The sequence below is a fragment of the Adhaeribacter aerolatus genome (assembly GCF_007991635.1).
Lineage (GTDB): Bacteria > Bacteroidota > Bacteroidia > Cytophagales > Hymenobacteraceae > Adhaeribacter > Adhaeribacter aerolatus.
In genome coordinates, this window is record NZ_BJYS01000006.1 from 1 (window position 1) to 115343 (window position 115343).

A 115343-nucleotide genomic window follows, 5' to 3' on the forward strand; every position below is an offset into this window, starting at 1 on the left:
ACTAGTTTTAGTTTTAATAAAGCGTTCCAATCTTCTACTGAAAAGTCAGAAGAAAAATGTAAGTCCTCATAGATCTTGTCTCGTTTCAAGTCTTCTTAAAATTACGCCTAACTAGCAGCTAAACCGAATATTCGGCTTATCTGCAATATACCCGGAGTTGCTGACAACTGAACCTGTCTATCGAATACACTATATAAAAATTAGTATAATGAAAAAGAATACCCTGCTTTGCTATTTTAGTTGGGTGCAGAAACAAGTTCCAGGTAGAATATCTACAGACTAGCTCCTCCCAACGAACGACCACACGCTCCCCCGGTCTTATAAGACTATATTAACCCGTACTACCGGCAATAATTATTAAGCTATTTCCTCTGCCGGCACTAGGTCGCCGCCCGCTAAGGCAATTTCGTGCTGCACCTGGTCAAATTCACCCTCACTCTTGGCTACCACAATGGTGGCCACCCCATTGCCAATCAGGTTGGTAATGGCCCGGGCCTCCGACATAAACCGGTCTACGCCCAATAAGAGCGCCATGCCTTCTACGGGTACTACTTTTAAGGCGCCCAGCGTTGAAGCCAGCACAATAAAGCCGCCGCCGGTAACTGCTGCCGCACCTTTAGACGTAACCATTAAAATACCTATAATAGCCATTTCCTGTGAAAAACTTAACTCTACCCCAAAAACCTGCGCCAGAAATACGACAGCCATCGATAAATAAATAGTAGTGCCATCGAGGTTAAAAGAATAGCCCGTAGGAATCACCAGGCCTACTACCGATTTGGAACAGCCAAACCGTTCGAGTTTACGCATTATCAGCGGCAGCACCGATTCGGAAGAAGAGGTACCCAGCACAATTAATATTTCTTCTTTTATAAACTTTAAATATTGCCACAAACTAAAGCCGTACAGCCGGGAGATTAAATTAAGCACCACAAAAATAAACAGGAACATGGTGGCGTATACGCACAGCATGAGCTTACCCAACGGAATAAGCGTAGCCAGCCCAAATTTACCAACACTGTAGGCCATACCACCAAAAGCACCAAATGGTGCCAGTTTCATTACCACAGCTAAAATATTGAAAAATACTTTGGATAGCTTTTCGAAGGTGGTGATGATCGAATGGCCGGCTAAATCCATTTTGGATAGTCCTATCCCAAATAACACTGAGAACAAAAGCACCTGTAAAATATCGCCTTTGGCAAAGGCATCTACCACGTTGGCGGGTACAATGTGGGTAATAAACTCTACCCAGTTTATTTCCTGAGCGCCTTTCTGGTAAGCACTAATATCGCCTTTGGATAAATTATTTACTGCCAGTCCTACGCCAGGCTTGGTTACGTTGGCAATTACCAACCCAATCACCAAAGCAAAAGTGGTTACCACCTCAAAATACAACAGCGCCTTACCCCCTACCCGGCCCACTTTTTTCAGGTTGCCCATGCTGCTGATGCCCAACACAATGGTTAAAAAAATAACCGGGGCAATTACCATTTTTATCAGGTTGATAAAAACATCGCCGATTGGTTTCATTTTAGCCCCAGTTTCCGGGAAAAATGCCCCCACTAAAATGCCGAGGGTAATGGCGACTAGCACCTGGAATGTAAGATTTTTGTAAACGCGTTTCATGTAGTTGTCAATCCGCTATCGGGAGATTACCAGGAGTAAATTTATCAAATTGTTGTGGGCTTGTTCTTTTATCAGGAATAATATTCAAGGTTTTTATTGGGGTTTTCGCCGCCAACCTTCTCATGCATCTACAACCTAATTCTTAGAAAATTTATTTGTTACAGGAATTTCGCAAATTTATCCAAAGTCCCCCTTCGGAGGGGGCAAGGGGGAGGATTTACAATGTTAAAAAATCATTTTGCGAAAGTCCTATGTTAATTAATATTAGAACTGCCGCAAAACTTTCGATTTATCTTTCTAAATCTTACCCTAAACCCTCCAAAGAGGGCTTTCCCATAACTATGCGAAAGCCCTCAATATATTATTATCCCGATTATTTAAATTTTTCAATTCATGATTTCTAATTTTTAATGGGGCGGAGCACCAGCACTTATCAGGTTTTTGGCTTGGCTTTCTTTCTGAAATGCTTTTGGGCGAAGGCTAGGTGCTGCTGCCAATCGTAAAGATTAATATCGTGCTTGCCGGTGCGGATATGATAACCAATGGTTTCTCCTACCGGCTTTTCTATAGCGGGCATCTGGGCCGTTCCCAAGCCTGTTTTCCCGTAAAGCTGGTAAACGGGCCCAGCGTGGACGGCACTTAAAAATTCACCTTGGGGGTCGGCCCATTGGTCTTCGGCGGCACTACATACATACAAAGGCCGGGGGGCTATGAGGGCCAGCAATTGGTGCTGGTCTACGGGTAACTTATCAGGGGCCTGGTTGTAGTTTTTATAAGCGGGACTAAACCAATGCGGAAAAGACCGGTTTAACTGGGCAATGGTTTCGCCGTAATTTCGCCGGGCCAGGGCAGCGCCACCTTCGCCGGATTCGTTGGATACCACCAAGGCGAACCGGGCATCGTTAGCGCCCGCCCAAACAGCAGCTTTACCAATGCGCGAAAGACCTGTTAAAGCTACTTGTTTGGAATTAATTCTCTTTTCAGTTTCCAGGTAATCCATTATCCGGCTCATGCCCCAGGCCCAGGCGCCAATGGCTCCCCATTGATCCGGGGCCAGGTTTAATTCCTGCTGCAGGCTGGTCCGAATGCCCGTTTGCCAACCATCGGCATGGTCGGGTTCCAGGTCGCCGTAATAAGCTGTTACCAGGGCAAAACCATTTTTAAGCAGGGTTTCTACGGGCCAGCGGCTCGCCTGCGATCCCCGGGAAGCCTCGGTGGCCCGGTTACGCTGTATTCCTTTCTGGTTGTTGTTTATCCAGCGGTCCGACATAAATATTCCTTTATCGGGGTGCACACTTTGGTTACCGGAAAAATTAAGGCCGGCAAAAGCAGGTACCGGACCGGAAACATGATTGGGCAGATACAGCAAAACTTCCATGCTGGGGGCATCTACTGCCTGGGTAAAATAAATGGTAATTTGTTTGCGCGTAGCTAATCCGCCCAGGGCATTTTTATTTTCATTTCTGACTTTAAAACGCATGCCCGCCGGTTTATCCGGCATCTGCCCGTAAATATAGAATGCGTCATAACTTATCGGAAATAGGTATAGGATAATTTTCGAATACCGGATTATAGATGTTTTCAATCCAGCTTTTGGCAAAAGAGAGTTTGGTGCAACAACTTGCAAAAGTAGAATTAATAATTTCCTCTAACTGCTCCACCGTCTTGATAAGGGTTTGTTCACTTATGGCTTTCTTTACTTGCTTCCATATGCGTTCTATCGGGTTGAGGTCAGGGGAGTAGGGCGGCAGGTTCACCAACACTATTCCCAACTCCCATGCTTTGGCTTCCACCGATGCTGTTAGGTGGGCACGGTGGTTGTCCCACACTACCACTATCGTCTCTGCCTGCTGGTTGGCGGCTCGTATGGCCTGGAGCATCTGCCTCATTGTCTGCTGGTTCCCCTTGCCAATAAAGTTAAGTACGCTGCAGCCCATCAGGGCATAGAAGCCAAAGCAATTACGTTTCTTCTTCTCTGTGTTCACCTGCTTGACAAGCCCCCTTTCAAATGACCATAGCCTGGCCGTGTTGCCATAGAGTTGCTGAGAACTCTCATCGGCAAAACCGATACACAGCTTGCTCAAGTCCCGGCCTCTCATGCCTAGTACATCCGCCACCGCCTGTATGCGCTCCTTGAGTCGGCAACTGGCACCATCCCGCTGCCGGTAGTCCCGTGGCTGAGGCTTATAGCAGTACATACCCAACTGCCTGGCCAAACGCAGCATCTGTCGTCGGCCGTAGTTTACCCCAAAATGCGCCTGGGCCAGTTGGCGCATCCGCCCAATGGTGTAAAAGGCACATTCACTTTGCAGCAACTGCTTGAACTGCAACTTCTGCTCTTTACTTAAGCGTGGCTTAGCCCCTCCTCCCTGGCCCTGGCAGTTGACTAAGCCAACTTCTTTTTTTCATTCCACTGCCCTATCCATTCATAAAGCGTAGAGCAACTCACGCCCGTCAAAGCGCTCACTGACTCTAGGCTTTGGCCTGTCCCGATTAACTGCAGACAAAGGCCCTTGAAGTCTTGGCTATGGCTGTCAAAGGATTGTACAAAGCGGCTCAACCGCTCTGGCTCACTTATCTCTTTGCGTTTCATTGGCAACAATAAACCTGAAATTTGCGGATAATACTCTTTACGAAACAAATGCATTTTTTTACTATCCTTACATCAATTTCCGATAGGTTCTGTCCCGGTCTATATGTTCTTTAAATAAGGCCAGGGTATGCGGGCGGACCTGGGTTTCCCACTGCTGGGGGTTGGTTACAACCGAACCATCCGGCAGCCGGAGCAGATCCGGCAAGGTATACGGGCCAACTTTTTCTTCTTCGTAGTTGATATTAATACCCTGGCTCCGGGCCAATTGGGTACTACCTATGAAAGAAAACAGCCCCACTACCAGTATCCGGAAACAAGTTAAGTATATTTTATGCATAGAATGGAACAGCCAGAAGTGTTTAAATTCGGCCTTTTTTTTGATAAGGTAATTACTTTTGGCTTGCGCTGCAACTACCGGACTTAAACCAAATAACTTAAGCTTTTACGCTGCCTAATTATTATATGCCCCCGATGCAACCCTCCGCCCCAAAACCGGCTCTTATTATAAAGGAACGCATTTATATTTAAAACCATGAAATTAAAATTATCAGGAGCCGTGGTAGGGTTCCTGCTTATACACCTTAGCAGCTTTGCCCAGGATTCTACCCAAACCACTACAGATAAACCGCTAACTCATAATAGCTATAAAACGGCTATTGGTATTCAGCTAACCGGCATCGGCTCGGCCTTCGCCAATCCCAAAGGTTTAAGTATTAAATATTTTGTTTCGCCGAAGGCCGCCCTGGAGTTTAATCTAACGCCGGGCGGGCGAAACATCCTCAGCAGCAACCTGGCGGTGCTGCGGCATTTTCCGGTATCTGATGCCCCGCAGGTGAAGTGGTATGCCGGAACCGGCTTAAATTTCGACGTATACAGGTATCCCCGCAACCTAAATTCTAATCCAAATACAAATCCAAACAACCCGGACCCGCAGAAATCGATTATTGCCAACACCACAACCCTGATGGGGGTATTAGGGGCCGAATATCAACTCCCAAAATTACCTTTTACTATTTCGGGCGATATACGAAAAGGCTTTCTAGGTTTTACCCACCGGGGTGCCGAAAAACGGTATAATATTATTAACGGTCTGCGGCCCAGCATCTCGTTCCGTTATACTTTCAGAAAATAATATTTAAAAATCTAAATAAGGCTAACCTGTGCGCCAGATCTTTGCTTTAGTAATGTAGCCGGAGCAGCCGCACCACATCCAAAGCATCGTCGAGGGCATCGTGTGTAACCGTGGTATCCTCAAAACCAGCGCGTTTTTTACATTCTTCCAACGACGGCATTTTCTGATCTTCTTTAAAATTTAAATAATACATGGCCGGGTCCAGAATCTGCTGGCTTATCCGGATATGCTCGCGCCAGCCCGGCAGATTATTCAGGAAACCCAAATCAAAGGCCGCAAAGTTCTTGCCGGCCGCAATTATCCGCACGTAGCTTTTTTCTTCATCGGTTTCGTAGCCGTTATTTAACAAAAAATCTTTAAACTGCGGAGCCAGTTCCGGTGCTTCGCACACCTGGGCTGCCCCCGACGGCTGTACCAATTCCTGAAAAATCCGGGCATTCAAATTTAAGGCAAAGGCCTGTCCGGTATATTCCGGATGTTTTACAATCCGTTTAAAACGCGGCAAATTCTGCAGGTCGGTATCTTTGTTCGTATTTTCTAAAACGGCCCCAAATTCAATAATCTGGTGCCTGCCCGGATTGGTTCCGGTGGTTTCGAGGTCGATGGAAACGTAGTGCATGCCCTTTATACTCTTTTAAGGGCCTTTTGGATATTACGCGCAAAAAGAATATACCCATTTATGCTGAAGAATATTACCGGAAGCTCCTGCTTCCATTATACCAGCAAATAAACTTTTTACACCTAAAAGAGTCCGCGTTAGGCAACTTCATTCCGATAAAATTGGAATTGTATAATTAAATTTTTAGATTTTACCTTTAGATAAAAATTAAATTAAAATGAAGCTATTAAAAAGTAGTACCGCCATCATGGGTGCCACTGCCTTTTTATTTATAACGGGCTGCGTAAGGCCCAGTACTATCGCGGCCACCAACACCGCCAATCAGCAAGCTGCTAGCGTACCGGTAGCAGCCGAACGAACTACCCTGGAAGGAAAATGGGATTACACCATGAGCAACCCCGATCAGGATCCGTTCTCGGGCGTATTAATGGTGCAGCGGGGCGGCTCGGCGGGCTACACCGGCTGGATATCGGTAAGCACCATTGATTACGAAGCCCAAACCAAAGTTACCAAAGCCGAAATACAAGGCGAAAAATTTACTTACATTGGCGAGGTGCAAACCCGGATGGGTTCCTATGGTTTTGAAATGACCGGAACTATTAGAGGTAATAAAATGACGGGCCAGAATAAAGTAAGAACCGATAGTGGTCCTGTTGTTTTTAGTGTTACGGCCACCCGTAAGTAATATAATTTAACCTAACCTGTATTTTATTGATGTTATTGTAGTCTGGCAGCGGTTGTTTTGTTCCGTTTCACTTATTTCTCCTGTTCGGAGTAGTTATGGGCATTTATTTCCTGATATAAGACAGCACTATTATTTTAACCCTTAGTGTTGTTCTTTTTTGCAGCTTATTTACGCAATGACTTTTATCTTATCTTCCACAATCAATAATATCAACGATTAAGTAATTAACTGTATTCACGAAAAAATATTTATGAAAAAACTTACCTCCGTACTGGTTTTGGCTGTTTTCGCCGCTTTGTCTTTTAGCGCCGGCTCGGCCGTTGGTGCTAACCTAAATCTTCCTGGGGTTAATGCCTCAAAATTGCTGGCCGATTTGGAAGGCAAATGGGAGTTCACCATGACGCCTACCGAAAGGCAACCCATTTCCGGCGTGCTGACGGTAAAACGCGGCAACGGTCCGGCTGGCTACGAAGGCAGTATTCTGATAAACGAACTGCAGCAGGAAACCCCCACCAAAATAACAAAAGCCGAAGTAAATGGCGATAAATTCGTATATGCCGGCGAAGTAAAGCTGGAGGATGGCACTTATATTTTTGAAATGACCGGGACCATTAAAGACGGAAAATTAAATGGCCAAACCAAGGTGCAGGAACCAGACGGCTTGGTGGTTTACAAGCTTCAGGCTACCCGCAAATAAAACCTAAAGTTTTTCGAATAATAAACTAATCAGGAATCAAGGTTTGATATAAAATCAGTCAGGGTCATAAACCCCATTATAGGAAAGTTGATTTCCGGGATTAGGAGCCTGACTGATTTGTATCTTCAATCTGGTATTTTTCGGTTCAGGCAAAATTAACGGTAAAGGCCGCCTCTTTATTATTTATAAAGGCACTGGTTGCGGTTGGAGCAGACCAGGTTGGGAAATCACCGACAAAATTTTCTCTTTCAAATTTAATAAACTGACTGCGGTATTGCTCCAAAAGATGTTCTTTATTCAGGTCGTAAAAAACAATGTGACGGAATATTTTACTGTTTAGCACCATGAGCTATTATTCTGGTTATAGAATTAGGTACCTTCTTTTTGCCCCGCGGGTTCAACAAGCCACTATAAATTAAGTAGTTAATCTGCTATATAAGTATTTTCCGCCCCAAGCCTAAAACCTACCGGTGTTTTTTCCGCTGATTGCTTTCCCATATTAACCGCAATCATTTAGTTCGTCTATATTTTCCTGAAACCTTTGTTTTTTTTACCCTGCTACTCAGAACCGAGGTTAGTGTCCGTATTTTTAAAGATATTAGCCTACATGCCGCCTTGCTAAAATCACTTATAAAGGAACAGTTATTTGCCGAATTGGGTCAAATGTTTTAGGTAGAACAAAGTTAACCGCAACCGTCCGGGCTAAATCAGAGTTTAATTGGGGTTAAGCTTAAAAAACATAATAATGGATGAATTTATGCAGGTGGCCATTGCGGAAGCGCAGAAAGGATTATGTGAAGGCGGGATTCCCATCGGTTCGGTACTGGTAAAAAATGGCCAGCTGATAGCCCAGGGCCATAACAAACGGGTACAGGAAAACAATCCTATTCTGCACGGCGAAATGGATTGTCTATATAATGCGGGCCGGATTGGCAGTTACCGCGATACGGTTATTTACTCTACCTTAATGCCCTGCTACATGTGTGCCGGAACCATTGTGCAGTTTAAAATACCCAAAGTAATTGTGGGTGAGTCGCAGACCTTTAGCGGCGCCCGCGAATTTATGGAAGCCCACGGCGTAGAAGTAATTGACCTAAACTTAGCCGAATGCATTACCATGATGCAGGATTTTATTCGGGAAAAGCCTCAGTTGTGGCACGAGGATATCATGGAACTATGATAATGACGATGCCAGCAGGCAGCTTTCAACTCTCCATCAAAGGTGTTTTATTGAATTATTGAGTCGTTCAAATGTTTGGTTAAACCTGATAATGAAAGTACGGTTTTAAGCTGGAGAAGCCCTTTATTTTTAGTTTATCGGAGTGAAACAGAACTTAAAACGACCAAAAGTACTGCTACTGGTAAGGCTTTTAAGTAATATTGCCCACTTCCCAGATGATTTCTCCGTTTTGTTCTTTTTTGTAAAATTCTATCTGGTGGGTGCTTTCGCCGAGGCCAGCGGTGTTGGGATTGCCGCTAAGCGTCACCTCCTCCTGGTGTTCTAATTCTTCCGGGGAAACCGATATTTTGATCCGGTCTTCGGGATGTTCTTTCGGGGGCGGCAATTTTTTCCAGGCAACTATGAGTAATTTGGTCGTATCCATAAGCTAAAGTTATACCCACCTTATACGGCAGCTTTGGAAAAATGAAATCAGTTTATTTCAATTTCTGATTTATTACATTCAATAAGATACGGATGCATCTATTTTAAGACACTCCGGCACTCCCTAAAAAAGGAATATTTAATCAAGGCAACTGGCTTTTCAGGTCTACCTTGCCCCAGTTTAGCACCTTGCTATTATTCGGCAATAAAGAATCAGAAAAAGTTAACAAGACATAAACCAACAAGAGCCCCCCCAAGATAGCCCAGATAATTTGGGTAAGCGATCCAATACTCTCCAGCTTTGTTATGAAGCTTTTACCTTTCATCAATGTAAGTAAATTTAAGTTAAAAAATTCCCGGCACTTCTGATTTAGCTTATAACGTATAGGATTATAACTTAGATACCTTTGTCAGGCTATTTTTAAAGGCAACTTTGCATGGCATTATTCCTTTTTAGCTTAATTGGGCTGGTCTGGTATAGGAATATATCAGACGGCTAAATTCTTAATCAATCGCTACTGCTAATAACTTAAATCCAGGTATCTTAACCCAAGTACTTCTTTATCAGGAATATTTCCGGCTGCCTTAGCTTTTAACTTTCACTTCTCTTATTCCCGCCAAAAACAAACCTTTTATAAAGAAATAAAGATAGCGGCAATGGCTGGCTTCCTTCTAAAATATATTTCTGCCAACACAAATTATCTATAGGTTGCAGCTAAGCTTTACCCGTTAAACGGGGCAAAACATAGAACAGCAGCGAATAACCCACCAGAGCTGTTAGTACAGATGCGCCGTGAAAGCTGGTCTGCCACCAAAGATGCGATTCCAGACCTATAAAAATCCAGATAAAAAGGCAAACCAACAAATGGGGTTCCTTCTTTTTATTCAAAAACGACATAAAGGTTTTAATCATTTAATAAAGCTCAAACTGAATGACCAGACAAACATATGTAAAACTTTATAATTAATAAAATACAAATTGTTATAATATTAGAAAATTATAATATTTTATTAATTTACTCTCTATTAAGTCTCTATTATTTTAAAATAACAGAATTTAAAAATCAATAAACAGCCAATACCACAAATAAATAAACCCTGAACCTTACTTAAATACAAGCTTTACTGTTTTGCACTTATATACCTCCCACGTTTAATGCCCCACTTTTGTAGTAAAAATATTCCTGCTTAAATTATATATTTACCAATCCCTGAATACCCTGATTATCTCTCGCGTACGCTAAGTTCACTTTAACAACGCCTTTTAGAAGAACCGACTTTCACCTATTTTTAATAAGCTGGCAGGTAGCTGCTATTAGAAAGCTTAAAGCAAATTTATTTAAGCCCGGCTTTCTGTGCAGGCTTATTGTACCGTTCTGCATAAATCCCAATAATAAGGTAGTGCTTCTGATTGACTTATATTAAATAGAAAAACAACATCAGATCCCAGACAATCCTAAAATTCTTTATTTAAGTAAAGATGTTCTTAGAATTGCCAAGCGATGGAATTTTTACAAAAAAGAGGAAGTCCGTAATTTTGGAAAGTTATTTGTTAGTAGGATTAAAAGAGCAAAAGCAATTACACCATAGCACATGGCAACATTATTAATACAAGAAAACGTTACCGATATAGCTTATATTTTCGGCAAGCTGGCCGATACAGTTGAATCGCATTCTGAAAGGTATCCCGAGCTGATGTACATTACTGCTGGTTTGGAGTTGGTAAAAAAACAAAGCGTAACCCGGGATGACCTGGCAGTACTGCTGAACCTGAGTAATTATATAAAAGATAACTTATCGCAATATTTGGTAGCCAGAAATTTAAACCACAAACTTCAGCAGGAACTGGAGTTGGTTAAAGCCGGAATCAGCCTTAACCGGGAAGAAGAATTATACCTGAACTTTTAAAAGAAAACGCCTTTCAGTGGCTGAAAAAACAGGAAAGAAGTGCCCCCAACGGGTACCTCTTCTTTTTGGCACGCGTGCTGCTTTTATCCGTTTAAAAAACAAGTTAATAATTAAAAGCATCTCCCCGCCTGACTGCGACGTAATTATACCCGCTTGCAAAACTTATTCCATCAGCAAGGTGGTTTAATTGTCCGCTGAACTGTTTCAGGAAGCTGGTGACGTCTCCTCAAAATAGATTTGTGATGAATGCTCCGGACCAGAATTTTAAATAGTTCCTACCAGTATAATTAAAGTCTAGCCCCAGCGTTTCATTTAAAATTATTTTAACAATACCCGTTATTATTTAGGTTAAGCAATTATTCCCGCAGCATGAAAAAATGCCTTGCACTCGCTTTATTAGTACTTCTACCGTTGCTACCCTCTGCCTCCGGCGGATATAATTTATACAACAAGAAAAATAATGCTGTTCTGTTAGAATACCTGAATAATTACAGAACTAGTTTGGGCTTGCCGCAAGTTACTTACGATTACGGACTGGAAGAGGCCGCCCGGCTGCAGGTGCTCGATAATTATATTAAAAAGAAATTTAAAAACCGCGGCGATGATGTTAATAAGCTGCACCAGAACAGTCGCTTCCCTTTAATCCGGGACCGGGTAAAAGCCGTGGGCGTACCAACCGCCGGCGAATCCTGTGCCGAAATCTGCTATGCCAAAGCCGGCATGAAGAATCAGCCGCTGGCCGCGGCCATAAAGCCCTACAAAAGCCTGGAACAATTAATATTTACCCGTTACCGTAATTCCGCAGGACATCGCCATATTATAACCACCGCTAAGTTTACCAGGGTGGGCATTCACACCATTTATGATGGCAAATACGTGTATAATGCCGTTGTTTTCATGACCGGTAAACCCCTGTTGGCTAATAAAAATTAAAACCCAGTGGCTTTTCTAAAAGTCAAACCAGTAACGCCCTCCCATTATAGCAGCAGGCACAGTTACGATTTAGTTTACTGCCGGATTCCTGCCTGTCTAAAAAAGGTACTGAACCCAGGTCATTATTGCGAGTCTTTTGCCGGCCGGGTACAAGCAAGGATAATACAATCTAAACCGGTCTCGTATCAACTCCATATCCTGGGCAGCAAATAAACTACTGCTAGCCAGCGCCTTTAATTTAAAATAATATTCTAAACGGTCAGGCAAAGTTTTACCAACCGGTACTTCCGGAGTACAAATTTTGTATCCTGGCCCGCCAAAACAAAAACTTGCGGTAAATATTTCTTTAAACTCCTCCTTTTTAGCGTACTGTCGCAATTTCCCACGCAGAATGTCGGAAACACCCCCGCTTTAACTTAAAGGATTGCGATACCTTTGAAACCATCAGACAGATATTTTTTCTGAAAAGAAATAAAGGCCAAATACCGTTGGCAGTCTGAGTTCAAGAGAATTAATGAAACTTTTATTTACCGGAATATCGCGAAAAGCTTAATATAGAACTTATGAAAAACAGTTAATATATTGGAAGAGACCGGCACTGCCACCTAAAATATTACCCAAACTTTTGTCGAGCCCCGTAAGCGCTTGCCAAAACCGTTTAACCAGAACGCAAAATTTTTGCAGCTATCTACCCCGCCACCAGGCAAGGCGCCGATGGCAGTGTTGACCAATTATACAATTATGAGGTCCAAAATGAGAACCGGAAAAAACGAATTATTTATTTACCTATAAACCCAAAAAAATGGCTACTAAAATATTTGTGAATTTACCCGTTAAAGACCTTAACCAGTCTGTTGCATTTTTCACGAAGCTCGGTTTTAGCTTCAACGCACAATTTACCAACGAAGACGCCACCTGCATGGTAATCAGCGAAGATATCTACGTGATGCTACTGGTTGAAAAATTCTTTAAAACATTTACGAAGAAAGAAATTGCGGATACCGGCCGCACCACCGAAGTAATTGTTTGTCTATCGGCTGATAGCCGGGCCCAGGTAGATGAACTCGTAGATAAAGCTTTTGCGGCGGGCGCCACGGAATCTAACTTTACTACCGACCAGGGCTTTATGTACGGCCGGAGCTTCCAGGATTTAGATGGCCACCTCTGGGAAATTATGTACATGGACGCGAATGCCATTCAACAGGGTTAAACTGGTTCGGCCTATTTTTTAGAGATTAAAAACAGTAACGAAAATGGTAGAAGTTTTTAAAACCAATGTGCATCACCCCGGTCAGGCCCACATGCTGCTGAACCAGATTCACCGGCTTTTCAAAAATTATAAAGCCAATTTCGACCTGGACGATTGCGATAAAATATTGCGCGTAAAGTGCGATTCCGGCTACATTCAGCCCGCGGCCCTCATCAATTTATTACAGGACTTCGGTTTTAAAGCCGAAGTCCTGCCTGATGATTAAATATTGCCAAGGAAATCAACCCTAACAGGCAATATTTTTAGAATAGCAATTATTTGCTGATGGTAAGTAGTTCTGCGACTAAGAACCGCTATTTTTACCGGGAGGCCTTTCATTATTAAGCAACACTTCTAAGCGCATTTATTTAACTGGTTAACAACAAAAACGCCGGCTAAAAGCCGGCGTTCTTTTAAATATTTTAACTGCCACTGTCCTCTTTTTCCGTTTCGGGTTTATTTTTTTCGCCAAACTTGCCGCCGAAGAAATCACCCTTATTCCAGGTGGGGCGTTTAGATTCGTTAGCGGTGAGGTAACCAATCAGGAAATTGGTTTTTACGTGCATGGCCGCCGCGTTAAAATCAAACGGCTGGTTCATGTCGTCCTGCGGTTTGTGGTAAATGGTTTTGCGCCAATCCGCAATAATTTTAGCACCGTCTTTGTTCGGGTCGCCGGTAATAATGCCGCCTTTAATAAACAGCGCCGGAATGCCTTTCTTAATAAAGCTGTAATGGTCGCTGCGCGTAAATACTACTTCTTCGGGAGCCGGGTCCGGGGTAATTTTGAGGCCTAAATATTGGGCGGTAGCTTCTACCGGGCCGCGCAAGCTGGAGTGCTGGATGCCGTGCGGAATAATATCGCGGAGCGGGTAAAAGAAAAACGGCATATCAATCGCTAAATTAGCTACCAAACTGCCAGCGGGTACGGTGGGGTTACTGGCAAAATAATCGGAACCCTGCAAGCCCAGCTCTTCGCCGGTACACGACAAAAATATTATGGAGCGTTTGGGTGCTTTGGGCAGGCTTTTGAAAGCCCGGGCAGTTTCGATTAAAAACGCCGAACCCGAAGCATTGTCGTGGGCCCCGTTGTTAATGGAGTCGCCGTTTACGGGGGTGGATAGGCCCAAGTGATCGAGGTGCGCCGCGTAAACCACGTATTCATGTTTTAATTGCGGATCGCTGCCGGGCAAAATAGCTACTACGTTATGGCTCGGAATATCGGAATATTTGGTGCTGGTAGTTAAGCTTACCGAAACCGGCAAATTAACCGAAGCAGGCTTACCATCTCTTAGCGCCGCGGCCGCTTGCAACAGGTTGGTACCGGTACCCGCAAAAAAGCTATCGCCTACGCCCTGCGACACAACCGCGAGGCCCTTCAGTTCCGGCAGGTATGTATTGGGAGTGCCATTAGGACCTGCCCACCAGGTACTGCCCGAGCGAACGCGTTTGGCATAGGCGTTCCAGGTAGCGTTGTTTTCGCCGGCGGCTATTACCATAATAGCGCCCACGGCTCCTCTCTGGGCTGCGGTAGCGTTTTTAGTTGCCGGCGATGAAAAATAAGCTTTTTCGTTATTCGGGAATTTAGCGGGCGCGCCACTCAGGTACATTACAATTTTACCCCGCACATCCTGATTGGCGTAATCGTCGTACCCGAGTTCGGGAGCCGAAACGCCGTAACCCACAAATACCACCGGCGCGCTTACCTGGCTTTGCGCCTGACCCATATTGGGTTGCAGTACAAAATCTGTTAAATAGGTTAAAGCCTGCTCCTGTCCGTTGCGGTTTACTTTAAAAGCACTCTGGGCTTCGGTTACTACGCCGGAGCGCAGCGGAACGGCCTGTAAGTAAGTATTATTATCGCCACCGGGTTGCAAACCCAGGCCTTCAAACTGAGCCGCCATATAACGGGCGGCAATGCCGAATCCAGGTTTACCGGGCCGGCGGCCGGCGAGCAAGTCATCCGATAAAAAAGTCATGTGGGCTTTAATAGCTTCCGGATTTACCCCGCTTATGGCCTGCTTTACTTCTTTGGCTTTTAATTGCTTATGGTACTGGGCCTGGCCGGGTAAAGAAAATACCAGGCTGCATAAAAAGAATATTGCCCCGGCAAAGGCCTTCCCGGTAAATCTATTTTTTGTTGGTTTGATTGAGCGATTTGAAAGTAATTGCATTTAAATTATATTTTTAAAAACAGGTTAGCGGCCATGCCTTTTTACTCCTACAAAATTTTACAAAATAAGTTTAAAACATCCGCTTTCCCTAACCAAAATATCCGATGCTTGAACAACCGCAGCGTTGAGTAAAACAATCGTGCATTTTCCTCTTTACCCTAATTTATAATTTACTAAATTACCGCGGCGGGATAGTCCGGTAAACGAAATAGGTTTCCGGCGGGAGTTGGTATGAATCATTTCATATACCTGACCAGCCAACCCGATAAATTAAGTTTTATCTTTTTCACCTTATATAAAGGCTTCGGCCGCCTTAAAAAGTTCTTTTGATGGAAAATTCTGAAAAAAAACTACGCAGCACCGAGTGGTTTGGCAAACGCGATAAGATGGGTTTTATTTACCGGAGCTGGATGAAAAACCAGGGCCTGCCCGACCACGAATTTGACGGACGCCCGGTAATCGGTATCTGTAACACCTGGTCGGAGCTGACGCCTTGTAATGCCCACTTCCGCGAAATTGCCGAACGGGTTAAACGCGGCGTATACGAGGCCGGCGGCTTTCCGTTGGAGTTCCCGGTTACCTCCCTCGGCGAAACCCTGATGCGCCCAACAGCTATGCTTTACCGCAACCTGGCCAGTATGGACGTAGAGGAATCTATCCGGGCCAACCCGTTGGACGGCGTTATTCTGCTGGCCGGCTGCGACAAAACTACCCCGTCTACCCTGATGGGAGCCGTGAGTGTGGATATTCCGACTTTGGTAGTTTCGGGCGGGCCGATGCTGAATGGAAAATACCAGGGCCGCGATATTGGTTCGGGTACCGATGTGTGGAAGTTCAGCGATGATTTGCGCACCGGCAAAATTACCCTGAAGGATTTTATGCTCGCCGAAAACTGTATGTCCCGGAGCAGCGGCCACTGCATGACCATGGGTACCGCCTCTACCATGGCTTGTATGGTCGAGTCGTTGGGTATGACGTTACCAGGCGGGGCGGCTATTCCGGCCGTGGATGCCCGCCGCAAAATATTGGCCCACATGGCCGGCATCCGCATCGTAGAAATGGTGCGCGAAGATTTACGTCCTTCTCAAATATTAACCCGCGAGGCTTTCGAGAATGCCATTATGGTAAATGCGGCCGTAGGGGGTTCCACCAATTTTATTATTCACTTATTGGCCATTGCCGGCCGCGTGGGCATAGAACTGGAACTCGAAGATTTTGACCGCATTGGCAGCCACATTCCGTTTTTAGTAAACCTGATGCCTTCGGGCAAATTTTTGATGGAAGACTTTTATTATGCCGGCGGCGTGCCGGTGGTAATGAAAGAACTGGGCGAGCGTTTGCACCTGGATGTAAAAACCATAAATGGCTTAACCCACCGCCAAAATATTGAAGATGCCGTTTGCTACAACCGCGAGGTAATCTTCCCGATTGAAAACCCAATTCTGGAACACGGTGGCACGGCCGTGGTAAAAGGTAATTTATGCTCGAATGGCGCCGTCATCAAACCTTCGGCGGCCACTCCTGCTCTGATGCAGCACCGGGGCCGCGCTGTGGTATTCGAAAGCATCGAAGACTATCACGCCCGTATCGACGATCCGGACCTGGATATTGATGAAACCTGCGTAATGGTGCTAAAAGGCGTAGGTCCACGGGGTTATCCGGGTATGCCCGAAGTCGGTAACATGGCCCTGCCGAAGAAATTATTAGCCCAGGGCGTTACGGATATGGTCCGGATTTCGGATGGCCGCATGAGCGGTACGGCTTTCGGCACGGTATTTCTGCACGTTTCGCCCGAATCGGCGATTGGCGGGACGCTGGCACTGGTTCAAAACGGCGACATGATAGAAGTGGACGTAGCTAACCGCCACCTGCACCTCGATATTTCGGAAGATGAACTGGCCGCCCGCCGCGAACTATGGGTAGCACCGCCGCCGCACACCGACCGCGGTTACGTAGGCTTATATTGCCGCCACGTACAGCAAGCCCACCAGGGCGCCGATATGGATTACCTCGTTGGTAATTCCGGTTCGGCTGTTCCCCGCGACTCCCATTAGTTTAAATATAAATTGCAACCAAACCTGTTATTCAGCAGGAAACTTGTTCGTGGCCTACTAACAAGTTTCCTGCTGAATAACAGGTTTGGACATCAAGAGCCAAAATAATAATGAGCCTTACGCTGTTATCAACTGCAAGCTTTCTTGCTCACCCATAACAAAGTGTCGTACACTTAAAAAGTCTTAAACGTAGTTATGAAATTATATCGTTTGAAAAGTGGTATCCTGCTGGAACACGAAAATCAATATTACCTGACCCTGGAAGTGGATTGGGATCGGCTGCTGAACCAGGAAAACCTTTACCAGGAATTGCAGTCTGAAATAAACGGCAACAAACCCATTACAAATGCCGAAAAGTTACTTCGGGAAGAACTGTTACCGCCGATTTTAAGACAGGAAGTCTGGGCATCTGGGGTTACTTATTACCGCAGCCGCGACGCCCGCATGGAAGAATCGAAAGCCAGCGGCGGTGGCGACTTTTACGATAAGGTGTATGATGCGGAACGGCCCGAGTTATTCTTTAAAGCTACTGCGGCCCGCACCGTTGGTTCCGGCGATTTGGTAAACATCCGCAAAGACTCTACCTGGAATGTGCCGGAGCCGGAACTGACCCTATTTATTAATTCCAGGGGAGCCATCAGCGGTTATACCATTGGCAACGACATGAGTTCGCGCAGCATCGAAGGCGAAAACCCGTTGTACCTGCCGCAGGCCAAAACCTACGACCGCAGCGCTGCCTTAGGACCGGGCATTTTCGTGCCTCCCACCCGCATTTCGCCGGATACAAATATTACACTGGAAATAGTCCGCCAAGACAAAACCGTTTTTACCGACAGCATCCGGATAGACCAGATTAAGCGATCCCACGACGAACTGGTAGAATTTTTGTACCGCGAATGTTCTTTCCCGTACGGCTGTTTCCTGATGACTGGCACCGGCATTATTCCGCCTTCTGATTTTACTTTAGCCGGCGGCGACGAAATCCGGATTTCCATTGATGAGATTGGCACCCTGATAAATAAAGTTGCTTAAGGTGTTGACTATTTTAGCACCCGCTGGTTCAAGTTTAGCGAAGCGTAACCTGGACCTTTTGATAAAAGGAAGTCTTTGACTTCCGGAAGGCAAAGACTTCCTTTTCTATACCTAACAGGCGAAATTCAAGGTAAAATATTCGCAAGTCTTTAGACTTGCAAATTTATAGGCAAAAGTCACGCTTCGCTTCAGACTTGCGCCAGAAGTGGACATCAGAAGAAAAGATCCGGCCACTTAACATTATTTTGAAATACTACTTCCGATCAGAAGTATACATAAGCGTAAATTATGACTGTAACACAAAATACCAAACCCAGAACTTTTTTCGGCATTAACCCAAAAACCGGCCGAGCCTTAACGCAGGAGTTCACCGAATCTACTACCGAAGAAATAAATAATGCGGTAGAGGCGGCTGAAGCAGCATTTGAAGCTTACCGCGCTAAAACACCGCAGGAAAGAGCCGCTTTTCTGGATAAGATTGGGGAAGAAATAATGAATATTGGCGATGCGCTGCTAAAAACCTGCGCCGAAGAAACCGGCTTGCCCGAAGCCCGCCTGACGGGGGAACGGGGACGTACCGTAAACCAGTTAAAATTATTCGCCGAATTACTGCGGGAAGGGTCTTGGGTGCAGGCCATCATCGAAACCACGCAACCCGACCGCCAGCCACTGCCCAAACCCGATACCCGGAGCATGCAAATTCCGTTGGGGCCGGTAGGTGTTTTTGGGGCGAGTAATTTTCCGCTGGCATTCTCGGTTGCCGGCGGCGATACTGCTTCGGCCCTGGCCGCCGGTTGTCCGGTAGTAGCCAAAGCCCACCCGGCGCACCCGGCCACTTCGCAATTGGTCGGCGAGGCCATTTTGCGGGCTGCGGCCGCTACAAATATGCCAACGGGTGTATTCTCACTCATCCACGGGCCATCGGTAGAGGTAGGCATGACGCTGGTACAGCACCCGCTGATAAAAGCTATTGGGTTTACCGGTTCTTTCCGGGGCGGCAAAGCCATTTATGATGCAGCGGTGCGCCGACCGGAGCCTATTCCGGTTTACGCCGAAATGGGCAGTACCAACCCGGTGTTTGTTTTACCCGGTGTCTTAAGAGAACGTCGGGAGGCGCTGGCCCAGGGTTTGGTTAATTCTATTACCATGGGTGTCGGACAATTTTGTACCAATCCGGGTTTGGTTATTTCGCTTTCTTCTGACGAGACAAACACCTTTGTAACAAAAGCCGGCGAAATATTAGCCGCCGTGCAACCCGGCACCATGCTTACGCCGGCCATTAAAAATGCTTTCGACCAGGGAGTGCAAAAACTAAGCAGCGTCAACAATGTGCAGGTAATCGCCCGCGGCCCGGCCACTGAAGATAGTTGTGCCGGTGCGGCCCATCTGTTAAAAACCGATGCTGCCACCTTTGTAGCCAATCCCGAGTTGGCCGAAGAAGTTTTTGGCCCGTCGTCGGTAATTATTACGGCCGATTCCAAAGCGCAACTCCTGGAAATAGCCCGTAATCTGCACGGTCATTTAACCGCTACCATCCACGGCACGCCCGAAGATTTACAGGAATATTCCGAATTAATTAGTGTACTGGAGCGCAAAGTGGGCCGCTTACTCCTGAATGGTTATCCTACGGGCGTAGAAGTCGGCCACGCCATGGTGCACGGCGGCCCCTACCCCGCTACCACCGATGCCCGCAGTACTTCGGTGGGTACTACCGCCATTTACCGTTTTGCGCGGCCCATCTGCTACCAGGATTTTCCAGAACAATTGTTACCCCCGGCCCTGCAAAATGCCAATCCCTTAAACATCTGGCGAAAAGTCAACGGCGCTTTTACCCAGGAGTCGGTTTAGATAACCCTTGTTCCGCAAAGTTTATTTAAGCGGTATCATCTAATCAATTTCTAATCAATTATTGTCCTTCTGAAAATCTAAGGGTTTCCAGAAGGACAATAATTGATTTTTCTATAATTTATTCGACCAGGTCTTTGTCTTGCGTAACGCCTGTCACATAAATCCGAGGTTATTTAATAATATTACAACAATAATTTTAGCGGGCAGCCATAAACTGGTGAGTCCTATTATTTCTCCTTCGGGTGCGTGGCTCAAATAATTCAAGTCGAAAATTTAGCTGGCCTGAATTAAGACACGGCTGTTTTTCAAAAATCAATTTTTAATCCGATAAAGGCGCAAGCCGCTGTAAACAGCTTTTATTAATTCTGTAATTTGGCAGGATAAAAATCCGCATCAGATAACATGATAAAAAAAATTAGATTTTTCTTCTTTCTCGCATTTATATTAAACGGAAGCCTCGCTTTTGCCCAAAGTAACCAACCGGTGGTTAACAACATTATAAAAGAGGCGCAGGAGAATTCACAATTAGAAAAATTAGCCCACGAGTTAATGGATGTGATTGGCCCCCGGTTAGTAGGCACACCCCAAATGAAAAGAGCCAATGATTGGGCCGTGGCTAAGTATACGGACTGGGGCATAGCGGCCCGTACCGAAAAATGGGGAGAGTGGCGCGGTTGGGAAAGAGGAACCTCGCATATTGATATGGTGTACCCCCGGACCAAGACCCTGGAAGGCATGCAATTAGCCTGGAGCCCAAACATGAAAAAAGCGGTAACAGCCGAAGTAATCATTATTCCGGAGGTAGCGGATTCTTTGGCTTTTCAGAAATGGATGCCGGCGGTAAAAGGAAAATTCGTTCTGGTTTCAATGCACCAGCCTACCGGCCGGCCAGATTACAACTGGCAGGAATTTGCCACCCCTGAATCGTTGGAGAAAATGAAGAAGCAACGCACGGTGCAAACCGAAGCCTGGCAGAAACGCCTGCGTAAAACCGGCTACACGGCTCGTACCTTACCGGTTGCTCTGGAAAAAGCGGGTGCTGCTGGTGTTGTGCAATCAAACTGGTCTAATGGTTTTGGGGTAAATAAAATATTTGGTGCCTTCACCAAAAAAATACCAACGGTAGATATTTCTCTGGAAGATTATGGATTGCTTTACCGGCTAACAGAATCCGGACATAAACCAAAAATTAAGGTGCACACGGAGTCGAAAGAAAACGGAGTGGTACCTGCCTTTAACACTATTGCCGAAATTAAAGGCACCGAAAAACCAGAGGAATATGTTATTCTATCGGCGCATTTTGATTCGTGGGATGGTGGTACGGGGGCTACCGATAATGGTACCGGTACCTTAACCATGATGGAAGCTATGCGCATTCTGAAAAAGGTATATCCCAATCCCAAGCGTACTATTTTAGTGGGGCATTGGGGCAGCGAAGAGCAGGGCTTAAACGGTTCACGGGCCTTTGTGGAAGACCATCCGGAAATGATACCCAATATTCAGGCGGTATTTAATCAGGATAACGGAACCGGGCGGGTGGTAAACATTTCGGGACAAGGATTTTTAAATGCGTATGAATATGTAGGCCGCTGGTTAACCGAAGTACCCCAGCCCATCCGGTCTCAGATCCAAACCAGTTTCCCGGGCACTCCCGGCACGGGTGGCTCAGATTTCGCTTCGTTTGTAGCGGCGGGCGTACCGGCCTTTTCCTTAAGTTCGTTAAGCTGGTCTTACGGCACTTATACCTGGCACACTAACCGCGATACCTACGATAAAATCGTGTTCGATGATGTCCGCAACAATGCAATCCTAACGGCTATCCTCGCCTACATGGCCAGCGAAGACCCGAATAAGACATCGCGGGAGAAAAGCGTTTTACCCATTAATGTCAGAACCGGCGAACCCGCTAAATGGCCCGTGCCCGCAAAACCTACCCGCAGGGGTGGCTTAAACTAATACAGCGCAGCCTCAAAGGATTACAAGCATTCGTCTTCGAACCTTAATTATTAGACTTAATAGTACTTCATCAAAAATTAAATGAGGAGTGTACTAATGGATACAGCCATTGGTGCATCCCACTTTTAATAATTTAAAGATTGTTTTTCCATCAGTTTGTAGTTTATAAAATTCCAGTTAATGCTTCTTCGGTTTTTTCTACCTATTAATGGCAAGTACTTTAGCGTATTTAGCTTACAATCTCCCTAATACCAAATTTCTTCAACGCTCTTCCATAGCAGAACTACGGTTATCCTGGTTGCACAAACCTCACAAGTATTTAGGACCTGTGAGGTTTTAACCTATGGCAGCTGGTTTATGCGATTTGGTATAAGCCGGCTCCCAGTGCATCCGTTGTTATTATCAGCCGTAAGTAAACTTCAAACATTTATCCGGATGCTAAACAAGTATTATTTTCTCTGACTTTTACCAGACATTCCGGCCAACTATTTGCCTGGTAAATGTGTTGTTGAAGAATACGGAGTTAAAGAATCCTGAAAGCATTTATGATTTTAAATAATATAACCCGGGTAATCCGCCCAACCTTTTATTTCCTACTATTAACTTTATTCCTGGCCAGTTGCGGGGGCAAAGAAGCTGTTAAAACTATTTTTCAGAAACGAACCCCTTACGAGGCTTACGAGCATGGTTTGCGGGAAGCTAAATTAGACCGGACGGCTTTGGGACAAGCCTGGCTAACGGCCGGTCAGCGGGCGCTGCGCGATTCGGTGCAGGTTAGCTTGCCTTTTCAGGAGACAGCTTATTTCCGGGCTGACAAACCAACCGCCGGCAGTTACAGCTTTCTGGCCAAACACGGCGAATTGATTCATATTAAGGTAAATACCCGTACGCAGCAGGATATTAAATTATTTATTGATTTATTCGAACTAAGCCAGACATCGCCCTGCGAAACCAAACATGTAGCCGCCGCCGATACCACTTCTTTAAGCCTGGAATACCGGGTAGCCGACACCATGCCCCACCTGGTGCGCGTACAACCGGAATTGCTGCGCAGCGGCAGCTATACCATTACGATTGTAACCAGGCCCTCGCTCTCTTTCCCCGTAAAAGGTAAAAACAGCCGGGCTATTCAGAGTTACTGGGGAGCCGAACGAGATGCAGGCGCGCGAAAGCACGAAGGAGTGGATATTTTTGCCCCGCGGGGTACGCCAGTGCTGGCCGCCGCCCCGGGTTTTGTCAGCCGGGTAAGTACTACACCAATTGGCGGCAAAGTGGTGTGGCTATCGGATATTAACAACCGGCAAAGTTTGTACTACGCCCACTTGGATTCTCAACTGGTACAGGCCGGGCAGCAGGTAAATATTGGCGATACCCTGGGTCTGGTAGGTAATACTGGTAATGCCAGAGGCACCGTACCACACTTGCATTTTGGGGTCTACGCTTTCGGCCAGGGAGCGGTAGATCCATTTCCGTTTATTAACGATATTCGTCAGCAACCTACGCCGGTACAGGTGCCCGAGGAACAATTGGGCAAGTGGGGGCGTACAGCTAAAAATAATAGTACCCTCCGGTTAACGCCCTCGGCTAAAGCAACTGCGGTAACCACGCTGCCGAAAAATACCGCTCTGCAAATAACGGGTGGCGCGGGTAATTGGTACCGGGTACAATTGCCGAGCGGCTTAACCGGCTACCTGCCCCAGAGTAGCCTCGAAAGCATTACCAAACCGCTGCGCACCGAAAAGCTAAAAACCGATGTGGAACTGGTTGAGTTGCCCGATACCCTGGCCCCGGCCATTGCTTTGGCAAAAAAAGATTCAACGCTGGCCATCGTAGCCGTTTACGATACTTTCCGGTTGGTTCAGTTAGCCGATGGCAGCTATGGTTGGTTATTACAAGATCAATCGTAATTTAATTTGCCCCATCCGCTTTAAGAAAAGAAACTCCTGCTTAAATAACTCAGAAGCGACTAAACAAGTCAGAAGAATCTTTCCCAATGATAGGTTTAAATGGCGTTAGTTTTGATTTTACCGATTGCCTAGGGTTCATCCAACAAAGTATTATTCGATGGGCTTGTTCTCGAAAATATCAATGACCTCGGGTCGGCTGGCTGGCTGTAATGGATTGTAAAAATAAATATCCTGCTGCCGGTAAAGCTCCAGATGTTTGGTCAGGCGCGTTTTAAAAGTTCCGAAATTCCGGCTGCCCGGTGGAGTCCAGGCGGCTTCGGCCAGAGCGCTGATTCTGGGGAAGAGCATAAACTCCAGCCGTTTTTTCGATGAAATTGTTTCGGTCCAGAGCGCGGCCTGAATACCTGCTACTAAGTTTTTGTTCTTTTCAGTTATAATACCCGGAAAAGCAGCCGTAGAAAAGTTATAAAGTTTTTCCAGTGAGCTGTAATCGCCTTTCCACCTGCGGCCTGAAAAATGCGAACTGTCCTGCACAAAATCCAAGTAAAACGGAATTCGCGGGCAAAGCACCGTCTGGTATCCTTTTTCCAAAGCTAGTTTCAGTTGCTGGGGCTGGTCGTGGCGCCACCAGAAAATAATGGTATTTTTTACCGGTAAAGCCGCACTTACCACTTCGTCCCAGGCCAATATTTTACTATTGAGTTTGCTTAGCGAATCGGTCATCCGCTGAATAAAATAAAATTCTACCGCTTTTAAATCAGGTAATTTCTGTGCCTGCATCAGTTGTTGCACCGCTTGGTTCGTTTGCCATTGCTTGTTCCCAAAGTGCACCTCGTCGCCACCCAGGTGAATCTTTTTAGCTGGAAAAAGCACATCCACTTCTTTCAGGATGCGAGTAAGGTAACCATAGGTTTCTTCTTTGCCAGGGTTAAAAGTAAATTCCGGGTACCTTTCGGAACCTCCGCCACTAAATTCGGGGTAAGCCCGGTTCGCTGCTGCGGCATGGCCCGGCATGTCAATTTCCGGAATCACTTCGATAAACCTTTCTGCCGCGTAACTAACTATTTCTTTAATATCTTCCTGGGTATAATATTGCGCCGGCACATCGGGGTTACCATGATTGCCCACGCCGCCTACCAGGGCCAAACGCGGATAGCTCTTAATTTCTAGGCGCCAGCCGGGCGTATCGGTCAAATGCCAGTGAAACCGGTTGAGCTTGTAAAAGGCCATCCAGTCTAATATTTCTTTCACCGTTTCTTTCCCGAAAAAGAAACGCGACTCGTCCAGCATCACTCCGCGCCATGCTAATGCTGGGGCATCGGTAATTTCCCAACCGCTCAGGGTAATATTTTTTGCCTGTACCGGCGCCTGCCGGATAAGCTGTAGCAGCGAATTAACACCGTTGAAAACCCCGTGCGGTGCAGCGGCGCTAATTTGCGTGCCACTGGCATTTATCGCCAGGTAGTAAGCTTCGGGCCTGGCATTCTTAGCCTTCTTAAGTTCTAACGAAATAGTATTTTTAGCCTGCCGGGTAAGAATGGGAATTGTCATACCAGTATGTTTCAGAATTTCTCTCTGCAAAAAATTCGCGATGGGATACAACTCCGGCTGGCCGACAAACAGATTGGTTTGGGCGTCAATGGTAAAACTTCCAGGAGTATTTTTATACGCGGCTGGCAGGGGAATAATAGGGCAATTAGCCTGCGCCCACGCAACTTGTTGCATGGAAAACAGGATCAGGAGGAGTAATAATTTCTTCATTATGCCGGGGATAATAAGGTTATAAGTGGCTGTATTTGCCATTATTAACACGGACCTTGTTTTGGTGCCGCGCCCAATAATAGCAAAAAAATCAGCGTGTTCGTACACACAAGTATATAGATTTTTATTATTTAAAAGGAACCGAGCGGCTTTTTTTATTTACCAAAGCCCCATATCTCCCGAAGTTCTATTTGCGGGTGCTGAAACTTGCCGGATATTGGCTGATTAAAGGCCACCACTTGTCGGCAGCAAGCTACAACAGATGGCCGCTTGGCAACAAGACGCAAACGTAATATTTTAGCGATGCAGACAGGTAGCAGGTAGAAGAACTCCGGAAAATAGAAACTTCAGCAGGCCAATTTTCTGCTGGCAGAATTGGCTAGTCAGATTAAATTAAATCCGGAATCAGGCAGTAATATTTTAAGCACCCAAATAGATCAACAGGCAATACCATTCGATGTGATACTGCTTAAATTTTTTGCGGAAAACGCGCAAGGCCTTATTCAGATGATTTTCGATGTTGGACGTGCTGGTTTGCAGGAGTTCGGCTATTTCGGAGTTGCTGCGCCCTTCAAAGCGGCTGAGCGTAAACACCTGCTTGCGTACAGGCGGCAATGAATCGTAAATAACATCTATTAATTGCTGTAGTTCGTTAAACTGCACCTGGTTGGCGGTGAGCTCGGCAAAGCTGGCAGTGTTTTCTTTCAGGTACCGGATGTAGGCAAACTCATAAGCCCGCCGCCGCGCTTTATCAAAGACCAGGTTCCGGGCAATCGAAAAAAGATAATTATCCAGGTTTTGGGTAGGATCTAAAAAATGCTTCTTTTCCCAAAACTTTACAAAAACTTCCTGCACCAACTCTTCGGCCTCTTCCCGGTTCGGTAACAATTTAAAAATAAAGGCAAATAACTTTTCTTGATGCGAGTAAAACAGCTTTTCAAAAGCCGCTTTATCGCCTTCACGCAAAGCGTTAAGCTCTTTAACCGATAACGGGCAGTTGTTGGACATTAATTAACCAATTATCTGATTTGAAAATATTGTAACGGAAGAAGAGAAGCTGGTAAAATTCGTCGTCCTGATGCGGTCATAAACCGTGGCTCAGCCAGGACGATAAGGCAAAAATCTGCCGGAACGACGGTTAATTTAGAATTTATATTTTACAATACAAACGGCAAAAATTATTTAAAAATAATTTTTGACACGAGGTGGTGCTGGGGCCGGCTTGTTAGTAACTGTTATATAACCCGCCCAATCTTACATGGACAGCCAGCTTATACAGAAATATTTTGAAGGAAAATGTACCCCGGAAGAGGTAAAGCAGGTTTTAGCCTGGTTCAGGCGCGGCGAGACCGACGCAACGGTAAAGCAAGATATTGAAAACTTCTGGAAGCAGGCAGCTACCGCTGGCGTTAACCCGGTTCCGCGTTCGAGCCCTGCGCAACTACTGGCCAAAATAAATGCCACCATTGGCCACCAGGAAAATAAGGCCAGTACCCAGGCTGGTCAGGAGAGAAAAATAATTCCCCTCCGATTACGATTAAAGCAAAAAGGATGGCACGTAGCGGCTGCGGTACTGCTGCCGCTGTTGCTGGTGGGCCTGTACCTCTTCTTTTTCAGGGCCGAACCAACCCGTATAGTAGTTGTGCAGACCGGTGCCGGACAACAGCGGGAAATAAAACTACCAGATGGCTCGCGGGTAACGCTTAATGCCCAAAGCAAGCTCACTTACCATGTTCCTTTCGGCCGGCAGCGTCGCGAACTGGACTTAACCGGCGAAGCCTTTTTTGAGGTGGCCCGGGATACAGCTCATCCGTTTATAGTCCGGACCGGTAAAATTGCCACCCAGGCGCTGGGAACTTCCTTTAATATTAACTACCGCTCCAACGATCCGGTTATCCGGGTGGCCCTGGTAACCGGCAAAGTAAGCGTAACCGAGCAGATTAATGGTGCTGCGGAGCAAACGGCTATTCTGGTCCCGGGCCGGCAACTTTCCTATCATAAACAGAACCGGCAGGTTCAGCAACAGGCGTTTCATGCCAAAGAAGCTTTGGGTTGGCGCAACGGCTTGTTGTATTTCCGGAATGCTGATTTACAACAGATAATAACCCGGCTCGAAAACTGGTATGGCGTGGAGATTCAGTTAAGCGGGCAATTACCGGCTGGTGCAACTACCTGGCAATATTCAGGCGAATACGACCAAGCCAGCCTCGATAAAGTGCTGACAGGTATTGGCTTCGTGAAAGACTTTACTTACGAACGGAACGGGAATAAAGTAATACTAAGATTTAATTAAATAAAATCCGGCCCGCAGGGGCTAGGAACCTAAAGTAAAACTAAAAAGATAAACAGATGACCGAGCCATAAAAATAAAGCGGTTAAACTTCCGGAACAGAAGCCTAACCGCCCCAGCCGGCTAAAGAAATATCTGTTGGCGAACGGAATCTTTAACCGGCACCGTGTTTTAAACTTCATTTAAAAAATTAAAACAGACCAATATATGCACCAATATTTATATTATCAACCACCACAAGTATTAAAACGAGCCCGATATGCCGTGTTCATCCTTTTTATGTTGGCACCAGGCTTCTTGACCGCTAACGGCGGCCGGCAAAACAACAACCTGCAAGTTACCCGCATTAGCTTAAACCTGAGCAATGCTTCTCTGCAGGAGTTTATCCGGGCCGTAGAAGCCAGCACCGTTTTCCGGTTTACCCTCGACGAAAATGAAATTGGCCGGGTACCGGCTATTACGGTCCAGTCTCAGGAAGAATCGCTGAAAAATGTACTGGATAAAGTGGCCGGCCATACCGGTTTGGAATTTAAACAAGTAGATAAAAATATTCACATCCGCCGCTCCAAAAACAAATCGAGCAGCCTGCCGGCAGCCCCCCTGCCGGTAGCCAAGACAACTGAAGTAGCCCAGATTATAACCGGTAATGTGGTCTCGGGTAAGGGCGAGCCTTTGCCGGGCGTAACGGTTTTACTCAAAGGTACCAGCGTAGGCACGAGTACCGATGGCAGCGGAAAATTTAGCCTGGAGGTGCCAGAGACCGGTGGAACTTTGATATTTACTTTTATAGGCTTTGTTACGCAGGAGGTAGCCATAGCGGGACAGAGTATGGTAACAGTTACGCTACGCGAAGATGCCAAACAACTCGAAGAAGTGGTAGTAGTAGGCTACGGTACCACCAAAAAAAGCGACGTAACCGGCTCGGTGGTATCGCTGCAGCAGGAAGATTTTACCCAGGGCGTTAATACCTCGGCTTTGCAGCTGCTGAATGGGCGGGCACCCGGCGTGCAGGTAAGCCAGGCCAGCTCGGCGCCGGGCGGTGGGGTAACCGTGCGGGTACGGGGAGCCGGTTCTATTAATGGCAGCAACGATGTACTGGTGGTAATCGACGGTTTGCCGGGCGGCTCTGCCACGGCCATTAGCCCGCAGGATATAGAATCTATTGAGGTGCTGAAAGATGCCTCGGCCGCCGCAATTTACGGTACCCGGGCCGCCAATGGCGTAATTCTGATTACCACCAAAAAGGGCAGCAAAGGCAAACCACGGGTAGAATACAGCAGCTATGTGGGGCTGCAGCAGGTAGCGCGTAAGCTGGATGTGCTGGAGGCCGGCGAATACATCCAAGTACTAAACGGTATTCTGGCCGACCAGGGGCAGGCGCCTAAATTTACCCCGGAGCAGATTAGTGCCATTGGCAAAGGAACCGACTGGCAGGACGAAATATTTCAATCGGCATTGGCGCACAACAACCAATTATCTTTTTCGGGCGGCTCCGATAATGCCACTTATTACGTTGGCTTAAATTACCTGAATCAGGGTGGCGTAGTTAAAGGCTCGGAATTCGAAAAATATAACTTAAGGGTTAATTATCAGATAAATCCTTCCGATAAGCTTAAAGTAGGCATGGCTTTAAACCTGAACCGGATTACGAATAAGAGCATTTTATCTTCCAATGCCGCTAATGAAAATGCCGGGCCCATCAATACTGCTCTTCAGTTCGACCCTACCCTATCCACGGCCCTGGATGCCACCGGTCAGTATCCGCGTAACCCTTTAATAGCCCTGGACAACCCGCTGGCCCTGATCAACGGCATAAAAGAGCAGGATCTTTCTAACCGGATGTACAGCACTATTACAGCCGATTATACGATTGTAAGCGGTTTAACCGCAACGCTAAGGTTGGGCGTAGATGTGGCCAACGGCCGTTTCGATAGCTATACCAGCCGCATTACCGAAAAAGGCAAAGCCGCCGGCGGAATCGCCTCGGCCTCTACAAACGAAAACTACCATTGGCTGATAGAATATTTAACCAAATACGAAAAGAAGCTGAACGACATCCATCACTTCACATTACTGGGCGGTGTTACCCTCGAAGAGTTTGATACCCGGACATTGGGCGCTTCTTCGCGTAATTTTCTTTCGGATGTAACCGCTACCAACCTGCTCCAAAGCGGCGACGGCGACAGCAACGATAACGTAACCAGTGGCAGAAACGCCAACCGGTTAAATGGGTTTATTGGGCGGGCGAACTATAGCCTGTACGACCGGTATATTTTTACAGCCTCGGTAAGAGCCGATGGTACTTCGCGGTTTGCCGAAGGAAACAAATATGCCGTGTTCCCCTCTTTTGCTTTTGCCTGGCGTATTTCGGAAGAGCCGGTGCTGGCCAATACTACATTATTTAATAACCTGAAACTGCGTATGGGATACGGTCAGTTAGGCAACCAGGGTATCCAGAACTTCGAAACTATCCAGACCTTTGTGGCCGGCCAGCCGGCTGTTTTGGGTAATACCGTTATTCAGGGTGCCTCGCCGGCCCGCCTGCCCAACACCAATATACAGTGGGAGACTACCGAAGAATACAACGTGGGGGTAGATTTTGGTTTCCTGCGGGGAAGGTTAAGCGGCTCGGTTGATTATTACGTAAAAAATACCAAAGACCAGTTATTCAGCAAACCCTTGCCCTTGTCGAGCGGCTTCAGTACCATCCGGGTAAATTTTGGCGAGGTCCGGAACCAAGGCTTAGAGTTATTACTCGAATCAATCAATACCGAAGGTGCTTTTAAGTGGAATACGGCCTTTACCTTATCTACCCTGAAAAATAAAGTAGTAGAGCTGCCCGATTTTATCCCGCAGATTATTACGGGCAATATTGCCACCTTCGTGAATAATTACTCGATTGTGCGGGAAGGCGTAACCATGAACTCGTTTTACGGCTACGAAATTACGGGTATTTTTCAGCAGAACGACGACATTGCCAACTCTGCCCAGCCCAATGCCAAGCCCGGCCATCCTATTTTTAAAGACCAGAATAACAACGGGGTTATCGATCCCGACGACCGGATAATATTGGGTAACCCGCTGCCCCGCTTAAACCTGGGCCTGAATAATAGTTTCTCCTACAAGGGTTTATCGCTCGATGTATTTTTGGTGGCTGTGCAGGGTGTAAAGGCGCTGGATGCAAATATTATCGAATCTTTATACCCTACTAATTTCGACAGGAACCGGATTGCCAAATATTACCTCGATCGCTGGACCCCCGCTAACCCCGGCGCTAAATATCCCTCGGGCATCAACCCCAGTTCTTACGGTGGCGCCCTGGCGGTTAACTCCCTCACAGTTACCGACGCTTCGTTTCTGCGGTTAAGAACTTTAACACTCTCTTACCAGTTGCCGCTGCCGGCGAAGAAATTCGTGAACAATGCTGCTGTTTATGTATCCGGCGACAACCTGTTTACCCTAACCAGTTTTGGCGGATTTGATCCGGATGCCAATGCTACGGGCGGCTCGGTGTCCAAGACTTCCTACAACAGCTACCCCCTGAGCCGGACTTTTCGGTTAGGCGTTAATTTAACTTTTTAGAAAGCATTACTTTCATTCAGGCAATATTTACATGAAAAAGATATTTCGATTCATTTATAGCGCTACCCTGGTTCTGGGGTTAAGCTTATTTCCGGGTTGCCAGGGCTTTCTGGAAGAAGAGGTTTTTACAGAATTTGCCCCGGACGAACTATTGCAAACCGAGGATGGCATTAACCGCGTGTTAATTGGCGCCTACAGCGAGTTGCGGCCGTCGGTCCGGGATTATTTCTTCACGCTTTCGGAGTTTCCTACCGATATTACCCTCGAAAGCGGGGGCGGCTTTGAACGGGAAGCGGTAGTTTACATGAATTTTCAATGGGACCCCAGTCACCCGTTTTTTCAGAATCATTGGGCCAGCATGTACCGGGCGGTGCGCAATGCCAACGCTTTGTTAGATAATATTGGCAAGGTACAATCGATTCCGACTCAGCGGTTAGCCCAGCTAACGGCCGAAGCCCAGTTCATCCGGGCTGCTGCTTATTTACATTTGTACGATATTTTTGGTCCTGTACCGCTGGTAATCACCACTAACAGTACCGATTTAGAACCAGCCAAACCCACCAACGACGAATTTGTGACGTTTCTGGCCAAAGAGCTGCGGTCGGCCGCCGATAACCTGCCGGTGCAACAGGCCCTGAGCGGAAAAGCCACCAAGGGGGCAGCCCTGGCTGTGTTGTGTAAGCTTTATTTAAACACCAAACAATGGCAGCCATGCGCAGACGTGGCAAAAGAAATTATGGACCTGAATACCTACGCCCTGTTCGGCCAGATCGAGAACCTGTTTTCGGTGGCTAACGAAAACAACAAGGAATATATTTACTTGTTTTCGTTTGTGCCGCAGCCTGGCCTGGGCAATGTGTACATGCCGCACGCTTTTCCGCCCAACTATCCTATTCAGGCTAACTGGATTAACTACGGCGCCCAGTTTCGCACCTATACCGCCTTTGTTAAGTCTTTTCATAGCAGCGACCGGCGGTTAAAAATGATTATTACCCAGTACACCGATACCAAGGGAGCTAATATCCGGTTGCTCGAAGACGCTCAGGGCAAACCCCTGGATAATGCCCGCAGCTTTAAATATACCCCGGATCCGAACGCGGCCATCGAACATAACGGTAACGATATTCCGTATGTGCGCTACGCCGATATTTTGCTGAGCCGGGCCGAAGCGCTGAATGAAATCCAGGGTCCGAATGCCGAATCGGTGAGCCTGCTAAAACAGATAAGAGACCGGGCGGGCGTGCCGGTACTGCAATTAGCCGATTTTCCGACGAAAGAGGCATTCCGGAACCATATATTACAGGAGAGGGGCTGGGAATTTTTTACCGAGGGCAAGCGCCGCGAAGATTTAATCCGCCACGGCAAATTTATTTCGAGTGCCGTAGGCCGGGGAAAAGCCGCTAAACCTTACCACGTTCTGTACCCGATTCCGCAACGGGAGATAGAGGCCAATGCCAACCTGGAACAGAATGAGGGCTACCGTTAAATAAATCTGAATTGTTACCCACGCACCAGATTGTGATCATAACTGGTAGCTAAATATTTTAACAATGACTGCAACTTGCCAGAAAAGGGTCTGATAAAGCGATGGCTTAGTTTTCTCATTTATTGAGAGAGTTGTATTTATTGTCAATGCTACTTCCGCCAAACTGGTCGAATATTATCACCTTTGTAACATTTTTATGCTTTATGAACACAGATAAAATTTTTCTTCGGATTATAAGCTTGCTGGTGCTGCTGGTTTTAAGCACAGCCGGCCGGGCTGCCGCGCCCAAACCCAATATTATAATTATTAATGTAGATGATTTGGGTTGGTCTGATTTGGGTTGCTACGGCAGCGATTATTACGAAACAAAACACATCGACCGGCTGGCCCGGGAAGGCGTGCGGTTTACCAAAGCATACGCCGCCGCCGCCATCTGCTCTCCTACCCGCGCCGCTTTGCTTACCGGCAAATATCCGGCCCGCGTGGGCATCACCGATTGGATTCGGGCGGAATTTCAGGGAGGCGTAGTGCCGCCGTCCGGTAAAAACCCTACCGAGTACGTAACCCAGGCCGGTAAAAGCCTCAAGACCCCACCCAACCCCTTGTTTATGGAACTAGCCCAAATGACCAGCGCCGAATACCTGCAAAAGCAAGGATACGCTACCTGCCACGTGGGCAAATGGCACCTGGGTCCCGAGCAATGGTACCCCACCAGCCAAGGATTTAATATCAATATTGCCGGCTCCGACCTGGGGCAGCCGCCTTCTTATTTCGATCCGTACGTAAATAATAATAAAGGCAAGAGCTACAATATTCCTACGCTGGCACCCCGCAAGGAAGGTGAATTTTTAACCGACCGGCTGGGCGATGAGGTAGTTACATTTGTGCAACAGCATGCCGGTAAACCATTTTTTATTAGCTGGAATCCCTACGCCGTACACACACCCATTCAGGGTAAAAAAGAATACATAGAGAAGTACCGGCAAAAGCAGGGAGGCAATCATAAAAACCCGGTTTATGCAGCCTTAATCCAAAGTTTAGACGACAACGTAGGCAAATTGGTCCGGTGCCTCGATAGTTTAAAGCTTACCCAGAATACCCTTTTAATATTTACTTCGGATAACGGCGGACTCCTGCCCATCACCAGTAACCTGCCGCTCCGCAGCGGCAAGGGTTATCCGTACGAAGGGGGCCTGCGCGTGCCGCTGATCGTGAAATGGCCTGGCGTAGCCAAAGCCGGCTCCTTAATAGACGAGCCTACTATTTCCATGGATGTATTTGCTACGGTAATGGACGCCGCCGGCGTAGGCAAAACCAGCAGCGACGGCCTGAGTCTGCTGCCTCTGCTCCGGAACGCCAACCAGCATTTTAACCGCGATCTGTTCTGGCATTTTCCGCATTACCGCGAGACCGATGTGGTTCCTTACAGTATTATCCGGTCCGGAAATTACAAACTGATAAAATACTACGACGGCACAAAAAATGAGCTTTACAACCTGGCCAAGGACCCAACCGAAAAGACGAACCTCTACGAAACCAGTAATAAAGAAGCGAACCGACTGGAATCTAGTTTGAGTAACTGGCTTAAAAAGGTTAATGCCAAAATACCCGAAAATACAACCGCCAAGCGGCAATAATGGTAGGTAATACCAATCCATCAGCCTATTAGATAAAGAGAACCGCACCGGTCTTTTTCAGATTGGTGCGGTTTAATCCAAATAATAAGCAGAGTTATATTAATTTTGCCTTCCTAATTGTTGCAGGCAAAAACCATATGGCCACCGACCCAAAGGCATTAAAGATTAAAGATTTCATTTACCCGTTACCAGAAGATCGCATTGCGAAATTCCCATTGGCCGATCGGGCTGCCTCTAAGCTGCTTTTCTACCAAAAGGGAAATATTCAGGACAAATCATTTACCGCTTTACCCGACTTACTGCCACCCGATGCGTTGCTGGTGTTTAACAATACCAAAGTAGTACAAGCCCGCTTGTTTTTTAAACGGCCATCCGGCGCTACTATCGAAATATTTTGCCTGGAGCCGGTAGCACCGGTAACTGATATGCAACTGGCCATGCAACAAACCGGCGCCTGCACCTGGAAATGCCTGGTAGGTAATGCCAAACGCTGGAAAGAAGAATCCTTAGAACTGGAAATTACTTTACCCGAGCAATCTACCGGCCGTTTAAAGGTTACCAAATGCGAAAAACTAGAAGACAGCTACTTTATTCATTTTACCTGGGAGCCCGTCGGCCTCACTTTTGCTGATATTCTGGCAACGGCCGGCAACCTGCCCCTACCGCCCTATCTCAACCGCTTAGCGACCGAACAAGATAAACAAACTTACCAAACAGTATATGCCCGCCAGGAAGGTGCCGTAGCTGCTCCAACCGCCGGTCTGCATTTTACCCAGGAAATTTTCGAGGCATTGGCTGCCCGGCAAATTAAAACGCTCCAAGTAACGCTGCACGTAGGAGCCGGCACGTTTAAGCCGGTAAAAGCCGAGGAGATGGCGCAGCACAATATGCACGGCGAAGAAATATTTGTATCGGCGGCAGCCATCAACCAAATCCGGAACCACTTGCCGCGCCCGGTTATTCCAGTGGGCACCACTTCTTTGCGCACGCTCGAAAGTTTGTATTGGCTGGGTGTTATGCTCATTCAAGAGCCGGAATTATCTCTACCAGATTTATGCGTGCCCCAATGGCTGCCCTACGAAACTTTAAATATTCCGGAGCCGGCCGAAGCGCTTTCTGCCTTGACTGATTATTTACAAAAAAATCAATTGGAATACTTGTCGGCCAATACTCAAATAATAATTGCGCCGGGCTATAGTTTTAAATTGGTTAGGGGCCTGGTTACTAATTTTCATCAGCCTGAAAGCACTTTGTTGTTGCTGGTATCGGCGCTTATTGGGGAAGATTGGCGGCGGATTTACGACCACGGACTGGCCAATAATTACCGTTTTTTAAGCTACGGCGATTCTTCGCTTCTGCTGCCTTAATTCAAATACCCATTATTGCTTAAAGAATTTAATTAAGCATTAGTTTGGGATTAAGGTAATGGGCTGTCAGTTGAAGTATTATTTACTATTCTTTAGTGCTTTTCCTATTAACCGGCTTTCGCGTGTGCAACTGCAATTACTTTTCTCCTGGATTGGCTTAACCCTTCCGCCCTCCGAACTCCTTCCCTGAATCAGTGAAGGAGTTCGGCCGAACCTGCACGTCACCGATTAACTAGTTGCGGAGGCTTATTATTCAATAAAGATTGAACCTGGTAAGGCAGCAGCTAAGCGCATACAACAGAAGTTTGGACAGCGAGGGCCTTTCAGCTTACCGGTGCTTTAGCATTCCGACGAAGGAGGAAAGGAAAGATGAGCAGCCCGAGTGGCCAAACGATACCGGAAGGCTTCTTATACCTCTAAATACAGTTAGCACCCGCCCATTGAAGGATGTAATCTTTCAAAAGAAGCATATATTTAAGTCATACCATTCAGGAGAGTTGGTATAATAAGGTTACAGGCTAAGAAACAGATTAAACTTATTGCGCTACCTGGCTGGTTAAATTAAAATCGAGCTGAAGATTAAGCTTGCCGTCCACTTCGGCCATGTAACTCAAAGTAGTTCTTTCGTTATCAAAAGCCAGCGACCAGACGTAGTTCATTTCGGGGCCCATTAACTGCTTTGTATATCCATCGGCCGGAAACACCAACAAGTAGCCTGTATCCGGTTCTGTGGTATGGCCACCGTACAACGAGAAATCGGCCTGGGTACCATTCGGGCGTTTATTTTCGTGGCGAAGCGAGTAGCCGTTTTCATCGCGGCCTAATATTAAAGTGCGGTATATTTTATGGTCAATGTAAATCGGCATTCTGATTTCCCGGTCGTTGCATTGGGTTACCTCCAGCCAAATGTCCATTCCCCGGAAGGGCGCTTCTGCCCCGGCCGGGTAAAGTACCTCGCCCGTAATTCTTTTGCCGCACAGCAGCCGGATCTGTTTATAAAAACTGGGCGTACTGCCCGCCGCTACTAATTTGCCGGGGCTACAACCTGGCAGCATTGCCAGCAAACAGCATAGCCCAAACAGACATAAGCCATAGCGCACTGCTAAATAGAACCGGCCAAAAGACCCGCGCTTCACCCTACTGCTATCCTTCCACGGCAACCAGCCCGATTTAAAAAAAAATGTTTTCAGAATTAAGAAATCTAAATCTGCTTCAAAAATATTAAAATTACTTTAACCAACCCCCAAAATAAAACTAAAAACCAGCTAATTAATAAGATTATTTAAAGAAGCTATAATTACAAACGGGCTAATTTCTAAAGATTACCGGAAAAGAATGAATTTTTTTATACCATTTACTAGATTTTTAAAATATTCTTCCTTATAATTGCTGCCACAAACACAAATTATGAAAACCAGACAGAACGCTGCTTTTTATTACTACTTCTTTTTTAGTACCTCATCGGGGTGTTAAGGAAAAGTATTGCGTTCAAAAACAAGATATAAAACCTAAAGCCCCGAATTTCGGGGCTTTTTTTTTAACTATGAATTCAAAACCAGTAATCGCTATTCAGGGCGGACCCGCTTCTTTCCACGATGTAGTGGCGCAGCAATATTTTGCGCCTACCGAAATTCAGTCTTTGCCGTGCATGACTTTTCAAAGAGTTTTTGCCAGCGTTAAAAACGGCGAGTCGGATTTTGGCGTGCTGGCAATCGAGAATTCGCTGGCCGGTAGCATTTTGGGCAATTACTCGCTGCTGCACGATTACCCGGTTTCGATTATCGGTGAAGCTTATTTGCCGATTGAACAAAATTTATTGGCTTTGCCGGGACAATCGGTAAAAGATATCCGGGTGGTGCGCTCCCACCCCATGGCGTTGCTGCAGTGCAGCAATTTCCTGGAAGAGCACCCGCACCTGCAGGCCCTGGAAGCTGCCGATACCGCCGAAAGCGCCCGCGAAATCCGGGAAAATAATTTAACCGGGGTCGCCGCTGTAGCCAGCCGGGCTGCCGCCGCCCGTTACGGACTGGATATTCTGGAAGAATGTATTCAGAATTACAAAGATAATTACACCCGGTTTTTAATTATTTCGCGCCAGGCGGCCAAGGATTTGAGCACGGCTAATAAAGCTTCGGTTAATTTCCGGTTGCACCACCGGGCCGGCGAACTGGCCAAAATATTAGATGTGTTCCGCGATTTACATATTAACCTGTCGCTGATTCAGTCTATACCCATTATGAGCAAGCCCAGCGAGTTTACCATTCTGCTAGATTTGGAGTGGGACAATTACGAAGATTTTAAGGCCGCCATTGCCAAAGTAGAACCCATGACGGTAGAAATAAAAATATTAGGCATCTATAAAAGAGGAGTTAAATAAAATGATTATCCCGAAGGCAAATCGCTTAGATCACGTACAGGAATATTATTTCGCCCGCAAGCTGGCGGAAGTACAGAACCTGATGGCGCAGGGCCACGATATTATTAACCTGGGCATTGGCGACCCGGATATGCCCGCCTCCGACGAAACCGTAGCGGCCCTGACCGAATCGGCGCAGAACAAGAAAAATCACGGCTACCAGGCTTACCGCTCTATTCCGGCTTTGCGCAACGCAATGGCTAAGTGGTACCAGCAGGTTTACAGTGTTTCGCTTAACCCCGATACCGAAATATTGCCGTTGCTGGGCTCCAAAGAAGGTATTTTTCATATTGCCATGGCGTTCCTAAACCCCGGCGACCAGGTGCTGGTACCAAACCCAGGTTATCCGGCTTATGCCGCCGTTACCAAACTGGTAAATGCCGAACCGGTCTTCTTTGATTTGACCGAAGAAAATAACTGGTTACCCGATTTGGATGCGCTCCGGAAACTAGATACTACCAAAGTAAAACTAATGTGGCTGAACTACCCGAATATGCCAACAGGTGCTTTGGCTTCGGAAGCCGACTTCGAGAAAATAATAGAATTTGCTAAAGAACGGCAGATTTTAATTGTACACGACAATCCTTATAGCCTGGTTTTGAACGAAAAAGCGCCCATTAGCATTTTACACGCTAACGGAGCGATGGATTGTTGCCTGGAACTGAACTCTTTAAGTAAGTCCTTTAACATGGCGGGTTGGCGCGTGGGTATGGTAGCCGGAAAACAGGAATATATTGATGCCATTATTGCCATCAAAAGCAATCTGGACTCCGGTATGTTTTTACCTATCCAGCACGCGGCTATTCAGGCTTTGGCCAACCCCGAGAGCTGGCACGAAGAGCGCAACAATGTATACCGCAAGCGCCGCGAACTGATTTACGAACTGCTGGATGTACTCAACTGCAAATATTCGAAAGAAGCGACCGGTATGTTTGTGTGGGGCCGGGTGCCCGACGAAGTGGAAGACGTGGAAGCCTACTTAAACCAGATATTGTACGAAGCCCATGTTTTCCTGACGCCGGGTAAAATATTCGGCAGCAACGGTGAGCGCTACGTCCGGGTTTCGGTTTGCGCCACAGAAGAAAATATTCAAAAAGCGATTAGCAACATCAAGAAATTACTAATAAATGCTTGATATCAGCTAATTAGCTTTAACAGAATAGAAATATTAAAAATATTATACCTTAAATTTGTAACCTATAACTTTTAACCATATTTATTGCCATGAGTAAACCAACCATCGACCTGCTGCCTACTTCAGCCTTAATTAATGAGGACAGGTCACCCCTAATTATTGCCGGCCCTTGCAGCGCGGAATCCGAAGAGCAAGTAATGGAAACGGCTCGCCTGATTAAAGAAGTACCAGGTGTTACCGTGTACCGGGCTGGTATCTGGAAACCCCGCACGCGTCCGAACAGCTTCGAAGGTATTGGTGTACCCGGCCTGAAATGGTTAAAGCGGGTAAAACAGGAAACTGGATTAAAAGTAGCCTGCGAAGTTGCCAACACCGCCCAGGTTTTCGAAGCCCTGAAAGCAGGTATTGATATTCTGTGGATTGGTGCTCGTACTACGGTAAACCCTTTCACCGTTCAGGAAATTGCCGATGCTTTGCGCGGCGTAGATATTCCGGTATTGGTGAAAAACCCGGTAAACCCGGATTTACAATTGTGGTTAGGAGCTATTGAGCGTTTAAACCAGGCGGGTTTAAAACAATTAGGCGGTATTCACAGAGGTTTCTCTACTTTCGATAATGCCCCTTACCGGAACATGCCGAAATGGAACAGTGCTATTGAATTCAAACGTTTAGTACCAGAGCTGCCTTTAATCTGCGACCCGAGCCACATTGCCGGTAACCGCGAATTATTGCAACCAATTGCCCAGCGTGCCATGGATTTGGCTTTCGAAGGTTTAATGATCGAAACCCACGTAGATCCATCTGTAGCGTTGAGCGATGCTTCGCAGCAGGTTACCCCGGCCGATCTGAAAAAATTATTAGCCAGTCTGCGTTTCAGCAAGGTAGATCCCGAAACCGAAGACGATCATTATCAACTGGAAGAAATGCGCCGCAACATCGACCAGTTAGATAAAGAGTTAATGGAAGTGTTTGCACGTCGGGCCCGGTTATCGCGTAAAATTGGCGAATACAAGAAAGAGCACAACATGGCTATTCTGCAGGTAAAACGTTGGGACCAAATTCTGGAAGATATCCTGGAAAAAGCCAACAAAGAAGGTTTAGACGAAAAGTTTGTACGTTCCATTTTCCAGACCGTACACCACTATTCTATCAATATCCAGACTGAAATTGTAAACGGTAAAGCCGACGCTTAATCCTATTTTATAGCTGCTTTCCGGAGCAGTTTTACTGAGTGCCATTCTGAAAAATTGGAGTTCTGCTGTTAAAAGCAGGAGCCAATCTATCAGGATGGCATTTTTTTTTGCGCAATCCAATAAAATGTGGATAACTTTTATTTGTTTTAAATGCAATTAAATATAAAATTTTAAAGAATTTTAATTTTAGCAATTTGTTAAGTACAACTGTTAAATAATTTAAGTACAATAATTAAAAAGCAATTTATTAGCTAATATATTATAAATCAATTACATATAATAAATTTAATTATTTAATCAGCCATATTCCATAGAATACGCAAACATTTCCATTTTATGGATTTTTCCTATCTTTGATACCGAATTACAAACAGCACAAAGGTTTATTTTACTCTTATTTCAAATATAAGTTTCTTAAGAAAGCCTTTTTGCAAAAAAAATTTTGGTAGGTATTATATGATAAGAATTTTACGCCGGGTTTTCATTTTAAGTCAATTAGTATTTTTATCAGGATTAAGTCAGGCGCAGCAACTTCGCCCCTTAGTTCCGGCCAAAACAGATTTAAATAAGCTACAGAAGATTGCTACTGACCAGAATCAGAGTTATAAGCTGAAACAAGATAAAATTCTGAAGCTCGCTCAAAAACACAAGTGGGTAATAAACCACACGCTGCCTAACGGTTCTTATATTTCGTTACAAGATGTAGCCGAAAACGGTCGGCCCATTTATTACGAAACACTATCTAACGTAAATTCTGCTATTACTACCGGTACGAATCAGGTTTGGCAGGGCGGTAATGCCGGCCTGAACCTGAGCGGGGCAAATCCACTGCTATCGGGTAAATTGGGCATTTGGGATGGCGGTGCCGTTCGGAAGACGCACCAGGAACTAACCGGCCGCATTGTGCAGCGCGACGGAGCTACGGCCCTGAATGACCATGCTACCCACGTAGCCGGCACCATGGTTGCCAGTGGGGTTTACGCCATTGCCAAAGGCATGGCCCACGGCGCCCTAAACCTGCAAGCCTGGAACTTTAACAACGATAATTCTGAAATTGCCAATGCGGCCAGTGGTTTATTGGTATCGAATCACTCGTACGGCAATGTAGCGGGTTGGCGTTTAATTGGCTCTAACTGGTATTGGTACGGTGATATAAACGTAAACGATAAAGACGATGTAAACTTTGGTTACTACAGCAGCACCTCGCAGTTATGGGATAATATTGCCTTTAACGCGCCTTATTACTTAATGGTAAAAGCTGCCGGCAACAGCCGGAATATGCCCGAGCCAGCTGTAGGACAACCGTATTACCGCTACAACCCTGCTGTTGGTAATTACGAATTAATACCCGGCCGTACTGCCGATATGCGCTTTTACAACGGCTATGATGTTATTCCGGACCATAGCGTTGCCAAAAATATTCTGACCGTTGGGGCGATACAGGCTATCACCAATGGCTATAAGCAACCTTCGGATGCAGTTATTTACGCCGCCGGCAGTTGGGGCCCTACCGATGACGGCCGGATTAAACCAGACTTAGTAGGCAGCGGCGTGGGCGTTACCTCTACCATGGCAGCATCTGATAATAACTATAATTACGCCACCGGCACCTCTATGGCGGCACCCAATGTAACCGGCTCTTTGTTTTTATTGCAGGAGCATTTTGCCAACCGCACTAACGGCCGGTTTATGCTGGCTGCCACCCTTAAAGGATTAGCTATCCACACCACCAACGAAGCTGGCAGCGCTCCTGGCCCCGATTATATGTACGGCTGGGGTGTTTTGAACACTGAGCAGGCGGCTAAAGTAATATCCAATCCGCAGCAGAAATACCAGCTAACCGAACAAACTTTAATCCAGGGCCAGACTTATACCCAAACCGTAGTAGCCGCGGGGGGTACCGAGCCTTTAAAGGTTACCATCGCCTGGACCGACCCGGCTGGTACTGTATTACCTATGATACCTTCTACCCTGAATAACCGGACACCCCGCCTCGTAAACGACCTGGATGTTCGGGTAAGTAATTCCCAGAAAGTTTCCCAACCCTGGATTCTGGACCCGAGCAACCCGTCGGCACCGGCTACCACCGGCGATAATATCCGGGATAACGTAGAACAAATATTAGTTACCAATCCGGTTCCGGGCGAAACGTACACCATTACCGTTTCTCATAAAGGCACTTTAAAGAACAGCATCCAGAATTATTCACTTATTGTAAGCGGGCTGCAAGGTATTCCTTATTGCGCATCTGCCCCGGCTTCTGCTGCCGGTGCCCGCATCGAAAATGTGGCAATCGATAGAATTAACAATAACAGCGCTGCTACCTGCGGCACTTACACCGATTTCACGAATTTGTCGGCCAATGCCCAGGTGGGCCAGGAGCTGCCATTAACCGTAAAGTTTGGTACCTGCGACGCTCCCGCCAGCGTTATTCTGAAAGTATTTGCCGACTGGAACGAAGACGGTGACTTTACCGACAACAACGAACTGGCAGCCACTTCGGGTGTATTATCAACGGCCAGTACCTATACTACAAATATTGCCATACCTACTACGGTACAAAGCGGCAACAGCGCCCGGTTGCGGTTGGTACTGGTAGAAACCGATATTGCCGAAACCGTGAGCAGCTGCGGCACTTACGACAAAGGCGAAACCGAAGATTATATTTTAAACTTTACTACCCCGGTAAACGATGTGGGTATTTCGGCGGTAAGTATACCGGCTGCCGGTACGCTTCACGCCAACCCGGACCAGGGTGTAACGGTGAAGATCAAAAACTTTGGCAGCGCTACACAAACAAATATTCCGGTTTCGGTTACAGTTGCCAAAGGCTCCGAGGTGAAAGCTACCCTTTCGGGCATCTATACCGGTACTATTAGCAACAACCAGGAAAAAACGTTTACGCTGCCCGGCTCTTTCCCCGTTGCAGCCAACACTACCTATACCATTACGGCTGCTACTTCGCTTTCTTCGGATTTAGTAGCACCTAATAATCAATATCAAACAACGGTTACTTCCCAGTCGGTTGCGCAAGCGCCGGTTATTTCGGCCACCAGTTGCGATGTTAACGGCAATGTAACGTTAAGTGGTACCGGCAACGGCACTTTATTCTGGTACGATGCCCTGGTGGGTGGCAATTTAATTGGCGTGGGTAATACTACTACCAGCTTTAAACCCGCCGATAAAACTTATTATGCCGCCCTGAACGAGTTTACCGGTACCACTGCCTTGATAAATAATACCACGGCCGGCTCTTACTCCAGCCAAACGCAGGATACCGTCTATTTTAATGCGGCCATACCTTTTATTCTGGACAGAGTAACCGTAAATACGGGCGCTACCGGTGCCGCTACCGTAAGCCTTTACAATGCCAGCAATACTTTACTCGGCTCCGCTGAAATAAACTTAATACCAGGCGTTGCGCAATATGCTATTAACTTGTCGGTGCCGGCCGGCGAAAATCACCGGATATTAATTTCTGCATTTACGGGTGGTGCTACCGCCAACAGCAACGACGGTGCCGGCACCCTGGCTTACCCTTATTCCATTCCGAATATTTTAAAAGTCACTAAATCGAAAACCGGAGCGCTCTATTTTTATAACTGGGTAATTAAAGCCGCCGGGGTACCAAGTGCCCGTAGCCAGACGAAGTTAAATGGCAGCATTACCGCCAGCGTAACAAATGTATGCGCCTCGAATAATTCCGGTACCGTTACGCTAACCGGCGGTGGCCCTATTATTCGCTGGGAACTGTCTCCCGACGGCATAACCTGGACGAGCCTGGCCCATACCCAAAGCACTTACACCTTTACCAACCTAAACAACACGACACATTACCGGGTAATATTTAGTAATAGCACCTGCGGCGAAATTCCTTCGGAAGTGGTTACCATTAATGTAAACCCTGTGCCGGTAGCTACTATTACTGCCAATGGGTCTACCAAAATTTGCACCGGCACCAGCTTAATTTTAACCGCTAGCCCGGGTAGCGAATATTTGTGGTCTACCGGCGAGAAAACCCAGAGCATTACGGTTACAGCACCGGGCAACTACAAGGTACAGGTAAAAAATGCCAGCGGCTGCTCGGCAGAATCGGCGGTACTGGCGGTTACCAACTGCTTAACCACCTGGACCGGAACCACCGACACCAACTGGAACAATACGGCTAACTGGTCCAATGGCGTACCGGATGCCGAAATGGACGTGAACATACCGGCCAATGTAACTTTTTCGCCGGCAGTAAGTACCGGTACGGCTACTTGCAAAAGCATTACCATTGCGGGTAGCTTAACCATAAACGGTGGTACTGTAAAAGTAAACGAAAACTTTACGAACAACGGCACTTTCAATCAAACTGCCGGCACCCTGGAAATGACCGGCAAAGGCGCGCAGAAAATTAAAGGCAATAGCTTCTTAAACCTGCGCATGGGGGGAGCCAGTACCAAAACCCTGACATCTGATATTACAGTAACCGGTAGCCTGACCGTAACCGAAGGCGTGGTAAACACCGGTGCTTACAAAATAATCCTGGACCAGGCCGCTACCCTTTCCGAGACCCAAAGTAATTATGTGGTAGGTAAGGTAATGTCTACGCGTGCTTTCAGCAAAAACAGCGCCACGCATACGTTTGGTAATATGGGCTTATCTTTAACCACCACCGCCAGCCCGGCTCCTACCATTGAAGTAACCCGCGTTACCGGTACCCCAGGCAATTCTATCTGGTCGGTGAAGCGCCAATTTGAAATACACGTGACCAACGGTAAAAGCACCGACCTGAATGCGACCATGGAATTTACTTACCTGCCCGGCGAATTAAACGGACTGGTTAAAGAAAAACTGGCCCTTTACCGCTCCACGGACGATGGCCTTACCTGGACGGTACAGCCAAATTCAATTGCCGATGTAGATGCAGCCAATCACAAAGTAACATTAAGCAATATTAGCGCTTTCTCTACCTGGACTGCCGCCGACCGCGATCCGAGTATGGTGTTGCCGGTATCGCTGATAGCTTTTAAAGCTACAAAACAAAAACAGGATGTGCTCCTAACCTGGGAAACGGCCACGGAGAAAAATGCGGCTGGTATGGAAATAGAAGTTTCGACGGATGCTAAAAACTACCGTACCCTAGGCTTTGTTGCCGCCACCGGCATTAATACCAACATGCGCCAGCAATACCAGTTTACCGATACCGAAAACGATAAAGCCGGCACCCGCTACTACCGCTTAAAGCAATTAGATATAGACGGCAAATTCACGTATTACGGACCTAAAACCGTTACTTTTAACGAGCCGGTAGCTGCCAGCCTGGTTGCTTATCCCAACCCTTCCAACGGTACTTTTGCTTTATCGCTACAGGCCAACGAGGCTGCACTGATGCAACTGGAAGTCAGAAATATCTCCGGCCAGTCGGTTTTCAGCACGCAGCAGCAACTTAACAAAGGCGGAAACAACGTACCGGTTGCACTGCCGGCCGGTACCAAACCTGGGGTTTACGTCCTGTCAGCCCGCTATAATAACGCCCTGCATACTCAAAAACTGGTGGTGGAATAAGAGAGAGTAAACTTAAGAAACGCACACTTTTGTTTTATTAAAACCCGGTAGGTTTAAATACTTGCCGGTTTTTATTTATCTGGATAGTGAAAATCTAGAACAAATGAAAGCTTTAAGCTTGAAAATAAGGGTTTTGCCTCTTGGCCAGGAAATAATTCAGCAAACAGGCTCAGGGCCAAATCAGGAAAAGGTTTTTCAAACGACAAAGCAAAAAGAATTACAACCCATATTTATCGATTAAATAAACCAATGCGGCCATTGCGGCGCCGCCCAGTTCCAGTTCGCGTTGGTTTACGCGGTCGAAAGTATCGGAGGCGGCGTGGTGAACTTCAAAATAGCGCTGCGAATCAGGGCGGAAGCCAATCAGAGCAATTTTATCGTTCTTCAAGGGGCCTATATCGGCTCCGCCGCCGCCAGCGCCAATATTATTTAAACCGTAAGGCGCCAGTAAAGCTTTCCAACGAGCTACTTCGGCTATTTTATTCGGCGTGGCATCAATGCTAAAGCCGCGGGGCGTAAAACCACCGGCATCCGATTCCAGGGCCGCAATATGATTTTCCTTATTGGTCAACGCTACCTCGGCGTATTTGCGGCCACCGCGCAAGCCGTTTTCCTCGTTCATGTACATCACCGCCCGGATGGTACGTTTGGGTTTAATATTTAAAGCTTTCAGCAACCGCAGCACCTCAATAGCCTGCATACAACCCGTGCCATCGTCGTGCGCACCCTGGGCCAAATCCCAGGAATCGAGGTGCCCACCTACTACAATAATTTCTTCCGGATGTTCGCTGCCTTTTATTTCACCGATTACATTGTGCGATAGCGCATCCGGTAAAGTTTCGGGGTTCATCTTAAAATAAAATGCCAGGTTCGGGTCGGCTTTTAGTTGCCGGCTTAATAATTCGGCGCCGTTGGTGCTGATGGCGGCCGCTGGAATTTTAGTTATGCCGTCTTCGTAACGGGTGGTGCCGGTATGCGGAAAATCATCGAGGGCCAGGTTCATGGAGCGGACAATAGCGCCCACGGCACCCAGTTTAGCAGCCTCAATGGCGCCGGAGCCCCGCTGATCCACAGCATCGCGATAAGCCATAAACGTTTCAATATAGGCCGGGTTCATGGGCCGGTTGAAAAATACCACTTTGCCCTGCACCTTTACCCGGCCCAGTTGGCGTAATTCTTCAAACGACCGAACTTCTACTACCTGGGCTTTTATTCCTTTTTTTCCGGTGCCCACCGCGCCACCCAAAGCACAAATAGGTACCATCTGCCTGCCTTTGGTTGATTGAATTTGCGCTTTTTCTTTTTCGCCGCGTACCCAATGCGGCACCATTACTTCCTGCAGGTACACCCGGTCGAAACCGTAGCTTTCCATGAGCTTTTTGGTGTAGGTAACCGCTTGGGCCGCTCCTGCCGAGCCACTTAGCCGCGGCCCGATTTGGGTACACAAATACCGCAGGTTCTCATAGCTTTTACCCTGGGTTAAAGCCTCCCGGAAAATATGCCGGATAACGGCAGAATCGGGTTGCTGGCTTTGGGCCTGAACTGAGATGAAACGAAAACTAAAGGCAAAGGCAAATATTATTCGACTCGGTTTATAAAACATACAGGAAAAATTTTACCAAAAATAAGTTTTCCCGGCAAATATTCTAAGAAACAGATTAAAGCTTTAATTAAAGTATAAATAATAAGCTAATCAAAATATTAACTAAACTTTTAGTTTATCAACTAAGTATTTAGTTATATATTTATCAATCTAACTAACCGCTTACAAATGAAAGAATTAACCAAAGCCGAAGAACAAGTAATGCAGGTTCTTTGGGAAATACAGAAAGGGTTTGTGAAAGATATTCTGGAGAAATTACCGGAACCCAAACCCGCTTACAACACTGTCTCTACAATTGTGCGGATTCTGGAGAAAAAAGGTTTTGTGGGCTACCAGGCTTATGGTAAAACCCACGAATATTTCCCGCTTATAGAAAAAGAAAAATATACCCGCCAATTCCTGAGAAATTTTGTCGGCAACTATTTCGGGGGCTCTTACCAGCAACTGGTAAGTTTTTTTGCCAAAGAAGAGAACATGAACCTGCAGGAGTTAGACGAACTAATGAAACACGTGAAAAAAGACTTAGACTCGTCAGAAAATGAATAATCTGCTGTTGTACCTGGCCGAATCCAGTCTGGCTCTTTTGTTATTTTATGCGGTATATGCCTTATTATTAAGCCACCAGACCTGTTTTACGTTTAACCGGTTTTATCTCCTGGCCGCCTTACTATTCTCCCTGGTTATTCCTTTCCTGGAATTGCCCGCCTGGCCACCAGAACCGACTTTACCAACGAACACCATGGTGGTACAGGTGCAACCCGCAGGAGTTGTGTACCAGACGCCCATAATAACGGCAACCCTAACGGAAACAGAGACCTTAAATATTGGGGCCTGGCTCTATGGAATGTATGCGACTGGGGTTTTGATAGCCATTATTTTCTTCTGTTGCCAGTTTCTGCGGCTTTACACTTTCATTTACAGCCACGCCGCCGCAGGCTATTACTGGCAACGCATTAAAATAATCCCCACCCACGGCGAAATGGCTACCTTTTCTTTCCTGCACTATATTTTATTCGACAACAGCCAACCGCATACGCCCGCCGAAAAAGAATTAATCCTGCGGCACGAGCAGGCCCACTTAGCGCAAAAGCATACTTTCGATATTCTCTATTTGAAACTATTAACCATTATTTTCTGGTTTAACCCCCTCCTCTATTTCTATAAAAAAGCCTTAGAAAGTACCCACGAATATTTAGCCGATGCCGAAGTGCTGCAAGACGAAGAGGTAGATACCTACGCAACTTTGCTGGTGCAACAGGTCTTTAATAAAACCGATTCTTCCTTTGGGAATTTCTTTCACCTCCATCAATCCTTGTTATTAAAACGACTAAACATGATGAGAAAATTTAAAAGCCATTATTCGTTAATCCAGCCATTATTGGCCCTACCGGTGATTTGCGTAATTGCCGGGGCCTTAGCTGCCAACCGGCCGGTCTCCGTTCCGGATTTAATGCCTACTCCTTCTGCTAGTGAAAAAACCGAAAGCTCAGCCTTTTCCAACGCAGATAAAAGAAACATTTTTGCGCAAACAGTAGCTAATTCGGGAACATCTGACAATGAAATTTCAGAGCCTTCCTTTCCGAATGGTAAAGAGCAGTTGTACCGTTTTTTGTTACAGCACCTGAAGTTTAAGCCGGAAGAATTCGGGAAAGATGCTGTCCGGGGAACGGTGGTATCTATAAAACTAGATGAGGAAGGAAATCCGGAAAATGCATTTGCCGAAAACGAAGATTTAGTTAACCAGGAAATTAACCGGGTAATCCGCCTGATGCCCCGCTGGATTCCAGCCTACCAAAATGGGAAAGGAATACCCTCCCGATACGAGCTTCACTTTTTAATTAATCGAAACGCTAAACATTCCGTTATTACGCCTAATAAGTTAGCTAGGAACGGGGCGCTGAATTCGGAGGGAGTACCAACATTCAGTTCCGAAATAATCCACCTGGGTTTAAACCCCAATACCGGTACGCCGAAAAATTTTGAAAATCAAGAAGCCATAGTAGTAGGAGAAATAACAGAGCCCAATTTCCCCGGCGGCCAGGCAGCGATGGATAATTATTTCAGAGAAAATCTTAATCTGGGAAAAGTTGTTGGTAATGAGTTAGCCAAAGCAAAAGAGTTTGGCTTAGGTAGTGCGTTTACTCTAGAAATTGACCAAAACGGAAATATTAAGAAATTACCTCTTGAGATTAATGGGTTTGCAAAAATGGATTTAAACCTACCACCTGAAAAAGTAAATGTAAAAGCAGTAGGAAACAAATTTAGTAACGAGGTAATACGCTTAATTAATAATATGCCGCAATGGAGTCCGGCTACTAAAGATGGTAAACCTATAAGCGCAAAGATTATGGTAGGTTTTGGGCTTCGTCATAGTTCCCAACCATCGAAACCATTAAAAAGGGACGAAGTTTATTCAACTACCCCGGAAGGCAAACTTATTTTCCAAACTGATCAAATTGTATTCTGGATTCCTTATCAGAACGACAACCAAAAGAGGGATGAAGGGGTTCAAACTATTCAAGAAATTAAGCCGCCCCTATTCCCCGGTGGTGAACCGGAATTGTATAAGTTTTTAAGCAAACATATTAAGTATCCTACTGGTGGTTTAGAGTTGAACGATAGTTTTACCTGGACGATGATTACTGTAAAAATTGATAAGAACGGTAACCCGGAAACTTATAATAAATTCATAAAAGACCCATTCATTAAAGAAGCTTATCGGGTTAAAAATTTATTACCAAAATTTGAGCCCGCCACGAAAAATGGAGAACCTGTAACCTCAGATTATATAATTCCAATTTATTTCCGCTATAGCTCAGATACAACTAAAATAGATGATGCAAAAAATCAAGCTACTTTTAAGATAACTAACGGCGTGCCTACTGCTAAAAGCAGACCAATAGTGGTTACCATTTACACTGATAAGTCGGCTCCTGACAAAGCAATTAATAATATTCCGAATGGAGATAAAACGCTTAAGCCCATCGGTAATCAAAAACTACCTCAGTTTCCGGGTGGTAAAAACGGATTAAGAGAATTTCTATCGAGCCGCATTCAATTTCCGGCAACGGCTCTAAAGAATAAACTATCTGGTCAGGCCATTCTGCAGGCTACTATTGATGCGGACGGCAAGGTTACAAATTTCAAAACCCTGCACACCGATAACGCATATTTTGAACAGGAAGCCCTTTCGGTATTGCGGGAAATGCCCCGCTGGGAGCCGGCTTTAACAGAAGGCAAGGCCGTGCCGTTTAACCTGGTATTTCCGTTTGTTTTCGCGCTGGAGAGCAAGCAAAATATACCCGCCCTGCGCTTACCCGCTAACCGCAGCCAATTATACGTGCAGGATGCTATTACCATAACCGGTTACAGTCAGGTTATTCCGGGCAAAACTTTTGTTAAAAAAGAAAGTCTGCCAACCCCCACTAATCCGAAGCCCCAAAACCCGGCACAAGCTGATGATAAAGTGTTCACCTTTGTAGAACAAATGGCAACCTTCCCGGGTGGAGAAACGGCTTTAAATAATTTAATCCGGCAAAACTTAAAATACCCGGCAGAAGCCCTGCGCCAGGGTGTATCGGGTTTAGTAGTAGCCCAGTTTACCGTAGACAAAACCGGCAAAATACGGAACCCGCAGGTAGTAAAATCGTTGGGTGGCGGTACCGACGAAGAAGTTCTCCGGTTAATTAAATTAATGCCGAATTTTAGTCCGGCCCGGCAAAATGGCAAACCGGTAAATTTCCGCTACACCATTCCTATCCGCTTTGGGTTAACGGCCACTACACCCGAGCCGGGTACCGGGGCGGCGCCAGCGCCCACTATGCCCGATAAAGTTTTTACCTTTGTGGAGGTGCAGCCCCAGTTTCCGGGTGGTACAACGGCCCTGAATGAATTTATAAAAAAGAACCTGCAATACCCGGCAGAAGCGGTTACCCGCAAAGTGGAGGGCCTCGTGGTAGTACAGTTTGTGGTAGATACTACCGGCAAAATAATGGAGCCCAAAGTAGTAAAATCGCTAGACCCTAAGTTAGACGAAGAAGCCCTGCGGGTGGTAAAAACCATGCCGGAATTCCAGCCGGCCCGGCAAAATAACCGGAAAGTTGCTTTCCGCTATACAATGCCTTTCCGCTTTGCCCTGCCTGCAGAACCAATGAATAACAAGAAGGACAAATAATTATTAAAACGCGGGCGTTACCTTTATACCCTTATAGAGCGAGAAAAGAAAGAACCCAGCTCCCCCACTTGAAAATAAGCAGGAGCGCTGGGCCGCTGCTTAAACTTTGGCTTGTCTGGGATATTTTGGTGCGGTCTGCCCTAATTCAGATTATAAATGCTTTGCTGCCCGGCAATGGAATATTTTGCGTCAACTCTATTTTGCTGTTCAGGTTAATAGGCCAGCAGCACGTCGCGGACGTTTTCCATGAGCCACATAGGGGTAGAGGTAGCACCGCAAATGCCAATGGTGTCGCCAGGGGTAAATAGGTCCGGCGAAAGCTCTTCTACCTTGGAAATAAAATACGTATGCGGATTGGTATTTTTGCAGACCTGGTAAAGCACCTTGCCGTTAGAAGACTTGGTACCCGAAACAAATACAATTTTATCGAAGCGGCTGGCGAAAACGCGCAAATCCTTATCGCGGTTAGAAACCTGGCGGCAAATGGTGTCGTTGGCATCTACCGCGTAGCCTTTTTCTTCGAGGTAATTTTTTATTTTATAAAAATTATCGGTGCTTTTGGTGGTTTGGCTGTACAGGGTAATATTGGGAGGTAACTCGTGTTGCAGCAGCTCGTCTATATTTTCGAATACCACTGCCTGATTATGTGTCTGGCCCAGCAAACCTTTTACTTCGGCGTGGCCGTGCTTGCCGTAAATATATATTTTCTCTTGCTTGTCGTAAGAAGTTTTAATGCGGTTTTGCAGTTTCAACACCACCGGGCACGAAGCATCAATTAAATTCAGGTTGTTTTCGAGGGCAATCTGGTAAGTAGCCGGCGGCTCGCCGTGCGCCCTTATGAGAACGTGTTCATTTTTCAAACCCCGGTAGGTTTCGTAATCTATAATGCGCAAGCCCTTTTTCTCCAGACGCTCCACTTCCTCATCGTTATGCACAATATCGCCCAGGCAGTATAAATAGCCTTGCTCCGCCAAAATATCCTCGGCCATTTGAATGGCATAAATTACGCCAAAGCAAAAGCCGGAATTGGGATCGATTTGTACCTGGAGGTTATACATACTGGTTAAACCACTAAAGCATTATTTTGTTTAGCCTTTCGGCGCCGCAGCCACTCGTACACCGAGATGGTGATTAAGAGCATTAGCATCGAATACATGGTATCTTCGATGGGAATGGTTGTAAGGCGCACGCCCAGGTTATAATTATTGTTATACAGCACCACCGGTAAAGCGGTTAATACCCCGTTTACCAGTAGGAATGGTATTAAATGTACGAAATAAGTAACGTAAAATCTACCTAAAACCTGGTTTTTTAAAAGCCGGTAGTGCAGTAATTGCATAACACTTAAGCCTAAAAAAGTAATAGAAGTATAGAGCCTCGGCAGGAAAAATAAGCCCAAAGGAATTAAAACTATTACAAGCGCTAAAGATAATCCTGTGGCATACGGCCGAAAGAAATCTTTGGGAATATACGCGTTAAGGCACTCATAAATAAATACGCAGGCGTAAGGCACCGTAATAAAAAACAATATTTCTTCTAGTGGTAACCCAAAGAAATAAATGCCTAATAAATATTCGGGGTTAAAGTCCCACACGCCCAAGTGGGTAAAATAAATATCCCAGATAATAAATATCAACGCGTTCACGGTCATAGCCGGAAACAGGTAAGGCCAATTTTTGTAAAAGGCTACCCGCTTATCAAAAGACAAGACCAACGGAAAAAAAATGGTGAATAAGTTTAAGTACAAATAAATATACATCAGGCTTTCAGGTTATAAAGTAGTTTCTTTTCCTGTTCGGTTAACCCTTCGGGGTGTTTTAATAAAAAATGCCGGATGGCCTGGTAAACATCTGCTTCAATATCAGAATTCGGGTACCGGAACAAGCTGTTCAGAAATATCTTTTTATCTTCTTCCAGGTGGTGGCTCATGTTTAAATACCGCGGAATAAAAAACTCCAGCGAGTACCGCAGAAAACGCACCTCGGCTACCAGAGGATGTTTTTTGATAACTTCATCAAAAAGCTGAGAAGAAGTGCGTAGATGTTTTATTTTAGCATAAGGCCCCCACGCAAATTTGGCCAGCATGCCCTGCGTACCGGCCCTGAAACCCAGCACCACCGGGTCTTGCCCTTTGTAATTATGCAAGTGCCGGGCCAGCCTCTCGCAGGTAGCTTCGTCTTTCGCTCCCTTCTCGTAAAGCCGGCGCAGGTCTGGCACCTGGTAGGTATATTCTGTTTGAAAAAATAAACTCGTAATTGTTAAGCAAAAAGTAAGTAGTAATAAATGCACGATAGGTTAAATTGTGTTAAAACGGTACCGCAGGTAAGACCCCACCAATAACGCCAATTTGGTGTTATCGGGTACTCTTACGCGTTCCGACAGAATTCGTGCCGCCGGCAGGAGCTGAATTTTGCGAAAAAGCTTTAAATAATAGATATAAGCCAAGTAAACCCCCATCCGGGCCGACCTCGGCAGTTGCAAAATACCTTCGTAAGCCTGATCAAAGTCGTTTTGAATATCCTGTTCAATGGCGGCTTTGCAATTATTATCGAACGAGGCAAAATCTATTTTGGGAAAGTAAACCCGTCCCCGTTCTTTGTAATCGCTTTTCATGTCGCGCAGAAAATTTACTTTCTGGAAAGCCGCGCCTAAACTGCGGGCCGGGGCTTTCAGTTTCTCGAACAATGCTTCGTCGCCTTCGCAAAAAACCCGTAAACACATTAGTCCCACTACTTCGGCCGAGCCGTAAATATATTCGTCGTACAAATCTTTGTTATAGCGCTGTTCCAGCAAATCCATGCGCATACTTTTCAGAAAAGCATCAATATAGGTTGAATCGATTTTGTACTGATGCACCACCGCCTGGAAAGAATGTAAAACCGGATTTAAACTAATGCGCTTTTGAATAGCCTCGTAAGTGCAGGACTCAAAATCGTCGAGTAAGTCGGCTTTGTTATGCTCATGAAACGTGTCCACAATCTCGTCGGCGAACCGCACAAAACCATAAATACCATATATGGGATAATGGAATTTTTTATCGAGGGTTTTAATACCCAGCGTAAAAGAAGTGCTGTATTGCTGGGTTATCAGCTTGCTGCATTTGTAGCTAGTCTCGTCAAATAACGCCATCATGGGTCAATATCGTTTAAGTACGTCATATAAAATTAAAATATTACCCTGCCTGCCATTTCTCCTATGTGTTTATCTTAATAAAACAGGCATTTAAGTTCTAAGAATAAGCCAACCCGATTTCGTGGGCCACCACCTGCCCCGATATAAGCGAGGGCGGCACGCCTGGCCCAGGCACGGTTAACTGGCCGGTATAATATAAGTTTTTAACTTTTTTGCTGTGTAAACCGGGCTTTAAAATGGCCGTTTGCATTAAGGTATTGGCCAAACCGTAAGCATTGCCTTTAAAAGCATGGTAATCGCTGATAAAATCCTGGTGCGCGTAGCTGCGCTTGAACACCACGTGTTCCCGCACCGCTTGCCCGGTTAAACGCTCCAGCCGTTGCATTACCAAATCATAGTATTTTTCGCGGGTGGTTTCGTTATCTTCCAAATCCGGTGCTACCGGAATCAGGATAAATAAATTTTCGCAGCCGGGCGGCGCTACCGAAGCATCGGTAACCGATGGCGCAGACACGTAAAACAGCGGGTTGGTGGGCCACTTCGGATTCTCATAAATTTCGCGGGCATGCGGCTCAAAATCCTCGTCGAAAAACAAGTTATGATGCTGCAAATTTTTCACCCGTTTGTTTATGCCCAGGTAAAATATTAACGACGAAGGCGCCATAACCCGTTTTTGCCAGTAAGCCTCCGAATAACTCCGCTGGGCCGGCAACAACAATTTTTCTTCTACGTGGTGATAATCGGCCCCGGCCACTACAATATCGGCCGCAAAAGAGTCAGTGGCGGTAATTACCCGGGTTATATTTTTCTTTTCAGTTTCAAACGAAGTTACCTCCTGGTTGTAAGCAAAAGTTACGCCTTGCTGCTTTGCCAAAGCTTCCATGCCTTCCACAATTTTATACATACCGCCCATGGGGTACCAGGTTCCCAAAGCAATATCAGCGTAGTTCATCAGGCTATACAGGGCCGGGGTATTTTGGGGCAAAGCCCCCAGAAACAGTACCGGAAACTCCATCAGCTTGATTATTTTGTCGTGCCGGAAAAATTTACGAACGTGCCGGTGCATCGACTGAAAAACATCTAACCGGAAAACATCCAGCATTAATTTCCAATCCAGAAATTCGGTTAAGGAGCGACCGGGTTTATAAACCAGTTTATTAATGCCTACTTCGTACTTGTAAGCAGCCTGTTTCAGAAAAGTTTTTAAGCGGGCACTGCTACCGGGCTCCAGCGACTCAAATAATTGGTAAAGCTGGGGCAACTGCGCCGGTATGGGCATGAAATCATCTTCACCGAAGATAATGGTGTAGGACGGATCCAGGCGCTGCAGTTGGTAAAAGTCGGCGGTGGTTCTGTTGAATTTATTAAAGTATTTTTCAAACACATCGGGCATCCAGTACCAACTGGGCCCCATATCGAAGGTAAAGCCTTGGGCAGAAAACGAGCGGGCACGGCCTCCCGGCCGGTCGTGTTTTTCGAGCACCGTAACCCGAAAACCACTTTGCGCCAGACTCGTAGCGGCAGCCATGCCGGAAAAGCCGGCCCCTATTACCACTACATTTTTCTGCGCTGCCATAAGTGTTAAACCAATATTAAGAATGCTAGATTACGCAAATCCGGCCCGGAAAGGCCATAATCAAAAAAGAAATGTTTATAAAAGAACTTAAACAACCGGATTATAAACCCGGAGCTTATCTTTTAGCTCCTTACGGGCAATGTGGATGCGGTTTTTTACCGTACCAATCGGAATTTGCAGGTGTTCAGCAATTTCGAGGTATTTATAACCGGTATAATACATCATAAAAGGTTTCCGGTACTCATCGTTCAGGTGTTCAATGGCCTGGTTAATGTCGTTCAGGGCAAAGCTGGAAACAGCGTTGTTTTGCGCCACAAAACGGTCATCGGTGTTCAGGAAAGTTATTTGGTCGGTATTATCGAGGGTAGTGCTGCGCTTGGTAATTTTATTATAATTATTAATAAAAGAGTTGCGCATAATGGTATATAACCAGGCTTTCAAATTAGTCCCGGCTTTAAATTTTTCTTTGTTCTGCAACGCTTTCACCAGGGTTTCCTGAATCAGGTCCTTGGCATCGTCTAAATCGCGGGTAAGATTAAGGGCAACGGGTTTTAGGGAGTAAGAGAGGGTTTGAACCTGGTTGGTAAATTCAATTGCAGTCATTCTGTTTAGAGTTAATAGCCAATCACTAAACAATAATACTAACTTTATTTAAATAAGTTGCTATTATGTTTAACTTTTTTTTACACAGATTAAACAAAATATTTTTTTTGGCTATTCCAGGTTCGTCCTACACCCTTAACATACGTTTTTATCGGGTTCTACAGACATAAAATATTGATTTTAAGTTAAATAAAATTTAGTAGGCAAATATAAACCCGGAAAGCACCCATCCGGAAAGTAAAAAAAACAAGAGAGAATAAATTTATAGTAGTATTAAGGGGTTGGTTCGCGGCAATGATTTGCGTCTGGCTGCGCTAACCTGAGTTTTGTGGCGAATGCTAAATAAGCAGCCCGACTTTTCCCTGGAGGTAACAGATCCTTCGGCAAACGCCGGAAAGCCACCAGCATACTTTAAAGTGCCAGTACTGTTTTATAAGAATATTATTTAGACACGTCCTGAATGTGCCCGATAAATTCCGGCAAAGAAGTTATGCGCACAATATTGGGAGGAAAGATGAGATGTTCGAATTGTACCTGGTGACCGGCCAGGTAAACAATAATTTCGTTGGCCAGACAGGCTAAGCGGTTAATATAATCCTGTACTTTGTCGCGCTCGGGCATGTAAGTAAAGGCCGTACATATAAAATGGGGCTTATAAAAATTTACGCAAATTTCTAAATCCGGGAAAGGCAGATTCTGGCCCAGATACATCACGTGGTTGCCCCGGCTGCGGATAACGTAATTACTAAAAAGTAATCCAATTTCGTGCAGCTCCCCTTCGGGCAAATACAATAAAAAACGCTGGGATGTTAGCTTTTCCGGAATCACCTGCCCGTCGATGGCTACCAATAACTTCTGCCGGATCAGGTTGCTGATAAAATGCTCGTGCGCGGGGTTAATGCTGCCGGTTTGCCACAATAACCCGGTTTTTACCAGAAAAGGACAAATAATATCGAGCATGGTTTTCTCCAGACCTCTTTGCAGAATGGCAGTGGTCAGTAGTTTATCAAACTTCTGCTCATCCATTTCCATCATGGCCAGCAACAAGCCATTTAACTGCTGCGGATAAGCGATGTTGCCTTGGGTCAGCGTGAGCACTTCGTCTGCTATTGCCTGCTCCGACATTTTGGCAATGCGCGATATTTTATATCCCTGTTCGTTCAGAAAGGAGATATTCAGAATATTTTTTAAATCCGTATCGTCGTAAAAGCGGATGTTGGTCTCAGTGCGTTTGGGTTGCAGAATACCGTACCGTTGTTCCCAAATACGGATCGTGTGCGCTTTAATGCCTGATAAATGCTCCAGTTCCCGGATTGAATATTGCGCCACGTTCGTTTAATTATTTTTAATTTTCTTTTTGCGGGCTAACGCAAAATATTTAGTTGGTACCCATAACATACCAAATACCTCGGAGCCTTCGCGCCCGGTGGTTTTATGGTGTACCTTGTGGCCAATGTTAAGCGCTCTTAAATAAGTATTAGAGGTATTTTTAAATATTTTAATGCGCCGGTGAATAAAAATATCGTGCACCAGAAAATACGTTAAACCATACAAACTAATGCCCGTGCCAATCCAGAAGCGGTAATCCAGGTTTTCGCTGCCGTAAATAAAAAACAGCATAGCCAACACACCATAATACAGAAAAAACAAATCATTTTTTTCAAAAACATGGTGGTGCCGCACATGGTGTGAGCGATGCAAAAACCATAAAAAGCCGTGCAAAATATATTTATGGGTAAACCACGCCACCCCCTCCATGAGCAAAAATGTGCCTAACACGATGCAAATATTGGTGAGCATACTTTTACAACCTTAAAGTATTTAATATGTTTTTAATTCTACTTTAATTTTATTTTAATAACTACAGGTTTACCACCAGAATTTTTCTTTCTGTAAAAAAGCCGCCATACCGCGCTGGCAATCGGCTGTGCCGCGGGCCAGCGCATTCATTTCGGCGGCGTAGTGCAGTCCCCGGTTCAGTTTCATGTCGGGCAACCGGTACAACATTTCTTTTACCATCTCCATACTCTGGGCCGAATTTTCCCGGCAAAGCTTTTGGGCAAAATCGAACACGGCCTGGTTCAGGTCGGCGGCCGGAACAATGTTATTAATTAAACCAATTTCCCGGGCTTTTGCCGCCGACACCAAATCGCCGGTTAATAATAATTCTTTTGTGCAGGCTTCGCCAATTTTGCGCAGCAGAAAAACACTGACAATGGCCGGCACGAATCCGATTTTTACTTCAGTATAACCAAAATTAGCCTCCGGCACCGAAAACACCAGGTCGCAGATAGAAGCCAACCCGCAGCCCCCGGCAATGGCGTGGCCGTGCACTTTGGCTATTACAACTTTTTTAAGGGTATAAATTTGCCGGAATAATTGCATCAGGTGCGAAGAGTCGTACAAATTCTCGTCGAACGTATTCTGGGCCAGGGTTTGCATGTAAGCTAAATCTACGCCGGCGCAAAATACCTCGCCGGTAGCCTGCAATACCACTACTTTGCAAGATTCGTCGTTCTCGGCAAAATCAAAAGCGTGTTTTAACTGGCGCACCACTTCAAAATTGAGGGCATTCCTCTTTTCGGGGCGGTTTAAAGTTATGTAGCCCACCCGTTCTACCACGCTGTACTGTACGTATTCCATTTTCCCGAATTTTAATTTTTAAGCGGCAGCAACTGCACCAGGGCGCCGCTTTTGTTTAGATTATAACAATTAATACCGGCTTTGGTTAATTTCTGTTCCACCCGTTGCTGATAAGGCCGGCTGTTGGTGCCATCCAGGATTACGGTGGTATTCTTTAAGGCAGGCGCCAAGGCATCTACCGCCAGATAAGGCCGGTTAGAAACCAGCAAATAGGTAGGTTTTACTTTCTGCAGCGTTTGTGCATCCAATGGTCGGCGGCAAAGCAGTATTTTTACACCCTGCCACTGCAGTAACTGGTTACCATCGGGCAGTTGCATAGCCGGAATGGTTTCAGGGATTTTTTTTCCTAAGGTATCGGTGTGGGTAACAGTAAGGCCTAACTCCTGCCAATGCGGCTGAATAATATACTGATGATTTTTCGGATTAGTGTAAAAAGCGCTGTCGGCGAGCAGTTGGCCCTGATGGCCCGAGATAAAAGCCAGTGCAGTAGCGCGGGGCACCTGGTATACCACTAACAACTGGTTAGCCTGCCGCTGATTAGTCGCTTTAATTTTTAAGCTCGAAAAAAGCAAGAACACCCCCGCAAATAAAGAGAAATAAATTAATTTTTTCCGGGCGAAGAACAAACCCAGCAGGCCTAGCAAGCCATACAACACCCACGTTTGCAGCGTTGTCAGGCTGATGCCTTCTATCACCGGAAATGGTGCCTGCAGCAGCCAGGCATTGCTTTCGTGCATAAACCGGAGCAGCCCCGTTAAAACCCAACCCAGGAAAACCGGCACCATGGGCAACCAGGAAAGCGCCAGCAACAGCAAACCCACCACCAGCGCCCCACTCGATACGGTAATAGCCACCACATTAGCCGCCAGAAAATAAACCGGGAACTGGTGAAAATAATAAAGCGTGAGCGGCAGCGTGGTTAGTTGGGCAGCCACGGAAGCACAAAGCATTTTCCAGAGAAACCGTGCCACGTACGTTTCGGGAGCCAGCCAGCTCTCAAATATCGGGCTGAAATACAAAATGCCCAGCACCGCCAGAAACGACAACTGAAAACCCACCTCTATTAAAAAATAAGGATTGTACAGCAGCAGGAAAAAGGCGGCGGCGGCCAGCGTATTGTAAATATTGGTTTGCCGGCGAAAGGTTTCGGCCGCCACCAGCAACAAAAACATACCTACCGCCCGCAGTACCGAAGCCGACAAAGCCGTAACAAAGGCATAGGAGCCAAAAATACCCAGCAGTACCAGAAACCGGAACCATTTAAAACCGCGCTGCCGGCTCCATTTACCCAGCAAAAGATTAAGTACGTAAAAAATAACGCCCACGTGCAAACCCGAAACAGCCAGTACGTGCATGGTACCCGACTGGGAATAAGCAGCTTTAATATCTTCGGGCAGAAAATCTTTGATGCCCAGCAACAGGGCCGCCGCTACGCCATATTCCCGCTCCGATGGCATAGCCGCCCGTAACCGATCATCTAAATAATTCCGGACTCCAATGCTCCAGGCCTTTAACCTATTACCCGGCTCGTACCCCACTTGTATGAACCAAGGGCCCGGCAAATATTGCTGGTAATATACCTGGCTGTTGGCCAGATAACGGCGGTAATCAAACTGGGCCGGGTTCAGGGGTGGTTTTACCGGCTCCGGCGCACCTTTTACCAGCAGCACCGCGCCGTAACGGAACGGCATTATCTCCTGCGCCCGCTTTATTGTTAGCCGCACTTTACCCGCCGCCGGCTGCCAGGTTCCCGCCCGTTTTACGGCTTTAACTTGAATAATAGAACTAACCGAGGTAGGTTTTTGGGTAATGTAATCATCCACCACCCCCACATAATGGCTAATAGCATCGTTGGATGGTGCTAAGTTTACAGGCTGTTGTCGGGAAGTGAAGGTATGTGTAACCAGGTAACCGGCCGCCGCGAGCAGCAGCATACCCGTAATACCCGCCAGGTTATTCAGGTGCACCGACTTGTTTTTCCGGGACAGATAATACAGGAATAAATATAATACCAATAACAGCCCGGCGAGCAGACTGACCGGCAAAGCCAATTCATTCGCCTGCAAATAAGTTAAAATGCCGGCGCTAAAGAAAAAAATAAGGCGTAAGAAAGGATAAGGCCCCCACCTAATCACGCAGTATCATTTTAAAATGCTCAATATCGCACTCGGTAAATAAATCGCCAACGGTTTCGAAACCATGACGGGTGTAAAACGCAACGGCCGGCAACTGGGCGTGCAGGTAAACCCCTTTCTCGGGGTGCCTGGCTTTTACGTCCTGCAGCACCTTGTGGAGCAAGTGGCTTCCTACTTCTTGGTTCCGGTACGCGGGCAAAACGGCAAAACGCTCCAGTTTAATGCCTTTATCGGTTTCCCGCCAGCGCGCCGCACCACAAGGTATTCCGTTGCAGGTGGCTAAATAATGGTGCGCGGTTTTTTCGTACTGGTCGTATTCGTCTTCACTGGGCACACCTTGTTCTTCCACAAAAACTTTCTCGCGAATGGTAAAAGCGGCGTCCAGGTCGCGGATGTCTTCTATTTTACTTACCAGAATTCTGTTTTGCACTTATTTTAATTAAATTTTTAATGATGTAATACGTAAAATTTGCTCTTTTGTAATGGGGAAGTAAGGCTGTAATTTAGGTCTTTTGAAAGATTACATCTTTCAAGGTTTAGGTGCTAACTAGCTTTACATGCCTAAGAAGCCTCCCGCCCGGCGGGGCCCGTTTGTTCACTCGGGCTGCTCATCTTTCCTTTCCTCCTGCGTCGGAATGCTGCGCACCGGAAACCCAGAAGAGCATCTTCCAAAAGGCCCTCATCGCCCAAACTGATGTAGTCTGCCTGTAGATACTGCCATTCTGGTCAAATATTATTTGGCGTACAGCATGGTTTGGTAGGGCAGAAACCGGTAAAATCAAAACTGTCATTCTAAAGGAAATTTATTGGCACGTGGCTAATAAATTTCCTTTAGAATGACAGCTTAGATACTAAAAAAATTTACTCGCCGGTGTTCGCGCTTTCGGCGGTGCGGTAGCTGTTGCGGGGGCGGTAATCTTTATCCCGCTGGTTCCCGTTGCTGCTCAGGGCATTTTCTTCGGCTTTGGTATAAGCCTCAATAATTTCGCGTACCAGGCGGTGGCGCACCACGTCTTCCGGCTTCAGTTCTACCATTACAATACCCTTCACGTCGCGCAGAATATGTATGGCCTCTATTAAGCCCGATTTCTGTTTCGTTGGTAAATCTATCTGCGAGCGGTCGCCGTTAATCATTACCTTCGAGTTCGGGCCCATCCGGGTCAAAAACATTTTAATCTGCATCGGAGTGGTATTCTGAGCCTCATCGAGCAACACAAACGCATTGTTCAGGGTGCGGCCGCGCATATACGCCAGCGGTGCTATTTCAATTATTTTGTTTTCGTAATAATATTTCAGCTTCTCCACCGGAATCATGTCTTCCAGGGCATCGTAAATCGGGCGCAAATAAGGGTCTACTTTATCTTTCATATCGCCGGGCAAAAAGCCCAGGTTTTCACCAGCTTCTACAACGGGGCGCGAAATAATAATTTTCTTAACCTCCTTGTTTTTTAAAGCCCGCACCGCTAATGCTACCGAAATATAAGTTTTACCAGTTCCGGCCGGCCCCAAGGCAAACACCAGGTCGTTTTTATCTACGGCATCTACCAGGCGCTGCTGGTTCGGACTTTTGGCTTTTATTACGCCACCCTTGCTGCCGTACAACAAAACATCCTGCGACGACGGGTGCGGAATTTCGTCTGGCGCGTCCAGGTCCGGTGATATATATTTATCCACGTTGGTGTGGGTTATTTTGCCAAATTTATGATAGTGCTCGATGAGCGAAGAAAGAATCTCGTTAATCTTCGTTATTTCGGGCGTCTTACCCTGAATTTTTATTTCGTTGCCCCGCGAAATAATCTTGCTGCTCGGAAATGCGGCCGCGAGTTGCTTAATATTCTGATTCTCAATTCCCAGAAAATCTATCAGGGATATATTTTCCAGGGTTATAATTTTTTCTACCAAATTACTTCAGGTCGTTAGCTTGATGAATGAATTTATTTCTTCTAAAATATTTCTACTTTTGCAATTAACAAATATTGTGCAAATTTAATTCGTCTTTATGGCTTTGATTACGTTTTTATCTGACTTTGGATATACTGATCACTACGTAGCAGCTGTTAAGGCAAGTATTCTGAAAATAAGCCCCCACGCTCAGATTCTGGACATTTCGCACCAGATTGAACCCTTTAATATTGCCCATGGCACCTACGTGCTGCAGTCTGTTTTTCAGGACTTTGCCGAGGGTACGGTACACCTGGTGGCCGTCGATTCGCAGGGCAGCGCCGATGGCCGGTACCACGCCATAAAGTACAAAAATCATTATTTTGTGGCCGCCGATAATGGCATTCTGTCATTACTGACCGACTCGCAGCCCGAGGTGGCAGTAGACCTGGATGTAACCGGCGTATTGTCGCATCCGGCCAAAGAAGTGCTGGGCCCCGCCGCAGCTTTCCTGGCCCAGGGCGGCGACATTCGGGAGCTAGGCCAGGAAACCACCGGAATGCGCGAACTCCTGAACCGCCAGCTCCGCCTCAGCGACCACAGCATTACGGGCCACGTAATTCACGTAGACCATTACGGCAACCTGATAACCGATATTACCCAAGATAGCATTGATGCCATTGGCCACGACCGCCACCTGACCATTCGGTTTGGCCGCGAAACCGTAGATCGTATCAGTCCGAATTATAATACCGTAGACGAGGGCGATAGTGTATGCGTTTTTACGAGCGCCGGACGCCTGGCCATTGGTATTAACAAAGGCAATGCCTCCGAATTACTCGGCCTCCATTACGATTCGCGCGTAGATATCAACTTCTACCCGGCAACTTAAGGATTGATTGCCGCTTATTATTACTTAGTTGTTGAATATTGGTGGTTGGTTGTAAACCGGAAGTGATTAGTTGCAGCAGCCTGGTTGCTGAAAGCTAAAACTACTTCCTGACAACTAACACCAAAATACTAAACCCTGAACCATGCAAAATTATTTCGAGTTTTACGGCATTCCGGAGAGCTTTTTGCCCGACGAAAAACTGATTAAACAAAAATATTACGAACTGAGCCGCCAGTTCCACCCGGATTTTCACGCGAACGCAACCACCGAAAAGCAAAGCGAAACCCTGGCCCTTTCCACGCTGAACACCAACGCTTACCGCACCCTCAGCCACCCCGATGCCCGCATGAAATATATGCTGGAGCAGCATGGGCTATTGGAAGAAGGCAAAAACAACGAACTGCCCGCCGACTTCCTGATGGAAATGATGGAAATAAACGAGCAACTAATGGAGCTGGAGTTTGACTTTGACGAAGCCGCCTTTAAAAAAGTAAGCCGGGAAGCTACCGGCCTGGCCGCTACCCTCGATGCCGATATATTACCCACGCTGCAGCAATACCCTATGCTCGAAGGTTTTACGCGCGACGAAGCCCTGCAACAGGTAAAAACTTACTATTTAAAGAAAAAATACTTGTTGCGAATTCAGGAAAGTTTATCTAAGTTTGCATCCCGATCCTGAAAACAGAGCCTCTAATTTGGTCAGTTCGACCCCGGCTCTGGGTACTGTTGGATTGGTGACTACCTGCCCAGATGGCGGAATCGGTAGACGCGTTGGTCTCAAACACCAATATCTTCACGGATGTGCCGGTTCGACCCCGGCTCTGGGTACAAAGCCTTGTAAGTTAATAACTTGCAAGGCTTTTTTTGTTTTCGGGATAATTTGCAGGAGCCATTTACGCAATAGTATAAAACAGCCTTACTTAAATATTCATGCCATTCAGTTGGTTGGTATTGTAGAGTAGAATATATTAACTAATAAAAGACAGATATTTAAAGTGTCAAGTGATAACACCTGACACGGCAAAATTACTAAAAACTCATATATGGATTTTATACCTTACTCTTTAAGAAATAGAATACCTACGGATGTCTATACTTATGATTCATTTACAGAAAAGTTTAAAAACCAAATTATTCTAATTGCACGGGATTTCTTTTTTGATAATGTTTTTAATTATGCTGGGGAAGATTATATAATTGAACTTCATGATATGATTTGTCATGCGCATGGCAAATTATCTCTTCCTAAAGTAGGATATAACAGTGATACAATTCTTGGTAGAATTGAAGGTTATTTTAAAGAATTAAATCAACCAGAATTAATACTTGATATAATTGAATTCTATTGCGTCGAATTTACAGAAGCTGATGAATGCACAAAAGCGCAGTTCGGGCATCTTAGCACCTCAACTTTAGTGGAGGATGCCATTAGTAAGATAAATAGAAGATTTAAAGAAAATGGGTTAGGATATGAGGTTGTAAATAATGAAGTCATAAAGATTGATTCCCAAATATTACATTCTGAGGTTGTCAGACCGGTTCTACATTTCATACATAATGAAGTATTCAAAACAGTTGATAATGAATATAGGCTAGCATACGAACACTACCGACACGGGAACTTCCCAGATTGTTTATCAAACTGCGGCAAAGCTTTTGAATCAACGTTAAAAATTATTTGTGATAAGAAAGGCTGGGTTATTAAGCCAGGAAAAGAACAAGCTAGGCACCTTATTTTACTGTGTTTAGAAAATGATTTAATACCAAAATACCTTCAAGAACATTATACTAGTCTAATAAAGGTATTTGAAAGCGGTGTTCCAACTATTAGAAATAATGATGGTGGCCACGGCGCAGGAACAGAACAACGAAATATTCCTGAATACTATGCTAGCTATATGCTTCATTTAACTGGAACTTCAATAAAATTATTTACCGATGCCTACCTGGCAAGTATTTGAAAAAATGAAATCGGTTTTGCCGCCGTGTCAGGTTTTATCACCTGACACTCACCCCAGCTGTTTGTAGTCTTTCGCAGGAGACTGCAAATTTTAGATTAAATTAGAAGTCTCCGACTTCTTGCCAGTTGAAAACTCGCCTTTAACTAGGCCCAATCTACACCCGCTGTTTTAAGTCCTGAAAAAACAGTAAAAGAGCCGAAAATAAAGCTTAGGTTATGAATTTAATATTTTCTATATTTCTTCGCAACCACCTTTAAACTAAGCCCTTATGACTTCTTTAACCGGCAAAAAATATTTACTCCTGGTCGGGCTGGTACTTGCGGGTATTAGCTGTAAAAAAGATACCCTGGCGGTAAAAACCACGCCCGATTCCGACAACATCACCAATGCCCGCCCCACCGCGCCCACCCCGGCTCCAACCGTGGCCGTTACCGATTCTACTTACAACCCGGATAATACCACGCTTACACAAGGCGGCTGGACTTTGTATTTCGAAGATAATTTTGACAACCTGGATTTAACCAAATGGAACATCTGGACCGGCGGCGCCTTTAACAATGAGTTACAATATTACCAGCCCCAGAATGTAGCCGTGACGAAGGGTAAATTATTAATATCAGCCAGAAAAGAAACCGTAACCGGCCCTACTACCCCCTTTGATACCACACCTAAAACCTTTCAGTACACCTCGGGCCGCCTGGAAAGTAAAAAGAATGTATCGGCCAGTACTGCTACGCCCCGGGTACGGATGATGGCCCGGCTTAAACTGGCCAGCGGTTACGGCATGTGGCCGGCATTCTGGAGTTACGGCGACCCCTGGCCAACACAGGGCGAAATTGACATGGTGGAAGCCCGGGGGCAGGAGCCTACTAAATACCAGACCAACTACTTTTACGGCAAAACGGCTAACCGCAACGTGGTACGTAACGCTACCGGCTACCTAACCGCCGACACCGACTTAACCGCCAGCTACCATGTTTATGAACTGATTTGGGAAAAAGATAAGCTCACCTCTTACCTGGATAGCAAATTAGTGGAGGAAAAAACCAGCGGCGGCTACATACCCAGTTTGTTTGGCAAATCCGAAAGAATTACTTTAAACTTAGCAGTAGGCGGCGGCTTCTTCAATAACCTGGATCCGGCCCAAATTAAAACCGGCACTTTTTACATCGACTGGGTAAAAGTATTTACTGCCTTATAAGCGGCTGCCTAAAAATAATGGTTGCCCGCCTCCTAAGCTACCTCCCTTAAAGTTTAGGACGAAACCCGGGCTTATCTACCCGGTAGCATCACCATTATTTAATTGCGGTTGGCAAATAGTAAATGAAAAAAAGGAAGCCAAAATGACTTCCCTTTTCACTTAAAAAACCAAAAAACATTAACTGCAAACCAATAAATATTAGTTGTTGCAGCTAACGTAGTAAATATTTGCAAATATATAATTTTTGATATATATTAAAAATTATTTTCCTAGTTTTGAATATTACCCAGGAGTAAATATTGCCCTTGATAAAAAACTTTATGATTGTTGTGCTGGAAAGATGCTTTAATTAGAAAATCAAGAAGGTAATTTACCCTTTGCTGCTTGTAAGGCTATTTAAATATTCATTTTTAAAAGGTTAAAGAGTATATTTAAGGATGATACCTAACGTACCCTGGTATAATATGGTAAGTGTCTGCTTTTTAATAATCGTTAACGCCCTGTAAAACAAAAAGCCGGTTAGCAGTAGTGCTAGCCGGCTTTTTGTTGTTTAAACGAAGGCAATAATTATTTTACCGCTGCAAAAGCAATCGTTTATGAACAACCTGGCTGCCATAGGTGAGTTTGGCTAAATATACGCCGCTGGCATATTTACTGCCATCCCACGAAACCTCGTTGTGCTGACCGGCTTTGGCCGCTCCTTTGTATACGGTTTCCAGCAAAACACCCTGTAAAGTGTATATTTCAATCGCGGCTGTCTCGGCAGTTGCTAAGATAAACGACAGGTTAACGGCTTTTCCGAAAGGATTCGGATAGGCATTAAAAGAAGTATTCCCATCGGCTACTTGCTCCAACAGCGTAGTTGCGGGGTTTTTACCCGATAATAGGTTATTGGTGGCCGGTACAAACGGCGCTAAGCGGTTACCGCCAATGGGCCGCTCTAGGGCGCCATCCGGCAATTGCCAGCCTACTGCTAAATTATCTTCGGCATAGGCGTCTTTGTGCAAGGCCTCAATGTAGTACCGTTTGCCGGCTTCCAGCCGAATAGCTGCTGATTTTTGCGAGGGGTATCTATCCCACTGGCGCGAATCGGTCCAGCCGATTATTTCGGCAATTTTGCGTTTATTGCCCGGGTTAGCATCCGTGCTGAGCCACAGTTCAACGTTATCGTCGCCGGAAACAAAGAAGGTATAATTACCAGTTTGGGGCGGACAAACATAACCCCGGATGCGGCTGCCGTAGTAATCGCGAATATTTTTCGGACTTTCAAATAAAGTAAGCTGACTGGTACTTGATGGCGTGGTATTTACCGGAATGGCTGATACCGCATTACCATTGATATTATTCCATTGCTCCCGTAAAATAGTGCCCGTGGCCGCACAGTTGCTAGGAGCAGGGGCTGGGGCTGGCGCTGGTGCCTGCTCCGGAGCCGGTGCAGAGGCGGCCGCAAACGGCGATAAACGGCTGCCGGCAATTGGTCGCTCCAGGGCCCCGTTCGGCAACTGCCAGCCTACTGCCAGGTTGTCTCCCCCATTACCATCTTTCTGTAAGGCCTCGATGTAGTAGCGCTTGCCGGCTTGCAAGGTAATGATTGCTGATTTCTGAGAAGGAAATTTATTCCACTCGCGGGAATTTGTCCAACCCGATAAGGAGGCAATTTTGCGTTTATTACCCGGGTTTTCATCGGTGCTTAACCACAGTTCAGAATTATCGTCGCTGGCGATGAAAAAGGTGTAGCTACCAGATTGCGGCGGGCAAATATAGCCCCGGATACGGCTGCCGTAATTATCCGCTATGTTGGTTGGCCCCTCAAACAAAGTAAGCTGACTCGTAACGGATGGCGTTGTGTGTACCGGAATAGAAGCAACGAAGTTACCAGCAATGTTATTCCATTGTTCGCGCAAAATGGTACCTGTAGCCAAACAGTTACTGGGAGCCGGGGCAGGTGTCGGCGTGGAGGATGTGCCCGTGGCAAGTGTTATTATTATCCGTTTGTAAGATACCAAAGCCGGCGATCCGGTATCGGTTACCTCTAATATAATGTGCAGCGTTTTCGGGCTATCGACAGTTGGCGCTACCAAACTAGCCGTTTTACTACTGCTATTCTGAATATTAACCGTGTGCGGGTAAGTGCCTGCATCTTTGTATTGCCACCACCGGTAACTTAAGCCGTTACCATCCGGATCGGTGGTGCCATTAGCATCTAAGGTTATGGTTTGTCCGCCTCTGGCGGTCAGGTTTTCGCTTACATTAAGCTTAATGTTGGGCTTATGGTTAGCGCCGCTAAAGCTACTGGCCACGCACCAGTCCATCCGGGCCTGAAAATCGCGGTTTGCTTGTTCAATCCATCTGGTCAAAGGCTTTTTTACATCGCCGTCATCCTGGGCATCTACGTAAACATTGGCCAGATTAGGCGCCTTCACGAAACGACCACCCCAGCCCCCATAAGTAGGATTTTCGTGGTTCCGTAAGCCATTATTCAGGGTGTATAAAAAAGCCGGCGTATCGCCCTCGCTTACGTACACTTGCGGATAAAGTGCTCCCAGCGGCCCATGGTTATTTTTTATATGCCAGGTTATAAAATTAGCGGTATGTGGTAAGCTGTTGTAATCCCAGGTACCAAAAAAGGACCTGTTGTACACCATGGTAACTTTTGGGTGGTAATTTTCAATGTAATTTCCGGCATCGTCCTGGTACCAGATATTATACATCACCACTTTCGAGATGGCCCGGTCGTATTCGGACGGATACTCTTTTTTTAACTTGTAAAAAGCTCTGGCTGCCGTATTGCCACCGCCCCAGGCCTGAATATGCACCGGACTAGGATCCGGGTTTAACAAAACCTCTACAATCCGGTCTGATCCGGGCGTATTGGGCCAGTTATCCGGTTTATAAACAACGCGGTGGCCGGGATTTTCCTCTATATACAACAGACCATCCAGGTGGCTGGGATCTTCATCCCCTACAAAACTTTTACGCCGGATTTCAGCAGCCGTTGGGTAGTTGGGGTTGTGCTTAATCAGGTTCGGGTACACGCGCTCGTAAGCCGTTATCTGCTTTTCCAGCCAGTCTTCCCGGCTATGCCCGTGGCGTTGAAACACCGAATTTGTTTCGATAATAGCCTGCAGATTAACTTCACTGGTATAAAGTAAAAACCGGATCATAGAACTATGATCATCAATTTCGCCATCGGTCATTACAATTACACGGGGTCTGTCATTAGCTATAGCTCCATTCGTCCATAACAGGGCAGAAACGGAAAGCAGAAAAAGTATAAATGTTTTATTCATAACAAGTTAGTGGTTGGTTCTTAGGTTGTTTTTGGTTGGTGATGCAAAGTTTAGCGTCCTTTGGATGCCGTACATTTAGGTTTAAGGAAACATCCGGTAGTCAGAGGGTTGTATCAATGGCATTCTGAAAGCAGGAGGTTTCCAATTTATGCAGGTAGGCAGATCAGAAACGGGAAGGCTTTTTATTAAAAGGCAATTTATCCGACCGCTTATATTACTTACTGTCAGCATCGTGCTATTATGTTGATTTAAATAGTCGGTACCAGCAGGCCTTTCAGCTAAATCTATCATAAGGTTCTATCAGGTTAAATAATTCTATCAGGTTAAGTAAATTGAATAAAAACCACTTACAAAAATTATCATTTAGGCTAAAAAGTCATTACAAAAGAATTTAAGTTTAAAACAAGCATCAAAATTTCAATATTTATACCGTTATTGGTAAATCCATTTTAAACAAGTTAAAGCTTCAGCTATCACCATAAGTCCATGTCTAAACGCAGGATTTTATTATTTATTCCACCTTCATAAATGTTCTTGTATAGAGCATAGTTAATTTAAATTTTTCTTCATCTAAGCTGACAAATATAGAGGCATAATTTTTAATCCGCCAAAAAAACACCTGAAAGATTATATTATTTTTCAATATTTTGTACTTTATTTAAAAATTTCGAACTTAAATAAAGTTGGTTTTCTTATTTATGGAGTCATCAGATATTACCCTTTAAGACTATTCCTATACCCATTTAGGTAATTAAAGTAAATTCACACTTTAGAGACTTAAAATAACTATAATCTTATAAAATAAGATGATTAATTCACAACCAAATCTCTCTAAAAAAGCATCTATATTATTTTACATTTTTATAGATTAACGAGCAAGAAACTACCACCTGATTATAGCTGAGCAAAATTTGTATTTTTTGGCTATTATTCTCAATTAGCAGCTTTAAAAGCACTTTATGATAACCGTTTGATATAGGCTAAAATTGGAAAGGAGGAATTAAATCTAATCCTGTTCAAAATTTGGCTGGGAGCACTACTAGGCAGGGGAAATAGTTTAAACATCAACTAAAACACCGCTGCTTGAAATCTGCCGCAGGACGTCTACAATTTTTTAGTTAAGAAGGAAAGTTTCCGATTGCCGGGCAGACAATAATGGATTTTATTTGTACCGCGGGCCAGATTTACAGCAGTTAGACTGAGAAATGAAAAGAGGATTTTCGCCTGTTGTATAAGCCCCTAGCGCAGGAAAGAAAATTAGAGCTTACCGCAGCGCAACGGGGGTATGTACAGTTTAGCAATTTTATTTGAGGAAATATTATTAGAGCGGCTAGCCCGCAGCAAAGCCGGCTGATAGAACGGCGTACCTCACAGGCCGCTAAAAACCTGTGAGGTAGGCTGCATCTGATAATCTGATTGCCTTGGGTTAGGAAGCGGTTTAGATTATTTGGTATAAAACTTTCTCTTAACCTATTCCTCCCGGATCCCGCAGGTTCCAGGGCTTTCACCGACTCGTATTTTGCCTGGTAGTTGTACCAACTACCATTTACTTCCACCGAAATTCCAGCGCAGTTATTAGCTGTTAGTATTGGTCGGCAGAATTTAAATTAGCTGTTATCGCTTGTAATATTTTAAAGCCTGCGGCATTAGCCTTTGTAAATCGGCAATACGGGTTTCGTCGGAGGGGTGCGAAGATAAAAAGGTTGGCGGTGCGCCTCCCCCACCTTTCTGCGAGGCCATTCTTTGCCAGAATGGCACGGCCTGCTGCGGATCGTAACCGGCCATCGCCATAAAAATTAATCCTAAATGGTCGGCTTCCGACTCCTGCTTCCGGCCGTGGCGCAGCATACCTAACTGGCTACCTACGCCAAAAACATTCAGAAACACGTTTTGTGAAGCAGCCGAACCGCCCATAGCCGCCGCTGCCACTGAGCCGCCCGCCTGGGCTGCCACCGCCTGGCTCATCCGTTCTTCGCCGTGTTTGGCAATGGCATGGGCAATTTCGTGGCCCATTACTACCGCCAAGCCCGTTTCGTTTTGGGTAATAGGTAAAATACCGGTATAAACGGCTACTTTCCCGCCCGGCATACACCAGGCATTTACTTGTTTGTCCTGAATTAAATTAAACTCCCACTGAAAGCCCTGCAATTGGCCCGACATATTATTTTGAGCCATATACTGTTCTACTGCCCGCTGAATCTTACCGCCAACCCGTTTTACCATGGTCGCATCGCTGTTATTTAATACCCTGGACGTATCTAATACCTGGCGGTAAGCCTGGTAACTCATCTGCTGCATCTCCCCGCTCGAAACCAGGGCCAACTGCCGCCGCCCCGTAATGGGCACCGTAGTACAAGCTACCATGGCGAGCATCACAACTGAAAAGAATATTTTTCTGAACATCTTTTAATTTTTTTAGTAACACATTTTTTTACCTGGCAATATTATCCGGTAAGATTAAAACGAACCCGGTTAAAGCATCTCGTTGCGCTATTTACCTGTACACCTTTCATGCCAATTGCAGAGTATACGATTTCCTATTCCTAAAATGTTATACGCTTCAGGGCCGGCTAAACCGTCAAAATCTTAAAATCAGATTTTTATGCCCGGAAATATTAATTTATTTTTGACCTGCTTAAATTTAGCTTACCATGAAAATACTAGCCATCGGCCGGAATTACGCCGAACATATCGCCGAACTGAATAATCCCATTCCGGACGAACCGGTTATATTTTTTAAACCCGATACCGCGTTACTCAAAAACAACGATCCGTTTTATTACCCGGATTACAGCCAGGATATTCACCACGAAATAGAAATAGTTTTGCGCATTTCGAAAGAAGGCAAAAATATTGCCCCCAAATTTGCCCTTAAATATTTCGATGCCATTGGCCTGGGTATTGATTTTACGGCCCGCGACCTGCAAGCCAAAGCCAAAAGTAAAGGCCTGCCCTGGACCTTAGCCAAAGGTTTTAACGGTTCGGCCCCCGTGTCGGAGTTTTTGCCGGTTAACGATTTTCCGGATTTAAAAAACATAAATTTCCGGTTGCTGGTAAACGGTCAGGAAAAACAAAACGGAAACACCAGCATGATGCTGAATTCTTTTGAAGATATGCTGGCTTATATGTCCCGGTTTATCACCTTAAAAAAAGGCGACCTGATTTTTACGGGTACGCCCAGCGGCGTTGGCCCCATTAAAATTGGCGATCGGTTGGAAGGATTTATACAAGATAAAAAGCTTTTAGATTTTGAAATTAAATAGTAAAACAAGGTTAGCTTTTTTCAGCCTCCTGTTTCTTTTTGCCTTTAATGGGCAGGCGCAGTTTAACCAATTAGAGTACACCCCCGATTTAGTACCAACGGGTTATTTTGGGTTCCCGATTATGCCGGGGCAGCAAAACTTCCTGGCGGGTAGCATGGGCGAAATCCGGCCGAACCATTTTCACGGGGGCATTGATATTAAAACCAACCAGGTTACCGGCTTGCCGGTTTACGCCGCCGCCGATGGTTATATTTCCCGCATCGAGGTCTCCACCTACGGCTACGGCAACATGATTTACATTACGCACCCCAATGGCCTGGTTACTACCTACGCCCACCTCGAAAGTTTTTCGCCGGCTATTTGGGATTACGTACTGCGCAAACATTACGAGCAGGAAGCTTTTGAATTGCGGTTAAATATCCCCAAAGATATGTTTGTGGTCCGGAAAGGTGACGAAATAGCCAAGTCGGGTAATACGGGCGGTTCAGGCGGCCCACATTTGCATTTTGAAGTGCGCGACGAAAAAAATGCCTTGCTTAACCCACTTAAATATAATTTTCCGGAAATACGCGACGATATTGCCCCGACCTTCAACGCCATTGCCATCAAAACCCTCTCCATCGACAGCCGCGTTAATAACCGCTTTGGCCGCTTCGAATTTACCCCCGTTAAAAATGGTACGGACCTGACCTTGCCCGACACCCTCTCGGCCCATGGCTTAATTGGTTTCGAAGTGTTCGCCTTCGACCGGCTAAACCAGGCCCCTAACAAAAACGGCGTACAGCAGGTCGACATCCTAATAGATGGCAAACCTTTCTATAATCATTTAATTGATGGGGTACCATTTGAATTAAACCGGCACGTTTCCTGGCACATTAATTATGAATATTACAAAACCACCGGCAAAAATTTCCAGAAGTGCTACGTAGACGACGGGAACCGTTTGCCTATTTATAATGCCGGCGCGGGCCGCGGTAAATTACGGGTAGAACCCGGCCGCACGTATGGCGTTACCGTGGTTTTAAAAGACTCGCATAACAACACCACTACCCTGCAGTTTACCTTGCGCGGCGAAAAACCTGCCTACTTTTATACGCCCGGCCCTATGGTTAAAAAGCCTGATTTCAGTTACGAAATAGCCGAGAACTTACTAAAAGTGATAGCCGGCGATACGGCCCGCCAGCCGCAATCCATGCGCTTATTTGTGGGCAAAATGCAGTACGATTTAGTGCCGAGTTATTCCCAAGCCTCCTACGCCGTATACCTCTACGATTTACGCGGGGGCCTGCCCGACTCTATCCGCTGGAATAATCTCACCAAAAAATTCGCTCAGAACCTGGCGGTTCCGGCGGGTACCGAATATGCGTTTACCAACCGGTACATGAATATTATTTTCAATAAAAACTCCCTTTTCGATACGCTCTACCTGCACACCTCCTATAACAACGGCATTTACAGCATCAGCAGCCCGCTTACGCCGCTGTTCCAGCCGGTAAAAGTAACCCTAAAAGCAAACGAAAATATTACCGATAAGAGCAAAGCTGCCGTTTATTATTTGGGCTGGGGCAACAGCCGGGGCTTTTTAGGTGGGGCGTGGGAAGGCGATAATATTACTTTTTCGGCCCGTAATTTAGGTAAATACAAAATATTCAGCGATACCAAGCCGCCTACGGTCCGGTTACTAACCAAATCGCCGCAGGTAATAAAATTAAAAATTGCCGATGATTTATCCGGCGTAACTTCTTTCCGGGCCGAACTAAACGGCGAGTTTCTGCTGATGACATTTGAACACAAAAACGCTACGCTTACCTCGGAGCGCCTGAATAAAGCGGAGCCTTTAGCCGGCGATTTTGTGCTGCGCTTAAAAGATGCCATAGGCAACGAAACCATTTACCGGGTAAAAATTTAACCCGGTAATTTACTTATTGTTTATTTTACAAAAAGCCTGGGATTTTATATCTTTGGGCGCCTCACTTTTAAATATAGCTCTTTATGAAACTAAATATTGGCGATAAAGCACCCGATTTTGCCATTCCGGACCAGGATGGGATTGTCCATAAATTAAGCGATTATCAGGGCCGTAAACTGGTTATTTATTTTTACCCGAAAGACGATACGCCGGGCTGTACCGCCCAGGCCTGCAACCTCCGCGATAATTATTACGATTTGCGCCAGCAAGGCTACGAAATAATCGGGGTAAGCGTAGATGATGAAAAATCGCACCAGAAGTTTATTCAGAAATTTGAGTTACCTTTTACGCTCTTATCCGATACCGATAAAAAAATGGTAGAAGATTATGGTGTCTGGCAAGAGAAATCGATGTACGGCCGTAAATACATGGGCACCATGCGCTATACTTTTGTAATCGACGAAAACGGCACCATCGAAAATATAATTACCAAAGTAGATACCAAAGATCACGCTGCACAGTTGGTCAAAGCTTAATAATTATCCTTATTCGTTTAATTATTAGGCAATAAACTTAATATTTGTTTTTTTGACACTTTTAATTTTAAATAATAATTTACAACTTTCCGCTTTAGAACTAAACACTTAAAATATACCTATGAATCCATTTAATAAAGATACCGAAGAACTCAAAACAATTGCTGCGCAGGTAAGGCGCGACATTCTGCGTATGGTACACGCCGTTAACTCCGGCCATCCGGGCGGCTCTTTGGGCTGTACCGAATTACTGGTATCTCTTTATTTTAAAATAATGGATCATAATCCGGACTTTAAAATGGAAGGCCGCAACGAAGATTTATTCTTCTTATCTAACGGCCATATTTCGCCGGTTTGGTACAGTGTTTTGGCGCGCGCTGGTTATTTTGATGTGAAAGAACTAGCAACATTCCGGAAGTTAGACTCCCGGCTACAAGGCCACCCAGCCACCGAAGAAGGCTTACCGGGCATCCGGATTGCTTCGGGCTCTCTGGGCCAGGGTTTATCGGTAGCAACCGGCGCGGCACAGGCCAAAAAATTAAACAACGACGATAAATTAGTTTACGTGCTGATGGGTGACGGCGAACTGGACGAAGGACAAGTGTGGGAAGCTGCCATGTATGCCCCGCACCACAAAGTAGATAATTTAATTGCTATAGTAGATCGCAACGGTCAGCAGATAGACGGGCCAACCGATGCCATTATGTACCTGGGTAACCTGCATGCCAAATGGGAATCATTCGGCTGGAAAGTATTGGAAACCAATGGTAACGATTTTAATGATCTGCTTCCAACCCTGGAAGAAGCTAAATCGCTCACCAGTCAGGGCAAACCCATCATGATATTAATGAATACCATTATGGGTTACGGCGTTGATTTTATGATGGGCTCGCACAAATGGCACGGCGTTGCACCCAACGATGCGCAGTTACAGGAAGCTTTATTGCAGTTAAAAGCAGCCAACGACGACTATTAATAAAAGCGTCGGCGGCTGATAACCTTTTATTTTGCAAATTGCCACATGCATGCTCCCCGGTATATTTTCTTTTTTTGCCTGCTTATTTGTCTGCTTGGTAGTAGTACCGTTCAGGCCCAGGGAAATAACCGCCCGGAAGTACCCCAGAAAACCCGCATTTTGTTTATGCTGGATATGTCGGGCAGTATGCTGGCAAAGTGGGAAAGCAGCACCCGCACCGAGGTAGCCAAAAATCTGCTGTCGAAACTGGTAGATTCACTGCAGCAATACCAAAACTTAGAGTTGGCCCTGCGGGTTTACGGGCATTTATACGGCCGGGAAAGTAATAATTGCCAGGATTCGAAGCTGGAAGTACCTTTTGCCGAAAACAATGAAAAGCAAATTATTACGCGTTTAAAAACAATTACGCCCAAAGGGAATACGCCTATTACCTATTCCATCACCCAGTCGGCTAACGATTTTCCGGCCGATAAGACGGCCCGGAATATTATTATCCTGATTACCGATGGACTGGAATCGTGCGGCGGTGACCCTTGTGCGGCTTCGCTAGCGTTGCAGAAAAAGAATATTTTTTTACGGCCCTTTGTCATTGGTATTGGCGCCGACAGTCAGTTTGAGCAGCAGTTTTCGTGCGTAGGGCAATATTTTAATGCGGCCGATATAAACGCATTTAACAGCATTCTAAAGCAGGTAGTGGATATTGCATTAAGTAAAACCACGGTGGCTATTGAGTTAAAAGATGATCGCGGCCGGCCCGTGGAAACCAATGTAAACCTGACCCTGCTGAATGCCTTAACCAATGAGCCGGAGTATAATTACGTGCATTACCTGGACCAGAACGGCAAACCCGACAACCTGGCTATTGATGCTGTAATTAGTTATGATTTGGTAATTAATACCTTACCGCCCACCATCCTGCCCCGCCTGGATATAAAACCGGGTAAGCACAATGTGTTTTCGGTACCCATTCCGCAGGGCACTTTGCATCTGCGGCAGGATGGGCCTTCGCCCTACGGGGTGGTACAAGCGCTGGTACGGGAAAATAATTCGGAGAAAACCCTGGTGGCTCAGCCGTTTGGTTCCCGGCAAAAATATTTGACCGGTAATTACGATTTAGAAATATTAACGCTGCCCCGGATTTACATGAAAGATGTTGCCCTCAAAGCCGGCCTGATGACCACGGTTACTTACCCGGCCCCAGGCATATTAAGTATTCCTTCGGATTTGCAGGGTTACGGCAGTTTGTATACTTTGGATAGCAATGGGCAACAGACCTGGGTACATAACTTACCGGAGGTCTTCAGTAAATTAAATTTGCCATTACAACCGGGTAATTACCGGCTCGTTTACCGCAGTAAATTTGCCCGGGGCAGTAAATTCACCGATGTGCAGGATTTTACCATTCGTTCTGCCGTCACGACAACCGTTAAACTATTTACGAAATAAAGATGAAAGATTTCCCTTATACCGAGTCGAAAGATACTCGCTCCGGTTTTGGTGCCGGTTTACACGAATTAGGAAAAACCAACCCCAATGTGGTAGCGCTTTGCGCCGACCTGACCGGCTCCCTGAAAATGGATGCCTTTAAAAAAGATTTCCCGGAAAGGTTTTTCCAGGTAGGTATTGCCGAAGCCAATATGATTGGTTTGGCTGCCGGTATGACCATTGGCGGTAAAATTCCTTTTACCGGTACATTTGCCAATTTTTCTACCGGTCGGGTGTACGACCAAATCCGCCAGTCGGTAGCTTACTCGGGTAAAAACGTGAAAATTTGCGCTTCGCACGCCGGGGTTACCTTGGGCGAAGACGGCGCAACCCACCAGATTCTGGAAGATTTGGGCATGATGAAAATGCTGCCCCACATGACCGTAATTAACCCCTGCGATTTTAACCAGACCAAAGCCGCTACCATTGCCATTGCCGAATACGAAGGTCCGGTTTACCTGCGCTTTGGCCGCCCGGTAGTACCTAATTTTACGCCCGCCGACCAGAAGTTTGAGATAGGCAAAGCTTGGGTATTAAACGAAGGCAAAGATGTGAGTATTTTCGCCACCGGTCACCTGGTGTGGAAAGCCGTACTGGCCGGGAAAATATTAGCCGAAAGAGGCATTGATGCCGAAATTATTAATATCCACACCATTAAACCTTTAGACGAGGAAGCTATCTTAGCTTCAGTTGCCAAAACCCGGTGCGTGGTATCGGCCGAAGAGCACCAGCTGAACGGCGGTTTAGGGGACAGCATCGCGCAATTATTAGCCCGCAAAATGCCGCTGCCGCTCGAAATGGTAGGTGTAAACGATAGCTTTGGTGAAAGCGGTACCCCGGAGCAGTTAATGGAAAAATACCGGTTAAATGAAGGCGCCATAGTAGAAGCCGTACAAAAAGTAATGGCTCGTAAATAATACGTTGTTCGTTCATCGTTATTCGTTGGCCGGATAACATTTTATTCGAACAACGAATAACGAAAGACGAATAACGACCTTTGGAAGACAAAGACTTAGTTCAGAAATTTTTAAACCCTGATAGCCGCAACTTTGCCTATAACCAATTGGTGCGGAAATATCAGCAAAAGGTTTACTGGCACATCCGCAAAATGGTTATCGACCACGACGATGCCGATGATCTGACGCAGGAAACCTTTATTAAAATCTGGAAAAACCTGGAAAACTTCCGCCAGGAATCGCAACTCTACACCTGGATTTACCGCATCGCCACCAACGAGTGCCTTAACTTTCTTTCCTCCAAAAGGCGCAAATTTTTTTTACCTTTAAATGATGTTGCCGCGGAGCTGGCCGAAAAGATTGATGCCACCCCTACCCTGGAAGGCGACGAAATACAAAAAAAATTACAGAAAGCCCTGCTGCGGCTGCCCGACAAGCAACGGTTGGTCTTTAATATGCGTTATTACGACGATTTGACGTACGAGCAGATTTCGGAAATATTAGGTACTTCGGTAGGCGCCTTAAAAGCTTCTTATCATTTGGCCGCAAAAAAAATAGAAGATTTTTTAACCCAACATTAAACCTTAACCTTGATTCTCACTCTAATAAATATGAAACTGGACGAAATACCGAAGAAGAATATTTACGAGGTGCCGGCTGATTATTTCGAAAAGTTACCGGCACAGATGATGACCAGGGTTAATGGCCACCGCCAGGAAAACTCCGGTGTTTTTACTTTTGGAGCTTTGCCTTGGCTGAAGAGCGCTTTAGCCGGCCTGGCTTTGGTTATTTCATTTATTTCTATATTTTTATATAATAGTTCTGAGCCTGGAACTTATACCGGCGAAAGTACCCAAATACTGGCCGCTGTATCGGACCAGGAGGCCATGGATTACTTGCTAACATCTGACCAACTGGATAGTTATGATTTAGCCATGTTGCCCCAGGCAGAACAGGATTTCACCCACGAATTTATTCAGGCTTCGGATGCGGAGCTGGAACGGGAGGTGGAACTAGCCGATTTAGATGAATTAACCTACTAAAATGAAAAAATTACCTTTAAGCTTTATTTTACTTTTTTTAGTAATCAGTGCCAGTACCCAGGGCTTTTCGCAAGATCGGCACCACCCGAGCAAAGAACGTTTACAAAATATTCAGAATGCTAAAATTGCTTTTCTTACCGAAAAGCTTGAATTAACACCAGAGCAGTCGCAGCGGTTCTGGCCTATTTATAACCAACTCGAAACCGAAAGAGAAGCTTACCGCAATAAATGGCGGTCTTTACGCAACGAAAACCTGGATGCCATGAACGATGTTGAAATCCGGAATGCGCTGAACACGCGTTTAAGCTGGCGCCAGGGCGAACTGGATTTAGATAAACAATATATGGACAAATTTCTGCGGGTTATATCGGTACGCCAACTGGCAATGTTATACCGCAGCGAAAGAGAATTTACGCGGGTATTGTTAAAAAAACTGGATGGCGATCGCAGTACCACCGGTAAATAAGCTGCCCCTTTAAAGAAATTATAAAGCCTGAATAAATAATTCAGGCTTTTTTTATGTTCTTTCGTGAAAAAATAAGCTTATGCTTTCGCACCGCCAACTTTTTTTACAACACCAGGCCCAGACTTCCGATTTTCCGCTGATGCTGGAAATCGAAAAAGCCGAAGGCGTTTACCTGTACGACGTTAACGGAAAAGCCTATATCGATTTGATTTCCGGCATTGGGGTGAGTAATATTGGTCACCGGCACCCGCAGGTAATTTCGGCTATCCAGGCCCAGTTAGATAAATATTTGCACCTGATGGTTTACGGTGAGTTTGTGCAGGCGCCCCAGGTACTACTGGCCAATGCCCTGCAGGAAACCTTACCCGCCGCTTTAAATAATACTTACCTGGTAAATTCCGGCGCCGAAGCCGTAGAAGGTGCGCTGAAATTAGCTAAAAGATTTACCGGCCGCACCGAGTTAATTTCGTGTTTTAATTCATACCACGGTTCTACACACGGCGCTTTATCGGTTACCGGCAGCGAAAACTTTAAGAGAAGCTTCCGGCCTTTGTTGCCCGCTGTTACCCATATTTATTATAATTATTTACCCGACCTAAATAAAATAACCCACCACACCGCCGGGGTAATTATTGAAGCTGTACAAGGCGAAGCTGGGGTGCGTTTGCCGGATACCGCTTATATGCAGGCCCTGCGGGAAAAATGTACCCAAACTGGTGCCCTGCTCATCCTGGACGAAATACAAACCGGTTTTGGTCGTACGGGTACTTTCTGGGGCTTTGAAAAGTATGGGATAATACCGGATATTATTTTATGTGCCAAAGGCATGGGCGGCGGCATGCCCATTGGAGCCTTCATCTCTTCCGCCGAGATTATGGGCACTTTTAAAAACGACCCGATACTGGGGCACCTTACTACTTTTGGTGGTCATCCGGTGTCCTGTGCGGCGGCTTTGGCCACCCTAAACGTAATCCAATCCGGTAATCTCTTAAGCCAGGTGGCAGATAAAGCGGCTTTATTCCGGCAATTACTGGTGCATCCTAAAATTAAGGAAATACGCAACAGCGGTTTATTAATGGCCGTGGAATTCGAATCGTTTGCCGTACTTAAACCCATTATAGACAAGGCAATTGCCAAAGGCATTATAACAGATTGGTTTTTATTCTGCGACAACTCTATGCGCCTGGCTCCGCCCCTTACCATTACTCCCGAACAGATAAAAGAGGCCTGCACCCAAATATTAGATGCTATAAACGAAGTTACTTGAGCGGGTAATTTCTTTTAAATTAGATCTGGTAAACTAAATTTAACTTTTAGAGTAAAAGCATTACCTGATTTAAAAAACTTATTAAACTGGTAAAGTTTAAATTCCGCTTATCCTGATAACCCTCCAGCAAAAATTACATGCAAATTGTTATAGTTTTATCGCTGCTGTTTATTGCCATAATATTATTTGCTACAGAAAAAATATCTGTTGATATCGTAACCCTCATCATGCTGATTGTGCTCTGCACCACCCGCATTATTACCCCCGAGGAGGCGTTTGCCGGATTCAGCAGTGACTTCATCGTAATTCTGGCCTCGATTTTCGTGCTAACCGCGGCTCTGGAAGAAACCGGAATATTGGAGTTTATGATTGCCCGTTTGGTAAAAATAGCCAGCCGTGGCGCCAACATTCTGCTGTTTCTGGTAATGTTAATATCGGGTACTATTTCGGCTTTCATGAATAATACCACCGTTACGGCCATGTTTGTGTCGCCGCTGATGGGTGTTTCGCGCAAATTAAAGTTTAGCGCGTCTAAAATATTAATGCCTTTGGCTTTTGCCTCCATTCTGGGCGGTACCTGTACCCTTATTGGCACTTCCACCAACGTAGCCGTGAGTGGGTATATCGATAAGGCCGGCCTCGCACCGGTAGGCATGTTCGAAATATCGGGCATAGGGTTAATTATTTTTGTGGTGGGGATGCTCTACATGATGACCATTGGCCGGAGATTATTACCTAATCACCAGGATAGCGCCTTAACCGAAGAATATAAGATGCAGAAATATATTACCGAGGTTCTGGTGCTCCCAAATTCACCGCTGGTCAATCAGTTGGTTTATGCCTCAGATTTAAGCAAGAAAAAATTTAAAATGCTGAATATTATCCGGGGAAAAGAAAAGTTTCTGCCGGATTACCGGACCCGCATTCAGGCCAACGATATTTTGTTGGTAGAAGGTGAAATAGACGACTTAATTACCATCCGGGAAACCAAAGGCATTGAAATAATGGCCGATGTGGTATTGGAAGACGCTTTACAAAGTCCGGATATTCGCCTGGCCGAAATATTAATTACCGCTCACTCTAACCTAATCCGCCATACCATCCGAGAAATCGATTTTCAAAGGCGCTATGGGCTAACGGTATTAGCTGTTTCGCGCCAGGGCGAAACCCTGCGAACCCAGATAAGTGATGTAAAACTGAAACTGGGTGATTTGCTGCTGGTACAGGGTGCGCAGGAACGACTTAATTATCTGCGTTCGAATCAGCACCTGGCTGTACTGGAAGAATTTTCGCAGGTTCTGTTCCGGAAGCGGAAAGGCATCATAACGATCTCGGCTTTTGTACTGGCTATTATTCTGGGTTCGTTTAGTGTGCTGCCCTTATCCATTAGTTTTTTGGGCGCCGCCGTTATCAGCATCCTGACCGGTTGTATCAGCACCGATAGAGCTTACGAAGCCATAGACTGGCGCTTACTCATTCTGATTGGCGGTATGACAGCTTTTGGGGCCGCTATGGATAAATCCGGGGCTGCCCAATTTTTGGCGAATGGCATTGTCGATTGGCTGGCGCCTTTTGGCAAAATATCGGTACTGGCCGGTTTTATTTTCCTGACCGTTTTCTTAACTCAACCTATGTCTAATGCGGCGGCGGCGTTGGTAATTGTGCCGGTAGCGCTCCAAACGGCGGCAGCCCTCGATTCTAATCCGCGTACGTTTGCGATTGCGGTTATGCTGGCAGCCTCGGTTTCGCTGGTTACCCCCTTCGAGCCCTCCTGTATCCTGGTTTACGGACCTGGCAAGTATCGTTTCAGCGATTTCCTGAAGGTTGGCTCCGGGCTAACCTTAATCTTGATTTTGATCATTATTTTTATGGTGCCGGTATTCTGGCCATTATAAGCCGCTGCCGGACATTGGCAATATTTCTTTTAGGCTAAAAGAAGTTCTTTGGAGTAGGTATATCAAATTATGCCAGGTCTAAAACTTAAAGGCCGATCTAAAAGCAGCAGCCTACTGAAAGGCGAAAGGGAAGATGCAGGATAGCCGCTGGAGCGCTAGCTTCATTTAAGCTTACACTTTAAAGGAAAAGAAATTTTAACGGGTACTGTGCCGGAGAAAATGATATTACCGCAATCAGCCATAGCGGTAAACAATTTCACCCAAAGTTTACTTTATTAGGACTTTCGCAAAATGGTTTTTTAACATTGTAAATCCTCCCCCTTGCCCCTCCGAAGGGGGACTTTCAATAATTTTACCCAAAGTTTACTTTATTATTTTTTATGGCTGGCCATTCAGCGCCTAAAGCCGGCAGCCGACGTTGAGAATTTACAACTTCAGAAAAGACTGCGACTCGCTCTTAATCTGTTCTCTTGTAAATCCGTCTTTTACACCCATCTGAATTTTGCGAACCAGTACGCCCACAATTGCCTTACGGAAACCTAGTTTACTCGCCATCATCATGCAAAACTCCATCTCATTGTCGTCTACAATGCCATCGGCCAGCATCATTTCTACCAAATCATAAATCTGGTCGAAGCGTTCCGAATCATTTTCCGGCAGGTGTATCTGAACTTTTTCGCCGTTGGCAATCAAAGCCCGCACATCTTCCGGTTTCAAGCCATTTTTCTGGCCCACCGCAATAATGTAATTGAGCTCAGTAGCGTCTAAATGCCCGTCTATCCGGGCCAGTGCCCCCAGGTTGGTAATATGGTTTTTAACCCGTTTTATTTGTTCGCTTTCAAAAAAATTAAACATATAGCGTATAGTTTAAATTTACTTTCGACCAAAGGGCACCTCATTTTTTAGCAGAAACAAGGTTGGAGAACGCAACAAAAGTTAAATGAAATATAACCGATGTTGCGCTACCAAATTCTTTTAATGTAGTCATTATCCCATACGATATATTCTTTTTTTAGTATATATTTTAGCTTTTTTTTTATACCAGCATAATGTTTACAAGTTGAATAATCTTTCTAAAAAAGACGATTCTGTTTAGATATGTCAAATTAAAATCTAAATCATTGAAAAAATCAGAAGTTAAATAGCAGTTATTTATTTAATTTGCGGGCTTAATTAATAACAGATGAAACGAATTGCGGTTTTTACCTCCGGTGGTGATGCGCCTGGCATGAATGCCTGTATTCGGGCAGTGGTCAGAACGGCTATTTACCACGGAATAGAAGTATACGGTATCCGAAAAGGTTTTAATGGTATGATTAGCGGAGACTTCTACAAAATGGAATCTTCTTCCGTTAGCAATACCATTCAGAAAGGCGGTACCATTTTAAAATCGGCGCGCAGCAAAGAATTTATGACCCGCGAGGGCCGGGAAAAAGCATACGAACAATTAAAGAAATATGAAATTGACGGATTAGTGGCCATTGGGGGAAATGGTACCTTTACCGGGGCATCCATGTTTTCGGAAGAGTTTGGGATTCCGATTGTGGGGGCACCCGGCACCATCGACAACGACTTGTACGGTACGGATTATACCATTGGGTACGACACAGCGGTAAATACGGCTTTGGATGCTATAGATAAAATCCGGGATACGGCCGATAGCCACGAGCGGGTATTTTTTGTGGAAGTAATGGGCCGCGACTCAGGTTACATTGCCATGCCCTGTGCGATTGGCGGAGGCGCCGAAATTGTCATGATTCCCGAAACGATTACTTCGGTAGAACAGGTAATTAACACCCTCAAAAATGGATGGGAACGTTCTAAAACTTCTTTTATAATTGTTATTGCCGAAGGCGATGAAGAAGGAAATGCTACCCAGATAGCCGCCGAGGTAAAAGAAGCTTTGCCTCAGATGGATGCCCGCGTTACCATTCTGGGCCACGTGCAACGTGGTGGCGCTCCTACCGCTGCCGACCGGCTGCTGGCCAGCCAGATAGGAATTGCTACTGTAGAAGGCCTGATAAACGGCAAGAGCGATGTAATGGCCGGTATTGTAAACTCGCGGCTGGTTTATACGCCTTTTAAAGATACCATTAACAAAAAGAAAATTATTAACCAGCGCTTTGTGCGCATGGTCGAAATATTAAGCATTTGATTAATCCATAAGCTCGTATTTATTCGGATTATTTTTCACCCGGTGCGTTGGGCAATATACGCTAAAATACCAGCCCAATTGTCCGGGTGAAACCATTGAAAGGCGGGGTCGCGGCGGAACCAGGTAAGCTGCCTTTTGGCATAGCGGCGGCTGTTACGTTTGAGCAACCGCACTGTTTCGGTCCAATCCTGTTTCTCTTCTATAAAATCAAAAATCTCTTTATACCCAACCGTTTGTAAAGCATTATGGGCCCGGTACGGATAAAGCTGACGGGCCTCTTCTGCTAAACCGGCAGCCAGCATCTGGTCCATGCGCTGGTCAATGCGCTGATATAGTTCGGCCCGGTCGCGGGTGAGGCCAATTTTTACAATATTAAAAGGCCGCTGCCTGGCACCGCTGCCCCGGAAAGACGAATAAGGCTGGCCGCTGCTATAACAAACCTCTAAAGCTCTGATGATGCGCTGGGGATTAGCCCGGTCTACCTGCTGGTAATATTCAGGATCCAGCTCATGTAATTGCTTTAGTAAACCAGGCAGCCCCTCCTGCTCCAGTTGGGTTATTAACTGCTGCCTGATGGCCGGCAAAGCTTCCGGAATGTCGTCTAAACCTTCGCACACGGCCTGAATATACAAACCCGAACCGCCAGTTAAAATAACCATGCTTTTTTCCCGGAACAGCTCATTTAGTAAAGCCAGGGTATCTGCCTCAAAAGCGCCGCAACTGTATTCTTCGGTAATATGGTGAGAGTTTATAAAATAATGTTTTACCATTTGCAGCTCTGCCGGGCTGGGCTTGGCCGTACCAAAATTCATTTCCTGGTAAAACTGGCGCGAATCAGCCGAAATAATATCGGTATGTAGTTCCCGGGCTAGTTTCAGGCATAAATCGGTTTTGCCAACGGCCGTTGGCCCGGCAATAACCACCAGAACCGGGCTTGCGTAATATTTTTGATTCATAAATGTTTTAAAAACAAAATTTAACTACCGGCCGTCGGCCGGCTAAACCTAGTTGCAGGCGTTGGTATTTTAAAAGGAACGGCCTTTGTGCTACCCAAATTATACTTCAACTCATAATCCAATAATCAGAGAGGAGGTTCTCCGGGCAAATGCAAATATAAACTTAAAGTAAAATATTAAATTCTGAAGCCGAAAGTTGTTTATTTGCTTATATTTTTTGAATTTTAGACTAAATTTGCAGAGGACGGATTATGTAAAGTATATATTGTAATATTACAAATTACGCCCTACAAACCCAGATAATATATGCGCATCAATCCAGTATCTTATCCAGAAACTTCCGTTACCGAATTGGCCCAAAACTTATTGCAGCTTACCCTGCAATTAACTGATTCTCAACAAAAGTTATTGGTTTGCGCGCCTGATGGCATTATTCTGACCGCTACACCCAATGCAAAAAAAGTTATTGGCTTAGATATGGCTGCGTCGGCAAATTTAATGAGTTTATTTGCCCCCGGCGACAGAAAAAACTTAACCAATTTACTCCTGAATTTACCGGAAAAGAAACACGCCCGGTATACCACTACCCTTGCCGGCAATCTTCGTTCAGAGCTTACTTTAAATTTTACTTATATCCAGGATTACGAAGGCCGATCATTTGTCTGCTGTACCATCTCCGATAAAACCCCGAATACCAAAACGCCGGTTGCAAAACAAATTAAAGAAGAGAATTACAAAGAAATTTTCGAAAACAGCTTCGAAAGCATCTGTATTTTAGATGCCGAAGGTAAAATACTCGAATTAAACAAAGCGGCTTTGCAGTTATCTTCTTACCGGAAAGAAGAAATTATAAACAAACCTATTTCGGAGATTCTGGACTTCAACGCTTTTGAACGCTCCTTTTTCCGGAAAAGACTGCTCCAGGCCTTAAATGGCAATGTTCAGAAATTTGATTCGTGGTTTAAAGGCAAAAACCAGGAATTAATAACGGTAGAAATAGTTTTAACGCCAGGTTATTTTAAAGGGCAGCCGGTAATTATGGCCAGCGCCATTGATGCGCTCGACCGCCTGAACGCCGAGCAAAATATCCGGTTACGCAACGACCAGTTAGAGTTCATTAATTTCTTATTTTCGCACCTGGGCCGGTTTAAAACCACCGAAGAAATACTGCTGTTTACCCTCGACCAGTTACTCGAAAAAACGGCCATTATTGGCGGGGGCATTTATTTATACCAGGAAGCGGACCATAAATTAAATTTATTATCGGCTACCGGCACCAACCACCTGCTTTTAAACAAAAATCCGCTGGTTGCACTTAACCCTGGGGTACGCGGTAAATTAAATCGCAAAGCCATCCGGGAATCGGTAAAGCTGCTTTACCAGGATTTTGAACACTTACTGGGCCTAAAAGATCTGGTGCTGATGCCGGTTTGTTCCGATACCGGTTGTATGGGCGCCCTGGTTTTATTTTTGCATAACCCCAAAAAGATTACTTTTTCATTTACATCGCTCATCGATTCGATTGGCTACGAATTGGGTCAGTATATTACCAAACACGAGCTAAACCAACAGCTAAGTTACTCCGAAAGTAAATACCAGGCCTTATTCGATTCATCTGCGGATGCGATTTTACTGAGCGATGGCCTGCAAATAGCCGACTGCAACCGGGCCACCCAGTTTTTGACCGGTATACCCCGTAATAAACTAATTAACCGAACCTTACCCGAAATATTGGGCAATAACAATCTGCAGGAAAAGGAAGAAATAAATAATTATCTGCAGGAAGTTATTCAGAACGGAGGCGAAGCTAAATTTGAGTGGAAAAGAAAACATCTGGAACTGCCGCCCTTAGAGGCCGAAGTCCGGTTTAACCGCATATTAATTGGCGGCAAATTTTATATCCAAACGGTTATTCGCGATATTACCGAACTTAAACAGTTCCATGTGGCGAGAAGCAAAGAAGCAGTTTTGAACGAATCGATTAGTCAATTCCGGGAATTTATCAGTAAAGTCGAAATGGCCTATATCAGCCTCGACTGCAATGGCCATATTAAATACCTGAACCAATATTTTGAAGAAATACTTGGTTATAAAGCCGAAGAGTTAGTTGGCAAAGATTACTTTGAATTGTTTATCTCGGAGCACGAACGGGCCGAAAGAAAGGCGCAGTACCTGAAAATGGTTCAGGACCGGGAATTAATCAACCATTTTGAGCGCGATATTCATTCAAAAACCGGCGAAGTAAAGACTTTTCTGTGGCAGCGTATGTTCGAGTATGATGCAGACGGCCAGATTTCGGGCATTATCAGCCTGGGTAAAGACATTACCGATAAAAAACTGGCCATGGAGGCCCTGAAAGATAACAAGAGCCGCCTCCAGGATATTTTCGACAACGCCCACGACCTGATCCAAAATGTATCGACCGATAACCGTTTTATTTTTGTAAATAAAGCCTGGCAGGATAAACTGGGCTACGACGATTTTGACATTGAAAAACTTAGCCTGAACGATATTGTACATCCTTACTACAAAGCCAAGCTGATTTACCAGTTGCGTAACCTGTACAAAGGCGAAAATGTAAATAAAATTGAGACGGTTTTCCTGACCAAACAGGGCAAGCCCGTGCACTTAATTGGTAGTATTAACTGTACCTGGCAAAACGGCAAAGCCGTGGCTACCCGGGCCATTCTGCACGACATTACCGACCGCATTAAAGCCGAGCGACTGCAAAAGGTTTATTACAGCATTGCCAACTTAGCTATCAGCAGTAAAGATTTACAATCGTTATATGGGGCCATTCACCGGGAACTAAGTAAAATTATTGAGACCAATAACATTTACATTGCCCTTTGCAACGACGAAAGAACCCAGCTTAACTTCGCTTACTACGTCGATCAGCACAAGCCCGTGCATAATTTCGAAAGCCAGCGGCCTTTTTCCAACGGCATCTCAGAGTATATTATAAACCTGGGAAAACCCTTGTACATGCTGCGCGAGGATCTCATAGAACTGGAAGAGAAAGGGATTCTGCAGGTAAAAGGTATTATGCCCGAAGTAATTTTGTGTTCGCCGCTGATGGTAGGCGAACGCACCATTGGTGTAATTGCCGTGCAGGATTACCGCAAACAAGAAGCTTACGTCAGTTCCGATATAGAAATTCTGCATTTTATTTCGAACCAGGTAGCGCTGGCCATCGAACGGAAACGCAACGAGGTGCAGATTAACAACCAGAACGCCCGGTTAAAAGCTATTTTCGAAAGTGGTTCTCACTTAATGTGGTCGGTTAACCGCGAATATTTGTTTACTTCCTTTAACCAGAACTTTGCCAATTTCTTAAAAGAAAACTGGGATACTTATCCGGAATTAAATACGCACTTTTTCGATAATTTAATTTTGTCTAACAGCCTGAGCGTTTCCGAGCACGAAAATGATTTGCGTGTGTGGCAGGAGTTATACCATAAAGCGTTTTCCGGGGAACCTTGCCATTTTGAGTTAAGAATAAATACTCTGGATAATCAAATCAGGTGGCAGGAAATTTTCTTAAACCCGATTTACCTGGAAGATGGCTCTTTTGAAGAAATATCGGCCATGGCGCTTGATATTACCGAGAAGAAATTTTCGGAACTGGCCTTACAGGAAAACGAAGAAAAATTCCGGAGCATTTTTGAGTCGTTCCAGGATTTGTATTACCAAACCAGCCTGGATGGCACTATTATTCTGATGAGCCCATCGGTAACGGAAATGCTGGGTTACTCGCCGGAAGAAGTGAAAGGCATGTCGGCCCATGCGTTATACCATGATTTAACCGACCGCGACCGGCTTTTAGAAAAGCTGCATCAAAATGGGCGGGTCCGGAACTTTGAAGCCACCCTCAAAGGCAAGGATAATACGTTTAAAGATGTATTGTTAAACTCTACCCTGGTTTACGATAGTGAAGGAAATGTTACCGGCATAGAAGGGGTGGCCCGCGATATTTCCGACATTAAAAAAATTCAGCTGGAATTAATTAAGGCTAAAGATTTGGCCGAAAGCGCCTTACACGCCAAAACCCAGTTCCTGGCTAACATGAGCCATGAGTTGCGGACACCGATGAATGGCATTATTGGTATGATCGACTTGTTGTTCCATACCATCAACACCGAAGAGCAACAGGAATACGTGGATACCCTGCGTAAATCGTCGGAAGCGCTGCTGGCTATCTTAAACGATATTCTGGATTTATCTAAAATTCAGGCGGGCAAGCTTACCTTAAACGAAACCGGTATAGACCTGCATTATACGTTAAGCAAATTGCACAATTTGTTTATTAACCGGGCGCAGCAAAAGAATTTGCGGTTTAATTACTACATAACGCCGCACACGCCGCAATTTATTTACACTGATGAAACCCGCCTGCTCCAGGTGCTCTCAAACCTTACGTCTAATGCCATTAAGTTTACCAATAGCGGCAGTGTGCATATTAACGTTTCGAGCATTAGCACCGACGGGGAGTATAACACCATTATGTTTCGGGTTAAAGACAGCGGCATAGGGATTACCGAAGAAAATAAAAAGCTTTTATTTACCAACTTTACCCAGCTCGATAATTCTTCTACCAAGTCGTTTGGCGGCACTGGTTTAGGCTTGGCTATTTCTAAACAATTAAGCGAACTGTTGGGCGGCGAAATTGACGTAGATTCGGTTTATGGTGAGGGCAGTACCTTCTGGTTTACGATTAAATGCAAGTTAGCCGAGAACGAAGAAGATATTATTAAAAGCCAGCAGCAGCGCGAAGAAACCGAAGAAGTGGAAGAATTTACCACCACGCCTTATGTGCTGCTGGTAGACGATAACGCCATAAACCAGAAAGTAGCCGAAAAATTATTAGTGCGTTTGGGTTGTAAAGCCGATATTGCCTCTAATGGGTTTGAAGCCATTGAACAGGCCGCCACCAACCCTTACGATATGATATTTATGGACATCCAGATGCCCGAAATGGATGGGGTTACGGCTACTGCGGAAATTAAAAAAGTTTTAGGAAAATCCTGCCCGCCTATTATTGCCATGACGGCTTACTCCATGAAAGATGATGCCGATAAGTTTTTAGGCCAGGGACTGGACGACTATGTATCGAAACCGATAAAGGTAAGTTTGCTGCACAACGTCATTAAAAAATGGTTTATCGAGAAAAAGAATCCGCATGCAATTAGCGTTGTAGCCGAACCAGTAGCCGTAGCCGAAACAGAAGCCGGCGATCCCGAAATAGATGATGCCGTAATAGACCAGTTGCGGGAATTGGGCGGCGACGATTTTGCCAAACAGCTCTACGATGAATTTGCCGAAGAAACCGAACCATTGCTGCAAGAAGCCGGTTTAGAAGTAGCAGCGCAACATTATACCGAAATATTGGGTATTTTACACCAGCTAAAAGGCACCAGTTCTACGCTAGGCATAAATTTATTTGCCGAAATAGCCAAAAAACTGGAACATAACATTAAAAAGAAAGATTTAACTAACGTAAATAAAGATTTTGCAGTACTTTTAGAGCACTATTATAAATTTAAGAAAGTCTATCCGAAAAAATTTACTCAATACTAAAAATGGCTGATACGAAAACGATTCTCATTGCTGAAGATAGCTCTGTTATTCTTAACCTGACAAAGAAAATTCTGGAGTTGCAGAATTATAAAATAGTAACCGCCAAAAACGGAAGAGAAGTTTTAAACCAGGTAGAAAAGCAGAAAATAGATGCAATTCTGATGGATTTAAATATTCCGATTAAAAACGGCATGGATTGTACCCGCGAAATCCGGAACCATGAAAATAAAGAAATTGCCGGCGTGCCGATTATTGCCGTTACCGGAAACGCCAATAATTACACCATGGAAGAATTTAAAGAAGCCGGTATCAACGCTTATTTACCCAAGCCTTTAGATTTCGACATGCTGGTACAAACCGTTAAACAGTATGTATCTTAATCCGCAAGGATGGAGTTAAAATATACCCGTTCTTTCCTGACCCGTCTTGAAGACATTTTTTCCGAATCAGACTATGTGCTGCGGTACGAAAAAGGTAACTTCAAGGCGGGTTACTGTTTAATCAAGGACATGAAAGTGGCCATTGTAAATAAATATTTTCCGCTGGAAGGCCGCATTAATTGCCTGTACGATATTTTGCGCAATATCCGGATTGATACCGAGCGTTTGGGCGAGAAAAGCTTGCAGCTTTACCAGGAAATATGTAAATCAGCAGAAACGAAGTGACCGTTACGTTTTTAGGGACCGGTACCTCCCAGGGTGTGCCCGTTATAGGCTGTGAATGCGAAGTTTGCCGGTCTTTAGACTTCCGGGACAAACGCTTACGGGTTTCGGTGCACCTGCAACTAAACGGCAAAAGCATTATTATCGATTCGGGGCCTGATTTCCGGCAACAGGTTTTGCGGGAACGCATAAAACGGTTAGACGGTCTCCTTTTTACCCACGAGCATAAAGACCATACCTCGGGCCTCGACGATATCCGGGCCTACAACTTTCTGCAAAACTACGACATGCCCCTTTACGGAGAAGAGCGGGTGTTAAACCAAATAAAACAAGAATTCTCCTATATTTTCTCCGGCCATAATTACCCCGGCATTCCCCGGGTAAACCTTCACCATATCTCCGAAGAACCTTTCGAAATGTTGGGCATACCGGTCATTCCCATTCGGGTAAAGCACTATAAACTGCCAGTACTGGGTTTCCGGATAAATAATTTTACATACATTACCGATGTAAATTATATCGCAGAAGCAGAACTGGAAAAAATTGCCGGCTCCGAAGTAATTGTGCTAGGAGCCTTGCGCAAAGAGCCGCACATTTCTCATTTTTCGCTTGCAGAAGCCGTAGAAATACTAACCCGCTTAAATCCGCGCCAAGGTTACCTAACGCACATCAGCCACTTAATGGGGCTGCACCACGAGGTAGAAGCCGAACTGCCGGATTTTGTAAGTCTGGCCTACGATGGTCTGAAAATAGAATTATAACAGGTGCATAACAATTATTTTTTTCTCCGGCAATTAACGCCTGCCTTGGAGCAAAAGCTCCTGCATTTTGTAGTAGCTACCTGTTTTAGCCAGGAAAAAGACGAACTAGTAATTGGCTTTACCAACGGCACCGAAGACTTTTACATCAAAGCCCAGCTCTCCTCGCAATTTTCCGCTATCTCTTTCCCCGCTTCCTTCAACCGGGCCCGGGTCAACAGTGTGGACCTTTTTACCCAAATTATTGGGCTGAAAGTACTAGCGGTAGTGCAACAGGAAAACGAACGCAGCTTTTACCTGCAACTGGAAAATAATCTGGCTTTGTTGTTTAAATTATTCGGCAACCGCGCTAATATTATTTTATTTTCTGGCGATGAGGTCGTTACTATATTTCAGCATAAGTTTACCAAAGATCTGGAACTGCGCCTGAGTCAGATGGGCCGGAATCTGGTAATTACAAAAGAAATATTCCTGGAAAACCCACATAGGCTGGCTAGCATTTATCCTACCCTGGGCGATGTTCCTTTGCTTTACCTGAACGAACAAAATTATTCCAGCGCCGCACCTGAGCAACAATGGCAGCTCTTCCGGGAAACAATTGCGTTGCTCGAAAACCCGGCCTTCTACATCTCTAAAATTAACGGCCGTACCCGTTTGGTACTGTTGCCCGTGGGTGAAATAAGGCAAATCTTTACGGAGCCTATAGCTGCTCTCCAGGAATTTGTGCGGGTATATTTAAGCGAAACCCATTTCGAACAAAATTACGCGGCTTTGCTGCAAAACCTTACCAAAAAGCTAAACGGTTCGCAAAAGTATTTAGAGGAAGTAGAATATAAAATGCTAGAGTTGGAGTACGATAGCACTTTAAGCCAAACGGCCGATTTGATTATGGCCAACTTAACCAATATCAGGCCGCAAGCTACCGAAGTAGAAGTTTTTGACTTTTATAATAACACCCAGAAAAAAATTAAACTACCCCAAAAAGAAAGCCCGCAGAAATACGCCGAACGCCTATACAAAAAAAATAAAAACCGGCAAATTGAGCTACGTTATTTATCCGACCGGACTGAAGCAAAAAAAGCCGAAATAACCAAACTCCAGCAGTTGCTGCAAATATTAACCGGCATACAAACGAACCGCGAGTTAAAGGTTTTTATGAAGGAAAACGATTTTATGCTGGCCGGGCCTAAAGAAGAAATACAATCGCTTTTCCGGACTTTTGAAACCGGTGGGTTTAAAATATTAGTGGGCAAAAGTGCCAAAAACAACGATTTACTCACCCAAAAACACAGCTATAAAGAAGATTTGTGGCTGCATGCCAAAGATGTGGCCGGTTCGCACGTAGTAATAAAATACCAGGCGGGTAAACCTTTTCCGGAGCCGGTTATAGAAAAAGCGGCCCAACTGGCGGCCTGGTATTCCAAACGCAAAAACGATTCGCTCTGCCCCGTACTGTACACGCCCAAAAAGTTTGTTCGGAAACCCAAAGGTGCCGAGCCCGGCGCTGTAATCGTGGAGCGCGAAAAAGTAATATTGGTTAAGCCCGGAAATCCTTTCGAACAATACTAATGTAAGGCCTCCCTCCTGCTATTTACGCTCGACTAATAAATGGCAAAATATTAGGTCAAAACCCTTATCTTACCGAAAACTTATAAACGGTTGTTGACTGGTACGTTTCATCCGGCCGCAGGGTAGTGGATGGAAAGTTAGGGTGATTGGGAGAATCGGGATAATGTTGGGTTTCGAGGCACAACCCAAAGCGGCGGGTAAAAGCCACGCCCTCTTTACCTTTTAAGTTTCCGTTTAAATGATTAGCGGTATAAAGTTGTACGCCTGGTTCGGTGGTGTATACTTCCAGAAAACGGCCACTTTGGGGCTCGTAAACGGTAGCGCCTAGTTTCAACTTATCTGTTTGGTCAGAGAAAACCCAGTTATGGTCGTAGCCGGAACCATATTTGATTTGCGTATCGGTAGTGTCGTTGATGCGCGCTCCTATAACTGTTGGCTTGGTAAAATCAAAAGGCGTTCCGGCTACCGGTTTTAGTTCGCCCGTCGGAATTTGTTTAGCATCGGTAGGCAAATATTTATCGCCTTTAATCATTAATTCATGTGCTAAAATATCCCGTTTCATGCCCGTTAGGTTAAAATAAGCATGGTTGGTTAGGTTAACCACTGTTGTTTTATTTGTAGTAGCCTGGTATTGGATGCGCAATGCGTTGTCTTTCTGCAAAGTATACACCACCTCCACGGCCAGCATACCGGGGTAACCTTCTTCACCGTCCGGTGAGGTATAGCGCAGTTTTAAAGCCGGTTCATTGCCGTTAATGGGGGTGGCCGTCCATAACTTTTTATCGAACCCTACCCTGCCGCCATGAATATGATTACCGCCGCTGTTAACGGCTAAGGAATATTCTTTCCCATCCAGCTCGAGTTTACCTTTAGCAATCCGGTTACCGTAGCGTCCGATAATGGGTCCGAAAGACGGCGTTCCTTTTAAATAATCAGCAAAAGTGGGCACACCCAAAGTAATATTTTCTTGTTTGCCGGTTTTATCGGGCGCCGTCCACGACACAATATAGCCGCCGTAATTACTAATTTTAACTTCCATGCCCACGGCATTGCGCAGCGTAAAAAGATGCGCTTCACGGCCATCGGGTAGCTTACCAAAAAATTCTTGCCGGATACCTGCTTTTGCTTTATCCTTTTGCGGAAAAGTTAAGTTTAAGAACAAGGCACAGATTAAAAATAGAAAGAGGCTTGTAAATTTCATAGGCAGCAGTTAACAGAGGTAATTTAATATTTTAATCTTTAATATTAAAGATTTTATAATGCGCCTGCTAACTGTTAAAATATTGCTGAGTTTTCTAGATTAATCAAAAGCTTATTTCTAACCCAAAATTGTATGTCAAACCAGATTTTCAATCCGGCTATAAAAACAAAACGACATCTACAGTCGGATGCCGTTTTGTTGCTTACCTGTTTACCAGCTTTTATTTAGGCCAGCAGTAACTTATTTAATAATTCACTGGTATTTAATACATATTCAGCCAATTTAAGCTTATACTACAAGCAAAAACCTGCGCTGATTACTCATTCTTGTCTGTATTGTAGTTACTCCATTGCGCCACACCATTGGGTTCCGAACTTGTTATTTCGGCGCTCCTGGTTTTACTTAACTCTTTGTTCAGTTTCTCGGTTAGTTTCATTTCTTTTGCAATGCCGTCTTCCTGATTTTGCAAACCTTCGGTTTCTTTTACATGCCCAATTGGGTCAGCAATATAATCCCAGCTTTTAGGAGATATCGGCATTTCACCTTCGTTCCAAGGGCCGCGGGCACTCTCGCCCTGCGATAAATTAAAATATTGATTCGTAAAACGCGGATCGGCTTGTAAAACACCGGGCGGATAGTTAGGCTTAATAGAGGCCAAGGCAGCTTCAAACATTTCGAAATGCGCTACTTCCCGGGTCATTAAAAAAGAAAGTGTTTCTTTTACATATGGGTCGTCGGTAAATTGCATTAAATATTCGTATACCAGCTTGGCCCGCGATTCAGAAGCAATATTCGATCGTAAATCTACGGTCAGGTCGCCGTTGGAGTGGGTGTAAGACGAACACCACGGAATACCCTGGCTGTTGGTTAAGCGGGGCCCGCCGGCACTTAACACCCCAAATTGCGGGTTAGATAAGGCCTGGTGTATTACGTTTTCTTTGGCCGCTTTTCCATTCATTACAGCCATTATTTCCGATTGATCGGCGGCATCTTTTAATTCGCCATTTACGCCTTTCAGCAACATCTGAATCGTAGCCCCTACAATTTCCAGGTGACTAAACTCTTCGGTTGCAATATCCATTAACATATCATATTTATCCGGATAAGGTTGTTTGGCTGCAAAGGCTTGGGTAAAATATTGCATGGCTGCCGCTAATTCGCCGTTTTCTCCTCCAAATTGTTCTAACAACAACGTGGCAAACCGAGGGTCAGGTTTTGATACCCGGGCATTAAATTGTAATTCCTTTACGTGATGAAACATATCTTTCTAGTTTTTTGAAGTTCGTAAACTAGCAAAACGATATCTAATTAGGTTTGTTCGGGAAAATACTTATCCTGGATTAAGGCTGTTGTGTATCAATTACTTTATTTAGGCAGTTCTCAATTGCAAAGCGGGTTATATACCGCAATATTTACCAAATGGCAGCAGGTACATTCATATTTTAAAGCCGAAGATTATACTGGCCGGGGCCGTAACTTTAACTGTTTGAAAACTAAAATTTGCAGTCAGCCCTATTATAATTTAAATAATAAACCGTAAGAATACTGCTTAACCTAATTGACAATAGGTAATATTGTTTTTAATTCCTCACTAGCATTAATTAGCATAACTGTCCATCTTTGCCGGTAGCTAATAAATATTTGTTTTACTTAAACTGCTGATAAATACTAAAATCTGCCGTTTCCGGCGGAAAAACTGTAGCCTATGAACCTATGAAGTTTTTACCTACACAACTCATTATTTTTCTACAGAACAAGCCCGACCGCCGCAACCTAAGGCTTTTATTGAATTTTCTGGTGGTGCTGCTGTTGTTGGTGGTAGTTTTTACCGTATTATTTCACCTGCTCATGCTCCGGGAAGGAAAAGTTTTTTCCTGGGTTACCGGTTTATACTGGACCCTCACTGTTATGTCTACGCTGGGGTTCGGCGATATAACTTTCCAGAGTGATGCCGGTCGCTTTTTTTCGATTGTAGTACTTTTATCCGGCATGGTGTTCCTGCTGATATTATTTCCGTTTACGTTCATCAACTTTTTTTACTCGCCCTGGATGAAGGCCCAGGAAAACGCCCGGGTGCCCAGCGAACTTCCCGCCGACACAACCGGTCACGTGGTGTTAACCCGCTACGGCTCAGTAACGGAGGCGTTGATTAAAAAATTAAACCGGTTTAATTACGCTTACGTGGTGCTGGTGCCGGACCTGGCCGAAGGGCTGCGCCTGCACGAGTTAGGCGTAAAAGTTATGCTGGGAGAATTAGACGACCCGGAAACTTATAACCGGGTAAGAGTAGCCAATGCCGCGCTGGTGGCCACCACCTCTACCGATGTCATTAATACCAACGTGGCTTTTACCGTGCGGGGCATCAGCAGTACGGTGCCCATTATTTCTACCTGCAGTTTTGAGGCTTCGGAAGATATTCTAATGCTGGCCGGCAGTAACCACGTTTTGCGCCTGGGCGAAATAATGGGTGTTTTTCTATCGCGGCGGGCCAGCGGCGGCGATGCCTGCTCCCACGAAATTGGCCGGTTTGGCCGGCTGCAAATAGCAGAAGCCTCGGTGGCAGGTTCGCCGCTGGTAGGCCTAACCCTACGGGAAACAAAATTGCGGGAGCAGATTGGCGTGAGTGTGGTTGGCGTATGGGAGCGGGGTAAATTTAAGGCGGCCCAGCCCGATACCCACATTACCCAAACTACTGTACTGGTGTTAGCCGGCTCAGATGCCCAGTTAATAAAATATAACGAAACCTACCGCATCGAAAAGAAAATGAATCACCCGGTTATTATTATTGGGGGTGGACGGGTTGGGCGGGCTACCAGCAAGTTTTTGGAAACGAGAAAACTGGATTGGCGCTTGGTTGAAAAAGCGCCCGAAAGAATAAAAGCTGATCCGCGGTATATTTTGGGAGATGCGGCCGAAATAGAAATATTAAAACAAGCCGGCATCGACGAGTCGCCGTGCGTGATTATTACCACCCACGACGATGACCTGAACGTTTACCTTACTATTTATTGCCGCCGGTTACGTCCGGATATTCAAATTATTACCCGCTCCACCCTGGAACGCAATCTGGCTACGATGCACCGGGCCGGTGCCGATTTCGTAATGTCTTACGCCTCAATGGGAGCCAATACCATTTTTAACCTGCTCAAGCGCAGCGACATTATGATGGTAGCCGAAGGCCTCGACTTGTTAAAGGTAGCCGTACCGGCGCAATTGGCGGGCCGTACCATTGCCGAGTCGTCAGTCCGCCAACAAACGGGTTGTACCATAATCGGCATCCGCAACGGCGAGTCGCTGCAAATAAATCCGGAACCGAATATGGTCATTCCGGCCGAAGCCGAAATTATTTTGATTGGCACCGTAGAAGCCGAGAATAAATTTTTCAGCATTTATGGTGCGAAGTAGAAGTAAGTGATTAGTGATTAGTAGTTAGTGATTAGTTGTTAGTTGTAGTCCGGCTGCATATAAAGAAATTGATTGCGTATCCTGCTGCTCCGCTATTTTATACCCATTATTCAGGATAGTTGGTAAAAGGATGTTCTAGTTTAGACCGAAGATTCCATTATATTTTTTATGGCTGCTGATCGCACTTTCTGTCATTCAGGAGGAACTTATGTTACAGATAGCCAAATTGTTTCCTCCTGAATGACAGAAGTGAGTTACTTAAACGGTCGTACTATAATCCTTTGCGTAAGAGCAATTGTAAAATCATTAACGTTAAAGCTTTCGTACCTGAATGGCCATAGCGGTGGCCGGATTTTTTACAAGCAGCTGATCGAAATCCTTTTCTGAAAAGCCCTTTTGCTTTAGCCTTGGGAACAGCTCTTTAAAAATATTGGTGTACCCTTGAAAGTTGTTATTAGACTCCTGAGGTTTGTACCAGCCAGCATCGTGCGAAATTAATACCCGCTGGAGTAAGCCGGCTGCTTTTAGGCCTGCAATAGCATCCGCGTAATTATCAAAATCGCCCCAGCCAATGCCGTCTAAACTAACCCAGGCTCCCTGTTTGGCCGCCCGGATATGTAAATTTTTGTCTTTTTCGCCCTGGGCATGTACCCAAACAAAAGCATCTGGTTTTACGCCTGCTGCCTGCAAAATTTCTATTTCTTCGAAAGCGGTATGGCCCGGGCCGGTATGCGAGAAAATAGTTAACCCGGTTGCGAGGTGCGTTAAGGCAGCAGCTTGTACCAGTTTACGGTGTGTTTCGCTTAAGGCTTCATTGGCGTCTACGCCAATTTTAATAAATCCTGGCCGGACAGTAGTATTATCAAGGCCTTTTTCGAATTCGTTTATCCAGCGTTGCGCCAGTTGCGCTGCGGTTTCGGTAAAAGCCCATGGTGGCAAAAATTTGTTTTCGCGGGCGCCATAATAACCGGTATTGGTAATAATTTGCAAACCGCTTTCCTTAGCCAAAAGTTGCAGCAACCGCATGTCGCGGCCCAGAAAAGCAGGCGTACAGTCGAAAATGCTTTTTACCCCGGCTTTTTTTGCTTCGCTTAAATAAGGCAACACCAATTCCGCCACTTCCGCTGGGTTCCACCGGTCGAAGCTTATTTTATCAGCTCCAATAAAATCAACAAGAAAATGCTCGTGAACCAGCGACTTACCTAATTGCTGCGCGGAAATGGGGCCATTTATGGTTTGGATAGTGGCGCGGCGTTTAGGAATACCGGCCATTAAACCGCCAAAACTGGCAAGTAGAAAGGCTCTGCGGGTAAGGGTTGGCATGTTAAATAATTTTATCTTTTCTTTTCTACTTTAGTAACGGCAATATTGTATTAGGTCACCAGCTGAGCTTTTTGCATAAGTATAATTAATGAAAGCGTAGAAACAACAAGCCATTAATATATTCGAAATCTAATAATAATCTCTCTCGTTTAACAAAAAACAATTGGTAGCTTACCAATCAAAATATCAAGCATATCAGGAGCAAACTACCTAACCACTCTATAAAATGCCGTTGCAATATTTTTAAACTGGTATAATAAGTTAGTCAAGATAAACTAAATACAATGGAACTAGGAATCTATACGTTTGTGGAAGTTGGACCCGATCCGGTTACCGGAGAAAAGGTAAATGCGCACCAACGCCTCCGCAACCTGATGGAAGAAATCCAACTGGCCGACCAGGTAGGGCTGGATGTTTTTGGCGTGGGTGAGCATCATCGCCCGGATTACGCTGTATCCGCGCCGGCCATTATATTGGCGGCCGCGGCCGAAAGAACCAAAAATATCCGGCTTTCCAGTGCCGTTACCGTTCTGAGTTCAGATGATCCGGTGCGGGTGTTCCAGACGTTTGCCACGGTAGATTTGCTTTCGGGTGGCCGGGCCGAAATTATGGCGGGGCGGGGGTCTTTTATAGAATCGTTCCCGTTGTTTGGTTACGACTTGCGTTTATACGATGAGCTATTTTCGGAAAAACTGGAGTTGCTGCTGAAGTTGAACGAACAGAAAAAAATTACTTGGAGTGGCAAGCACCGGCCTGCCTTACAAGACCAAGGTGTATATCCCCGTCCGTTCCAGGAAAAGATCCCGATTTGGGTTGCCATTGGCGGTACGCCTCAATCCATAGCCCGGGCAGCCAAACTGGGTTTACCCATGGCGCTGGCTATTATTGGCGGCATGCCCGACCGGTTTGCCCCGCACGTAAAATATTACCGGGAAGTAGCCCAGGCAGCGGGGCAAGATCCGCAAAAACTTCAGGTTGGTATTAATTCGCACACTTTTATTGCCGATACTTCCCAAGAGGCTGCCGATCAGTTTTATCCGTCTTACGCCGATACCATGTCGCGCTTAGGAAAAGAGCGGGGATGGCCACCCATGACAAGGGAGCACTATGAGCAAATGCGCTCCCCGCAGGGTTCACTCCTGGTTGGCAGTCCTCAACAAGTAATAGATAAAATTTTATATGAGCACGAATTATTCGGGCATACGCGGTTCTTGGCCCAAATGACGGTAGGAACCATGCCGCACCACCAAGTGATGCGTTCCATAGAATTATTTGGCACGCAAGTAGCGCCAGCCGTTCGGAAAGCATTGGGTAACCGGGTTTAATTATTTATCCTGAATAGATTAAAACTGACAAGAGTAATATTTACCAGGCTTAAAATCAGGTTGTACCCGCTAGTTAAAACAAGTTAGTCGCTAATATTTTGAACCGGTATTTCATTAACCCCAAGTTTGTATGCTCGATATCTTAATTCAAGCGCGGCAAGCTTCCATTGGCAATGGCCTGGAAGTACGTCGGATTCTGCCTTTTCGCCTCCGGCGGATGGTAGGACCCTTTATCTTTATGGACCACGCTGGCCCGGTTAATGTATCACCGGCGCAACTATCCGCCTTGGATGTGTTGCCGCATCCGCACATTGGTTTGTCTACGGTCAGCTATTTATTTGGCGGTCAGGTTACCCACCGCGACAGCCTGGGTGTGGAACAAATTATTAGGCCCGGCGAAGTAAACTGGATGACCGCCGGCAGTGGCATTGCCCATTCGGAGCGCTTTGAAGATCCGAGTGCCTTGGCGGGAGGGCTGGAAATGATTCAGACCTGGGTTGCCTTACCGGAAAAAGACGAAGAGAGCAATCCAGCCTTTACTAATTACAAACCGGAACAGTTACCAATTTTTACCGAAACCGGCGTTTGGATGCGCTTAATTGCCGGCGATGCTTTTGGTTTGGGTAATAAGGTAAAAACCCATTCGCCTTTGTTTTACTTGCACGTGGTACTGAAACCCGGCACCCATTTTGGTTTGCCGCAGGGTTATTCCGAAAGAGGTATTTACATAGTAAAAGGCAGCCTGGAAATGAGTGGCCGCTTTTACGAACCTGGCCAACTCCTGGTATTTACTTCCGGTACCGACCCCGTTATTATAGCCCGGGAACCTACAACCCTGATGCTGTTGGGCGGCGAGCCTTTAGGCAACCGGTATATTTGGTGGAATTTTGTTTCGTCGCGGAAGGAGCGAATTGAGCAAGCCAAAGCCGATTGGCAGGCGGGCCGTATCAAATTACCACCCAATGACCATGAACAGTTTATACCCTTGCCTCAGGATAACTCCCGGCCAGCCGGCGGCCCGGCTCCCGAACCACTGTCGTAAATTTTAAGATTAAGCTTTGCTAATTTAACCGGAAAAAATTTTTCCCGGCAAATATCTACTTTTTGGACTGTTCAGATGCCAGGTTTTTGCCGAAGAAATCGAGCAGGTTGTTACTGATGCGCTCCGCTACCCGGTTGATGTGATCGCCGTCATACTCTTCGTAAAAGTGTTTAATATTGTAGCTGGTTAGCACTTTGTCTAATTCTTTTATGCTGGCAGCAATACTCCGGTCCTGCGAACCAGCATCAAAAGCCAAGGCACTCAGTTTCCGGATATTAAATATTTGCTGGTCAATAGTAGCCAGCGGCCGGTTAGCCGTCCATTTGGCAAGCACCAAAGGTTGCACCTGTCCGTTTTCCAACGGTAAGTCAATATAAAAAGGTGGTTTTAATGGGTTAGGCGACCAGGCGGCGGCCGAAGCAAAGGTCGCTTTGGTAAAGAAATCTGCCTTGTCTAAATCAGTTTGGGTCCGGATGGCTTGTAAACGAGCCTGGGCTGCGGCATCCTGGGGGACATTGCTGGTAGGCTCCAGGCAGCACGGACTTAACAAATACAGGCTGGAGAAAACCTCCGGGTATTTTTGCCCAATACGCAAGGCACCATAACCACCCATCGAATGCCCGGCTAAGCCGCGGCTGGCAGCCCGCGGAATGGTGCGGTAATTTTTATCGATGTACGAAACCAACTCCTTGGCGATATAATCTTCCCAATTGCCGGTATTAACCGAACTGGAATACATGCTGCCTTGGAAACGGGTAAAAGCATTGGGCGTTACAAAAATTATTTCGGGCTTTTTAGCAGTAACAAAGGCCTTATCCAGCACTTCCGGCAGGTTCATCCAGTGTTTTTCAAAACCATAAAGTTTGGCATCATTGTCGGTAAACCCGTGCAGCAGGTACACCACCGGGTAGCGCCGCTTGGGACTAGCGGTATAACTGGGCGGCAAATACACCGACACCTCCCGATCCGGCGAATCGCCAGCCAGATTATTTTCCAGCCCTTTGCCGTGCACCTTGATGCGTTCTACTTTTCCTTTTTGGCTACTATTATTCTGGCTAAGCCCCGGAAGAGCAATAAATGAAATAATAAAGGCAACTAACAATAGCAGTTTGAAGGAACGTAAAAATATTTTCATACCAGATGCAGGTTTGGTGTAGGCCGGTAATTTAAGAATAATTTGCTTTAATAGAACTGCTTACTTTTTGCACTAGATTGGTGCCGCAAGTTGGAACATTACCGTATTTTCCTAAAAATGCTACTTGGGAAAAAATATTCCTATTCCAAAAAACAAAATGGCTGTTAAAGGCAAATGGTGCCCAGTATGACTAAAAATAAGTCATTCATGGCACCATTGCTCATTACAAATCTTTTTATTTAAGAAAGAGAAATTTAATGCGGCCAAATAGGAAGGGAAGCATCAGAGCTATCCCTAGATTTATAAGTGATACAGTTTTATTCTCTTTATCTTAAGTTTATTATTGCTGATTCGCCATCATCAGGTTTACCACATCTTCGGATATTCCCATGCTGGAGAAACCGCCGTCGTGCAAAAGGTTTTGCATGGTTACGTAACGGGTTAAATCCGAGAACAAGGTAATGCAATAATCGGCGCAGGCTTCGGCTGGCGCGTTACCCAGCGGCGACATTTTATCGGAATATTCATAGAAAACATCAAAACCACCTACACCGGTACCGGCCGTGGTTTTGGTTGGCGATTGCGATATAGTATTAACGCGTACTTTTTTCTGCTTGGCCATGCGGTAACCGTAGCTGCGGGCAATCGATTCCAGCATGGCTTTGGCCTGGGCCATATCGGTGTAATCCGGGAATACGCGCTGGGCAGCAATATACGATAAGGCCACAATAGAACCCCACTCGTTCATGGCATCCAGCTTTTCGGCTACGGCCATTACTTTATGGAAAGACAAAGCCGATACGTCCAGGGTTCTCTGGAACCACTCATAGTTCAGCTCGCCGTAAGCTTTGCCTTTTCGAATATTTGGGCTCATACCAATGGAATGCAAAACAAAATCAATTTTGCCGCCTAATATTTCCTGGGCCTGGGTAAACAGCTTTTCCAGATCTTCTACCGAAGTGGCATCGGCCGGAATAACCTGGGCGTTGCATATTTCGGCTAATTTATTTATTTCGCCCATCCGCATGGCTAGAGGGGCATTGCTCAACACAAATTCAGCGCCTTCTTCTTTTGCCTGTAGGGCCACTTTCCAGGCGATAGACTTTTCGTCCAGGGCGCCAAATATTATTCCTCTTTTTCCCTTTAATAAGTTATAAGCCATAGTATCGTTATTCGTTGTTCGCTTTTGGGTTTTAAAACACAATATTACCAATTATGCCCAAATTTGAAACATATTTGGGTTACATAAAAATATAAATGCACCTACCAAGTAAGCAGGTGCATTTCTTTATAATTTCAAATAATTAAATTCTAATTTTTGAATTCTTTGTTTTCTGAAAGTAGCGCAAGTTTATTAATAAATATTTCCCTTTAAAAAACAAAATCATCTGCACTATCCCAGTTCGACCAACGATTAACAAACAACGAATAACGACACTAAAGGGCCAGTAACTCGCGGGCACTTTGGTAAGCGGTATCGCTGGGGTTGGCACCGGCAATCATCTGGGCTATTTCGCGGATGCGTTCTTCTTCGGATAATTTCTTAATGCGGCTGATGGTCCTGTCGGCGCGATCGTCTTTGTACACAAAATAATGCGCATCGCCCTGGGCGGCCATTTGGGGTAAATGCGAAATGGCTACCAACTGGTGTTTCTTTGCCATTTGCTGCATCATGCGGCCTACTTTCACGGCTACTTCGCCCGAAATACCTGTATCAATTTCATCAAAAATAATCGTGGGCAACGCCGTTTTATCGGCTAATAAATATTTAACGCACAGCATCAGCCGAGAGAACTCCCCGCCCGAAGCCGCTTTGCTCAAGGTTTGGGGTGCCGCGCCCTTGTTCGCGCTAAATAATATACTAATTACATCAATGCCGGTAGCGGTAGGCGCACCGGTATTATGCTGAATAACCAGACGGGCATTGGGCATTCCCAACTCGGCTAATAAACCATGCAACTCCGACTCAAACTTCCGGAACACGGCTTGCCGGCTTTCAGATAATTGGGTTGCTAGTATTTCTACCTGCTTAAACGCCCCTTCCATTTCTATTTTTATACCCGCTAAACCTTCGTCGAGGCTGTGTACGCTGCCTACTTTTTCTTCCAGATCGGCTTGTATGGCTAGTAATTCTTCGTTGGTGTGGGCCTGGTGCTTGCGTTGTAACGTGTAAAGCACGTTCAGCCGGTCTTGTACCTGCTCTGTTTTTTCCGGGTCGGCTTCGGTTTTGCGCTCAGCATCTTCCAGTTCGCCCGAAATATCGGCCAGTTCAATAGCGCAGCTATCCAGCCGCTCTTTCAGGGTTTTGTAATGCTCGCCGTACTCGATCAGTTGCCCTACCAGGTAAGTAGCATCTTTTAACCCTGACAACACATTAAACTCTGACTCCGAAATATATTGGGTGGCCTGGCTCAGCTTTAGTTTTATTTCTTCGGCGTGCTCCAGTTGTTTTAATTGGTCTTCCAGTTCTTCCTGCTCGTCGGGTTGCAGTTTGGCTTCGGCTAGCTCGTTCAGTAAAAAGGTATTGTAATCTAACTCCTTCTGCGATTGGGCCAGTTGGGCTTCCATTTTTTTATGGTCGGCTTCTAGCTTGCGGTAACGGCGGTAAGCCTCGCCATATTGCTCTTTTAAAGCGGTGTTGCCTGCGTATAAGTCAATTAAATTTAACTGGTAACCGGTATCGCCCAGCAGCAAGGTATCGTGCTGCGAGTGAATATCCATTAGTTTAGAACCGAGAGATTTGATAGTATCAAGGGTAACGGGCGTGTCGTTTACAAAAGCGCGTGATTTACCGGCCGGCGTTATTTCGCGGCGTAAAATACAGGTACTGTCAAAGTCAATATCGGCTTCGGCAAAAAAATCCTGTAGATTATATTCGGCAATATCAAATACGCCTTCAATCACGCATTTCTCCTGGTTATTAAATAATATTTTGGTATCGGCCCGGTTACCCAGCAGCAAGCCAATAGCCCCCAGCATAATAGACTTACCGGCCCCGGTTTCACCGGTGATTATATTCAGCAACGGCGAAGGCTGCATCTCCAGCCGCTCTATTAAGGCATAATTTTTTATTTTCAGATCAATCAGCATGAACTAGTAGTCAGTTTCTTTATCATATACTACCTCCTCGATAGTACCAATTTCCAGTATATGTTTGTTAAAACGCGGGTCGCGCAATTCTAATTGGCTATCGGAAACTGCCAATATTTGCCCGTTGTGTACAACATGATCGGCCATAATTACGTGCCCTGTTTTACCCTCAAGTTCGGCTTTTTTCAGCAAAATATCTTTCCGGAAAATTCTTACCTGCCGTTTACCCACGCTGTTAAATTATGAATTAAAAATTATGAATTATGAATGAATCTTAAGCTCTGTTTCAGAAGAACTATAAAAATAGCTTGAGGTTTTTAACAACGCTCAAAATTACACATTGTTTAGGCTTGTTCTTTTCTGAACCCTGATTTATAATTCATAATTTCTAATTCATAATTCATAATATCTACCGTTGGATGATGGTTTGGTACTTGGTAATATTAGTGGGGTCTATTTGGGAGAGCATGGCGTAAACGGCCTGCTTTTCGGGTGGGTTGGCGCCTTTAAATACCGAAACAATTTCGTCGGCTTTGGTTTCGAAGAAAGAACGCAGAATAGGCGCGCCAGGCCTGATTTGGAAAACCTGCTGAATATTTTTAATGGCTTCTACCATATTCTTCCGGGCATCTTCGGGTTTCTGAATAAAAATATCCATACCCTGGCGGTAATATAAATATTGCGCCACCCGAAAACCTTCGAGTTGCGGGTCCTGCAGGTTGTTCAGCATCCAATAACGGCTGCGGGTATCGTCCGCCGATTTCCAGCCGGTAGTATTGGGCGCCTGGGTACCGGCATTATTTAATATTTGCAAAGCCCGGTCGTAATACGGCGAGCCGCCTAATCTTACAAAGCTATCGCGGTCCATGCCCACCACCAGGTAAGCATAAAACGACAACAGCGAGGCAAGGTTGGAAGTAAATGTATTTTCGGAAAATTGCAGCGGCTGCGCCTCGATGTAATCGAAAGCCCAGCTCCGGTCAACGAGCGAAAGCAATGGCGTTTCGTAGCCGGTACCGTAAACCGGCCGGCTGGTAACTACCTGGGCAATGGCGTTGTAAGAGCCAATCTGCGGAGCCTGGGTAATGGTAATCAGCAGGCGGCATTTTATCCGCTCTTCGGGTTTGTAGGTTTCATTCGTCCAACGCTGGTTGTTCATAAAATTCGAAACCGCGTTGCGCATATCGGTAAACACCCGCCGGTCCTGAATTTGTACCTGGTCGGCGTTAATAATTACATCGCACTGCAGTTCCTGGGCTTGCAATTGCAGGCAACTCAACAGGAAAACCAACCCGCACACTACATATTTATACATGAATTCTCTCGGAGATAAAAGTTACAATATCAGCCGCTACCTGGGTTTTAGGCTTTAAATCAAAGATAGTAATTTTATCTTTTTCAATGATGGTGATTTTATTTGTATCGTGTTTAAAACCCGCCCCGGCATCCTGCAACGAATTTAGAACGATCATATCCAGATTCTTAGTCTGTAACTTGGCCCGGGCATTTTCCAGTTCGTTGTCAGTTTCCAGCGCAAAACCTACCGTAAATTGGCCCGCCTTTTTGGTCTGGCCAATGGTTTTGGCAATATCTACATTCTTCACCAATTCCAACGTAAGTGTTTCGTCGCTTTTTTTCACTTTTATTTCCGATACTGTTTTGGGCTTGTAATCGGCTACAGCGGCGGCAAATACCAGAATATTGGCCGTATCGGCATGTTGTTTTACCTGGGCGTACATCTGGTCGGCGGTAGTTACCGGTATGACCTGTATAGCCGGGTGCTCTGTTTTTTGATTAGTTGGGCCGCTTACTAATATTACCTCCGCGCCGGCGCGGGCAAAAGCCTCGGCTAAGGCATAACCCATTTTTCCGGTAGAATGATTGCCAATAAAACGGACCGGATCAATCGGCTCGTACGTAGGGCCGGCGGTAAGCAGTACCTTTTTGTTTTTAAGCGAAGCGGGAGTCGGCAAGGCGGAAGTGCTGCTGGAGTACATCTATAATTTCTTCGGGTTCGGCCATGCGCCCCAGTCCTACCAGGCCGCTGGCTAGTTCGCCATAGCCGGCTTCCAGCAAGGTGTTGCCGTAAGATTTTAGCTTTTGCCTGTTGGCAGTTACGGCCGGGTGCGCATACATATCCAAATCCATGGCTGGGGCCAGAAAAACCGGACAACGCGCCGATAAATAAACCGCCGACAAAAGATTATCGCAAAAGCCATTGGCTAGTTTGGCCAGGGTATTGGCGCTGACCGGCGCTATTACCAGCGCATCGGCCCACAGGCCTAGTTCTACGTGGTTGTGCCATTCGCCGGTACCATTTTGTTTGGTAAACTCCGACAGAACTGGTTTTTTGGAGAGCGTACTTAAAGTTAGAGGGGTTATAAAAGCAGAAGCAGAGGCCGTCAGGATTACCTGCACCTCTGCTTCTGCTTTAACCAGCAAACGGGTTAATAGCGCGGCTTTATAAGCCGCAATACTCCCGCAAACGCCCAGAATAATTCTTTTCTGCCGCAGCATGCGCTACCTTATTCCGCCTCTTCTTCATCGGGCATCCGGTAGAATATTTTTCCTTCCAGAAATTCTTCTACCGCCAGATTAGTAGGCTTAGGCATACGCTCGTAATATTTAGATATTTCGATTTGCTCGCGGTTTTCGAAAACTTCTTCCAAATTATCTACGGTAGTAGCAAACTCGGCTAATTTGGAGTTCAGCTCTTCTTTAATTTTAACCGAAATCTGGTTGGCCCGCTTCGAAATAATAGCTACCGATTCGTAAACGTTACCTGTTTCGTCGGCAAAATCAGCCATATTACGGGTTACAATAGATGCAGGTACTTGTGCCATATGTATTAAGTTGTAAGTTTAAAGTTGTAAGTATTTAGTTATTAGTAATTAGTTGTTAGCGATTAGCTCTTTTAACAAATTCCAATATCTAATATCTAGCGTCTAATATTTATTTTTGTTCTACGTTAGCCGTGTTGGTTGGGGCTTTTAAGCGCTCCAGTTGCTTGGTACTTTTATCAAACAGCGCTTCGGCACTACGCAAATATTTACTGTTCGGATATTTATCTACGAATGCCTGGTAAAAACCAACGGTATCGAAATATCGTTCCCGTTGCTTTTCCGGCACGCTTTCTTCGGCCAGATTAAACTGTGCTACAATTTTAAGGTAAGCGGCTTCCTCGTTAAAAGTCGAAGACGGATATTCGCGCTGAAAAGTAGAAAAAGCAGTTACCGCGGCTTGGTAATACATTAACTGACTTTTACCCATTTGGCTGTAAAGCTTTGCGTTTTCAAAAGCCTTGCGCTCCAGTTTAGCCGACAGTTCATCGTACATTTTGTTTGCCTCTTCTTTGTACTTGCTTTCAGGGTAGCGGTTCAGGAAATCCTGAATGGCTACAATAGCAGTTTGGGTGCTGGTCTGGTCGAGGTTAAAATCCGGCGAATCATAATACAGCGATTTCGCGTGCATAAACAAGCTCTCTTCGGCAAAAGGGCTCCGGCCGTAGGTGTCGAAAAAGCTCCGAAACAACTCGGCACTGGTGGCATACAACCGCTCGTGGTACTGGGTGTAGGCGTACAAAAAAGCCGCTTTTTCGGCCTCTATCCGGCCAGCCAACAACGGACGAACTTCTTCCAGCAATACACCGGCCCGGTAATAATCTTTCTTTTCGAAATATTTTAGCGCGGCTTCGTATTTTTGGTCTACGTTGTTGCTTTTAAGTAATTTATTGTAATCGCCGCAAGCGCTTAACAGCATTATGCCGACGAAAATAAAGGATATCGATTTTAACAAAGAATTCATGCGCGCGCAAAATTAGGAAAATTTCTCTCCAAATACAAGTTAGTTAACGGCTGCCAGCTCCCGCTATTGTTAAAGCTAATTAATATTCCGCTGGAGCCGGGCATTGGGTTTAGTTGCGGCGGGTTTTTCTTTTGTTTTGTCTCTTCTACGCGGCGGCTCTGCCTTCTGAGCACCCTTAGTTGGCGCAGGATTAGCTGTTTCCTGGGCCAAAACGGCGGGTTTCGGCGGCCTAGCCGATTTCTTGGTGCGTTTGGCCAGCACCTGGGCTTTGGTGGGCTTTTCGTCTATCCGCCATTTAAAACCTTTCAGGCGTTTATCGGGCTCTTCCAGTTCGTGCGGCGGAATAAAACTGGCATCGGGGTTGGTCAGGAACGAAATAGTCTGTAGTTTTTTATCTTTAAACTTCAGCACCATATCGCTGCAAACGGTTTTGTTCATGCCGGTCAGTACCGAGTCGCCTTCCAAGGCAAAATAAATGCTTTCGCCGTTGCCATTTACATCTACCCGCCTGATATCGCCCTCCTGAAAAAATGCCGTCATGTCGCGGCCTTTTATCTGGTTCAGGTTTTTAAGCGAATCTTCCGACACAATAAAAGCATCGGCATACATATACATGCGGTCGATGGTGCGGTTTTTCATTTGCATGTGCATTCTGTTAGATACCAACTGGCTGTTGTTGCTCCACAAAATCGGGTCGCCGTTCATCATCATCAGCGAGTCCGTTAGGTTATAACTCAAAGAATCGCACTTGCCTTGCAAATCAGATTTAAAAATGCGCACCCCGTAGTAAGCGTACAGAAAATCTTTTTTCTTGGGGTCTTTTTGGTCTACTGCCACCAAGGTATCAGCCGAAATATACAAGGTATCGTTAGAAACCAGCGAGCGCATCACCGGGCTGCCCGTTATTTTGGATCGGCCTAAACCCTCCCAATGTTTGGCCTCCTGCCCCGTAATTACCGTTTTATTTTTCTGGTCTTTCGATACCATTCTAACGTTGCCGGTGGCGTGCAAATATTGCCGGGCGCGATCGTAAAAAAGCTTCTGTCCCGAAATGGTATAATCGGTGGTTTCTACCTGGGAATTCAGAAACTGCGATTCTTTCGTAACGGTGTTGTAATAACCGCCCCGGGCTGTTAAGTTGCCCTGCTCGTTTTTAATACGAGTAAGCGTTACAAAATAGGCAGTTTTATTGGTAGTATTATATTGCAGCGAATCCGACTTAATATCGGCATCTTTGCCCACCACGTGTACATTGCCTTTAAAGGACAACAATTTGGTATCGAGGTTATAATTACCCGACCGACTGGTTAAGGTATTTTCGGTCTCCACAATGGTGCCGCCTTCGGTGTAGCGTCCTACGCGGGTAGCCATGTTGTACGTAAGCGATGGCGTAGTAAGATTCAGATTTTCGTCTACGAGTTTTACGCCGCCTTTAAAGGTAGCAATGCGCTGGTTGCCGTTATAGGTAGCCGTGTTGCTGGTAATGGTTAAAGTATTTTGCACCACACGTACATTCCCGAAAACATCTACGTAATTTTGCTCGCGGTAAAAGTGGGCCGAATCGCAGTACAGGAAGGTATCTTTTTGCTTCATCTGTACATTTTGCAGCAGCCGCAGATATTCAACGCCATTTTTTTCACCTCTTTCCAGCGAACTGGCTCCCGGCAATATTTCTATTTTATCCTGCGCCTGAACCGCCGAGGCCCAGAGGAGTAGAAAAAGAAGCGAAAAAAATACTTTGGTTCTTTTCATTAAAATCTGAATAATTGGCAAAATTACTAAATACCAATCTTATTTCTATGATAAATAAAGTTTTAGCTTACGCCCAGCAGCATGCGCTTTTTACTTTGGAAGATAAAATTATAGCTACGGTGAGCGGCGGCATTGACTCGGTGGTGCTGTGCGATATTCTACATAAATTAAAAATCACTTTTTGCGTGGCCCACGCCAATTTTGGGCTGCGCGCCGAAGAATCCGATGCCGATGAATTATTTGTCAAAAAGCTGGCCAAAAAATACAAC

91 protein-coding genes, 1 tRNA gene and 1 pseudogene (1 of these 93 running past the window's edge) are annotated in these 115343 nt (G+C 45.5%); 51 read left to right on the forward strand and 42 right to left on the reverse strand.

All coding sequences use genetic code 11. The features are described from left to right. Nucleotides 1-357: 357 nt before the first annotated feature. From AAE02nite_RS05630 to AAE02nite_RS05645, 4 genes and pseudogenes are all read right to left on the reverse strand, one after another. Nucleotides 358-1629 carry a dicarboxylate/amino acid:cation symporter gene (locus AAE02nite_RS05630; RefSeq protein WP_146895805.1) on the reverse strand — a complete coding sequence of 424 codons (1272 nt, stop codon included), beginning with the start codon at nucleotides 1627-1629 and terminating at the stop codon, nucleotides 358-360. A 433-nt stretch (nucleotides 1630-2062) separates the two neighbouring features. Next, nucleotides 2063-3130 carry a glucuronyl esterase domain-containing protein gene (locus tag AAE02nite_RS05635; RefSeq protein ID WP_146895807.1) on the reverse strand — a complete coding sequence of 356 codons (1068 nt, stop codon included), beginning with the start codon at nucleotides 3128-3130 and terminating at the stop codon, nucleotides 2063-2065. A 22-nt stretch (nucleotides 3131-3152) separates the two neighbouring features. Then, nucleotides 3153-3992: pseudogene (locus AAE02nite_RS05640) on the reverse strand (IS630 family transposase); the annotation flags it as partial. A 297-nt stretch (nucleotides 3993-4289) separates the two neighbouring features. After that, nucleotides 4290-4559, reverse strand: a complete 270-nt coding sequence (locus AAE02nite_RS05645) for a hypothetical protein (RefSeq protein ID WP_146895811.1) — start codon at nucleotides 4557-4559, stop codon at nucleotides 4290-4292. A gap of 195 nt (nucleotides 4560-4754) precedes the next feature. On the opposite strand from AAE02nite_RS05645, the gene AAE02nite_RS05650 reads away from it, so the two are divergent. Next, nucleotides 4755-5354, forward strand: coding sequence for a hypothetical protein (locus AAE02nite_RS05650; protein WP_146895814.1), 600 nt, complete (start codon nucleotides 4755-4757; stop codon nucleotides 5352-5354). Between the two features lie 46 nt (nucleotides 5355-5400). Here AAE02nite_RS05650 and AAE02nite_RS05655 read toward each other — a convergent pair whose 3' ends face one another. Continuing rightward, the gene (locus AAE02nite_RS05655) at nucleotides 5401-5973 is read right to left on the reverse strand and encodes a 3'-5' exonuclease family protein (protein WP_146895816.1); all 573 of its coding nucleotides are present in this window, start codon (nucleotides 5971-5973) and stop codon (nucleotides 5401-5403) included. A gap of 217 nt (nucleotides 5974-6190) precedes the next feature. Between AAE02nite_RS05655 and AAE02nite_RS05660 the strand changes: the two genes are divergently transcribed. Both AAE02nite_RS05660 and AAE02nite_RS05665 read left to right on the forward strand, forming a co-directional pair. Beyond that, nucleotides 6191-6658 carry a hypothetical protein gene (locus AAE02nite_RS05660; RefSeq protein ID WP_146895818.1) on the forward strand — a complete coding sequence of 156 codons (468 nt, stop codon included), beginning with the start codon at nucleotides 6191-6193 and terminating at the stop codon, nucleotides 6656-6658. Nucleotides 6659-6908: 250 nt separating this feature from the next. Further along, nucleotides 6909-7355: a hypothetical protein gene (locus tag AAE02nite_RS05665; protein WP_146895820.1), complete on the forward strand. Its 447-nt coding sequence runs from the start codon at nucleotides 6909-6911 to the stop codon at nucleotides 7353-7355. A 145-nt stretch (nucleotides 7356-7500) separates the two neighbouring features. On the opposite strand, the gene AAE02nite_RS05670 is transcribed toward AAE02nite_RS05665, so the two are convergent. Beyond that, nucleotides 7501-7701 carry a hypothetical protein gene (locus AAE02nite_RS05670; protein ID WP_146895822.1) on the reverse strand — a complete coding sequence of 67 codons (201 nt, stop codon included), beginning with the start codon at nucleotides 7699-7701 and terminating at the stop codon, nucleotides 7501-7503. Nucleotides 7702-8100: 399 nt separating this feature from the next. On the opposite strand from AAE02nite_RS05670, the gene AAE02nite_RS05675 reads away from it, so the two are divergent. Then, nucleotides 8101-8535 carry a nucleoside deaminase gene (locus AAE02nite_RS05675; protein WP_146895824.1) on the forward strand — a complete coding sequence of 145 codons (435 nt, stop codon included), beginning with the start codon at nucleotides 8101-8103 and terminating at the stop codon, nucleotides 8533-8535. Nucleotides 8536-8725: 190 nt separating this feature from the next. Here the strand turns inward: AAE02nite_RS05675 and AAE02nite_RS05680 are convergent, their stop codons facing one another. After that, nucleotides 8726-8959: a hypothetical protein gene (locus tag AAE02nite_RS05680; protein WP_146895827.1), complete on the reverse strand. Its 234-nt coding sequence runs from the start codon at nucleotides 8957-8959 to the stop codon at nucleotides 8726-8728. Between the two features lie 714 nt (nucleotides 8960-9673). Beyond that, the gene (locus AAE02nite_RS05685; protein WP_146895829.1) at nucleotides 9674-9871 is read right to left on the reverse strand and encodes a hypothetical protein; all 198 of its coding nucleotides are present in this window, start codon (nucleotides 9869-9871) and stop codon (nucleotides 9674-9676) included. 680 nt (nucleotides 9872-10551) lie between these two features. Here AAE02nite_RS05685 and AAE02nite_RS05690 point away from each other — a divergent pair. From AAE02nite_RS05690 to AAE02nite_RS05705, 4 genes are all read left to right on the forward strand, one after another. Continuing rightward, nucleotides 10552-10866, forward strand: coding sequence for a hypothetical protein (locus tag AAE02nite_RS05690; protein WP_146895831.1), 315 nt, complete (start codon nucleotides 10552-10554; stop codon nucleotides 10864-10866). A gap of 369 nt (nucleotides 10867-11235) precedes the next feature. After that, nucleotides 11236-11799 carry a CAP domain-containing protein gene (locus AAE02nite_RS05695; protein ID WP_146895833.1) on the forward strand — a complete coding sequence of 188 codons (564 nt, stop codon included), beginning with the start codon at nucleotides 11236-11238 and terminating at the stop codon, nucleotides 11797-11799. An 802-nt stretch (nucleotides 11800-12601) separates the two neighbouring features. After that, nucleotides 12602-13009: a VOC family protein gene (locus AAE02nite_RS05700; protein WP_146895834.1), complete on the forward strand. Its 408-nt coding sequence runs from the start codon at nucleotides 12602-12604 to the stop codon at nucleotides 13007-13009. 43 nt (nucleotides 13010-13052) lie between these two features. Beyond that, complete coding sequence (locus tag AAE02nite_RS05705) at nucleotides 13053-13274, forward strand: hypothetical protein (protein WP_146895836.1); 222 nt, start codon at nucleotides 13053-13055, stop codon at nucleotides 13272-13274. A gap of 196 nt (nucleotides 13275-13470) precedes the next feature. Here AAE02nite_RS05705 and AAE02nite_RS05710 read toward each other — a convergent pair whose 3' ends face one another. Next, nucleotides 13471-15219: a M28 family metallopeptidase gene (locus AAE02nite_RS05710; protein WP_246150818.1), complete on the reverse strand. Its 1749-nt coding sequence runs from the start codon at nucleotides 15217-15219 to the stop codon at nucleotides 13471-13473. 329 nt (nucleotides 15220-15548) lie between these two features. Between AAE02nite_RS05710 and AAE02nite_RS05715 the strand changes: the two genes are divergently transcribed. From AAE02nite_RS05715 to AAE02nite_RS05735, 5 genes are all read left to right on the forward strand, one after another. After that, on the forward strand, nucleotides 15549-17273 hold the full coding sequence (locus AAE02nite_RS05715; protein WP_146895838.1) for an IlvD/Edd family dehydratase: 1725 nt from the start codon (nucleotides 15549-15551) through the stop codon (nucleotides 17271-17273). A 195-nt stretch (nucleotides 17274-17468) separates the two neighbouring features. Beyond that, nucleotides 17469-18305, forward strand: a complete 837-nt coding sequence (locus tag AAE02nite_RS05720) for a fumarylacetoacetate hydrolase family protein (RefSeq protein WP_146895841.1) — start codon at nucleotides 17469-17471, stop codon at nucleotides 18303-18305. A 288-nt stretch (nucleotides 18306-18593) separates the two neighbouring features. After that, nucleotides 18594-20153 carry an aldehyde dehydrogenase (NADP(+)) gene (locus tag AAE02nite_RS05725; RefSeq protein WP_146895843.1) on the forward strand — a complete coding sequence of 520 codons (1560 nt, stop codon included), beginning with the start codon at nucleotides 18594-18596 and terminating at the stop codon, nucleotides 20151-20153. Nucleotides 20154-20555: 402 nt separating this feature from the next. Further along, entirely contained in the window at nucleotides 20556-22109 is a 1554-nt protein-coding gene (locus AAE02nite_RS05730) for a M20/M25/M40 family metallo-hydrolase (RefSeq protein ID WP_146895845.1), read from the forward strand. Nucleotides 22110-22654: 545 nt separating this feature from the next. After that, nucleotides 22655-24016, forward strand: coding sequence for a M23 family metallopeptidase (locus AAE02nite_RS05735; protein WP_246150819.1), 1362 nt, complete (start codon nucleotides 22655-22657; stop codon nucleotides 24014-24016). 150 nt (nucleotides 24017-24166) lie between these two features. Here the strand turns inward: AAE02nite_RS05735 and AAE02nite_RS05740 are convergent, their stop codons facing one another. Further along, the gene (locus AAE02nite_RS05740; protein WP_146895847.1) at nucleotides 24167-25777 is read right to left on the reverse strand and encodes a beta-N-acetylhexosaminidase; all 1611 of its coding nucleotides are present in this window, start codon (nucleotides 25775-25777) and stop codon (nucleotides 24167-24169) included. Nucleotides 25778-26197: 420 nt separating this feature from the next. Then, nucleotides 26198-26785 (reverse strand): RNA polymerase sigma factor, encoded by a 588-nt coding sequence (locus AAE02nite_RS05745; RefSeq protein ID WP_146895849.1) that lies wholly within the window; start codon nucleotides 26783-26785, stop codon nucleotides 26198-26200. Nucleotides 26786-27035: 250 nt separating this feature from the next. Between AAE02nite_RS05745 and AAE02nite_RS05750 the strand changes: the two genes are divergently transcribed. The 5 genes from AAE02nite_RS05750 to AAE02nite_RS05770 all read left to right on the forward strand — a co-directional run bounded on the left by AAE02nite_RS05750 (nucleotide 27036) and on the right by AAE02nite_RS05770 (nucleotide 36139). Continuing rightward, the gene (locus AAE02nite_RS05750) at nucleotides 27036-28070 is read left to right on the forward strand and encodes a FecR family protein (RefSeq protein ID WP_146895851.1); all 1035 of its coding nucleotides are present in this window, start codon (nucleotides 27036-27038) and stop codon (nucleotides 28068-28070) included. A gap of 204 nt (nucleotides 28071-28274) precedes the next feature. Beyond that, nucleotides 28275-31649 (forward strand): SusC/RagA family TonB-linked outer membrane protein, encoded by a 3375-nt coding sequence (locus tag AAE02nite_RS05755; RefSeq protein ID WP_146895853.1) that lies wholly within the window; start codon nucleotides 28275-28277, stop codon nucleotides 31647-31649. A 31-nt stretch (nucleotides 31650-31680) separates the two neighbouring features. Then, on the forward strand, nucleotides 31681-33135 hold the full coding sequence (locus AAE02nite_RS05760) for a RagB/SusD family nutrient uptake outer membrane protein (protein WP_146895855.1): 1455 nt from the start codon (nucleotides 31681-31683) through the stop codon (nucleotides 33133-33135). Nucleotides 33136-33338: 203 nt separating this feature from the next. After that, nucleotides 33339-34772 (forward strand): sulfatase, encoded by a 1434-nt coding sequence (locus tag AAE02nite_RS05765; protein WP_170252525.1) that lies wholly within the window; start codon nucleotides 33339-33341, stop codon nucleotides 34770-34772. A 137-nt stretch (nucleotides 34773-34909) separates the two neighbouring features. Beyond that, nucleotides 34910-36139, forward strand: a complete 1230-nt coding sequence (locus tag AAE02nite_RS05770) for an S-adenosylmethionine:tRNA ribosyltransferase-isomerase (protein ID WP_146895860.1) — start codon at nucleotides 34910-34912, stop codon at nucleotides 36137-36139. Between the two features lie 536 nt (nucleotides 36140-36675). Here AAE02nite_RS05770 and AAE02nite_RS05775 read toward each other — a convergent pair. Next, nucleotides 36676-37194, reverse strand: coding sequence for a hypothetical protein (locus AAE02nite_RS05775; RefSeq protein WP_146895862.1), 519 nt, complete (start codon nucleotides 37192-37194; stop codon nucleotides 36676-36678). A 488-nt stretch (nucleotides 37195-37682) separates the two neighbouring features. Between AAE02nite_RS05775 and AAE02nite_RS05780 the strand changes: the two genes are divergently transcribed. The 5 genes from AAE02nite_RS05780 (at nucleotide 37683) to AAE02nite_RS05800 (ending at nucleotide 46674) form a co-directional block, all read left to right on the forward strand. Continuing rightward, nucleotides 37683-38516, forward strand: coding sequence for a prephenate dehydratase (locus AAE02nite_RS05780; RefSeq protein ID WP_146895863.1), 834 nt, complete (start codon nucleotides 37683-37685; stop codon nucleotides 38514-38516). A 1-nt stretch (nucleotide 38517) separates the two neighbouring features. After that, nucleotides 38518-39690, forward strand: a complete 1173-nt coding sequence (locus AAE02nite_RS05785) for a pyridoxal phosphate-dependent aminotransferase (protein ID WP_146895864.1) — start codon at nucleotides 38518-38520, stop codon at nucleotides 39688-39690. A gap of 89 nt (nucleotides 39691-39779) precedes the next feature. Continuing rightward, entirely contained in the window at nucleotides 39780-40883 is a 1104-nt protein-coding gene (locus AAE02nite_RS05790; protein ID WP_146895865.1) for a chorismate mutase, read from the forward strand. A gap of 456 nt (nucleotides 40884-41339) precedes the next feature. Further along, nucleotides 41340-46433, forward strand: coding sequence for a S8 family serine peptidase (locus tag AAE02nite_RS05795; RefSeq protein WP_146895866.1), 5094 nt, complete (start codon nucleotides 41340-41342; stop codon nucleotides 46431-46433). 61 nt (nucleotides 46434-46494) lie between these two features. Next, nucleotides 46495-46674 (forward strand): hypothetical protein, encoded by a 180-nt coding sequence (locus AAE02nite_RS05800; RefSeq protein WP_146895868.1) that lies wholly within the window; start codon nucleotides 46495-46497, stop codon nucleotides 46672-46674. On the opposite strand, the gene AAE02nite_RS05805 is transcribed toward AAE02nite_RS05800, so the two are convergent. After that, nucleotides 46651-48036: a M20/M25/M40 family metallo-hydrolase gene (locus AAE02nite_RS05805; protein WP_146895870.1), complete on the reverse strand. Its 1386-nt coding sequence runs from the start codon at nucleotides 48034-48036 to the stop codon at nucleotides 46651-46653. The two genes, AAE02nite_RS05800 and AAE02nite_RS05805, sit on opposite strands and share 24 nt — an antisense overlap. Nucleotides 48037-48204: 168 nt before the next feature. Between AAE02nite_RS05805 and AAE02nite_RS05810 the strand changes: the two genes are divergently transcribed. Continuing rightward, nucleotides 48205-48582 (forward strand): BlaI/MecI/CopY family transcriptional regulator, encoded by a 378-nt coding sequence (locus tag AAE02nite_RS05810; RefSeq protein WP_146895873.1) that lies wholly within the window; start codon nucleotides 48205-48207, stop codon nucleotides 48580-48582. Then, nucleotides 48575-52210 (forward strand): M56 family metallopeptidase, encoded by a 3636-nt coding sequence (locus tag AAE02nite_RS05815; protein ID WP_146895875.1) that lies wholly within the window; start codon nucleotides 48575-48577, stop codon nucleotides 52208-52210. Before AAE02nite_RS05810 ends, AAE02nite_RS05815 begins: the two co-directional genes overlap by 8 nt. Nucleotides 52211-52422: 212 nt before the next feature. On the opposite strand, the gene AAE02nite_RS05820 is transcribed toward AAE02nite_RS05815, so the two are convergent. From AAE02nite_RS05820 to AAE02nite_RS05875, 12 genes are all read right to left on the reverse strand, one after another. Next, nucleotides 52423-53268, reverse strand: coding sequence for a 4-hydroxy-3-methylbut-2-enyl diphosphate reductase (locus tag AAE02nite_RS05820; RefSeq protein ID WP_146895877.1), 846 nt, complete (start codon nucleotides 53266-53268; stop codon nucleotides 52423-52425). A gap of 5 nt (nucleotides 53269-53273) precedes the next feature. Further along, nucleotides 53274-53969: a lycopene cyclase domain-containing protein gene (locus AAE02nite_RS05825; protein WP_146895880.1), complete on the reverse strand. Its 696-nt coding sequence runs from the start codon at nucleotides 53967-53969 to the stop codon at nucleotides 53274-53276. Continuing rightward, nucleotides 53969-54427 carry a hypothetical protein gene (locus AAE02nite_RS05830; RefSeq protein WP_146895882.1) on the reverse strand — a complete coding sequence of 153 codons (459 nt, stop codon included), beginning with the start codon at nucleotides 54425-54427 and terminating at the stop codon, nucleotides 53969-53971. Before AAE02nite_RS05830 ends, AAE02nite_RS05825 begins: the two co-directional genes overlap by 1 nt. Before the next feature lie 78 nt (nucleotides 54428-54505). Beyond that, complete coding sequence (locus AAE02nite_RS05835; RefSeq protein ID WP_146895884.1) at nucleotides 54506-55342, reverse strand: phytoene/squalene synthase family protein; 837 nt, start codon at nucleotides 55340-55342, stop codon at nucleotides 54506-54508. A gap of 97 nt (nucleotides 55343-55439) precedes the next feature. Then, on the reverse strand, nucleotides 55440-56918 hold the full coding sequence (crtID, locus tag AAE02nite_RS05840; RefSeq protein ID WP_146895886.1) for a bifunctional phytoene desaturase/3,4-desaturase: 1479 nt from the start codon (nucleotides 56916-56918) through the stop codon (nucleotides 55440-55442). 87 nt (nucleotides 56919-57005) lie between these two features. Beyond that, a complete protein-coding gene (locus AAE02nite_RS05845) occupies nucleotides 57006-57521 on the reverse strand; it encodes an RNA polymerase sigma factor (RefSeq protein ID WP_146895889.1) in 516 nt (171 codons plus the stop codon). 441 nt (nucleotides 57522-57962) lie between these two features. Continuing rightward, entirely contained in the window at nucleotides 57963-58850 is an 888-nt protein-coding gene (locus tag AAE02nite_RS05850) for a MerR family transcriptional regulator (RefSeq protein ID WP_146895891.1), read from the reverse strand. Nucleotides 58851-58856: 6 nt separating this feature from the next. After that, nucleotides 58857-59321, reverse strand: a complete 465-nt coding sequence (locus AAE02nite_RS05855) for a sterol desaturase family protein (RefSeq protein WP_146895893.1) — start codon at nucleotides 59319-59321, stop codon at nucleotides 58857-58859. A gap of 69 nt (nucleotides 59322-59390) precedes the next feature. Further along, nucleotides 59391-60164 (reverse strand): enoyl-CoA hydratase/isomerase family protein, encoded by a 774-nt coding sequence (locus AAE02nite_RS05860; protein WP_146895895.1) that lies wholly within the window; start codon nucleotides 60162-60164, stop codon nucleotides 59391-59393. A gap of 11 nt (nucleotides 60165-60175) precedes the next feature. After that, on the reverse strand, nucleotides 60176-62230 hold the full coding sequence (locus AAE02nite_RS05865) for a ComEC/Rec2 family competence protein (RefSeq protein WP_170252526.1): 2055 nt from the start codon (nucleotides 62228-62230) through the stop codon (nucleotides 60176-60178). Between the two features lie 61 nt (nucleotides 62231-62291). Further along, complete coding sequence (locus AAE02nite_RS05870; RefSeq protein WP_246150826.1) at nucleotides 62292-62729, reverse strand: GNAT family N-acetyltransferase; 438 nt, start codon at nucleotides 62727-62729, stop codon at nucleotides 62292-62294. 431 nt (nucleotides 62730-63160) lie between these two features. Beyond that, nucleotides 63161-64201, reverse strand: a complete 1041-nt coding sequence (locus AAE02nite_RS05875; protein WP_146895899.1) for a PhoH family protein — start codon at nucleotides 64199-64201, stop codon at nucleotides 63161-63163. A gap of 97 nt (nucleotides 64202-64298) precedes the next feature. On the opposite strand from AAE02nite_RS05875, the gene AAE02nite_RS05880 reads away from it, so the two are divergent. From AAE02nite_RS05880 to AAE02nite_RS05900, 5 genes are all read left to right on the forward strand, one after another. Continuing rightward, nucleotides 64299-65072: an SAM hydrolase/SAM-dependent halogenase family protein gene (locus AAE02nite_RS05880; RefSeq protein ID WP_146895902.1), complete on the forward strand. Its 774-nt coding sequence runs from the start codon at nucleotides 64299-64301 to the stop codon at nucleotides 65070-65072. 142 nt (nucleotides 65073-65214) lie between these two features. After that, entirely contained in the window at nucleotides 65215-65751 is a 537-nt protein-coding gene (gene hscB / locus AAE02nite_RS05885) for a Fe-S protein assembly co-chaperone HscB (protein ID WP_146895904.1), read from the forward strand. 65 nt (nucleotides 65752-65816) lie between these two features. Beyond that, nucleotides 65817-65900: transfer RNA gene (locus AAE02nite_RS05890), tRNA-Leu, on the forward strand. 215 nt (nucleotides 65901-66115) lie between these two features. Further along, on the forward strand, nucleotides 66116-67033 hold the full coding sequence (locus AAE02nite_RS05895) for an abortive infection family protein (RefSeq protein ID WP_146895906.1): 918 nt from the start codon (nucleotides 66116-66118) through the stop codon (nucleotides 67031-67033). Nucleotides 67034-67301: 268 nt separating this feature from the next. Beyond that, nucleotides 67302-68234 (forward strand): glycoside hydrolase family 16 protein, encoded by a 933-nt coding sequence (locus AAE02nite_RS05900; RefSeq protein ID WP_146895908.1) that lies wholly within the window; start codon nucleotides 67302-67304, stop codon nucleotides 68232-68234. A gap of 572 nt (nucleotides 68235-68806) precedes the next feature. On the opposite strand, the gene AAE02nite_RS05905 is transcribed toward AAE02nite_RS05900, so the two are convergent. Both AAE02nite_RS05905 and AAE02nite_RS05910 read right to left on the reverse strand, forming a co-directional pair. After that, complete coding sequence (locus tag AAE02nite_RS05905; RefSeq protein WP_146895910.1) at nucleotides 68807-71524, reverse strand: nucleoside hydrolase-like domain-containing protein; 2718 nt, start codon at nucleotides 71522-71524, stop codon at nucleotides 68807-68809. Nucleotides 71525-73138: 1614 nt separating this feature from the next. Continuing rightward, on the reverse strand, nucleotides 73139-73927 hold the full coding sequence (locus AAE02nite_RS05910; RefSeq protein WP_146895912.1) for a M48 family metallopeptidase: 789 nt from the start codon (nucleotides 73925-73927) through the stop codon (nucleotides 73139-73141). 248 nt (nucleotides 73928-74175) lie between these two features. On the opposite strand from AAE02nite_RS05910, the gene AAE02nite_RS05915 reads away from it, so the two are divergent. The 11 genes from AAE02nite_RS05915 (at nucleotide 74176) to AAE02nite_RS05965 (ending at nucleotide 85320) form a co-directional block, all read left to right on the forward strand. Next, nucleotides 74176-74787 (forward strand): fumarylacetoacetate hydrolase family protein, encoded by a 612-nt coding sequence (locus AAE02nite_RS05915; RefSeq protein WP_146895915.1) that lies wholly within the window; start codon nucleotides 74176-74178, stop codon nucleotides 74785-74787. Then, nucleotides 74774-76696, forward strand: coding sequence for a M23 family metallopeptidase (locus AAE02nite_RS05920; protein WP_246150829.1), 1923 nt, complete (start codon nucleotides 74774-74776; stop codon nucleotides 76694-76696). Before AAE02nite_RS05915 ends, AAE02nite_RS05920 begins: the two co-directional genes overlap by 14 nt. Nucleotides 76697-76779: 83 nt before the next feature. Next, nucleotides 76780-77232 (forward strand): thioredoxin-dependent thiol peroxidase, encoded by a 453-nt coding sequence (gene bcp, locus AAE02nite_RS05925; protein ID WP_146895917.1) that lies wholly within the window; start codon nucleotides 76780-76782, stop codon nucleotides 77230-77232. A 121-nt stretch (nucleotides 77233-77353) separates the two neighbouring features. Continuing rightward, the gene (locus AAE02nite_RS05930) at nucleotides 77354-78208 is read left to right on the forward strand and encodes a transketolase (RefSeq protein ID WP_146895920.1); all 855 of its coding nucleotides are present in this window, start codon (nucleotides 77354-77356) and stop codon (nucleotides 78206-78208) included. Between the two features lie 45 nt (nucleotides 78209-78253). Beyond that, complete coding sequence (locus AAE02nite_RS05935) at nucleotides 78254-79654, forward strand: vWA domain-containing protein (protein WP_146895922.1); 1401 nt, start codon at nucleotides 78254-78256, stop codon at nucleotides 79652-79654. A 2-nt stretch (nucleotides 79655-79656) separates the two neighbouring features. After that, nucleotides 79657-80610 (forward strand): transketolase family protein, encoded by a 954-nt coding sequence (locus AAE02nite_RS05940; RefSeq protein WP_146895924.1) that lies wholly within the window; start codon nucleotides 79657-79659, stop codon nucleotides 80608-80610. Between the two features lie 80 nt (nucleotides 80611-80690). After that, complete coding sequence (locus AAE02nite_RS05945; RefSeq protein ID WP_146895926.1) at nucleotides 80691-81230, forward strand: RNA polymerase sigma factor; 540 nt, start codon at nucleotides 80691-80693, stop codon at nucleotides 81228-81230. A 30-nt stretch (nucleotides 81231-81260) separates the two neighbouring features. Beyond that, nucleotides 81261-81692, forward strand: coding sequence for a hypothetical protein (locus tag AAE02nite_RS05950; protein WP_170252527.1), 432 nt, complete (start codon nucleotides 81261-81263; stop codon nucleotides 81690-81692). Between the two features lies 1 nt (nucleotide 81693). Further along, nucleotides 81694-82158, forward strand: coding sequence for a hypothetical protein (locus tag AAE02nite_RS05955; protein WP_146895931.1), 465 nt, complete (start codon nucleotides 81694-81696; stop codon nucleotides 82156-82158). A gap of 79 nt (nucleotides 82159-82237) precedes the next feature. Then, on the forward strand, nucleotides 82238-83425 hold the full coding sequence (locus tag AAE02nite_RS05960; RefSeq protein WP_146895933.1) for an aspartate aminotransferase family protein: 1188 nt from the start codon (nucleotides 82238-82240) through the stop codon (nucleotides 83423-83425). 137 nt (nucleotides 83426-83562) lie between these two features. Next, nucleotides 83563-85320, forward strand: coding sequence for an SLC13 family permease (locus AAE02nite_RS05965; protein WP_146895935.1), 1758 nt, complete (start codon nucleotides 83563-83565; stop codon nucleotides 85318-85320). A gap of 426 nt (nucleotides 85321-85746) precedes the next feature. Here AAE02nite_RS05965 and AAE02nite_RS05970 read toward each other — a convergent pair whose 3' ends face one another. After that, nucleotides 85747-86175, reverse strand: a complete 429-nt coding sequence (locus tag AAE02nite_RS05970; RefSeq protein WP_146895937.1) for a tellurite resistance TerB family protein — start codon at nucleotides 86173-86175, stop codon at nucleotides 85747-85749. A 328-nt stretch (nucleotides 86176-86503) separates the two neighbouring features. On the opposite strand from AAE02nite_RS05970, the gene pfkA reads away from it, so the two are divergent. Next, complete coding sequence (pfkA, locus tag AAE02nite_RS05975; protein WP_146895939.1) at nucleotides 86504-87475, forward strand: 6-phosphofructokinase; 972 nt, start codon at nucleotides 86504-86506, stop codon at nucleotides 87473-87475. Nucleotides 87476-87510: 35 nt separating this feature from the next. On the opposite strand, the gene miaA is transcribed toward pfkA, so the two are convergent. After that, nucleotides 87511-88431, reverse strand: coding sequence for a tRNA (adenosine(37)-N6)-dimethylallyltransferase MiaA (gene miaA, locus AAE02nite_RS05980; protein ID WP_146895941.1), 921 nt, complete (start codon nucleotides 88429-88431; stop codon nucleotides 87511-87513). A gap of 306 nt (nucleotides 88432-88737) precedes the next feature. Between miaA and AAE02nite_RS05985 the strand changes: the two genes are divergently transcribed. The 5 genes from AAE02nite_RS05985 to AAE02nite_RS06005 are packed head-to-tail and all read left to right on the forward strand — an operon-like array spanning nucleotide 88738 to nucleotide 96997. After that, nucleotides 88738-94008 carry a PAS domain S-box protein gene (locus tag AAE02nite_RS05985; protein WP_146895943.1) on the forward strand — a complete coding sequence of 1757 codons (5271 nt, stop codon included), beginning with the start codon at nucleotides 88738-88740 and terminating at the stop codon, nucleotides 94006-94008. Nucleotides 94009-94010: 2 nt separating this feature from the next. Further along, on the forward strand, nucleotides 94011-94388 hold the full coding sequence (locus tag AAE02nite_RS05990) for a response regulator (RefSeq protein ID WP_146895945.1): 378 nt from the start codon (nucleotides 94011-94013) through the stop codon (nucleotides 94386-94388). A gap of 9 nt (nucleotides 94389-94397) precedes the next feature. After that, a complete protein-coding gene (locus AAE02nite_RS05995) occupies nucleotides 94398-94673 on the forward strand; it encodes a hypothetical protein (RefSeq protein WP_146895947.1) in 276 nt (91 codons plus the stop codon). Then, nucleotides 94670-95431, forward strand: coding sequence for an MBL fold metallo-hydrolase (locus AAE02nite_RS06000; RefSeq protein ID WP_146895949.1), 762 nt, complete (start codon nucleotides 94670-94672; stop codon nucleotides 95429-95431). Before AAE02nite_RS05995 ends, AAE02nite_RS06000 begins: the two co-directional genes overlap by 4 nt. Nucleotides 95432-95434: 3 nt before the next feature. Continuing rightward, nucleotides 95435-96997, forward strand: a complete 1563-nt coding sequence (locus AAE02nite_RS06005; RefSeq protein WP_146895951.1) for an NFACT RNA binding domain-containing protein — start codon at nucleotides 95435-95437, stop codon at nucleotides 96995-96997. Nucleotides 96998-97061: 64 nt separating this feature from the next. On the opposite strand, the gene AAE02nite_RS06010 is transcribed toward AAE02nite_RS06005, so the two are convergent. After that, nucleotides 97062-98198, reverse strand: a complete 1137-nt coding sequence (locus AAE02nite_RS06010) for an aldose epimerase family protein (RefSeq protein WP_146895953.1) — start codon at nucleotides 98196-98198, stop codon at nucleotides 97062-97064. 316 nt (nucleotides 98199-98514) lie between these two features. Next, on the reverse strand, nucleotides 98515-99459 hold the full coding sequence (locus AAE02nite_RS06015) for a manganese catalase family protein (protein WP_146895955.1): 945 nt from the start codon (nucleotides 99457-99459) through the stop codon (nucleotides 98515-98517). Nucleotides 99460-99911: 452 nt separating this feature from the next. Between AAE02nite_RS06015 and AAE02nite_RS06020 the strand changes: the two genes are divergently transcribed. Continuing rightward, on the forward strand, nucleotides 99912-101603 hold the full coding sequence (locus AAE02nite_RS06020) for a potassium channel family protein (protein ID WP_146895957.1): 1692 nt from the start codon (nucleotides 99912-99914) through the stop codon (nucleotides 101601-101603). A gap of 312 nt (nucleotides 101604-101915) precedes the next feature. Here the strand turns inward: AAE02nite_RS06020 and AAE02nite_RS06025 are convergent, their stop codons facing one another. Then, nucleotides 101916-102926 carry a phosphotriesterase family protein gene (locus AAE02nite_RS06025; protein ID WP_146895959.1) on the reverse strand — a complete coding sequence of 337 codons (1011 nt, stop codon included), beginning with the start codon at nucleotides 102924-102926 and terminating at the stop codon, nucleotides 101916-101918. 284 nt (nucleotides 102927-103210) lie between these two features. Here AAE02nite_RS06025 and AAE02nite_RS06030 point away from each other — a divergent pair, with 284 nt between their 5' ends. Together AAE02nite_RS06030 and AAE02nite_RS06035 are read left to right on the forward strand one after the other, a co-directional pair. Next, entirely contained in the window at nucleotides 103211-104251 is a 1041-nt protein-coding gene (locus tag AAE02nite_RS06030; RefSeq protein ID WP_146895961.1) for an LLM class flavin-dependent oxidoreductase, read from the forward strand. Between the two features lie 130 nt (nucleotides 104252-104381). After that, nucleotides 104382-105293: a pirin family protein gene (locus tag AAE02nite_RS06035; protein ID WP_146895964.1), complete on the forward strand. Its 912-nt coding sequence runs from the start codon at nucleotides 104382-104384 to the stop codon at nucleotides 105291-105293. 55 nt (nucleotides 105294-105348) lie between these two features. Here AAE02nite_RS06035 and AAE02nite_RS06040 read toward each other — a convergent pair whose 3' ends face one another. The 10 genes from AAE02nite_RS06040 to AAE02nite_RS06080 all read right to left on the reverse strand — a co-directional run bounded on the left by AAE02nite_RS06040 (nucleotide 105349) and on the right by AAE02nite_RS06080 (nucleotide 115074). After that, nucleotides 105349-106428 carry an alpha/beta hydrolase gene (locus AAE02nite_RS06040; RefSeq protein ID WP_146895966.1) on the reverse strand — a complete coding sequence of 360 codons (1080 nt, stop codon included), beginning with the start codon at nucleotides 106426-106428 and terminating at the stop codon, nucleotides 105349-105351. Between the two features lie 340 nt (nucleotides 106429-106768). Beyond that, on the reverse strand, nucleotides 106769-107590 hold the full coding sequence (locus AAE02nite_RS06045) for an enoyl-ACP reductase FabI (RefSeq protein ID WP_146895968.1): 822 nt from the start codon (nucleotides 107588-107590) through the stop codon (nucleotides 106769-106771). Nucleotides 107591-107865: 275 nt separating this feature from the next. After that, on the reverse strand, nucleotides 107866-109518 hold the full coding sequence (gene recN / locus AAE02nite_RS06050) for a DNA repair protein RecN (protein ID WP_146895970.1): 1653 nt from the start codon (nucleotides 109516-109518) through the stop codon (nucleotides 107866-107868). A gap of 3 nt (nucleotides 109519-109521) precedes the next feature. Then, a complete protein-coding gene (locus tag AAE02nite_RS06055; protein WP_146895972.1) occupies nucleotides 109522-109749 on the reverse strand; it encodes a hypothetical protein in 228 nt (75 codons plus the stop codon). A gap of 178 nt (nucleotides 109750-109927) precedes the next feature. Next, nucleotides 109928-110833 (reverse strand): type IX secretion system protein PorD, encoded by a 906-nt coding sequence (gene porD, locus AAE02nite_RS06060; protein WP_146895975.1) that lies wholly within the window; start codon nucleotides 110831-110833, stop codon nucleotides 109928-109930. Beyond that, the gene (gene coaBC, locus AAE02nite_RS26915; protein ID WP_170252528.1) at nucleotides 110826-111515 is read right to left on the reverse strand and encodes a bifunctional phosphopantothenoylcysteine decarboxylase/phosphopantothenate--cysteine ligase CoaBC; all 690 of its coding nucleotides are present in this window, start codon (nucleotides 111513-111515) and stop codon (nucleotides 110826-110828) included. Before coaBC ends, porD begins: the two co-directional genes overlap by 8 nt. Continuing rightward, on the reverse strand, nucleotides 111469-112035 hold the full coding sequence (locus AAE02nite_RS26920) for a flavoprotein (RefSeq protein WP_170252529.1): 567 nt from the start codon (nucleotides 112033-112035) through the stop codon (nucleotides 111469-111471). The genes coaBC and AAE02nite_RS26920 overlap by 47 nt, the downstream gene beginning before the upstream one ends. Before the next feature lie 8 nt (nucleotides 112036-112043). Next, nucleotides 112044-112361, reverse strand: coding sequence for a DNA-directed RNA polymerase subunit omega (locus AAE02nite_RS06070; protein WP_146895977.1), 318 nt, complete (start codon nucleotides 112359-112361; stop codon nucleotides 112044-112046). A 109-nt stretch (nucleotides 112362-112470) separates the two neighbouring features. Beyond that, a complete protein-coding gene (locus AAE02nite_RS06075; RefSeq protein ID WP_246150833.1) occupies nucleotides 112471-113322 on the reverse strand; it encodes an outer membrane protein assembly factor BamD in 852 nt (283 codons plus the stop codon). A 75-nt stretch (nucleotides 113323-113397) separates the two neighbouring features. Next, on the reverse strand, nucleotides 113398-115074 hold the full coding sequence (locus tag AAE02nite_RS06080; protein WP_146895979.1) for an OstA-like protein: 1677 nt from the start codon (nucleotides 115072-115074) through the stop codon (nucleotides 113398-113400). Nucleotides 115075-115121: 47 nt separating this feature from the next. Between AAE02nite_RS06080 and tilS the strand changes: the two genes are divergently transcribed. Then, nucleotides 115122-115343: the 5' portion of a tRNA lysidine(34) synthetase TilS gene (gene tilS / locus AAE02nite_RS06085; RefSeq protein ID WP_146895982.1), read on the forward strand. 1104 nt of this gene lie beyond the right edge of the window; 222 of the gene's 1326 nt are visible here — the first part of the coding sequence; its start codon is at nucleotides 115122-115124; its stop codon lies beyond the right edge, outside the window.

Bases quoted from the DNA above. Each gene is read 5' to 3' on its own strand.
- AAE02nite_RS05700 (WP_146895834.1), top strand. From the start codon at position 12,602: ATGGCTACTAAAATATTTGTGAATTTACCCGTTAAAGACCTTAACCAG.
- AAE02nite_RS05725 (WP_146895843.1), top strand. From the start codon at position 18,594: ATGACTGTAACACAAAATACCAAACCCAGAACTTTTTTCGGCATTAAC.
- AAE02nite_RS05665 (WP_146895820.1), top strand. From the start codon at position 6,909: ATGAAAAAACTTACCTCCGTACTGGTTTTGGCTGTTTTCGCCGCTTTG.
- recN (WP_146895970.1), bottom strand. From the start codon at position 109,518: ATGCTGATTGATCTGAAAATAAAAAATTATGCCTTAATAGAGCGGCTG.
- AAE02nite_RS05780 (WP_146895863.1), top strand. From the start codon at position 37,683: ATGAATTCAAAACCAGTAATCGCTATTCAGGGCGGACCCGCTTCTTTC.
- AAE02nite_RS05680 (WP_146895827.1), bottom strand. From the start codon at position 8,959: ATGGATACGACCAAATTACTCATAGTTGCCTGGAAAAAATTGCCGCCC.
- AAE02nite_RS05940 (WP_146895924.1), top strand. From the start codon at position 79,657: ATGAAAGATTTCCCTTATACCGAGTCGAAAGATACTCGCTCCGGTTTT.
- AAE02nite_RS05880 (WP_146895902.1), top strand. From the start codon at position 64,299: ATGGCTTTGATTACGTTTTTATCTGACTTTGGATATACTGATCACTAC.
- AAE02nite_RS05895 (WP_146895906.1), top strand. From the start codon at position 66,116: ATGGATTTTATACCTTACTCTTTAAGAAATAGAATACCTACGGATGTC.
- AAE02nite_RS05765 (WP_170252525.1), top strand. From the start codon at position 33,339: ATGAACACAGATAAAATTTTTCTTCGGATTATAAGCTTGCTGGTGCTG.
- AAE02nite_RS05860 (WP_146895895.1), bottom strand. From the start codon at position 60,164: ATGGAATACGTACAGTACAGCGTGGTAGAACGGGTGGGCTACATAACT.
- hscB (WP_146895904.1), top strand. From the start codon at position 65,215: ATGCAAAATTATTTCGAGTTTTACGGCATTCCGGAGAGCTTTTTGCCC.
- AAE02nite_RS05705 (WP_146895836.1), top strand. From the start codon at position 13,053: ATGGTAGAAGTTTTTAAAACCAATGTGCATCACCCCGGTCAGGCCCAC.
- AAE02nite_RS05720 (WP_146895841.1), top strand. From the start codon at position 17,469: ATGAAATTATATCGTTTGAAAAGTGGTATCCTGCTGGAACACGAAAAT.
- AAE02nite_RS05855 (WP_146895893.1), bottom strand. From the start codon at position 59,321: ATGCTCACCAATATTTGCATCGTGTTAGGCACATTTTTGCTCATGGAG.
- AAE02nite_RS05900 (WP_146895908.1), top strand. From the start codon at position 67,302: ATGACTTCTTTAACCGGCAAAAAATATTTACTCCTGGTCGGGCTGGTA.
- AAE02nite_RS05745 (WP_146895849.1), bottom strand. From the start codon at position 26,785: ATGTCCAACAACTGCCCGTTATCGGTTAAAGAGCTTAACGCTTTGCGT.
- AAE02nite_RS05735 (WP_246150819.1), top strand. From the start codon at position 22,655: ATGATTTTAAATAATATAACCCGGGTAATCCGCCCAACCTTTTATTTC.
- AAE02nite_RS06040 (WP_146895966.1), bottom strand. From the start codon at position 106,428: ATGAAAATATTTTTACGTTCCTTCAAACTGCTATTGTTAGTTGCCTTT.
- AAE02nite_RS06010 (WP_146895953.1), bottom strand. From the start codon at position 98,198: ATGAAATTTACAAGCCTCTTTCTATTTTTAATCTGTGCCTTGTTCTTA.
- AAE02nite_RS06025 (WP_146895959.1), bottom strand. From the start codon at position 102,926: ATGCCAACCCTTACCCGCAGAGCCTTTCTACTTGCCAGTTTTGGCGGT.
- AAE02nite_RS05915 (WP_146895915.1), top strand. From the start codon at position 74,176: ATGAAAATACTAGCCATCGGCCGGAATTACGCCGAACATATCGCCGAA.
- AAE02nite_RS05970 (WP_146895937.1), bottom strand. From the start codon at position 86,175: ATGTTTAATTTTTTTGAAAGCGAACAAATAAAACGGGTTAAAAACCAT.
- pfkA (WP_146895939.1), top strand. From the start codon at position 86,504: ATGAAACGAATTGCGGTTTTTACCTCCGGTGGTGATGCGCCTGGCATG.
- AAE02nite_RS05810 (WP_146895873.1), top strand. From the start codon at position 48,205: ATGAAAGAATTAACCAAAGCCGAAGAACAAGTAATGCAGGTTCTTTGG.
- AAE02nite_RS05660 (WP_146895818.1), top strand. From the start codon at position 6,191: ATGAAGCTATTAAAAAGTAGTACCGCCATCATGGGTGCCACTGCCTTT.
- AAE02nite_RS05695 (WP_146895833.1), top strand. From the start codon at position 11,236: ATGAAAAAATGCCTTGCACTCGCTTTATTAGTACTTCTACCGTTGCTA.
- AAE02nite_RS05730 (WP_146895845.1), top strand. From the start codon at position 20,556: ATGATAAAAAAAATTAGATTTTTCTTCTTTCTCGCATTTATATTAAAC.
- AAE02nite_RS05805 (WP_146895870.1), bottom strand. From the start codon at position 48,036: ATGTTTTATAAACCGAGTCGAATAATATTTGCCTTTGCCTTTAGTTTT.
- AAE02nite_RS06030 (WP_146895961.1), top strand. From the start codon at position 103,211: ATGGAACTAGGAATCTATACGTTTGTGGAAGTTGGACCCGATCCGGTT.
- AAE02nite_RS05835 (WP_146895884.1), bottom strand. From the start codon at position 55,342: ATGATGGCGTTATTTGACGAGACTAGCTACAAATGCAGCAAGCTGATA.
- AAE02nite_RS05685 (WP_146895829.1), bottom strand. From the start codon at position 9,871: ATGATTAAAACCTTTATGTCGTTTTTGAATAAAAAGAAGGAACCCCAT.
- AAE02nite_RS05675 (WP_146895824.1), top strand. From the start codon at position 8,101: ATGGATGAATTTATGCAGGTGGCCATTGCGGAAGCGCAGAAAGGATTA.
- AAE02nite_RS05910 (WP_146895912.1), bottom strand. From the start codon at position 73,927: ATGTTCAGAAAAATATTCTTTTCAGTTGTGATGCTCGCCATGGTAGCT.
- AAE02nite_RS05650 (WP_146895814.1), top strand. From the start codon at position 4,755: ATGAAATTAAAATTATCAGGAGCCGTGGTAGGGTTCCTGCTTATACAC.
- AAE02nite_RS06070 (WP_146895977.1), bottom strand. From the start codon at position 112,361: ATGGCACAAGTACCTGCATCTATTGTAACCCGTAATATGGCTGATTTT.
- AAE02nite_RS05935 (WP_146895922.1), top strand. From the start codon at position 78,254: ATGCATGCTCCCCGGTATATTTTCTTTTTTTGCCTGCTTATTTGTCTG.
- AAE02nite_RS05950 (WP_170252527.1), top strand. From the start codon at position 81,261: ATGAAACTGGACGAAATACCGAAGAAGAATATTTACGAGGTGCCGGCT.
- AAE02nite_RS05960 (WP_146895933.1), top strand. From the start codon at position 82,238: ATGCTTTCGCACCGCCAACTTTTTTTACAACACCAGGCCCAGACTTCC.
- bcp (WP_146895917.1), top strand. From the start codon at position 76,780: ATGAAACTAAATATTGGCGATAAAGCACCCGATTTTGCCATTCCGGAC.
- AAE02nite_RS06015 (WP_146895955.1), bottom strand. From the start codon at position 99,459: ATGTTTCATCACGTAAAGGAATTACAATTTAATGCCCGGGTATCAAAA.
- AAE02nite_RS05825 (WP_146895880.1), bottom strand. From the start codon at position 53,969: ATGTATATTTATTTGTACTTAAACTTATTCACCATTTTTTTTCCGTTG.
- AAE02nite_RS05635 (WP_146895807.1), bottom strand. From the start codon at position 3,130: ATGCCGGATAAACCGGCGGGCATGCGTTTTAAAGTCAGAAATGAAAAT.
- AAE02nite_RS05795 (WP_146895866.1), top strand. From the start codon at position 41,340: ATGATAAGAATTTTACGCCGGGTTTTCATTTTAAGTCAATTAGTATTT.
- coaBC (WP_170252528.1), bottom strand. From the start codon at position 111,515: ATGTACTCCAGCAGCACTTCCGCCTTGCCGACTCCCGCTTCGCTTAAA.
- AAE02nite_RS05750 (WP_146895851.1), top strand. From the start codon at position 27,036: ATGGACAGCCAGCTTATACAGAAATATTTTGAAGGAAAATGTACCCCG.
- AAE02nite_RS05760 (WP_146895855.1), top strand. From the start codon at position 31,681: ATGAAAAAGATATTTCGATTCATTTATAGCGCTACCCTGGTTCTGGGG.
- AAE02nite_RS06035 (WP_146895964.1), top strand. From the start codon at position 104,382: ATGCTCGATATCTTAATTCAAGCGCGGCAAGCTTCCATTGGCAATGGC.
- miaA (WP_146895941.1), bottom strand. From the start codon at position 88,431: ATGAATCAAAAATATTACGCAAGCCCGGTTCTGGTGGTTATTGCCGGG.
- AAE02nite_RS05715 (WP_146895838.1), top strand. From the start codon at position 15,549: ATGGAAAATTCTGAAAAAAAACTACGCAGCACCGAGTGGTTTGGCAAA.
- AAE02nite_RS05930 (WP_146895920.1), top strand. From the start codon at position 77,354: ATGAATCCATTTAATAAAGATACCGAAGAACTCAAAACAATTGCTGCG.
- AAE02nite_RS05690 (WP_146895831.1), top strand. From the start codon at position 10,552: ATGGCAACATTATTAATACAAGAAAACGTTACCGATATAGCTTATATT.
- AAE02nite_RS06075 (WP_246150833.1), bottom strand. From the start codon at position 113,322: ATGAATTCTTTGTTAAAATCGATATCCTTTATTTTCGTCGGCATAATG.
- AAE02nite_RS05820 (WP_146895877.1), bottom strand. From the start codon at position 53,268: ATGTATAACCTCCAGGTACAAATCGATCCCAATTCCGGCTTTTGCTTT.
- AAE02nite_RS05985 (WP_146895943.1), top strand. From the start codon at position 88,738: ATGCGCATCAATCCAGTATCTTATCCAGAAACTTCCGTTACCGAATTG.
- AAE02nite_RS05755 (WP_146895853.1), top strand. From the start codon at position 28,275: ATGCACCAATATTTATATTATCAACCACCACAAGTATTAAAACGAGCC.
- AAE02nite_RS05710 (WP_246150818.1), bottom strand. From the start codon at position 15,219: ATGCAATTACTTTCAAATCGCTCAATCAAACCAACAAAAAATAGATTT.
- AAE02nite_RS05845 (WP_146895889.1), bottom strand. From the start codon at position 57,521: ATGACTGCAATTGAATTTACCAACCAGGTTCAAACCCTCTCTTACTCC.
- AAE02nite_RS05645 (WP_146895811.1), bottom strand. From the start codon at position 4,559: ATGCATAAAATATACTTAACTTGTTTCCGGATACTGGTAGTGGGGCTG.
- AAE02nite_RS05790 (WP_146895865.1), top strand. From the start codon at position 39,780: ATGAGTAAACCAACCATCGACCTGCTGCCTACTTCAGCCTTAATTAAT.
- AAE02nite_RS05740 (WP_146895847.1), bottom strand. From the start codon at position 25,777: ATGAAGAAATTATTACTCCTCCTGATCCTGTTTTCCATGCAACAAGTT.
- AAE02nite_RS05990 (WP_146895945.1), top strand. From the start codon at position 94,011: ATGGCTGATACGAAAACGATTCTCATTGCTGAAGATAGCTCTGTTATT.
- AAE02nite_RS05785 (WP_146895864.1), top strand. From the start codon at position 38,518: ATGATTATCCCGAAGGCAAATCGCTTAGATCACGTACAGGAATATTAT.
- AAE02nite_RS05955 (WP_146895931.1), top strand. From the start codon at position 81,694: ATGAAAAAATTACCTTTAAGCTTTATTTTACTTTTTTTAGTAATCAGT.
- AAE02nite_RS05655 (WP_146895816.1), bottom strand. From the start codon at position 5,973: ATGCACTACGTTTCCATCGACCTCGAAACCACCGGAACCAATCCGGGC.
- porD (WP_146895975.1), bottom strand. From the start codon at position 110,833: ATGTATAAATATGTAGTGTGCGGGTTGGTTTTCCTGTTGAGTTGCCTG.
- AAE02nite_RS05775 (WP_146895862.1), bottom strand. From the start codon at position 37,194: ATGCTGCCAGGTTGTAGCCCCGGCAAATTAGTAGCGGCGGGCAGTACG.
- AAE02nite_RS05670 (WP_146895822.1), bottom strand. From the start codon at position 7,701: ATGGTGCTAAACAGTAAAATATTCCGTCACATTGTTTTTTACGACCTG.
- AAE02nite_RS05770 (WP_146895860.1), top strand. From the start codon at position 34,910: ATGGCCACCGACCCAAAGGCATTAAAGATTAAAGATTTCATTTACCCG.
- AAE02nite_RS05995 (WP_146895947.1), top strand. From the start codon at position 94,398: ATGGAGTTAAAATATACCCGTTCTTTCCTGACCCGTCTTGAAGACATT.
- AAE02nite_RS05965 (WP_146895935.1), top strand. From the start codon at position 83,563: ATGCAAATTGTTATAGTTTTATCGCTGCTGTTTATTGCCATAATATTA.
- AAE02nite_RS26920 (WP_170252529.1), bottom strand. From the start codon at position 112,035: ATGCTGCGGCAGAAAAGAATTATTCTGGGCGTTTGCGGGAGTATTGCG.
- AAE02nite_RS05630 (WP_146895805.1), bottom strand. From the start codon at position 1,629: ATGAAACGCGTTTACAAAAATCTTACATTCCAGGTGCTAGTCGCCATT.
- AAE02nite_RS06045 (WP_146895968.1), bottom strand. From the start codon at position 107,590: ATGGCTTATAACTTATTAAAGGGAAAAAGAGGAATAATATTTGGCGCC.
- AAE02nite_RS06080 (WP_146895979.1), bottom strand. From the start codon at position 115,074: ATGAAAAGAACCAAAGTATTTTTTTCGCTTCTTTTTCTACTCCTCTGG.
- AAE02nite_RS05815 (WP_146895875.1), top strand. From the start codon at position 48,575: ATGAATAATCTGCTGTTGTACCTGGCCGAATCCAGTCTGGCTCTTTTG.
- AAE02nite_RS05905 (WP_146895910.1), bottom strand. From the start codon at position 71,524: ATGAATAAAACATTTATACTTTTTCTGCTTTCCGTTTCTGCCCTGTTA.
- AAE02nite_RS06020 (WP_146895957.1), top strand. From the start codon at position 99,912: ATGAAGTTTTTACCTACACAACTCATTATTTTTCTACAGAACAAGCCC.
- crtID (WP_146895886.1), bottom strand. From the start codon at position 56,918: ATGGCAGCGCAGAAAAATGTAGTGGTAATAGGGGCCGGCTTTTCCGGC.